At 58.6% G+C, this 115,343-nt stretch carries 89 protein-coding genes and 19 pseudogenes (2 of these 108 cut by a window edge); 45 read left to right on the top strand and 63 right to left on the bottom strand.

Annotated elements, in window-relative coordinates; all coding sequences use genetic code 11:
• A pseudogene (locus tag LRP30_RS31610) lies at positions 1-177 on the bottom strand (IS3 family transposase); its annotated part reaches 102 nt to the left of the window's first position; the annotation flags it as partial.
• Positions 178-220: 43 nt separating this feature from the next.
• On the opposite strand from LRP30_RS31610, the gene LRP30_RS31605 reads away from it, so the two are divergent.
• Positions 221-1,594, top strand: coding sequence for an IS30 family transposase (locus LRP30_RS31605; RefSeq protein WP_249757332.1), 1,374 nt, complete (start codon positions 221-223; stop codon positions 1,592-1,594).
• 40 nt (positions 1,595-1,634) lie between these two features.
• Here the strand turns inward: LRP30_RS31605 and LRP30_RS31600 are convergent.
• Positions 1,635-2,515 (bottom strand): annotated as a pseudogene (locus LRP30_RS31600) (IS3 family transposase); the annotation flags it as partial.
• Positions 2,516-3,032: 517 nt separating this feature from the next.
• Between LRP30_RS31600 and LRP30_RS31595 the strand changes: the two are divergent.
• Positions 3,033-3,293, top strand: a pseudogene (locus LRP30_RS31595) (transposase); the annotation flags it as partial.
• Between the two features lie 2 nt (positions 3,294-3,295).
• Here the strand turns inward: LRP30_RS31595 and LRP30_RS31590 are convergent.
• A pseudogene (locus tag LRP30_RS31590) lies at positions 3,296-4,679 on the bottom strand (IS110 family transposase).
• A gap of 226 nt (positions 4,680-4,905) precedes the next feature.
• On the opposite strand from LRP30_RS31590, the pseudogene LRP30_RS31585 reads away from it, so the two are divergent.
• From LRP30_RS31585 to LRP30_RS31560, 6 genes and pseudogenes are all read left to right on the top strand, one after another.
• A pseudogene (locus tag LRP30_RS31585) lies at positions 4,906-5,777 on the top strand (IS3 family transposase); the annotation flags it as partial.
• Positions 5,778-5,985: 208 nt separating this feature from the next.
• Positions 5,986-6,600: a CDP-alcohol phosphatidyltransferase family protein gene (locus LRP30_RS31580; protein WP_249757331.1), complete on the top strand. Its 615-nt coding sequence runs from the start codon at positions 5,986-5,988 to the stop codon at positions 6,598-6,600.
• A gap of 19 nt (positions 6,601-6,619) precedes the next feature.
• Entirely contained in the window at positions 6,620-7,417 is a 798-nt protein-coding gene (locus tag LRP30_RS31575) for a formyltransferase family protein (RefSeq protein ID WP_249757330.1), read from the top strand.
• Between the two features lie 328 nt (positions 7,418-7,745).
• On the top strand, positions 7,746-8,345 hold the full coding sequence (locus tag LRP30_RS31570; RefSeq protein WP_249757329.1) for a hypothetical protein: 600 nt from the start codon (positions 7,746-7,748) through the stop codon (positions 8,343-8,345).
• A 23-nt stretch (positions 8,346-8,368) separates the two neighbouring features.
• Positions 8,369-9,526, top strand: coding sequence for an asparagine synthase C-terminal domain-containing protein (locus LRP30_RS31565; RefSeq protein WP_249757328.1), 1,158 nt, complete (start codon positions 8,369-8,371; stop codon positions 9,524-9,526).
• A 26-nt stretch (positions 9,527-9,552) separates the two neighbouring features.
• Positions 9,553-10,089, top strand: coding sequence for a GntR family transcriptional regulator (locus LRP30_RS31560; protein WP_249757327.1), 537 nt, complete (start codon positions 9,553-9,555; stop codon positions 10,087-10,089).
• Between the two features lie 518 nt (positions 10,090-10,607).
• Here the strand turns inward: LRP30_RS31560 and LRP30_RS31555 are convergent.
• Both LRP30_RS31555 and aepX (LRP30_RS31550) read right to left on the bottom strand, forming a co-directional pair.
• Positions 10,608-11,378 (bottom strand): annotated as a pseudogene (locus tag LRP30_RS31555) (phosphocholine cytidylyltransferase family protein).
• 302 nt (positions 11,379-11,680) lie between these two features.
• Positions 11,681-12,538, bottom strand: a complete 858-nt coding sequence (gene aepX, locus LRP30_RS31550) for a phosphoenolpyruvate mutase (protein WP_249761872.1) — start codon at positions 12,536-12,538, stop codon at positions 11,681-11,683.
• Between the two features lie 618 nt (positions 12,539-13,156).
• On the opposite strand from aepX (LRP30_RS31550), the pseudogene LRP30_RS31545 reads away from it, so the two are divergent.
• The 3 genes and pseudogenes from LRP30_RS31545 to LRP30_RS31535 all read left to right on the top strand — a co-directional run.
• A pseudogene (locus tag LRP30_RS31545) lies at positions 13,157-13,351 on the top strand (helix-turn-helix transcriptional regulator); the annotation flags it as partial.
• Positions 13,352-14,166: 815 nt separating this feature from the next.
• On the top strand, positions 14,167-14,361 hold the full coding sequence (locus LRP30_RS31540) for a hypothetical protein (protein ID WP_249757326.1): 195 nt from the start codon (positions 14,167-14,169) through the stop codon (positions 14,359-14,361).
• Positions 14,362-15,050: 689 nt separating this feature from the next.
• The gene (locus LRP30_RS31535) at positions 15,051-15,191 is read left to right on the top strand and encodes a hypothetical protein (RefSeq protein ID WP_249757325.1); all 141 of its coding nucleotides are present in this window, start codon (positions 15,051-15,053) and stop codon (positions 15,189-15,191) included.
• A 135-nt stretch (positions 15,192-15,326) separates the two neighbouring features.
• Here the strand turns inward: LRP30_RS31535 and LRP30_RS31530 are convergent, their stop codons facing one another.
• From LRP30_RS31530 to LRP30_RS31515, 4 genes are all read right to left on the bottom strand, one after another.
• Entirely contained in the window at positions 15,327-15,695 is a 369-nt protein-coding gene (locus LRP30_RS31530) for a hypothetical protein (RefSeq protein ID WP_249757324.1), read from the bottom strand.
• Between the two features lie 111 nt (positions 15,696-15,806).
• Positions 15,807-15,995 carry a LysR family transcriptional regulator gene (locus LRP30_RS31525; protein ID WP_249757323.1) on the bottom strand — a complete coding sequence of 63 codons (189 nt, stop codon included), beginning with the start codon at positions 15,993-15,995 and terminating at the stop codon, positions 15,807-15,809.
• A 132-nt stretch (positions 15,996-16,127) separates the two neighbouring features.
• On the bottom strand, positions 16,128-16,409 hold the full coding sequence (locus LRP30_RS31520; RefSeq protein WP_249757322.1) for a helix-turn-helix transcriptional regulator: 282 nt from the start codon (positions 16,407-16,409) through the stop codon (positions 16,128-16,130).
• A 408-nt stretch (positions 16,410-16,817) separates the two neighbouring features.
• Entirely contained in the window at positions 16,818-17,690 is an 873-nt protein-coding gene (locus LRP30_RS31515) for an isocitrate lyase/phosphoenolpyruvate mutase family protein (protein WP_249757321.1), read from the bottom strand.
• A 1,289-nt stretch (positions 17,691-18,979) separates the two neighbouring features.
• Between LRP30_RS31515 and LRP30_RS31510 the strand changes: the two genes are divergently transcribed.
• The 5 genes from LRP30_RS31510 (at position 18,980) to LRP30_RS31490 (ending at position 24,325) form a co-directional block, all read left to right on the top strand.
• Positions 18,980-20,209, top strand: a complete 1,230-nt coding sequence (locus LRP30_RS31510) for an ABC transporter ATP-binding protein (protein WP_346016185.1) — start codon at positions 18,980-18,982, stop codon at positions 20,207-20,209.
• A 95-nt stretch (positions 20,210-20,304) separates the two neighbouring features.
• Positions 20,305-21,171: a sugar ABC transporter permease gene (locus LRP30_RS31505; protein ID WP_249757320.1), complete on the top strand. Its 867-nt coding sequence runs from the start codon at positions 20,305-20,307 to the stop codon at positions 21,169-21,171.
• Complete coding sequence (locus tag LRP30_RS31500) at positions 21,168-22,019, top strand: carbohydrate ABC transporter permease (protein ID WP_249757319.1); 852 nt, start codon at positions 21,168-21,170, stop codon at positions 22,017-22,019. The genes LRP30_RS31505 and LRP30_RS31500 overlap by 4 nt, the downstream gene beginning before the upstream one ends.
• 90 nt (positions 22,020-22,109) lie before the next feature.
• The gene (locus LRP30_RS31495) at positions 22,110-23,000 is read left to right on the top strand and encodes a TauD/TfdA family dioxygenase (RefSeq protein ID WP_249757318.1); all 891 of its coding nucleotides are present in this window, start codon (positions 22,110-22,112) and stop codon (positions 22,998-23,000) included.
• A 254-nt stretch (positions 23,001-23,254) separates the two neighbouring features.
• On the top strand, positions 23,255-24,325 hold the full coding sequence (locus tag LRP30_RS31490; protein WP_249757317.1) for a hypothetical protein: 1,071 nt from the start codon (positions 23,255-23,257) through the stop codon (positions 24,323-24,325).
• A gap of 360 nt (positions 24,326-24,685) precedes the next feature.
• On the opposite strand, the gene LRP30_RS31485 is transcribed toward LRP30_RS31490, so the two are convergent.
• From LRP30_RS31485 to LRP30_RS31460, 6 genes and pseudogenes are all read right to left on the bottom strand, one after another.
• On the bottom strand, positions 24,686-25,939 hold the full coding sequence (locus LRP30_RS31485) for an extracellular solute-binding protein (protein WP_249757316.1): 1,254 nt from the start codon (positions 25,937-25,939) through the stop codon (positions 24,686-24,688).
• Between the two features lie 738 nt (positions 25,940-26,677).
• A complete protein-coding gene (locus LRP30_RS31480; RefSeq protein WP_249757315.1) occupies positions 26,678-28,231 on the bottom strand; it encodes a carbohydrate porin in 1,554 nt (517 codons plus the stop codon).
• A gap of 919 nt (positions 28,232-29,150) precedes the next feature.
• Complete coding sequence (locus tag LRP30_RS31475; protein WP_249757314.1) at positions 29,151-29,969, bottom strand: class I SAM-dependent methyltransferase; 819 nt, start codon at positions 29,967-29,969, stop codon at positions 29,151-29,153.
• 873 nt (positions 29,970-30,842) lie between these two features.
• Positions 30,843-31,115: pseudogene (locus LRP30_RS31470) on the bottom strand (IS30 family transposase); the annotation flags it as partial.
• 100 nt (positions 31,116-31,215) lie between these two features.
• Entirely contained in the window at positions 31,216-31,650 is a 435-nt protein-coding gene (locus LRP30_RS31465; protein WP_249757313.1) for a hypothetical protein, read from the bottom strand.
• A gap of 617 nt (positions 31,651-32,267) precedes the next feature.
• Positions 32,268-32,484 (bottom strand): annotated as a pseudogene (locus LRP30_RS31460) (site-specific integrase); the annotation flags it as partial.
• Positions 32,485-33,163: 679 nt separating this feature from the next.
• On the opposite strand from LRP30_RS31460, the gene LRP30_RS31455 reads away from it, so the two are divergent.
• Positions 33,164-35,635, top strand: coding sequence for an EAL domain-containing protein (locus LRP30_RS31455; protein WP_249757312.1), 2,472 nt, complete (start codon positions 33,164-33,166; stop codon positions 35,633-35,635).
• A 173-nt stretch (positions 35,636-35,808) separates the two neighbouring features.
• Here LRP30_RS31455 and LRP30_RS31450 read toward each other — a convergent pair.
• Positions 35,809-36,500, bottom strand: a pseudogene (locus LRP30_RS31450) (polysaccharide deacetylase family protein); the annotation flags it as partial.
• 831 nt (positions 36,501-37,331) lie between these two features.
• Between LRP30_RS31450 and LRP30_RS31445 the strand changes: the two are divergent.
• The gene (locus tag LRP30_RS31445) at positions 37,332-37,616 is read left to right on the top strand and encodes a hypothetical protein (RefSeq protein ID WP_249757311.1); all 285 of its coding nucleotides are present in this window, start codon (positions 37,332-37,334) and stop codon (positions 37,614-37,616) included.
• Positions 37,617-37,990: 374 nt separating this feature from the next.
• Here the strand turns inward: LRP30_RS31445 and LRP30_RS31440 are convergent, their stop codons facing one another.
• The 6 genes and pseudogenes from LRP30_RS31440 to LRP30_RS31415 all read right to left on the bottom strand — a co-directional run bounded on the left by LRP30_RS31440 (position 37,991) and on the right by LRP30_RS31415 (position 41,536).
• On the bottom strand, positions 37,991-38,680 hold the full coding sequence (locus LRP30_RS31440) for a methyltransferase (protein ID WP_249757310.1): 690 nt from the start codon (positions 38,678-38,680) through the stop codon (positions 37,991-37,993).
• A gap of 838 nt (positions 38,681-39,518) precedes the next feature.
• Entirely contained in the window at positions 39,519-39,776 is a 258-nt protein-coding gene (locus LRP30_RS31435) for a DUF1330 domain-containing protein (protein ID WP_249761870.1), read from the bottom strand.
• A pseudogene (locus LRP30_RS31430) lies at positions 39,756-39,899 on the bottom strand (IS5/IS1182 family transposase); the annotation flags it as partial. The pseudogene LRP30_RS31430 and the gene LRP30_RS31435, both read right to left, overlap by 21 nt.
• 314 nt (positions 39,900-40,213) lie before the next feature.
• On the bottom strand, positions 40,214-40,519 hold the full coding sequence (locus LRP30_RS31425; protein ID WP_249757309.1) for a hypothetical protein: 306 nt from the start codon (positions 40,517-40,519) through the stop codon (positions 40,214-40,216).
• Positions 40,520-40,532: 13 nt separating this feature from the next.
• Entirely contained in the window at positions 40,533-40,775 is a 243-nt protein-coding gene (locus LRP30_RS31420) for a hypothetical protein (RefSeq protein WP_249757308.1), read from the bottom strand.
• 470 nt (positions 40,776-41,245) lie between these two features.
• Positions 41,246-41,536 (bottom strand): hypothetical protein, encoded by a 291-nt coding sequence (locus tag LRP30_RS31415; protein WP_249757307.1) that lies wholly within the window; start codon positions 41,534-41,536, stop codon positions 41,246-41,248.
• 958 nt (positions 41,537-42,494) lie between these two features.
• Here LRP30_RS31415 and LRP30_RS31410 point away from each other — a divergent pair.
• Positions 42,495-42,743 (top strand): annotated as a pseudogene (locus tag LRP30_RS31410) (IS5/IS1182 family transposase); the annotation flags it as partial.
• 132 nt (positions 42,744-42,875) lie between these two features.
• On the opposite strand, the gene LRP30_RS31405 reads toward LRP30_RS31410, so the two are convergent.
• From LRP30_RS31405 to LRP30_RS31375, 7 genes are all read right to left on the bottom strand, one after another.
• Positions 42,876-43,790 carry a branched-chain amino acid transaminase gene (locus LRP30_RS31405; RefSeq protein ID WP_249757306.1) on the bottom strand — a complete coding sequence of 305 codons (915 nt, stop codon included), beginning with the start codon at positions 43,788-43,790 and terminating at the stop codon, positions 42,876-42,878.
• Between the two features lie 38 nt (positions 43,791-43,828).
• Positions 43,829-44,944: a PLP-dependent aminotransferase family protein gene (locus tag LRP30_RS31400; RefSeq protein WP_249757305.1), complete on the bottom strand. Its 1,116-nt coding sequence runs from the start codon at positions 44,942-44,944 to the stop codon at positions 43,829-43,831.
• A gap of 461 nt (positions 44,945-45,405) precedes the next feature.
• Positions 45,406-46,194 carry a class I SAM-dependent methyltransferase gene (locus LRP30_RS31395; protein WP_249757304.1) on the bottom strand — a complete coding sequence of 263 codons (789 nt, stop codon included), beginning with the start codon at positions 46,192-46,194 and terminating at the stop codon, positions 45,406-45,408.
• Positions 46,195-46,312: 118 nt separating this feature from the next.
• Positions 46,313-46,921 carry a CDP-alcohol phosphatidyltransferase family protein gene (locus LRP30_RS31390; protein WP_249757303.1) on the bottom strand — a complete coding sequence of 203 codons (609 nt, stop codon included), beginning with the start codon at positions 46,919-46,921 and terminating at the stop codon, positions 46,313-46,315.
• A 7-nt stretch (positions 46,922-46,928) separates the two neighbouring features.
• Positions 46,929-47,720: a phosphocholine cytidylyltransferase family protein gene (locus LRP30_RS31385; RefSeq protein WP_249757302.1), complete on the bottom strand. Its 792-nt coding sequence runs from the start codon at positions 47,718-47,720 to the stop codon at positions 46,929-46,931.
• A 124-nt stretch (positions 47,721-47,844) separates the two neighbouring features.
• Positions 47,845-48,669, bottom strand: coding sequence for a phosphoenolpyruvate mutase (gene aepX, locus LRP30_RS31380; RefSeq protein WP_249761869.1), 825 nt, complete (start codon positions 48,667-48,669; stop codon positions 47,845-47,847).
• Positions 48,670-49,079: 410 nt separating this feature from the next.
• Positions 49,080-49,310 (bottom strand): hypothetical protein, encoded by a 231-nt coding sequence (locus LRP30_RS31375; RefSeq protein WP_249757301.1) that lies wholly within the window; start codon positions 49,308-49,310, stop codon positions 49,080-49,082.
• Positions 49,311-49,837: 527 nt separating this feature from the next.
• On the opposite strand from LRP30_RS31375, the gene LRP30_RS31370 reads away from it, so the two are divergent.
• The 4 genes from LRP30_RS31370 (at position 49,838) to LRP30_RS31355 (ending at position 57,539) form a co-directional block, all read left to right on the top strand.
• The gene (locus LRP30_RS31370) at positions 49,838-51,700 is read left to right on the top strand and encodes a trehalose-6-phosphate synthase (protein WP_249757300.1); all 1,863 of its coding nucleotides are present in this window, start codon (positions 49,838-49,840) and stop codon (positions 51,698-51,700) included.
• Positions 51,701-52,826: 1,126 nt separating this feature from the next.
• Positions 52,827-54,329 carry an IS21 family transposase gene (istA, locus tag LRP30_RS31365; RefSeq protein ID WP_249761693.1) on the top strand — a complete coding sequence of 501 codons (1,503 nt, stop codon included), beginning with the start codon at positions 52,827-52,829 and terminating at the stop codon, positions 54,327-54,329.
• Positions 54,326-55,168, top strand: a complete 843-nt coding sequence (istB, locus tag LRP30_RS31360) for an IS21-like element helper ATPase IstB (protein ID WP_249756397.1) — start codon at positions 54,326-54,328, stop codon at positions 55,166-55,168. The genes istA (LRP30_RS31365) and istB (LRP30_RS31360) overlap by 4 nt, the downstream gene beginning before the upstream one ends.
• A 247-nt stretch (positions 55,169-55,415) precedes the next feature.
• Positions 55,416-57,539 carry a prolyl oligopeptidase family serine peptidase gene (locus LRP30_RS31355; RefSeq protein WP_249757299.1) on the top strand — a complete coding sequence of 708 codons (2,124 nt, stop codon included), beginning with the start codon at positions 55,416-55,418 and terminating at the stop codon, positions 57,537-57,539.
• A gap of 133 nt (positions 57,540-57,672) precedes the next feature.
• Here the strand turns inward: LRP30_RS31355 and LRP30_RS31350 are convergent, their stop codons facing one another.
• The gene (locus tag LRP30_RS31350) at positions 57,673-57,999 is read right to left on the bottom strand and encodes a hypothetical protein (protein ID WP_249757298.1); all 327 of its coding nucleotides are present in this window, start codon (positions 57,997-57,999) and stop codon (positions 57,673-57,675) included.
• A 299-nt stretch (positions 58,000-58,298) separates the two neighbouring features.
• Between LRP30_RS31350 and LRP30_RS31345 the strand changes: the two genes are divergently transcribed.
• Positions 58,299-58,505, top strand: a complete 207-nt coding sequence (locus tag LRP30_RS31345; protein ID WP_018321436.1) for a cold-shock protein — start codon at positions 58,299-58,301, stop codon at positions 58,503-58,505.
• 1,664 nt (positions 58,506-60,169) lie between these two features.
• On the opposite strand, the gene LRP30_RS31340 is transcribed toward LRP30_RS31345, so the two are convergent.
• Positions 60,170-61,783: an outer membrane beta-barrel protein gene (locus LRP30_RS31340; protein WP_249757297.1), complete on the bottom strand. Its 1,614-nt coding sequence runs from the start codon at positions 61,781-61,783 to the stop codon at positions 60,170-60,172.
• Between the two features lie 1,225 nt (positions 61,784-63,008).
• Between LRP30_RS31340 and LRP30_RS31335 the strand changes: the two genes are divergently transcribed.
• Together LRP30_RS31335 and LRP30_RS31330 are read left to right on the top strand one after the other, a co-directional pair.
• Positions 63,009-63,158 (top strand): hypothetical protein, encoded by a 150-nt coding sequence (locus tag LRP30_RS31335; protein ID WP_249757296.1) that lies wholly within the window; start codon positions 63,009-63,011, stop codon positions 63,156-63,158.
• Positions 63,159-63,275: 117 nt separating this feature from the next.
• Positions 63,276-63,785, top strand: coding sequence for a hypothetical protein (locus LRP30_RS31330; RefSeq protein ID WP_249757295.1), 510 nt, complete (start codon positions 63,276-63,278; stop codon positions 63,783-63,785).
• Positions 63,786-64,597: 812 nt separating this feature from the next.
• Here the strand turns inward: LRP30_RS31330 and LRP30_RS31325 are convergent.
• The 5 genes and pseudogenes from LRP30_RS31325 to LRP30_RS31305 all read right to left on the bottom strand — a co-directional run bounded on the left by LRP30_RS31325 (position 64,598) and on the right by LRP30_RS31305 (position 68,145).
• Positions 64,598-65,452 (bottom strand): nucleotidyl transferase AbiEii/AbiGii toxin family protein, encoded by an 855-nt coding sequence (locus LRP30_RS31325; protein ID WP_346016184.1) that lies wholly within the window; start codon positions 65,450-65,452, stop codon positions 64,598-64,600.
• Positions 65,439-65,792: pseudogene (locus tag LRP30_RS31320) on the bottom strand (type IV toxin-antitoxin system AbiEi family antitoxin domain-containing protein); the annotation flags it as partial. The gene LRP30_RS31325 and the pseudogene LRP30_RS31320, both read right to left, overlap by 14 nt.
• A gap of 37 nt (positions 65,793-65,829) precedes the next feature.
• Positions 65,830-66,386: pseudogene (locus LRP30_RS31315) on the bottom strand (transposase); the annotation flags it as partial.
• 268 nt (positions 66,387-66,654) lie between these two features.
• Positions 66,655-67,854, bottom strand: a complete 1,200-nt coding sequence (locus tag LRP30_RS31310; protein ID WP_249757294.1) for an MFS transporter — start codon at positions 67,852-67,854, stop codon at positions 66,655-66,657.
• Positions 67,855-67,884: 30 nt separating this feature from the next.
• Positions 67,885-68,145: a hypothetical protein gene (locus LRP30_RS31305; protein WP_249757293.1), complete on the bottom strand. Its 261-nt coding sequence runs from the start codon at positions 68,143-68,145 to the stop codon at positions 67,885-67,887.
• A gap of 1,496 nt (positions 68,146-69,641) precedes the next feature.
• On the opposite strand from LRP30_RS31305, the gene LRP30_RS31300 reads away from it, so the two are divergent.
• Entirely contained in the window at positions 69,642-71,765 is a 2,124-nt protein-coding gene (locus LRP30_RS31300) for a prolyl oligopeptidase family serine peptidase (RefSeq protein ID WP_249757292.1), read from the top strand.
• Here the strand turns inward: LRP30_RS31300 and LRP30_RS31295 are convergent.
• On the bottom strand, positions 71,762-72,226 hold the full coding sequence (locus tag LRP30_RS31295) for an Lrp/AsnC family transcriptional regulator (protein ID WP_249757291.1): 465 nt from the start codon (positions 72,224-72,226) through the stop codon (positions 71,762-71,764). The two genes, LRP30_RS31300 and LRP30_RS31295, sit on opposite strands and share 4 nt — an antisense overlap.
• Before the next feature lie 166 nt (positions 72,227-72,392).
• Here LRP30_RS31295 and LRP30_RS31290 point away from each other — a divergent pair, with 166 nt between their 5' ends.
• The 4 genes from LRP30_RS31290 to LRP30_RS31275 all read left to right on the top strand — a co-directional run bounded on the left by LRP30_RS31290 (position 72,393) and on the right by LRP30_RS31275 (position 78,644).
• Positions 72,393-73,112 (top strand): aspartate/glutamate racemase family protein, encoded by a 720-nt coding sequence (locus LRP30_RS31290; protein ID WP_249757290.1) that lies wholly within the window; start codon positions 72,393-72,395, stop codon positions 73,110-73,112.
• Positions 73,113-74,025: 913 nt separating this feature from the next.
• Positions 74,026-74,316, top strand: a complete 291-nt coding sequence (locus LRP30_RS31285) for a hypothetical protein (RefSeq protein ID WP_249757289.1) — start codon at positions 74,026-74,028, stop codon at positions 74,314-74,316.
• Positions 74,317-76,086: 1,770 nt separating this feature from the next.
• Complete coding sequence (locus LRP30_RS31280) at positions 76,087-77,415, top strand: glycosyl hydrolase family 28 protein (RefSeq protein ID WP_249757288.1); 1,329 nt, start codon at positions 76,087-76,089, stop codon at positions 77,413-77,415.
• 335 nt (positions 77,416-77,750) lie between these two features.
• The gene (locus LRP30_RS31275) at positions 77,751-78,644 is read left to right on the top strand and encodes a pectinesterase family protein (RefSeq protein ID WP_249757287.1); all 894 of its coding nucleotides are present in this window, start codon (positions 77,751-77,753) and stop codon (positions 78,642-78,644) included.
• A 194-nt stretch (positions 78,645-78,838) separates the two neighbouring features.
• Here LRP30_RS31275 and LRP30_RS31270 read toward each other — a convergent pair whose 3' ends face one another.
• Positions 78,839-79,462, bottom strand: coding sequence for a DnaJ domain-containing protein (locus tag LRP30_RS31270; RefSeq protein WP_249757286.1), 624 nt, complete (start codon positions 79,460-79,462; stop codon positions 78,839-78,841).
• Positions 79,463-80,010: 548 nt separating this feature from the next.
• On the opposite strand from LRP30_RS31270, the pseudogene LRP30_RS31265 reads away from it, so the two are divergent.
• Positions 80,011-80,225 (top strand): annotated as a pseudogene (locus LRP30_RS31265) (methyl-accepting chemotaxis protein); the annotation flags it as partial.
• 364 nt (positions 80,226-80,589) lie between these two features.
• Here the strand turns inward: LRP30_RS31265 and LRP30_RS31260 are convergent.
• The 9 genes and pseudogenes from LRP30_RS31260 to LRP30_RS31235 form a co-directional block, all read right to left on the bottom strand.
• Positions 80,590-80,835: a hypothetical protein gene (locus LRP30_RS31260; protein WP_249757285.1), complete on the bottom strand. Its 246-nt coding sequence runs from the start codon at positions 80,833-80,835 to the stop codon at positions 80,590-80,592.
• A gap of 2,077 nt (positions 80,836-82,912) precedes the next feature.
• Positions 82,913-83,214 (bottom strand): annotated as a pseudogene (locus LRP30_RS45070) (NEL-type E3 ubiquitin ligase domain-containing protein).
• Positions 83,210-83,320 (bottom strand): NEL domain-containing protein, encoded by a 111-nt coding sequence (locus LRP30_RS45065; protein ID WP_256477667.1) that lies wholly within the window; start codon positions 83,318-83,320, stop codon positions 83,210-83,212. The pseudogene LRP30_RS45070 and the gene LRP30_RS45065 overlap by 5 nt, the downstream one beginning before the upstream one ends.
• The gene (locus LRP30_RS45060; protein WP_256477631.1) at positions 83,311-83,406 is read right to left on the bottom strand and encodes a hypothetical protein; all 96 of its coding nucleotides are present in this window, start codon (positions 83,404-83,406) and stop codon (positions 83,311-83,313) included. Before LRP30_RS45060 ends, LRP30_RS45065 begins: the two co-directional genes overlap by 10 nt.
• A complete protein-coding gene (locus LRP30_RS45055) occupies positions 83,403-83,540 on the bottom strand; it encodes a hypothetical protein (RefSeq protein ID WP_256477630.1) in 138 nt (45 codons plus the stop codon). Before LRP30_RS45055 ends, LRP30_RS45060 begins: the two co-directional genes overlap by 4 nt.
• Positions 83,541-83,870: 330 nt before the next feature.
• Positions 83,871-84,155 carry a hypothetical protein gene (locus tag LRP30_RS31250; RefSeq protein WP_249757284.1) on the bottom strand — a complete coding sequence of 95 codons (285 nt, stop codon included), beginning with the start codon at positions 84,153-84,155 and terminating at the stop codon, positions 83,871-83,873.
• Between the two features lie 199 nt (positions 84,156-84,354).
• Positions 84,355-85,617, bottom strand: coding sequence for a HipA domain-containing protein (locus LRP30_RS31245; RefSeq protein ID WP_249757283.1), 1,263 nt, complete (start codon positions 85,615-85,617; stop codon positions 84,355-84,357).
• Positions 85,607-85,948: a helix-turn-helix domain-containing protein gene (locus LRP30_RS31240; RefSeq protein WP_249757282.1), complete on the bottom strand. Its 342-nt coding sequence runs from the start codon at positions 85,946-85,948 to the stop codon at positions 85,607-85,609. The genes LRP30_RS31245 and LRP30_RS31240 overlap by 11 nt, the downstream gene beginning before the upstream one ends.
• Positions 85,949-86,449: 501 nt before the next feature.
• Complete coding sequence (locus LRP30_RS31235) at positions 86,450-86,632, bottom strand: hypothetical protein (RefSeq protein ID WP_249757281.1); 183 nt, start codon at positions 86,630-86,632, stop codon at positions 86,450-86,452.
• A 182-nt stretch (positions 86,633-86,814) separates the two neighbouring features.
• On the opposite strand from LRP30_RS31235, the gene LRP30_RS31230 reads away from it, so the two are divergent.
• A complete protein-coding gene (locus LRP30_RS31230) occupies positions 86,815-87,150 on the top strand; it encodes a hypothetical protein (protein ID WP_249761989.1) in 336 nt (111 codons plus the stop codon).
• Positions 87,151-87,435: 285 nt separating this feature from the next.
• Here the strand turns inward: LRP30_RS31230 and LRP30_RS31225 are convergent, their stop codons facing one another.
• From LRP30_RS31225 to LRP30_RS31215, 3 genes are all read right to left on the bottom strand, one after another.
• On the bottom strand, positions 87,436-87,792 hold the full coding sequence (locus tag LRP30_RS31225) for a hypothetical protein (RefSeq protein ID WP_249757280.1): 357 nt from the start codon (positions 87,790-87,792) through the stop codon (positions 87,436-87,438).
• A gap of 166 nt (positions 87,793-87,958) precedes the next feature.
• Positions 87,959-88,258 carry a nucleotidyl transferase AbiEii/AbiGii toxin family protein gene (locus tag LRP30_RS31220; protein WP_249761868.1) on the bottom strand — a complete coding sequence of 100 codons (300 nt, stop codon included), beginning with the start codon at positions 88,256-88,258 and terminating at the stop codon, positions 87,959-87,961.
• Entirely contained in the window at positions 88,207-88,803 is a 597-nt protein-coding gene (locus tag LRP30_RS31215) for a hypothetical protein (RefSeq protein WP_249757279.1), read from the bottom strand. Before LRP30_RS31215 ends, LRP30_RS31220 begins: the two co-directional genes overlap by 52 nt.
• Positions 88,804-89,178: 375 nt before the next feature.
• Here LRP30_RS31215 and LRP30_RS31210 point away from each other — a divergent pair, with 375 nt between their 5' ends.
• The 8 genes and pseudogenes from LRP30_RS31210 to LRP30_RS31180 all read left to right on the top strand — a co-directional run bounded on the left by LRP30_RS31210 (position 89,179) and on the right by LRP30_RS31180 (position 98,321).
• Positions 89,179-90,924, top strand: a complete 1,746-nt coding sequence (locus LRP30_RS31210; protein ID WP_249757278.1) for an NEL-type E3 ubiquitin ligase domain-containing protein — start codon at positions 89,179-89,181, stop codon at positions 90,922-90,924.
• A 907-nt stretch (positions 90,925-91,831) separates the two neighbouring features.
• Positions 91,832-91,963, top strand: coding sequence for a hypothetical protein (locus tag LRP30_RS45050; RefSeq protein ID WP_256477629.1), 132 nt, complete (start codon positions 91,832-91,834; stop codon positions 91,961-91,963).
• A gap of 291 nt (positions 91,964-92,254) precedes the next feature.
• Complete coding sequence (locus LRP30_RS31205) at positions 92,255-92,932, top strand: hypothetical protein (RefSeq protein ID WP_249757277.1); 678 nt, start codon at positions 92,255-92,257, stop codon at positions 92,930-92,932.
• The gene (locus LRP30_RS31200; protein WP_249757276.1) at positions 92,929-93,486 is read left to right on the top strand and encodes a hypothetical protein; all 558 of its coding nucleotides are present in this window, start codon (positions 92,929-92,931) and stop codon (positions 93,484-93,486) included. Before LRP30_RS31205 ends, LRP30_RS31200 begins: the two co-directional genes overlap by 4 nt.
• 57 nt (positions 93,487-93,543) lie before the next feature.
• The gene (locus LRP30_RS31195; protein WP_249757275.1) at positions 93,544-94,368 is read left to right on the top strand and encodes an IS5 family transposase; all 825 of its coding nucleotides are present in this window, start codon (positions 93,544-93,546) and stop codon (positions 94,366-94,368) included.
• Positions 94,369-95,003: 635 nt separating this feature from the next.
• Positions 95,004-95,438 carry a hypothetical protein gene (locus LRP30_RS31190; RefSeq protein ID WP_249757274.1) on the top strand — a complete coding sequence of 145 codons (435 nt, stop codon included), beginning with the start codon at positions 95,004-95,006 and terminating at the stop codon, positions 95,436-95,438.
• A gap of 805 nt (positions 95,439-96,243) precedes the next feature.
• Positions 96,244-97,317, top strand: coding sequence for a nodulation factor fucose acetyltransferase NolL (nolL, locus tag LRP30_RS31185; RefSeq protein WP_249757273.1), 1,074 nt, complete (start codon positions 96,244-96,246; stop codon positions 97,315-97,317).
• A gap of 626 nt (positions 97,318-97,943) precedes the next feature.
• Positions 97,944-98,321 (top strand): annotated as a pseudogene (locus tag LRP30_RS31180) (TIGR02301 family protein).
• 319 nt (positions 98,322-98,640) lie between these two features.
• On the opposite strand, the pseudogene LRP30_RS31175 reads toward LRP30_RS31180, so the two are convergent.
• A pseudogene (locus LRP30_RS31175) lies at positions 98,641-99,142 on the bottom strand (ISNCY family transposase); the annotation flags it as partial.
• A 1,299-nt stretch (positions 99,143-100,441) separates the two neighbouring features.
• Here LRP30_RS31175 and LRP30_RS31170 point away from each other — a divergent pair.
• Together LRP30_RS31170 and LRP30_RS31165 are read left to right on the top strand one after the other, a co-directional pair.
• Entirely contained in the window at positions 100,442-100,852 is a 411-nt protein-coding gene (locus tag LRP30_RS31170; RefSeq protein WP_249757272.1) for a hypothetical protein, read from the top strand.
• A gap of 126 nt (positions 100,853-100,978) precedes the next feature.
• Positions 100,979-101,266, top strand: a complete 288-nt coding sequence (locus tag LRP30_RS31165; protein ID WP_249757271.1) for a DUF3892 domain-containing protein — start codon at positions 100,979-100,981, stop codon at positions 101,264-101,266.
• Positions 101,267-102,946: 1,680 nt separating this feature from the next.
• Here LRP30_RS31165 and LRP30_RS31160 read toward each other — a convergent pair.
• Both LRP30_RS31160 and LRP30_RS31155 read right to left on the bottom strand, forming a co-directional pair.
• On the bottom strand, positions 102,947-103,201 hold the full coding sequence (locus LRP30_RS31160; protein ID WP_249757270.1) for a hypothetical protein: 255 nt from the start codon (positions 103,199-103,201) through the stop codon (positions 102,947-102,949).
• 9 nt (positions 103,202-103,210) lie between these two features.
• Positions 103,211-104,323, bottom strand: a complete 1,113-nt coding sequence (locus LRP30_RS31155; protein ID WP_249757269.1) for a Fic family protein — start codon at positions 104,321-104,323, stop codon at positions 103,211-103,213.
• A gap of 287 nt (positions 104,324-104,610) precedes the next feature.
• On the opposite strand from LRP30_RS31155, the gene LRP30_RS31150 reads away from it, so the two are divergent.
• Positions 104,611-104,775 (top strand): hypothetical protein, encoded by a 165-nt coding sequence (locus LRP30_RS31150; RefSeq protein WP_249757268.1) that lies wholly within the window; start codon positions 104,611-104,613, stop codon positions 104,773-104,775.
• Here LRP30_RS31150 and LRP30_RS31145 read toward each other — a convergent pair.
• The 8 genes from LRP30_RS31145 to LRP30_RS31110 form a co-directional block, all read right to left on the bottom strand.
• Positions 104,772-104,960, bottom strand: a complete 189-nt coding sequence (locus tag LRP30_RS31145; RefSeq protein WP_249757267.1) for a Fic family protein — start codon at positions 104,958-104,960, stop codon at positions 104,772-104,774. The genes LRP30_RS31150 and LRP30_RS31145 overlap by 4 nt on opposite strands.
• A gap of 297 nt (positions 104,961-105,257) precedes the next feature.
• Positions 105,258-105,671, bottom strand: coding sequence for a hypothetical protein (locus tag LRP30_RS31140; protein ID WP_249757266.1), 414 nt, complete (start codon positions 105,669-105,671; stop codon positions 105,258-105,260).
• Between the two features lie 76 nt (positions 105,672-105,747).
• Positions 105,748-105,981, bottom strand: a complete 234-nt coding sequence (locus LRP30_RS31135; RefSeq protein WP_249757265.1) for a hypothetical protein — start codon at positions 105,979-105,981, stop codon at positions 105,748-105,750.
• A gap of 694 nt (positions 105,982-106,675) precedes the next feature.
• Positions 106,676-107,419 carry an IS21-like element helper ATPase IstB gene (gene istB, locus LRP30_RS31130; RefSeq protein ID WP_249757264.1) on the bottom strand — a complete coding sequence of 248 codons (744 nt, stop codon included), beginning with the start codon at positions 107,417-107,419 and terminating at the stop codon, positions 106,676-106,678.
• A gap of 11 nt (positions 107,420-107,430) precedes the next feature.
• Complete coding sequence (gene istA / locus LRP30_RS31125; protein WP_249761867.1) at positions 107,431-108,963, bottom strand: IS21 family transposase; 1,533 nt, start codon at positions 108,961-108,963, stop codon at positions 107,431-107,433.
• 294 nt (positions 108,964-109,257) lie between these two features.
• Positions 109,258-109,497, bottom strand: a complete 240-nt coding sequence (locus LRP30_RS31120) for a hypothetical protein (RefSeq protein ID WP_249757263.1) — start codon at positions 109,495-109,497, stop codon at positions 109,258-109,260.
• Complete coding sequence (locus tag LRP30_RS31115) at positions 109,494-110,687, bottom strand: IS91 family transposase (RefSeq protein WP_249757262.1); 1,194 nt, start codon at positions 110,685-110,687, stop codon at positions 109,494-109,496. Before LRP30_RS31115 ends, LRP30_RS31120 begins: the two co-directional genes overlap by 4 nt.
• Positions 110,688-110,696: 9 nt before the next feature.
• A complete protein-coding gene (locus LRP30_RS31110; RefSeq protein WP_249757261.1) occupies positions 110,697-111,557 on the bottom strand; it encodes a site-specific integrase in 861 nt (286 codons plus the stop codon).
• Positions 111,558-112,024: 467 nt separating this feature from the next.
• Between LRP30_RS31110 and LRP30_RS31105 the strand changes: the two genes are divergently transcribed.
• Positions 112,025-112,441, top strand: coding sequence for a DUF4336 domain-containing protein (locus LRP30_RS31105; RefSeq protein ID WP_249757260.1), 417 nt, complete (start codon positions 112,025-112,027; stop codon positions 112,439-112,441).
• Positions 112,442-112,728: 287 nt separating this feature from the next.
• On the opposite strand, the gene LRP30_RS31100 is transcribed toward LRP30_RS31105, so the two are convergent.
• Both LRP30_RS31100 and LRP30_RS31095 read right to left on the bottom strand, forming a co-directional pair.
• The gene (locus tag LRP30_RS31100; protein WP_249757259.1) at positions 112,729-113,079 is read right to left on the bottom strand and encodes a hypothetical protein; all 351 of its coding nucleotides are present in this window, start codon (positions 113,077-113,079) and stop codon (positions 112,729-112,731) included.
• A gap of 1,484 nt (positions 113,080-114,563) precedes the next feature.
• Positions 114,564-115,343 (bottom strand): annotated as a pseudogene (locus LRP30_RS31095) (IS110 family transposase); it runs 282 nt beyond the window's last position.

Raw genomic sequence — 115,343 nt, 5'->3', positions numbered from 1 at the left:
ATCGGCGCGTGCCTCGTCTTTGGTTCGATAAATCTTGTTGGCCGTACGCTCGGTCTTGAGCGAGGAGAAGAAGCTCTCCATCGCCGCGTTGTCCCAGACGTTGCCGGAGCGGCTCATGCTGCAAAAGATGCCGTGGTCGGCCATCAGGCGCTGGAACTGCTCGCTGGTGTACTGGGCGGATTCAAACGGTCGTCGCAACACCATGACGTTGGAGGTTGCGATGAGGGTTGTAAATCGGCGATCGGCGCGGTCAGGACGGGCGCCATTGCCATCGCCAGGCCGGCCGTCTGTTGCAGGACGCGACAAACAGAATAGATTTTGGAGGGCGATTGCCATAGGGCAGAGCAGCGAAGATGCTGCGCTTGAGGCTGGATTATCGCAACCTGTCGGAAGCAGATTATTCCGGAGGGCGGGCGGCATGCCACCAGCGATGTTCAGATCTTCGGCCAAACCTCTCTCCGGGCGCTACCTTTCGTTGGCTGAACGCGAGGACATCGCCCTTTTAAAGGTGCAGGGCCATTCCATACAGGAGATCGGGCGCCGCTTGGGGCGAGCTGCTTCGACAGTCTCCCGTGAACTGCGTAGGAACGCGGCCACCCGCGGCGGCGGGTTGGAGTATCGGGCAACAACTGCCCAATGGCATGCAGACCGATCTGCCCGCCGGCCCAAACCGACCAAGCTTGCGCTCAACGAAGCCTTGCGCAGTTATGTGGAGGAGAGACTAGCCGGCGGCGTCGTAGCCCCGAGCGGAGCTTGTATTCCCGGCCCCTCCGTTCGGTGGAACGGCCGCCGGCATGGCCGGCGAAGAGATCGACGATGGGCGAAGGCATGGAGCCCTGAGCAGATTGCCCGACGCTTGCTGATCGACTTCCCGGACGACAAGACGATGCGCATCAGCCACGAAGCCATCTATCAGGCTCTCTTCGTTCAGGCCCGCGGTGTACTGCGCAGCGAGCTGACGGCCTGCTTACGAACCGGGCGCGTGTTGCGCGTGCCCAGGGGACGCGTACGCAGACGGGGCAAGGGCTTTGTCTCGCCGGAGATCATGATCCGCGAGCGACCCGCTGAAGCAGCCGATCGAGCAGTGCCGGGACATTGGGAGGGAGATCTTATCCTCGGTCTTGGCAGCTCGGCGAGCGGCACATTGGTCGAGCGGACGACGCGCTTCACAATGCTATTGCACCTTCCCCGGTTGGCGGGGCATGGCGAAGCTCCGCGCAAGAAGAACGGACCAGCGCTCGCGGGACACGGGGCGGAAGCCGTGCGCGACGCGATCTCGCGCACGATCGTCACTTTGCCCGAAGAACTACGTCGCTCGCTGACTTGGGATCAAGGAGCCGAAATGGCTCAGCACGACCGCCTCAAGATCGATGCGGGCATCCAGGTCTACTTCTGCGACCCGCAGAGCCCTTGGCAGCGCGGGACTAACGAAAACACCAACGGGTTGCTGCGACAGTACTTCCCGAAAGGCACAGACCTGAGCATCCACAGCGCCGACGAGATAGCCGCTGTGGCAGCGGCCCTCAATGCCCGACCGAGAAAGACGCTGGGCTGGAAAACGCCGGCAGAAGCGCTTGACGAATTGCTGTCATGAGTGAAAACAATCGGTGTTGCGACGACCGTTTGAATCCGCCCTGGCTGCCCTGGTCGGAGTGATGCAACAGCGCATCCGGCTTGCCGCGTCGCCAGACGGCCATCAACAATGCGTCCGTCACGAGCTGTGCCGTCATGGCGGCACTCATCGACCAGCCCACCACGCGACGTGAGAACAGGTCGATCACCGCTGCGACATAGAGCCAGCCTTCGGCCGTCCAGAGATAGGTGAAGTCGGCGATCCATTTCTGGTTGGGACGCTCGGCGGCGAACTGCCGGTCAAGGAGGTTCGCCGGTACGGTCTCGAGCTGTCGATCGCCGTCATCCTTCGGCAAGCGCCGACGTCGCGGCCGCGCCCGCAAGCCTTGCAGGCGCATCAGCCGCTCAATCCGGTGCAGGCCGCAATCCGCCCCGTCGGCGAGCAGGTCACGCCACACCCGGCGTGCGCCATAGGTGCGGTCGCTGGCGACGAAGCTGGCCTTGACCTTGCCACCGAGCTCCTCGTCGCTGCGGGATCTGGCGCTGGGAGAGCGGTTCAGCCAGGCATGGAAGCCCGACCGCGACACTCCCAGCGCATCGCATAGCCATGCCACCGGCCAGATCGTCCGGTGCTTCGCGACGAAGGCGAACTTCATGTCGCTTCCTTCGCGAAGTAGGCTGCGGCCTTTTTTAGGATATCCCGCTCGGCCTTCAGCTTGGCGACCTCGCGGCGCAGCCGCTCGATCTCCTGCTGCTCGGGCTTCATCTGCCCATGGCCGGGAAAGGCCTGCACCGGGTCAGAGCCGAACTCCTTCACCCATTTGCGCAGTACGTTCTCATGAACCCCCAGGTCGCGGCCGGCTTGCGCCACGGACACCCCGCGCTCCCTGACAAGCTTGACCGCTTCGATCTTGAACTCTCGGCTGAACTTCCGTCTCTGCATGACCAACCTCCGGCTTGATAAAACACCCAATCTCGGTGTCCATCAAACCGGCAGCAGCTCAAAACGAGAGCCAACCCGTTGAAGGAGTGTGTTTCCGCCTCAGATCGAGGGCGAGTCTCGACTTGACCGATCCTAAATAATTCTTGGAGGAGATCTTCGATGGAGGGTCGCCAGCGCTTGGCAGTTTAGGTCATCACGCCGTGTTGGTCCGTATCCAGCAGAGCTGTACTGGAGCGATGAACGTTGGCGCACCTAGGCGTGATCGTCGCGCTCGAACGACCAGATCGCAGGCTGAGAAGCGATATGTCGAGACTTCCTCGTATGTTCGATGTGCGATTGAGACCACCATTCGCCGCGGCGTTTCGCAGCATATCGCGTCTTAGCCAAGGACGATTCAGCAAGTGCCCTTCGCGGCGGCCTCTTTGCAGCGAGAGCTGGCTCCGGAAATCTGGACAGGGCGATAAGTGGAGTTTCTGCCTGACGGCGGGCAGGATTGTCTCGCGAATCAGGAGAGACGATGAGCAGACGAGCCCGCCGGCAGCACGCACCGGCATTCAAGGCCAAGGTGGCGTTAGCGGCGATCAAGGGCGAGATGACGCTGGCCCAGCTGGCTGAGCATTTCGACGTGCATCCGAACCAGATCACGCAGTGGAAGTCCCAGCTTCAGGAAGCGGCGGCCGAGGTATTTGGTCCTGGCGGTGGCAACAGAACGAGCGAGCCCGCGGTGGACGTGAAAACGCTGCACGCCAAGATCGGGGAGCTGACGCTTGAGAACGATTCCTAAGAAACGGCATCCCCGACGGTCGGCTCCAAGGGCTGGAGAACGAAGCCGAATGCCTTGGCGCGCCGATGCAAATTGTTGACCACTCGCGTCCGGTAGCGCGTCTCGTAGGAAGAGGCCCCGGGATCGACATAGTCCATTCCGTATCGCACAGCATTGTAGAACAGAACTGCGATCTTGCGGGCAGTGGCGGTCACTGCCTTGGCCTTACCGATGCGCGATGAAAGTCGCCTGTAAAAGGCGCCGAGCGCAGTATCGGTGCGTCCGACGGTGACGGCAGCAAGGCGCAGAAGCGCCGCCGCCCGGCCGCCGGATCGGCGCGTTCGGGACGAGAGCCTTTTGCCGCCGGAGACCTTGTTGCTCGGCACCAGTCCTAGCCAGGAGGTAAAATGCTTTGCACTTGGCCACGAGGAGAGGTCGTCCCCGCATTCAGCGATCAGCTTCAGCGAGAGGTAAGGACCGAGGCCGTCGATCGTGGTGATGTCTTTTCCCAGCAACGCGAACAGCGCCTCGCGGACGTCGAAAGCTAGAGCGTTCGCCTGATCGGTCCGATTCCGACGTAGCGAGGCCCGCGGTGCTGGTCCATGGCCACGACCGCGATGGTTGCTCAGTTCCTTCAACACGACTTCGATCCGGGCGTCGCAGGCAGATGCCTTCTCGTGGTAGGTGTCGTAAAGGGCAAGTGCCTGCTCGAGCGCAAACAGATGCTCGGCGCGGTAGCTGCCGGTGAGCGCCTTCGCAATCGTCTCGGCGCTGGAGTGGCAACTGTAGTGGCGCAAGCACGCCAGCGCCTCGGGATCGCGCTCGCCGGCAAGGATCGCGCGTATGATACGCAAGCCGGTCGCGCCAGTGATGTCGGCGACGACGTGGTGGAGCTGAAGATTCATCTCCGTCAAGGCCTTCTGCATATGCTGGATGTGTGAGGCCGCGTACTCCAGCAGACGCTCGCGCTGACGCACGTAGGCTCGCAGTTCGGCAATCTGCCCTTTGGGCTGAAAGCTGGCCCGCAGCAACCCGAATGAATGGAGTCGCTGCAACCATTGCGCATCGCTGACATCGGTCTTACGCCCCGGCACGTGCTTGGCATCGCGCGCGTTGACAAGGAACACGGTAAATCCCCGGCCATCGAGAAGCTCGAAAATCGGAATCCAGTAGACGCTGGTCGATTCCATGACGACGGTCTCGACGCCGCATTCCGTAAACTAGTCGACCAGCCGATGCAGATCGGCCGTGAAGGTACCGAAACTGTGGACTGGCTCCGGTGCGCGATCTGCCCTAACGGCCGCCATATGCATGGTGGCGCCAACGTCGATTGCAGCCCGCGTTCGGGTGCACCATCGGCATGTTACCGCCGCCTTTCGACTTCGATCTTTTCGGGTTCATCTGTAGCTCCTCCTGACTCCGGCGGAAGGGCTGGGCTGCGCAATTCGTTCAAATTCCTAAACGGGATCGCCGAGATGGCGTCACCACTCTCAAGTGCGCAACAGCCCATGGACCATGTTTTTTGACGGGGTCACGTGCCACCAAAATCGTATCGGCCGCTCCCTTCCGGCCGCAGTCTAGCGATTACCCGTTTATATCCCACAGGGGGTGCGCAGCGCCCGCTCAGTTTTTTAGAAGGCGCGCTCAGCAAAGCCGGCCTGCTGAGCGCAAAACGATGATCGACCGTGAGCACAATCTGCCGATCACCAGGCAGGCGGAAGTTTTGAAGATCAGCCGTGGCAGTATCTATTATCTACCACGTCCCGTGCCGCCCGCCGACCTCGCAATCATGCAACGGCTCGACCGGCTGCATCTGGAGTTTCCTTTCGCCGGTTCGCGAATGTTGCGAGACCTGCTGGCGGCCGAGGGCAGCAAGATCGGCCGCCGGCATGTCAAAACGCTGATGCGGCGGATGGGGATAGAGGCGCTGTACCGCCGGCCGCGCACCACCAAGCCCGAGCCTGGACACAAGATCTATCTATATCTGCTGCGCGGCATGGAGATCACGCGGACCAGGTCTGGGCGATGGACATCACCTATATCCCGATGGCGCGGGGCTTTGTGTACCTCGCTGTCGTCCTCGACTGGGCGACCCGCCGGGTGCTGTCGTGGCAGCTGTCGATCACGATGGAAGCCGCATTCTGCGCCGCGACGCTGGAGGACGCTTTGGCGCGTCACGGCAGGCCTGAAATCTTCAACACCGATCAGGGCTCGCAGTTCACCGGCGCGGCCTTCATCGGCGCGCTCGCCAGTCACGGCATCGCTATCAGCATGGACGGTAGAGGAGCTTGGCGCGACAACGTGTTCGTCGAGCGGCTGTGGCGCAGCGTCAAATACGAAGAGGTCTATCTGCGCGCCTACGACACCGTGTCCGACGCCCGCGCCTCAATCGGCCGATACCTCGCCTTTTACAATGGCCGGCGTCCCCACTCGAGCCTTGACGGCGGCACCCCGGATCAAGCTTACTTCAGCCCACTGCCGTTCCACGCGGCAGCTTAACTCGGCAGAAGCTCCACTTATCGACGCGGAATTGCTGTTCAGACAACCGAGGCCAGCTCTCTCGCGGAACGATTAAGCGCGCCTACTAGAACAGGTAGTTTGCGCACAATGCGGACCTCCTCCAATTTAAGCTGGTTGCGCTTGGCAACCAGCCGCAAAGGGCGTGAGTCCGATCGCCCCTCGGCAGGAAGAGTAACATTGAGATTCGATGGTCACATACCTATCTGACCGCGCAAATGCCATTACTGCCGTGGGGCTCCTTTGTTCTGGTGCAGCGATGGGGCTCGTGGAAGGACACTATGAGGCAGGAGTGTCGCTCGGACTTTGGGCGATCATCGCCGATGACGTGGACGGCGAAATTGCCAGGCGCACCAAGAATCATACAATGGTCACCAAAGCCATTGGTAAAGCTCTAGATGCCTTCTCGGACCTCATCTTTGGATCAGTCATCCCGGCAATTGTCATCGCATCTTTTATCGAGCTTCCAGCATCTGCTGCGTTCACAGCGTTCCTGATATTGATCGGGGCCGTTCGCGTGGCTTATTTTGACCATTTCGGATTGGACGATCGCGGTTATTCGACCGGTCTACCTCTCTCTTACGCTTTGCCAGTGCTCGCGGCGATCTTGTTAGTCGACCACACAATTGCGCCGCTTGAGCTAGGTGTCGTCCTTCCATTTATCTTTGTCCCGGTATCGTTGCTCCACATCGCGCCATTCAAAATCAAAGCCTCAGGCACTCTTGTGCATGTGTTCACGATTGGCGTAGCGGTCACCGCGTCCGCCGGGCTGCGTATTACGAGCAGAGCGGGTAGTCGTGCTTAGAAGGTCATAGGGGCGGGAAATGTCGAGCTTAACGAACCGCGTGGTATTTGCCGGAACCAGGGGGCTTGCGACCCGCTGTCTTCTGTTTGTCATCGAGACCTGCGGCAAAGATCACATCGCGGGCGTTCTCGGCACTCCCCGACACGAGAAAACATGGTGGCGCCATGAAACCAGTGAGGAGCTCTGGGAAGTCGCAGATCGCTTCGGAATACCATTTTTCGAGTCGATGGACGACGTTCCTCGTCTCGGAACGTTTCTCGTAAGCGTCATGTGGAATAAGATCTTCCCTCCCTATATCCTTACACGTTTTGATGGAGGAGGCATTAACCTTCATCCAGGCCCACTCCCCGAATATCGCGGCAGTTTTGCGCGGACGCATGCCATACTCAACGGCGAGACGAGCTTTGGAGTGACTGTCCACTATCTCTCAGCGCGGGTCGATAGGGGCGATATTATCGGCGAATTGCAATTTCCTGTGCTGCCTTCTGAGACAGCTCTCTCTTTAGACACCAGAGCGCAACTTTATGGCTACGCACTCTTCTGCCAGGCGTGGCTGCGTTTGTTGGACGGATCGGCAACCTGTCGCTCACAAGACGAGTTGATCACTCAAGATAAGCGCAGGGCTTGCTTCTATCCCATGCGCTTGATGACCGCACTTCTGGATTCGTCAGACGTTCCGCGCAGTGCCGAAGAACTCGATCGGCTCTACCGCGCTCTATATCTCCCGCCACGGATTGAGCCTCCGAAGTGGCTCGTCGAACGGGTGATAACTAATGAGATTCGGACGCTGGTTCGGGATGTTTCCCTCCAGGACTAAGCTTGACCTAGCCCCGGACGCGGCGGGCGGCCTGGATTATGAGACCGGGCCTTTCGAATGTCGGCGAAGCCAAAGTGTTGCCTGCGAATTGCCGCTGACCGACTGAACGTAGTCTTCGCTCTGGAGTTGTTTTTGTAGCGTCCACCGAGAGGCGTCGGCGCACCGTCCCCGACCGCGTGTGAGCCGGCTGCGCACGCAGGAGGCTACCTTTTTGTGTGGGATTTGCGGATTCATCGGACCGGTTACCGACAAGTCGGTGACCGAGCGGGACCTTGCGCGCTGCGCTCAGACGCTGGCCCATCGGGGCCCCGACGCGAGTGGCAGTTGCGTGACCTCCTCCTTTGCCTTTGCCCACCGAAGATTGGCGATCATCGATCCGGATCCCAGGTCAAATCAGCCGTTCCTCGATGAGGAGCTCGGTCTGGCCGTCACGTATAACGGGGAGATCTACAATTACGGTGACTTAAAGCGGGACCTCCTTCGCCGCGGATATCAGTTTCGCACAGAGTCGGATACGGAAGTACTTTGCAAGGCATTTGCTTGTCGGGGGATTGATAGCGTCAAGCGCCTGCGGGGAATCTTTGCTTTCGCAATACACGATCACAAGACCGGGACGGCGCTCCTGGTTAGAGATCGGCTCGGAATCAAGCCGCTGTATTACGCTCTCGCAGATAATGGCGTTGTCTTTGCCCCACAGCCGTCAGCCATCCTTCAGTGGCCAGGGGTCCGCCCGAAGCTCGATCCGGTTGGATTGTCAAGCTTCCTCTCCTACCGTACCGCCTCTCGGCGAGAGAACACTATTTGCAGACATTCGAAAGCCGCAACCCGGCACTTGGCTGAAGATCACGGCTCAATCAAGAGCATACGCGTAGGTGGGATCCTGCCCGCCTCGATGATGGTGGGAATTGCAGTTCTCTCGAAACGTTGATCGGCCGCGCAGTGGAGGAACATTTGCTGCCCCACACTCCGGTCGCGGCGCTCCTTTCCGGAGGGCTCGACTCCAGTGTTTTGGCGTTCGAGCTTTCAAGGCACGCGTCACAAAAGCCGACATGCTTTGCTGGAGTTGTATGCGACGAGGTTTACGATGAAAGCCCTTATGCTGTCGAAGTCGCGAAATCCCTCGAGCTCTCCCACGTCTTGGTCCGGCTGCCTGGGGCAACGAGCCTGGATGTCGTTAAGCGACTTACAGCATTACGCGGTCATCCGGTCGGCATGCACAACGAAGCAGCAATGCATTTGCTGGCCAGAGCGGTCAGCCACTCTCACAAGGTTCTCCTGACCGGCGAACGTGCCGACGAGATATTCCTTGGATATAGCCGGATCTTCAGATTGCCCTTTGACCTTCGTCGGCAGACGTTGCTGGCCGCTCTGCCAGATGTCATTGGCCGCCCGGCGCGGCGCTATCTCGGCCTTCCCAAGGTCAGAGCGAGAGAGTTCGAGCTCTTCCTCGCGCGCTACACCTATTTTCCTCAATCCGAGAAATTGGCGCTGGCGACGTCGGCATGGAGAAAGGAGATCGTTCATGATGCGGGCCTGATCGATTGGATGAACAATGCCTACCATTCGAGCGGCGCCAATCCGGGTGAGCATATAAGGCATTTCTTTGTGCAGCATCATCTACCGGCGCTGCTAGGGATGGTCGACAACACCACAATGGCGGCGGGGGTCGAGGCTCGGGTCCCCTTCACAGACCACCGCATGGTTACCTTGGCTCTCAGCATGTCGCTCTCAGAACATTTGCATTGGAAGCATCCCTTCGCCCCGCTTCGGGCCGCGTTCATCCCAATTGAGAAATTTAGCGAAACGCTTGACGTTTCCAAGGCTGCGCCCCCAACCAGTATCGTTGATCTGGTAGCGACGATCCTTTCCATCCTGAGACTGCCGCTACCCTCGACGGTGCACGGCCGTATCATCGATGAAGCTTTGCAAGATCGCGAGGCCTCGGGCCAGTATGATGTCGAAGATGCGAGCGCCTCAATTGCCTCTTCAGCGCGCCGGTCAACTGTCTTCCGGGAGCTTTACCGACAACGTCTTTATCTGAGGGGAGCGGCCGTAACATGGCTGGCGCAGGCTAAGAATGATAAACCTGGCGCTAATCCGCGCAATTGAAAGCCTGAACCACGGACCATTGACCTATGTATCAAGGAAAGCGCTGGGAGTTTGTTCGGTCGAACATCGAAGAAACCATTGCCTCGAGCCGATTTCGGCCAGACGAAAAACTTCCGAATGACGTAGAGCTTGCTCTCGAATATGGTGTCAACCGGCACACCGTAAGATACGCCATTCGGGCACTCGAGCAGGAGGGACTGCTCCGGGTCGAGCAGGGGAGAGGCACTTTCGTTGTCGAACATCCAACACCCTATCTTCTCTCCCCTCAAACCCGGCTGACCGATAATCTCATCTCGCGAGGCCGCCTGGCGCGTCGTAGGATCCTGTCTGCTGCAACGATAAAGGCAGACGAGCGGCTCGCCGGCTACCTCGACTTGCAGGCTCGTGACGATGTGCTGCGCATCGACACGTTGAGCTATCAGGACGATATCCCAATCGTCGTTGCGCATAGCTACTTTCCGGCGAAACGCACTCCCGGACTGCTGGACAAATTCTCGGGCGCCAACTCGATCTCGACAGCTCTCAGGCGCATTGGAATTGAAGACTCTCGCAGCAATGGGTGACGTAAGTGCGCGTCTGCCCTCTGCGCAGGAGGCGCACCTCCTTGAAATGTCGACTTCAGCACCGGTCTTCGTCAAAGAGAGCCTTGATTGCTCCGGCCGTATTCCGATCAAATTTGGCGAGAATGTACTGTGCGCACCGAGAATCAGCATCAGGTTCGACTTTAAAGAGATGAGTTCCGCGGAGCAGTCGCTTGCAGGAAAGCCTCGATCCGGAAAAGCGCAAGTGAGGAAATGGAAAACATCTGCCTCTGTGAAGGTCTAGGTGCCTTCCCATTCCTGCCGTCAAAGCGGCTGGAGCGAAATAACTGTTTCGCTAGCACCATTGCTTGTGGGTGTGTGTTTCACGCGTTATGCCCGGACGAGCCGCTCGCGTTTTGCTGAGGCACTAGGAGGCCGCGTTGGTTGCGATCCCTTCAAGCTTGCGGGTCTTGGCATTGTAACGCGGCCAGTGTCAGAGGCCGCGGCGCATATCGTGAAGAGGCGCCGCGTCAAACCTTCCGGGATCGTGGGCGGTTGGATCAAACGTCGGCTTTTGCGAAGATGCGCTCGGCGGTACGCAGATCTTCCGCATCATCGATTTCGTACCACCTGAGATCATCGCATCTCACCGCAGCAAGCAGCAGGCCTTGCCTTTCCACGAGATAAGAAAGAAGCTCCTCGGTGTAGGCCTAGGTAGCTCCGGCCTTGATCATATCGTCTAGGGCCGGAACCACCTCTGTCCGCAGAGTAGACGCGGACAGGCGTAACAGATTCATCGTCTTGTAAAGAGGCGGGCCATCGGTGATGAGATTTCTCGCTGTTTGTTTCAAGCGAAATTCTGAAATGAAGCCAAGATCGGACAATAGGACCGCTGATCCCTGCATCAGCTCACCGAAGGGAGCGACAGCAGCCGCGTCTGGCTCTTCACTGATGAGCAGCTGCCGCAATACATTTTCCTCGAAGAAGACGTCGCCCTCAAGAAGCAGGTGGTCCCCGGAAACGAGCGCGTCACGCGCCAGCCAGAGCGAATAGGCGCTCCCAGTACGGTCGTAAACGGGGGATTCGAGGTATTTGATCGCAACACCACCAAACCGACTGCCGCAAGCTTCTTGGATCGCCTCTTTGCGACACCCGACAACAATCGTCACCTGTTCCACGCCGACGCGCCCAAGGTTCTCTAGCGCGTTGTGCAGGATGGGAGTGCCATGGATTCGGACTAGAGGTTTCGGGTTTAGATCCGTTAGCGGCCGCAGTCGAGTGCCCACTCCAGCGGCGAGAATGAGAGCATGCTTGGGAGCATTCAGAGGCATTTCATTCGCCTTCGTTATCCTGGGTGTCGCTCCGCAAGCATCGTGAACGCCTCTGTTCAGTGATGCGTGCCGCAGACTTGTCCGACCACCGCAGATATTGAAGGGGTCGGTGTGAATTGTCGTCAACCCATACACCTGCACCAGCTGCTGTGTGAGCTTCCTTAAGCGGCAGGGACAGATGTTTAGCCATGTCCGAGCTGTCCAGGATGTTAGGTCGCGGCCTCGGTGACACTGGACGAGACCGACGCGAGGCGAGGGGCGCATCGGGTAAGCTTTAGGTGATAGACTCTGGCCACCATCGACTAGCGGGGCTGCAGATATTGCTTTTCTGCCACGGCGAGTTCGTCATACCTCAGGAGCTCGAATATCTCGCTCAGCGGTGCGATATGAGATTCAATGCTCGCAACGCTCTCTTGAGCTGCGATGCTATCGCAGATGCGCCGCATTGCAGCTGCCGCAGCCCGCATGGAGTGATTGGCCCAGACTACTGTGGAGATGCGCGCATCACGATAGGCAGAGACTGGCGTCCGAAAGTACGTTGTCGGAACGATCACGACAGGCAGCCGGTTCCGCCACTCGGCGACGAACGAAAGCATCTCGTCCGCGGTACTCTTTCGCGAGTGAATCAAGATTGCATCGGCTCCCGCGTCGGCATAAGCGTGAGCACGCAAGGTAGCTTCGTTCAACCCGTGCCCGGCGATCAGCGCTTCGATCCTGGCCACGAGAACCAAATTGTCGGCGACTGTATCCTTTACAGCCCGCAGACGACCGGAGAATTCATCGATATCGGCGAGCGGATGCCGCTCACCAATGAGCGAGTTCAGCTTCGGAAAGCAGCTGTCCTCAAGCGAGATGCCGGCGGCGCCCGCCTGACGAAGTTTGCGTGCGAGGAGTCGAGCATTGTTGAAATTACCGAAGCCGCCATCCCCGTCAACGAGCACAGGGAGCTCTGTCGAGTCCACGATGCGTTCGACGCTCTGGACGAGCTGGGTCCATGAGGCTTCATTGGCATCGCGATAGCCGAGCGAGCTGGCAATCGACAAACCAGAGGCCCAGAGCCCCTTGAATCCTGAGCGCTGGGCGATCGTGGCAGACAGGCCATCATGCGCTTCCATCAGAAACGAGAGCTCATCATTCGAGCAGACCTGGGCCCGAAGCATTTCGACAGGCGACTGGTGTGCACATTGACGGCCCGCCATAGGCCGAACGGCTTGTGGTTGATGCCTCATGCCTAAGTCCTGCAAGCCGATCCTCGATTGGCGTCCACGTCACCGTTCATATCTTTTTGGGGGAATGCCGATCAATGACCAGCATTGGTAGTTTTTTGAAACGCGCAGATTTGCATAATTGCGTAGGAGTGGCGCCGAACGCAAAGCTTTCGCTATGGGGTTGATTGGGGTGCCTAAAGGCTGAAAAGAGGGGCCTTGGTTACGAATGGATGACCTGGGTTCGCGAGCCTGGTCTTATGGCCCCGGGAAGAATTCCCCACTCCTTGGCGGGGAGGAGTGCTTAGTGAAAGGGTGATATCCGCCTTACATAGCGTTGGACACAACATCGACAGCCACCATTGTCGCAATGCTGATGTCGTGTTTACGACACATGTCGCAAGCCCATCGACAGGGCTACAGTGGAATGGCGGCCTCGCGCGAATGTCGCGGCAATCACCGACGAATTTGTCCTGCCTCGCCGATGCTTGCTGGCGCCACAGAGTGGCATCGCATTTGCTGATTCCTCTCCTGTTCTCTCGAGTCCAGGAGAAATTCATGGCGGATGAGAAAGAGGTTGTGCTGTCGGCACGGGAAAGACAGTGTTTGCGATGGGTCGAGGAGGGGAAGTCATCCTGGGCTATCGGTGTCATTCTGGAAGTGAGCGAGAACACCGTCAACTTTCATATCAAGAATGCGATGCGAAAGCTGGAAACGTCCAGTCGGACTCAGTGTGTCGTCAAGGCGCGGCGCGAAGGTCTTATTTAAGGTAACGGCCGCGGTTGCGTTGGCGCTCATGCAGATCTAGCGAATGTAAAGCGTAACTGTGGGTTGCTCCAGCGGAGTGCGAGGCGAATGACGCGGCCGCGGCTGTAGAGCCATAACATATAGGCGCTGTTAGTATGAACCGGGCCTGCTTCTCTTTCGTCGCTGATCGTCACCGGGCGCCATGGACCGCCAGGGGAAGGTGAGATCACGGGCTCATGACGCTCTTGCAAGCTCGGCGGACGCTCGTATCCCTATGTTCACCTTGTAATCAGTCCGTCCCCCTGCTGCGGACGCGGCGGTCGTATGCGTGTCGCAAATTGAAGAGAGGTGATCGTAGCGGCTGACGTACTGAAGTCGTGATCGGCGGAAAGGCGGTGTAGACGGCGTGGGCGGGACACGAAGATGGCAATGATAGTCCGTGAACGCATTTCCAAACGCGTGCTGCTGGTAGACGTTGCACCATATTCTGCCGCTCTGCGCGCTCAGCAAGTGCGGGCGATCCTCACGTAGCTAGGTTGATGAACGACCTTTTCGCGGGCCCCAGTGCGACTGTTGCGCTCTTCCGATGATATAGCGGATCGAGATAAGCTGGGGTTGTTTGCGGCGGACGCCGCGATTCCGGTCTTTCCGGAAAGGCGGACAACTCCGAAGTCGATGTGGCTGAGTTGGGCCACGACCAGAGGGCGTCATCGATGATTGGGAAACTTGGCAGTACCGGGACGGCGTTGAGGAGGATCAGAGGCGCGCAGCGCGACCACGAATCGGCGCGCAATGTTTAGCTCACATGCATTCTCCGAGAGGTGGGGACGACAAACATGGTCAATGAGCTGATGCAGGACGATTGGAGTGCTGCGAAAATACTCAGGCAGCAGAACGAGTTCAAGGTCAAGCTGCTTCATGCCCAATCGGTTGTCGCCGCATGTAAGGCAGGATTGGCTGATTTGGAGCGGAGTCTTGAGCGTCGAGCAATCTCATCGCCGATCGACGAACGCCAGCGCAACTCTGGCTAGAGCCTCCTGTTTCGGGGCTGCTCACGCAGATGTCCTGAATCGAGTGTCAGAGGGCTCTCCACCTTGAGCCAACCAATTCGGTCGTTTTGTCCGTCTTCAGGGCGCTCAAAATTACCGGTAAACGTGATTGAGGGACGGCGCGTTCAATGGCACGATGGTTCGCTATGCCGTGGGAAGGCATGCGAGTCACGGGCGGTGCTGACCGGCGGAAGCCGACCATGCCTCATCCGGCATCGCATGGATGATGACGAGAACTCGCTGATATGTCGCGCAAGCGGTCGCAATGCGGGTCGGAAGAGGGCGGGTAACGGCAGTCACCTCACTTCGTGAAAGCTCAGTTCGAAGATGCTCGGCCTTAGTACAGGCCGCTTCGGCCTTCTTTAAGCAGAACAGCGCTGGCGTAACATCGGGTGGAGCAGGAGAGGAGCACGCTGTCACCTACATGCGATTCCTCGATGCCGCGGCTGCTAGGGCAGACTGGCGCGAAATCGTGCGCATTGTGCTTGAGCTTGATCCGAACGTTGTCTGCTGTCGTGCTCGATCTGCCGCTCGACGCGAATTTCGAGCTTCGGTTGGGCGCCGCACGTCAATTGTGGCGCGCGCTTGAGCATGGGCCGCTCGGAACGCATCCTCTTGCTTTGCCGGCGTTGAAGCAGCGTCTCAACTGATCCTCGCGCTGCGTGCACTGGATGAATGGCAGCAAGGAAATAGCTATCGCCAAGTCGGGCAGGGCTTATTTGAAAGTGATCGCATTGCTGGCCGAGGGTGGAAAACAGATGACCTGCGCAGCCGAACCATTCGGCTTGTTAAGCTGGGGCGGCGTCTCATGACCCCCTTCGCTTCCGCGCATTGCTCCACAAGGGCAGACGAAGGAATGACAGTCCATGAGTTCTTGGGCGATCAATGACGTACCTCCGTTCTGTGCAGCCAATTCTTCTGCTGGCATGGCACGATCGCGGATAGGATCAGATCTTCGCGTTCGCTCTCTCACTGTTTGGCCATGTCAGCAGGATATCGGGACGGGATGTGATGTTCAGTATCCGCGTTGATCGAACGATCGATAGCTGTGCCCGCGACCAGATTTGGCGGCCGACGCATACCAGCTCCTCGTTGTAGATCTCCCAGCTATCGGCAGGTTCGATGACGGAGAGGTCGCGTGTAATAAAAATATCAAAATCATCCGAAGATGTCGGCGGCGCCAGCGAGCTGGCGATGTCCACGATCACGCCACCCGCTTTAGCAGAGAACGCTTGCAGATTTGGAATCAAAAGAGAGGAAGCAAAAGTCGATATTGGATGTGCGGACGACAAGCCGATTGCCTCCTGCGCCTGCACGGCGTCGCATTCTCTTCGCGGTGAAGCCGACCGCTTCGAGCGATTCGGAGACTGCGTTTGCAAATAACCTCCCAAACTCGGTTAAATCACTGCGCTGTCCACGCCGCTCGATCAGGTCGCACCCAGATAGTCCCGCAGTACGGACAAATAGCGGCTGACTGAACTCTGTGTTGTTCCCAAAGTGGTGGCGGCGCGCGCGACGCTGCCTTCGCGGGCAACGGTCACAAAAGCGCGGATGGCGTTTAAAGGAACTTCGTCGTTTTGAGCCGCCACTGCTCCGACGTCAGAATGAACATCCATCACATTACTCGATGTCCATAGGGGGATTCCCGCGTATAAAGGGTCGGCTGCGCATAAACTCCACATGGAGCGATTGATGCTGGTCCAGTATAGCAGAAGATCTGCGTCAACAGCTCGGCGCTGTAACGGGGGCTATGTCCTTTTTCGACGTGCCGACTTCGGCTTGCGACCTTTAGGTAGGGTCGCGGGCTGCGGCGCCCCCTTGGATGGCCGAACAAACAGCTCCGAGACAGCAACGCCGAGCGTCTCGGCCAGGCGATCGAGAAGATCGATTGTCGGATTTGCCTGTTGGCGCTCAAGACCGCTCATGTAGGAGCGGTCAACACCTGCATCATAGGCCAATTGCTCTTGCGGAATACCGCGCTCGACGCGGATCCGGCGCACATTGTAAGCCACAAGCGCACGAGCTCTCATGCGCGAAAGCAGCCATTTCGATGGTCATCAAACCACTGGCTATAACCGAAATAAAAAGGTCGCTAAATTGGCGGTTTTGATCGAATTGTTCGATGTGTCTCACCGAATCGTTGTTCCCCCGACGCCACTGGGGCCGGCCGTACCGGCGCCGGTATGTCGACCGTATCAATGTGCGGCGGCGCATGTTTTCCGGCGTTGACCGGAGCTCAGTCGTTCCGCTGGCTCGGCAGCCGTTCGATTCCGCTGTCCCACTTGCGCGAACGGGCTCGAGCCAAAGGCAAAGATGCTGACTGAGAGGGAGCCGATGGTCCTCCATTTAACGAAACAGAGTTGCAGCCCCGATGAATGAGTCGGCGCAAGCTATCGAGATTGCAGCGACAACCGTTCAGGCGAGGTTAGAGGTGGCCTTCAGCGCAGAAAGCGCGTTTCAGCTGCCTTAACTTCGTCCATTCTCTGGAGTCTGAAGATTTCCTCGACCGGTACAATATCCTTGTGGACGTTCTGGACGCCGCCATCAGCGATGATGCGGCGGAAGGTGTCCCTCAACGCCGTGCTTGAGGCCCGGATGCCATAATTGCCATAGATCATCATCTGGACGTTACCCAACTCCTTGACCCGACGGGCATCCAGATCCGGATAAGCATTTGGCACAAGGGCCAGCGGCACTGAACCGGTCCAGGCGCGGGAAAAGCTTTCGATCTCGGCAGGATCTTTCTTCTTTGAATGGATCAGGATCATGTCGGCACCAGCCTTCACATATGCTTGCGCGCGGTCTAAGGCTTCAGCTTCGCCAAGGCCAGCGATGAGCGCTTCGGTTCTCGCGATCACCAGCAAATTTGGATCTCGTCTTGTGGCGAGAGCAGCCTCGATCTTGCCCTGGAATTCCTCGACGCGCAGCAGTTGCTGGCGGCCGTCCGCAGCAAGGCTCGTCACCTTGGGGAATGTCTTGTCCTCGATGACGATGGCGCTGGCGCCGGCCCTTTCATACTCGCCAATCGCATGCATGACATTGATCGCATTGCCATAGCCCGTGTCGATGTCGGCCACGATCGGTATCGTCGTGCGGCCGGCGATTGCTCGCAGCATATCCAGATGCTGTGCCATCGAGATCAGGCTCATGTCAGCCAAGCCATAAAGCGCGGAAAGTTCGAAGCCGGAGGCCCACAGCCCATCGAAGCCGGCTTCCTCCGCGAGGATCGCTGAAAGCGGACTGTGAGCCGCCATAATGTGGACAAGACCGCTTTCGGCCATTCGAGCGCGCAGGCGTTTGGTAGGGGACATGTGAAGCCTTTCAAAGAGGGGCGCAAGCGGCGATGATCCAATCGCAGGCCCGGGTGAGATCCTCAAGCGAGGAAGCATGGGAGATGCGAATGTCGGGCGATGCCAGGAAGGCCGCCGGGGGGCACTGCAAGGACCCAAACGCATCGAGAAGATACAAGGCGAACATGGCTGCAGTCTCTGTCACCTTGCCGGCCAACGTTCCTGCCGATCAAACCGGGGCAGGATGAAAACGCGCAGAATGCGCGCGGTAACGGGCACAATGGTCCTTCCTGGTTCAGCTCAGCGGCCACGAGTTCGCGGTGCTTGCGGAAACGCCCGCGACTTGCCTCAGGTGACTCCGCACGCCAGACAGCGCCTCGATGGCTCCATATTGCGCGATCGAGCTCCTGTGGGAAAAGGTCCAACTTCGCGCGTGATTGATGGCATTGACCAGAGTCAAAGTCCTGCGGCATACAGAACTGACCAGCCAGTGATTGCGTCGGCGTCCGAACGCCGTTGCCTCGATATCGAGCCTTGCAAAGATCGCGTTGAAGACCTGCTTTGCGCTGCAAAAGACTGGTCTGATCGATACTCAATTGAGCCCGCGACCGCGACTGAAGTCCCGTGGACTGCCCCGCGCAGCTGCCTGCTTCCGACGAGCGAGGTGCATTTCGTCGGCCGTCGCGGATTGCGCAGGTGCCTGCCTTCCGGGCATCAGGTGAGGTTTCGAAATCGGTTCCGCCTTGAACGAGTGTGACCACGGCCGCGCCGTGTTCGTGTAGCTCGGCGGCTCGCACCGTCATGGCTTCGGCCTACGAGAAACTGACAAGCCTTGAGCCGTTCTGAAACGACAGACAATAGGAGCACCTGAAGTTTGACGCAGAATTGTTGACCGCTTCTACTCGTTGGCAAAGTTGCGAACAAAATGGACATTCGTGTTTGTTGAATGAAATGATCGCAAGTTGCGATGCCTTGCGTGGCGACGGCGCGTTTCGCGGCTACGCCTCACCAGCGGAGCAATTTGCTCGGCGCTTTACGCATTGGGCGCCGCGCAGACGCGTGAATTCTCTTTCAAAATCGAACTGATCAACAGGACTCGAATCGCATTTCCGGCTCACGACCAAATTGAGCGGCGCGCCCTTTAAGAAAGCAGCGCCAAGACTGCTCGACGCGGCTGGTCCGTTCTCAAGCGACCTCGGGGAACCGGTTAGGGCCACACTGCGTAGCTCCGCAGTACGCCGTTATCGCATATTGCAGGAACGACCATCTACTTATTCGATACATGTCATCTAGCTGTAGCACGATGGGTCTTGAAGATCCGCAGCTTGCGTAAAAAGTTCATGCCAGAAGAAAGTGATGCGATGGCATCGGTTTTGATCGAAAGTATCACCAAGACCTACGGTCTGACGCCCGTCCTGCGCAGCGTCTCGCTGTCGATAGCCGATGGTGAATTCCTGACGCTGTTGGGACCATCTGGCTGTGGTAAGTCGACGCTGCTCCGGATCCTGGCCGGACTTGAGGTGCAGGACGCTGGCTCCGTCTCGATCGGCGAGCGCGTCGTGGACGGAGTGCGGCCAAAGCGGCGGGATATCGCAATGGTGTTCCAGTCCTATGCACTCTATCCCCATATGAGTGTTGCCTCGAACATCGCGCTGCCGCTGCGGATGCGTCGGCTCTCTGCCTTACAGAGGCTCCCCCTTCTCGGCCGCCTTCTGCCAAGAACGACGCAGATCGCCGCGGACATTGGGGTGGAGGTCTCCCGCACGGCTAAGTCCCTAGGGATCGGCCAACTATTGTCGCGCAAACCGGGGCAACTCTCGGGCGGCCAGCGCCAGCGTGTCGCGGTTGGTCGGGCGATGGTGCGCCATCCAGCTGTTTTCCTAATGGACGAGCCCCTATCCAATCTCGATGCCAAGCTGCGCGTGCAGCTGCGCGCCGAGATCAAGGAACTGCACCAGCGGCTCGGCGTCACCTTCATCTATGTTACGCATGACCAAGCCGAGGCGATGACCCTTTCGGACCGCGTGGCGGTGATGCTCGACGGTGAGTTGTTGCAGGTTGCTCCACCGCAAAGCATCTATTCCGATCCAGACAATCGCCGCGTCGCGGAATTCATCGGCTCACCCAAGATCAACTTGCTTGATGGTGTGATGCGCGAACGCGGCCTAATCGACGTGGCCGGTTCGACGATCCCGATCGAAGCCGATGCCCTGGCAGGCACGCCGCTCTCGCTCGGCATTCGTCCGGAGGCTCTTTATCTCGCAGAGCACGCGGGCCAGGGAGTGCTGACAGGTTCAGTGCGAATGGTCGAGCACATGGGATCAGATCTCTTCGTACATCTCGATCTTGCCGGAATCGATCAGCCCTTGATCGCAAGGCTGCTGGCCGAGCGGGCACCGCAAATCGCGCCCGGCCAGACCTTGCACGTCGGCGCGAGACCGGCTCACATTCTTCTGTTTACGCGGGATGGACGACGCTTACGGCGGGAAGCGGATCCTGTTCGCAGATACGTCGCCCCGCTCCGCGAGGCCGCGGGATGAGTGAGCCTCGTGCTTTTTCCACCGCTTGTCATCGGTCATTAACGCGGCGTGGAGCGTCATTCCTTGCGGTCTCACCAGCTCGTCGGCAAGCGTTTGTGGTGGCATTCGCAGGATACGGGCTGGCTGGCCCGGCGGTCTTCTTTCTGCTGGTGCTGTTCTTGTTGCCGGTGATTGGGGTGTTTTTCATTGCGCTCACCGACTGGCAGCTCGGGGCGGGCTCTTTCTCCTTCGTCGGCCTCGCCAACTACCGCGAGGCGTTCGCGGATGCCACCTTTAGGGCCTCCCTCGCCAACACCGCTGTCTATGTCCTGATCGTCGTGCCGGGTACGCTGCTTGGCGGCCTTACTGTTGCACTTCTGATCGAAAGCGGAAAATCCTGCCGCTCGTTCTATCGTGCCATCCATTTCCTGCCCTTTATGGCAACGGTCACGGCTATGGCCATTGTCTGGGAGGCGCTGCTGCATCCCACGATAGGCCTCGTGAACCAGATATTCGCCGCCGTGGGCCTTTCGACCGCCAATTGGCTGCGCAATGAAAATACCGTCCTTCCGGTGTTGGGCGTTATCGGGATCTGGCAAAATCTCGGCTATGCGATCGTGCTGTTTCTCGCGGGCCTCAAAAGCATCCCGCGAGATCTCTACGATGCAGCCGATGTCGATGGTGCCGACTTATGGATCGACCGGCTCCGCACCGTCATTCTGCCCTTGCTCGGGCCGGTCTCAATGTTCGTTGTCATTGTTGTGGCACTGAGGGCCTTGGAATGCTTCGACGCGGTGAAGGTACTGACGCAGGGCGGCCCTGGGAATGCCTCCGAAGTACTGCTCTACACGCTCTATCGAGAGAGTTTTGAGTATCTGCGCACCGGATATGGCGCCGCTCTCGCCGTCATCTTTCTTGCCATGGTCGGAACTCTCACGCTCATCAATGCCCTCGTCATGGATAGGAAGGTGCATTACCAATGAGCGCGGCCACTTCCGTCAACCGCTTGTCGTTGCTTGCCGGTATCCTTCGCCATGTCGTGTTACTCGTGACAGGAGCGTTGATACTTGTCCCCTTCCTGTGGATGATCTCGCTCTCGATCAAGGCGCCGGGCGAGATATTCCACGCGTCCTTCTCCTTTTGGCCCGTGCAATTCTACGGCATCGAAAACTATAAGAAAGCCCTGACTGAAGCGCCGCTTCTCCGCTACATGGGCAACGGCCTGATGGTATGCGGTCTGATACTGGCTCTGCAAATTCTCCTCTGCGCTCCTTGCGCCTACGCGCTTGCAAAATTGCGATTCTTCGGTCGCGACCTAATTTTCGGCCTGGTGCTTGCTGGTCTGATCCTCCCGCACCAAGTGCTTTCGCTGCCGCTATTCATCCTTGGGTACAAGCTCGCCATCCTCAACACTTACAGCGCGTTGATCCTTCCTTATGTCGTCTCACCCTTCGGCATCTTTCTGTTACGGCAGTTTTTCAAGACCATTCCGGATGATGTCGTGCACGCTGCCCGTCTCGACGGTCTCTCTGAGTTCGCTATCGTCTGGAAGGTCATGGTGCCAATGGCACTACCGGCCCTCATCGCCTTTGCAATCTTCTCGGTGGTCGGGCACTGGAATGACCTGTTCTGGCCACTGATCGCCGTACGTGATCTGTCCCTGATGCCGCCGCCGCTGGGTATTCTGGTCTTCAAGAACGAGGAGGCCGGCAGCGACTACGGTCCTCTGATGGCCGCATCCACTCTTGTGGTGCTGCCGCTCACCATCGCCTTCCTCGCAGCCCAACGTTGGTTTGTCGAGGGACTGACCGGAGGCGCCGTCAAACAATAGCGAACGAGGGGATCGAAATTCTCCTCTCGTCGCGTGCACAGGCATTGCCCCGGCAAGCGCTGAATGGACAAAGTGTGAAAAGGAACTCCGATGCTCACAATAACAAAGCTTTCTTCTGCAATCGGCGCGGATGTCGCCAACGTTGATCTCCGCAGATTGGCGGAATCAAAAGACGCCGCCGTTGTCGGTGCGCTGCGCGAAGCGCTTGAAACGCACCTTGTGCTTCGCTTTCGTGCCCAGCACCTGTCACCAAGCGAGTTCGTCAGACTTGCTTCAGCCTTCGGTCATACAAAGACCCTAAAGCGCGCCGCAGCGTCAAGTAGCGCGCATTTGCCTGGCCATCCTGAAATCAAGGTCGTCTCGAACGTAGCGAATGACGATGGCCGCCCGATCGGTGACGGTGGTTCTTCCGAGAATTACTGGCACACCGATGGCACCTATCTGCCACAGCCGGTCAAGTTAACGTTCTTGTACGGACGCGAGTCACCCAAGGCAAATCCACCGAAGACATTTTTCATGAACCTCTGCGATGTCCATGATCGCCTGCCTCACTGCTTGACATCCTATCTGAGCCGACTGAGTTGCATCCATTATTCGCAGTATAACTTCGCTCCTGAATATGCCGAGCAAATTGCAGCACTCCCCGCGGGTGCCGATCGTCGGCATATTGGGCCCAGCTTTCCGCTCGTGCGCCTCAATCCCCATAGTGGAAGACCATCCTTGTATCTCCCGCGCCAACGACAGTGCCTTATCGAAGGCTTGACGAGCAAAGAGAGTGAGAAGCTCTCTGACCTGCTATGGACATACGTCGAAGCCTATGACGATACATGGGGCGATGTGATAGGTGTCGATGATCTCTTCGTTTTCGATAACAGTTACACGCTTCATAGACGTGAGGCGTTCGACTCTCGAGAACGGCGTGTCCTATGGCACATCACGACCGAGGGCGAGCCACCGATTCCGTATGCGTCGGCGCCCTGATGGGGCGCGAGAGCCTAGTGGCAGCAAAAAGAGTCGCGGCAGAGTGAAGGTGAGCGGTGCCATCCGGCCTGTAGCGTTTCATCCATGCCCGCGAAGGCGAGCATACCTTCGGTCCTAGACCCCCAAAACTGGCGGGCCGTTTTCCGGACCACAAGTCGCGCCATCATTGGAGAATTGGGGTGGTTGCCTGTTCGCCGACAATTTCAGAGCCCGCCCCGAGATCGGCGGCCGCGCTATTTTCGAACGAGCTGTTTATGAATGGCGGCACGTTTCCTGCGGTTGTGTTTTGGCGCCCGCCGACCGGCACTAACCCAACCGTCGTTTTCTTGCCTGGCGGTGGCCATCTGGCCCGGGTCGCATATGGCCACCCGGGCGCGGATGCACGGGACTTCCTCGACTTTTGGCTGCGAAAGGTCGGATGGGGGCTTCTCGCAATCTCCTATCCCAGTGATCATCCCACCTTTCCCCACCCCTATCCCGAGATGACCGTGAGCGACTGGGGGGCATCGGTGACCGCGATCACCCTCGACCTTTTAGCGACCTGTCCGGCGCCGCGGCGCGTCGTTGTGGCCGGCTGGAGCATGGCGGGGCGGGTTGCTCGCTCAGTCTGTCGAGGGCTCTCCCGAGGCGGTTTGCCGCCGATCGGCTTTATCTCGCTCGCTGCGAGCGCTCCGTTTCCCGGCCTGGTGCCCGTCTTCGAGAGAGGCGAGCCGGTAACGGAGGCGGGCTTGTGGGATCTCTCGGCCGATGAGCCCGGTCTACCAACGCGGCACGCAAATTGGTGTGCTGAACTTGCTGCCCTTTCGGCTGACAACGACCGCGTGGTCATCCCCGAAGATGTCTATCAACGCGACTATCGCATAAATACGCCGCTTCTGCTGCGCGGAGAGCCGCAATTCCTGAGATCGCGCAGCGCGGTCGTTTCGGTTGCCGAAGTGACGGACGAACTCGGCACTTTCGATTTTGGCTCCCATCCGCTGACGGGAGTAATTGCGCCGACGCGGCCTTCTGATGCACGTCACGCGCTAACCGATTCACTTACCTGGGGCTTCCTGAACGCACAGCACGTCTTCGAGCGCTACGTTAGCGGATGCCCCGACCTTTCCGCTATCCGTCCTCAGGTTTGGGAGCAATTGCGGTCGCTCATGTTAGATTTGCCACGCCGTCTCACGCGTACTGTATCAGGCGGTCATTTCTTCTTCGTTGGTGAGCGCGGCGCCAAAGCAACAGCACGTCATCTGACAAATCTCGCCAGCGAAATCGCATTCCTGCAGGCCGAAGTCTCGGCCATCTTCTGCAATCAACCGGCACCACCAACGAAGTAGAATGACAGCCTTCAGCCGTTCCCAAGCGCTCACTTACTGCATTCATACGCATTTCTGATAGTCCCCACTCTCCTCACAACGTGTCGTTCAAGCGAGCCCGCCGGTACGAGCTGGCCCCCGAAGCTGGTCGCTCGACCAGTCCGATCGCAGTCGGGCCCGCTAATTATGCCGACGCAATTCAAACATGATTGACGATCCTTCGATCGTATTGGGGCGGCAGGGACGAGGCGCTCGTCTCCTCACACCAAGCCGGGCGCCGAGGTTACGGGGCGCCAAACGAAGGACTGCGGCGTGCTGGTACACGCCGTCCACAAAAGATCAAGGTACAACCGCGGCGAGAGCTGCGCCTGTACACGTCCATCACTTCTTCAGAATGAGCTTGCGCGCCTCCTTGGCGGCGTCGTCGAGCGCCGCTTGCGCCGAGAGTTTGCTGCCCAATACCAGTTGCATTTTGTCCACGATCATCGCCGCGGCCTTCGTGCTGTTCTCGCCAGGAAATGCATACCAAGCCACCAGATTGCTGAGTTGCCGCAGCGGAACGATGTAGTTCGGCTTTTCCCGATAAACCTTCTGTAGCTGTGGATCCGCCAGCGCGGCCGTGTTGATTGGCGTATACCCGGTCATTGCCGCCATGATCGCCTGCGCCCGCGGGCTTGCGGCGAACTTAATGTATTTCCAGGCCGCTTCCTGCCGAGCGGGGTCTTTGGTTAGCATCATCATTCCGTTGCCGGCGGCCAAGGTCTTGCCGTCTTGAGCCAAGGGGATCGGCGTCATCGTAAGCATGAAATGCTGACCGATTTGACGTTCGAAGTCCGTAAGAAGGCTGCTGGACGTCAAGTAGATGCCAATCTTGCCGCCGACAAAGGACTGACGGGCGTTGTCACGCGATAAGTCTATCATACCAGAATCTGCAGCGCGCGCTACGGTTGCCATAGCGGCAAGCCCTTGCCGCTGGTCGAAGGCGATATCGTCCTCGTCCTTTGTCATCATCCTGCCGCCATGCGCAAAAAGCAGTGTTTCAAAGCCCCACGCGCCATTCGCATTATACTCCATGTAGAACCCGCTGACGTTCGGCTCCAGCTTTGAGATCTTCTTTGCCAAATCGAAAACGCCGTCCCAGGTCGTGGGGAGCTTGGCAGGGTCAGCGCCAGCGCGGGCGAGAAGGGCATTATTGTAGAACAACACTGGCGTCGTCAGCGAACAAGGGACGGCATAAGCTTTGTCACCGGGCGACCCGATGTTTCGGATGGCGTCAGCAACACCCTGCTGAATCCACTCCGGTTCCGTCGAGACAAAGCGGTCGAGCGGTACGGCAAGGCCACGATCGGCCAGGAGCCGTATATAATTTAGACCCTGGTGCGAAACGTCGGGAGCGTCGTTAATAAATTGCGCGCGCAAGGTACTTTGCAATAGTTCGTCGTAGCTCTTTGCCGCGTCGAACTTGATTGTTATCTCCGGGTACGCTTTCGTGAATTCAGCCGCGATTGCATTGTACATCGCGGAAAAATTGGCCGGCGAATAGCTCACCCGCAGTTCAAGCGCATAAACCATGCTCGGTCTGGCGACAACAATCGAAAGCACCAAGAACAAAGCCACCGCAAGCAGACGTCTCATCGTTAAGTCTCCAATCGATAGAATAGAGCGAGCAAGCGTCTTGAACCGGCCGCTCGCCCCGCGGAATGTGTTTCTGCGGCATTTGCGCCGACCACCAGTGAAATCAAGGAGCAGGCGCCAGGCTGGGGCCTTTCCGATCGGTCGGCTATCAACGGCGTGTTGCCGTTGTCTCCAAATCTCATCACAACGATCAATTCCTCGACCTCTCGAACGCGTTCGCTCGCGAAGGAATTCAAGAGGTGGATAGCGACATGCAAATGACATGCATCGAAAAATCATATGAGGAGCGCGCAACATGTGAACATGGCGTGCTCTTGCGTGATGATCATCGAGTTACGATTGTCGGCGGAAACAATGGCGAATTATTTTCGCGGCCGAACGCGAGGGGGAAAGTGAACACGGGACACGTCCGCGCTTGGCACAGTCTGGTGCATCGCGAGAGCGGCCGAGCCGCGGCTAGCCGGGTCGATTGCCCGCCTAGCATTGCAGGAGTTCAGCTCGTTTCGAGAAAGGTCGCAAATACCCGCTGGGGGAGCCGCTCGTTGGGGCTCTGTAAGCCAGGATCAGGGCGTCGAGCAAACCAATCAACTGCGAGGGGACGCCTTGGGCGTCGCCCTCGCTTACGCTGAGATTAACTTCGTACGCATCATTTGGATGTCGGCGCGCCCCAGTTCTCCCGGGGGTCTACGATTTCAGCTTATCAACGGGCCTTCACCACGTATAACAAGGGCGAGTCCGCTAGAAGAATATCGATGTAGACGCTGAGAAATTCAGGGCATGGCCGATTTGGGGTGTATATGTGATGCTTGTCGGATGATCGATATATGTCAGCCCCAAGCTCGCGTATATTCCGGGGCCAAGATGCGCGGTATATGTTCCGGAGATTGCTTTCGCGTCCCGATGAACGAGATTTCCTTTAGCCGCCGCAGCATCTACTGCAAATTTGCTCCAAACCGTGTCGGTAGCAACAAGCGAGATTTGATCACTGGGCCGGCTATCAAAGAGTCCCTTCGCGTAAAGCCGGACCTCATAATACTGAGTAACCTTGTTGAGATCAGGCGGAGCCCCCATAACTGAAAACCCCCCATAGATGCCACGCGATGCGGCGTCAGGGACATGGCTCTGCCAGAGTTGCCTGTCCGCAGCGACGTAATAGAGGCTATTCTCGTCAGCTCTCGGTTGAGTTGGATACGCCAAGTTCGTGTAGTGGCTGTTGTTGAAGCCAACACCCGCTCGCAACCACGTCTCGGGTAAACCGGGAGCCGCGCTGTTGCGATACCCGCTCTCGTCAAGCAACAGAATCCCCGCGTTCGCAGTACTCCAGTCCAAGCCCGTTGAATTTGCGGTTATATGCGCAAGCACCCCGTCTGGACTAGTAGAGCGTTGGAATGATACCTTGTTATACAGCCGGTCATCGAAATGGTAGGTTAGGTTGAGAGTAGGTGTCGGCGCCGGCGCGAAGTTCATTCCTCCTTGATAAAGCACATTCGACGACGGGCCGAAGACGTTCGCTCCGGGATTCCCTCCGACCACCGTGCCGGCTAACTCATATGAGTTCATGAGGTAGCCGACTTTGAGCTCGAGCTTCCGATCAAAAAAGGTTTGGTAGTAGGCAATCGTGTTGATTCCCCATCTATCCGGACCTCCGGGCTGCCATGTCCAAGCTTGCTGCTCGGTTCCTACAATGATCTGACCGTCGGGGATCCCATACCGGCTGAGATCATAGGTCACCATCATGTAATTTAGAGTGTAGAATGTCGGATTCTGTCCGCTATATAGTTGGTTGGCGATCGTGCTCTTGGCTGCATTCGGCAGAAGGTTGTTAACGTAGGTATTTTGCGTCCAAGCAATATATCCGATCCCAAGGTCTGCCAGCGCGGATCTGATGCCTCCTTTGTCCTGAACCAACGTATCGGCTGGACCAGGTAAGTTGACCTCCAATCCCTTTATGCGAAGGTTTTCGAACTTTGCGAATGGGTTGGGCTGGGGCGTGATAGCTTTGGCGGGGCGAGCGTCAGGACGCACTGTTCGTTTTTCAGCAGTATCACCGCCAAATTGGATCATCTTCTTTTGAACTTTTCTCTTGGCGATCCCGCTCGGGGCGTCTCGTTTGTGATTGAGCGTACTGCTCGTTTGTGCCAGCGCAGTTCCGCTAATAAGATTGGCTGCCAGGGTACATGCAACTGCTAGCTCCGCTTTTCGAATGGATCGAAAGCGGAACGCATGTCCTGATGCCGAGTATGGCGGTCTTGTCTGATCATTTTGTCCATCGTTGTTCATCTTGACGCGCATAGAATCCCTCAGACGCGGTTAGAGCCGTTGCGCGCTGTGTTTGGCATCGCGACCGCAACTGAAGGATGACAGGCATCGGATAATTCGATGTGATTGCCTGTAAGATGCGATGACGCTGACTGTTTAGGGACCTATTGCGAGGGGTACCCGTGCGACTGCGGAGCGAGATCACTCTGCAGGTAGCCGGACCGTCCAAGGTATCCTCCGGAGCCAATCTGAGCATGGTCAAGTGGAGGACACACGGAGTGGAAGCTGTCCCCGGGCGGTCATGACCTTTGGGATATTCGACAATGCAGTTGGAGCGTGGTGCGTTATAACTTTGGCCGAAATGATTCACATTTTTGATGAGGCGTATATTCGTGCTTCTGCCCAGTTGCCAGCCGCTTGGGGCGACAATTGAAACGGCTCTCGAGCAATCGACAAGTTGGGGCTGGTCCGGTATCGAGTCCACCTCAGCCTCGAGCCGATAACGTGCCCTTCCGTTTTCTACGCGAAGGACGGCTCTCGGTTGCGTTGACTTGGCGGGTCATCATCCGGGCCATGCGGAGCAGCCGCTATCCGTATGTTCGCGATTCCGCGAGGAAAAGATCAATGCCACGGAAGCTCATAGTGGAAGCTCATAGCCGGCTTGATCGGCTGCCAACTGGTCCTGACGGAGGCGACGAACACAATCGTGAGGCGCCTCCTTCTATACGTGCGAGGCGGTGTCGCAGACAGCCAAGGCCCATTCCAGCGCCGGTAGCGCGAGCCGGACACACTTTCCTTAAGATCGGTCGACGAGCATCTGCTCCTATCGCACGCAGCTGCTGCCGCTCACATAAGAGTCCGGCGCGACGGGCATCGAGCCTGGATGTGAGCCAAACCTCGATCACCCGGGCACTTTTGGCAATTCGGATAAGGGAAGTTAGCGCTTCCGCAGCTATTGCCGCCGAGGTGGGGCTCTGCTCAAAACGAGATCGGTCAGCCAGTCAACGGTTACATAACCTGACGCGTCCTGGTGCCGGTCTAGAAGGGCGTCGAGCTCCTTGGCGATCGTTGCGGCGCCAGACCTAGCGATCGCCGTCTTTATATGTCCTGATTGACAGTAGCCGCGAAACTGCTCTGCGCTCGTCCTCTGGCGCCATTCGAGCTTGTAGCGCTTCACAGCCACCAGATCGTGCCTCGAACTGAGTTCCGCTTCGAAATCAGCTTTCCCATAGCCGCCCCAGAAATCGGAGTAGTGGTCTCTGCGAAATCCAGGGATGTAGCGCTCTTGAAGGCTGGCGAAATCATCGAGAAATGCGCTTTCCTCGTGCCGATGCTTGTTCTGTAGGAGCAGCAGTGTTCCGGAAGGCTTCAGCACCCGTGCAGCCTCTTGGTAGAATAGAGGCCGATCGAACCAGTTAGCCGCCGTTGCTGCGGTCACAAGTTCACATGAATGATTTGGGAGCGGGAGCATCTCAGCAAACCCGGCGAGGACGTCGAGGCCACGGAACGTCGCGGATCGCTCCTTGGCGACGGCGGCCATATCGCAGTTTGGCTCAATACAGGTTAGGCGCTCAATGCTCGGAACTGACGCCATTAGCTGTCTGCTGAAAATTCCCGTCCCCGCGCCGACGTCTACGGCTGACCGCAGTGGCGCAAGTGCCGAATGATAGTCCGTGAGGATATCAAAGATTGCGTGAGGATACCTTGGCCTGTACTCGTCGTAGTCCAGAGCGGCGCCGTTATAGAGCTGCCATGTCACCCGTTCATTCATAACGATCCTCGAGCGGAGAACTCAACAAAGGAGGGCGGGGTTTATCGCCCGGATGGAAGCCGGGCGGGGAGTAGAATCGAATCCGACTGATTGCGGGATGGCTCCTGCGCGATTGAGGGCGACGAAGACCCAAAGGGTGCCCCAATGGGGACGAATTCATCAATCTGCGATCAATCACGCCGTCTATGCTATCAAGCAGCGCTCAAGGCGGGGACTATAAATACCGGTAGGTGAAGAACGAGAGGGAGGTGCGCGTTCATTCCGGTTGGGGCTCTGGTCCCAATAGTGCCGCTCGCGATAGGTGGCGCAGTGCTTACCGAGGTTAACGAACGCAACAGCGCGGCGCGTTAAGGAATTACTTGTGTCGACCCCAACAATCTCCAGACGGAGGACAGCTGTGGAGAACTATGCCGACATCGACATGTCGTTGGAGCTGTCGAGCATGTCCTTTGTGGATGCCGAGGGTAAAATCCTGAGGGAGACGAAGGTCGTGAGCGAACCCCGACGCCTCAGTTGAATTGTTTGGGGCGCGCGGCTTTGCACTGGAGCAGCCAACTAAAGGCTAGGCCGCTGTCGCAATGGTTGCATGCGGGACTGAAAGGAGCAGGATTCGAAACGGTCCTGCTGGAAACCTGGCACGTAAATGGCCGCATTATCTGCGATGACGCTCAAGAGGGACCCACAAGGACGCGCGCACGGTCGCCCACATGGATTCGGATGGGATGGCTCCGGCCGGTACACGAAAGGTTGCTCGGTGTGCAAGAGATCCGCGCACTTGTAATCGCAAACACCTTCTCTAACGACCTGGATGTGGAATCCAATGGTGGCTTTGGGCTGAAGGTTGGTCCGGTGACGCGGAAGAGTTTCGAGCGTGGCTTCGTGGCTGATGCGCATCGTCTTGTCGTCCGGGAAGTCGATCGGCAAGCGTCGGGCAATCTGCTCGGGACTCCATGCCTTGGCCCATCGTCGATCCTTTCGCCGGCCCTGCCGGCGGCCGTTCCACCGAACTGTGGGGCCAGCAATACAAGCTCCGCTCGGGGCTACAACACTGCGGGCAAGTCTCTCCTCCACATAAGTGCGCACGGCTGCGTTGGGCGCAAGCTTAGTCGGCTTGGGCCGGCGGGCAGATCGGTCTGCATGCCATTGGCGGCACGGGACTCGGTCCGCCGACATTGCGGTTTTCGATCGTACGGTCGAGAGCAGCGAGGTTACCTGTGATGCACTATATGATTTGCGATGATGATTGCTAAACTGACTTTCGATCGTCGTTCATGGCGTTCAGCCAATTTTCGACGCTATCGAATGTTTGGATGCCTTGTCGAATGACGTTGCCCTTCGGGTCGAGGATAACACCGGGATTGAGACTTCTCTCAATTCCGCTTGCGGTGATCGGCGTTGGTTCATCCGTTCCGTTGCAGCGCCATGCGATAATTGGTTCGCGTCCTAGTTCAACCAACACGCCGTTGTCTTCGGCCGCGTAGATGTATTCAAATCCCGGAAAGGCCGGAATGAGTTGAGCGAACTCATCAGCAACTTCAAAGATGTCACCAGTGACGGTCTCGGCGGTGCCGTCCATCAGATGCACCGTCGATTGCTCAGCCCCGTGTTCGTTTTTGTTGGCACGCCTAACCCTAACGACGTGGCGCGGATTAATAAACGTATCCAAATTCTTGCCGAACATTCTCTTTTCCTTCTGCCTTCATTGAATTGATGGTGGCTACGGTAGAGGCATCTGATTCGTGCCAATTGTATAGGTTCGGTGTCTGTTAAGACATTATCAGAACTGCGGTCGCCGCTACTACACCGGAACTGGCTCTTTCATCGCTTCGATGTACTTTTTCGATGTCGGTGGCAACGTATGCAACGCGGCGCGGCCGAAGTTTCGCCTTTCGCGAAAAAAGTCGGGTTGTTCTGCGCGTATCGGCGCAGCGTAGCATCACCGATTGAGAGCCGTTCACAGACTTGAGCAGGCGTGAGAAGCGACGGCACCGTGTTGGCGTAGGCAGCCAGGGCAATTGAACGCACCGGCATGGCGCGCAGAAGGTGGAGGGACATAGCTCTCGATCCTTAGTGGCGGCTTCTGATGGGCAACACCGTTCACCTCGTTGCGGCGCGCGCGCAAGGCGTTGAAAACGGGCACTGCACAGATGCACGTTTTTGCACGAAAGTATCCAAGGCTTTCCACAGATTGATGGCTCCGTCCGATCGGCGGAACGTTCACTCACCAAAAGAAGGCCCGGCGCGATGGCCGGGCTTAGATGCTGATGATGCTTGCGGTGATCAAACGATCAAGCGCGCTCATTTTTCTCGATAAGCCTGTGGGTCGCCCAACAAATAGTTGCACCATTGCTGCATTAGATCACGGCGGCGGTCGAATGCGTCACCGCGTCGGTATGCTCGCTCAGCCTTGTTTCTAATGGTGTGCGCGAGCGCCATTTCGGCAATAGCGTCAGGATGCAAGGTTGTCTCCGTCGGTCCAGTCTCGAAACGACGATCTAAATCCGTGAACGGTAAAGCCGTCTCGCATTCCCGCAACATCTCAAGCATCGCCGTGAGCGACCCCACTCAGGCTCCTTAACCAGGCCAGGGCGACAGACGCGTTATTGACTGCGGATCGCTTTGGTGGAAGGCTGTACAGTCAAGCGATAAAGCACGAGGTGAGCCGCTCCGAGCTCCTCGATCAGTGTGCCGCAAGCAGGGGATGCCGCGTTTAGACGTAAGCTCAAGACGGCGAAAGCCAGCACCGCATTCCGAGCACGTCAAATCGTTCTTTTTCATGCGTGGCCTCCTCGCGCTGGCAACCGTCACATTTCTTTAACATGCGCTTAGTTAGCGCGCATCTCCCTGGGGCGGCCTTTCACACACAATCAACATTGTGGTCGCACAAATCGGACATCCGATAAAAAATTTCGAGCGAAACTGACGCCGCTCCTTCGTAGAATGCGTGACGCTCAAATCATCAGCTACGAAGCTTCTCGTCGTCATCGTGGCACTGGCAAACGATTTTCGTCGAATTGTGCCTTATCGTCGCAGAGTTTCTGCGTTGTGAGGCGCGAAAGACGATCGGGCCTGATGTTCCAGGCAAGGCCATCGATCAGCAGGGCTAGAGCGCGACCGTCGCGTCTTTTAAGAGCTAATTAAGCCAAGCTGGATTTTATGCCGCCCGGCAGGAAGCTTAGGTCAGTGGGCGTTTGATGAGTGCTGCTAACAGGCAATCCGTGGAATCAGATACCAGGCTGCTCAATGACATGCCGATCCTGCGGCGCAAGTGGCAAGCTGCGCTCGAGCCCGGCGAAACGCTTCCCCGCTACGAAAATGTGCTGCTGGGGAGCCTCGGGCGGCTTGCCGATCATCTTGTGCTGCTCAGGTGTGACAATGGCGCGTTTACTGTTTCGGGCACTGGCCGTTATGTGCAGAACTGGTTGGGCGATGCCCGCTGGGACATTCCGCTTGATGCGTTGCGTCCAGACTGCGCGACAGCCCTCACCGGGGCGGCCTCGAATGCGATTGCAAACAACCATCCCTATCTCGCAACCGCTCATTGCGTGCAAGCCGGCATGGTACGGACCTACGACGTGCTGGCGCTGCCGACCTTATCGCGTTGGGCCGGTACGCTGGTCGGCGTCTATGTCAACGAGCGCGCTACAGAATACAATTTGATCGATGCAATCTTTTGCAAGACCGACGACGGCGTTATTGCGCTCTCAACCGTTCGCGATTCCGCAGGCAGGCCATTTGATTTTCAAGTTGTGCACCACAATCAGGCAGCCGCAAGGCTCCTCGGTGTGGAAGAGGGCAGCTTGTTGTGGCAGCGGCTCGGCAATTCAGACCATCCGCTTTGTTCGGAAGAGGTGATGGAGCGGTTGGGCGCCGCGGTCGCGAATGAATTCGGTGACCAGTTCGAGCTCGAATACGGTGATCAGAGCCTGCGCTTGCGCCTCAGTGTCTTCGGAGACATCGTGTCCGTGGTCATTTCCGACGTTACGTCGTTCAAGCGCCGGGATGCCTCGTTCAGGTTGCTGTTCGACAGCAATCCGATGCCTATGTGGGCGTTAGATGCCGAGACAATGGACTTCGTGAGGGTTAATGACGCGGCAGTGCAGCACTATGGCTATGCTCGCGAGACGTTCCTGCGAATGAAGGTTCAGGAGATCTGGCCAGACGACGAGCGGGTCAGCTATACGCGGACGCTGCGAGAAGCGGGCGACATCTCTCAGTCCGAACATCCCTGGCGCCATGTCAGGGCTGATGGCACTGAGATTTCTGCGCTGACCTTTGGGCGGCGCCTCATGATCGAGGGACGCGAGGGCTATCTGGTTGTGGTGGTCGACATCACCGAACGGCGCAAGGCCGAGGCCCGCATCGCCCATATGGCACTTCACGACGGGTTGACCAACCTCGCCAACCGCGCACTCCACCAGAGGTGGCTCGGAGAGGCACTCGAAAGCGCCAATGCAGCCGGCAACCGCGTCGCGGTGCTGTGTATCGACCTCGACCTCTTCAAGAACGTCAACGATTCGTTCGGCCACCTGATCGGCGATCACCTGCTCGAGCAAGTGGCCGACCGGCTGCGGTCCAGGGTGGCCGGCAACAATCTGGCGGCACGGCTCGGCGGCGACGAATTTTCGATCATTCTCACGGATGATACTTCGCCGGCGCATGTGAGCCAATTCGCAGGCGACCTGATCAGAACATTGAGTGCGCCATACGAGATTGACGATAACGAGGTCATTATCGGTGCCTCGGTCGGAATCGCGCTGTCACCAGGCGACGGCGCGAGCAGCGCCGAGTTGATGCGTAACGCCGATATCGCGCTCTATCGCGCCAAAGAGGATGGCCGCGGAACGCATCGCTTTTTCGAGCGGGAGATGGATCAGCAGGTGCAGCGACGGCGCGAGATGGAGCTTGATTTGCGCCGCGCCTTTGCCAGCAACGAGTTCGAGCTGTACTATCAGCCGCTGGTCGAGATCGCGAGCGACAAGATCTCAGGTTTTGAAGCGCTTCTGCGCTGGCCGCATCCAGGGAAGGGCATGATCTCGCCGGCCGAATTCATTCCCCTCGCGGAGGAAATCGGGCTGATCGGCCCCCTCGGAGAATGGGTGCTGCGCGAAGCCTGTAACGAGGCGGTAAAGTGGCCCTTGGAGATCAAGGTCGCGGTCAACCTGTCGCCAGTGCAATTCCGTAGCCGCAATCTGGTTCAGGTGGTGATTTCAGCGCTGGCGAATTCCGGCTTGGCCCCGAAGCGGCTTGAGCTTGAAATCACCGAATCGGTGTTTCTGGCGGAGACGGAGCCAAATCTTGCGATCCTGCACCAGCTCCGCGAGCTCGGCGTCTCCATATCGCTGGATGACTTTGGAACGGGCTATTCGAGCCTCAGCTACTTGCGCAGCTTTCCCTTCGACAAGATCAAGATTGATCGCTCCTTTGTCAAGGATCTGGCGAAACGCTCCGATTGCGGGGCCATCGTGCGGGCGATCTCGGGCCTCGGCCGGAGCCTCAAGATCACGACGACAGCGGAAGGGGTGGAGACCACGGAGCAGCTCGATTGGCTTCGGGCCGAGGGTTGCAACGAGGTACAAGGATTCTTGTTCAGCGGCGCCAGGCCAGCCGCCGAAGTGGGGCAGCTCTTGTTTCGCTTTGGCGCAAGGGCGTCCAGGGCGGCATGATCGCCGTCCCGCAGGAACAGCTTCGTCACGTTGAGGCTTCGCAAATCAACCCGATCAGGCCACGAGGTCGCCCGTAGCCGTCTCTGCCCCCAAGAGGTGATCTCCGACACTTCTCGCGCGCCTTCACTGCGGGAGGCGTGGTGCCAAGACGTCAAGGGGGCTTCAGCGCTCTTGGCGGCAGCCGGCACCAGATGCACGATCCGATACCCGTTCTGATGCAGGTAGCGCAGGGCATCATGCAGCAGATGCCCCTACCAGCGGCCTGAGCCGCTCGATCAGGATTGTGAGCTCCTGCTCTGGAGTTATGTTCTCCCAATCGCTCGCCCAAAGGTCAGCTCCGAATACGACAATTCCGCGCGCCTGCAAGAGATCGAGCGTCGCAGGTGTCGCGTCGAAGTAGGGGAACCGGAAGAACGGTGTCGAGGGCATTTTGGTGGACACACCGTTGAGCCCCATTTCGACCGCGGCGATACCGCGCTCGATGTCCTCTTTCGCCTGCTCGAACGAGATTTTCGACATCATCGGATGCGACCAGCTGTGGTGCGCTGCAGTGTGCCCCTGGGCGGCCATACGCGGCACGAGTTCGGGAAATTCCGCCGAGGACCGGCCGACCAGAAAGAACGTGGCTCGCACGCATTCCTGTGCGAGCGCAGCCAGCACCTTATCCGTGTTCGGTGACCGCGGTCCGTCATCGAAGGTGAGGACGACTTCATAGTCCGCCAGAGGAAGCGTCTCTAGAAAGTTCTTCAGCCCCACGCGCGGGAAAGAGCGCCGCATCGACAGCGAGCACCCGCGCCGTGCCGAGTGCATCCCGCCGATTGCAGCTAGAGGCGTCTGGCACGGCAGTACCGGCGAGCAACGCCAGCCCGGCGACAGCCGATGCAAAAAGCTAATCTAGGCAGGCGCAACTCTGTCATTGCGCGTTAATGCGACCTCGATCGGTTGGTGAGCCCCGTGGGCTCAGCATACTATCTGATCGGCATCGCGGATTTCGGCGCATCGAGGCTATGTCGTGCGCAAAAAGGTCGTCGCACGGCCGTTATCCGCTCGAACCGCTCCCGCTGCCTGACTTGCTTGAGCTGGGGTCGGCGGCTTAGCTCGGACAATCGCTGCTGTTCGTCTGCCGTGAGATCAGTGCACCCCGCGTCTGCAGCACGCGCGGCCGCGTGTCAGCGGGTACGACGGCGTACCCCTTGGCTGTTCCGGGCATTCAAACTCTGATGATCTTCACTGCCGCGACGTGTATTTCCAGATCGGCTTGTGAGAGGCCGGAACGGCCCGGATAACACCCGAGCTGACGAGTGAACCGCAGATGTCTCACGTGGCTCCTCGAGCAACGCAGCAGTTGAGCAGCTTCGCTTTCCGTCCACATCTGCGAATTCGGTTTGATTCTGCGCTTCATCGCGCGATTCAAACACGGTGCATCTTTTGTGTGTCGATATAACTAATGACTAAATACGTGTTATACAAAACAATACAACTTAAACGTTGACATGGCCGAATGGCATTTCCTATTGTCGCGATGAGGTCCATAAAACCTCGTACGGCAGGCGTAATAGTTTTTCCCAAAAGTCGGGAGTCCTCGCGCGTATGTCCAGTGGCGCAAGCCTAAAGGCGCGAGGGAGCGCCTGTCGTTGCTAATTTCTGGCTCCGCACAACTATCTCGATCTCAGAAAGATCCACGGAGAATACGACAGTGAAAGCGGTAACAAAACAGAAGGCGGACAGAGCTTGCGCCAAAGAGTTGATGATTTTGGCGCGGGTCGAAAAGGATCTCGAAAATGCACGCGGCTCCGGAGCGGTTGAAGACGTCTTCCTTGGGCTTGAGGAAATCTACTCGATGCACATGCACACCGAGCATCAAAGCGTTCGAGCAAGATGCGAAGCCATCTTGCGCGCCGGCAGTTTGCCGAAGGTCCAGCTGACGATCGTAGAGCGCTCTACGCATTTGAGCAACGCGGCCGGCAAAGCCGGCATCTGATGGCCCCGGAGTGCTCCTAAAAGGTGGTAATAACTTGTGCGAGACCTGATCATCGAAGCCTTTGACAGCGTCATCCGCCGCGAGATCGCGGAAGGGACGACGTTCGCAAGGAAATCGCCCAGCGCGGCGCCTATTGGGCCGGCGTCGAGATATGGAAGCTGCGCCGCCAAGTCGCCGCGCTGCAAGCGTATCGCCGAGCTTGAACAAACCGACGCGTGATCTCAGCGGACCGCGATGGCGTCTTCACCGCTTGCGCAGCGTGCAAGGGCTGCAATCACCGAGATTGATCTCGGGGCGGTTCGACAACTGCCGGGTTGTCATGAGGTTATTCAATCCGATCGACCGGCCTCCCTTGAGTGACGGCAGAAGAGGCTTCACCGAACCGTGAGCTCCCAGATGATACGAATGTGCCCCCCTTCAATCGATGGTCGGAAAACATGCATGTTTCTAACGCGCAGCTTACTGTCATCGATCACGTTCAGGACGCGCCCAATATCTCCCTGATCAGAAAAGACGACATACATTAGGCCATCAGACTTGAGCCAATTATGCGCTCCGCCGAGAGCTGCGGCCATGGCGCTGTGACCTTCGTCAAAGCAAGAACGCTCCAGGTCGTCCTTTGCTTTTCGGTTCCAGTACGGGGCGGCAAACAGAATAAGGTCGAACTTTTCTTTAGGCCGTAGCGCAGAATAAATGTCACTGAGGCGCACTTCTGCGTGATCGGAATAGCCTAACCGCTCGATGTTTGTCTTTGTGGTGAGAACGGCTTGCGGATTAATGTCGAGAGCCACCAGGCGTTCCGCCCCAGCGCGGAGTGCCGCCAGCCCCAGCACGCCTGATCCGCATCCTAGATCCAATATTGTCGCTCCAGATTGGATGTGCCACTTCGATATCAAGGCGTCGGGAGCGTGACTCAGGCGTGGCGACAGAACGCCAGGGAGAATGTGCAACAGCATACCGCACACTTCCACATCGTGCGGGTGTTCGCACGACCGGAGGTCAGCGATCATTGCGTCTACATCGGACATTTGGCGCCGCGGCGATACGGCGAGGGGTGCAGTCATTTCAACTCTCTAGTTCGCGGCGCGCGCTTTGCCTGATCGTCGTCCCATCCGATCAATGGATCGCCCTATTGGGCGAGTACGGTACCTGTCGCACGCTCGGTACTCTGTACAGGGTCCGTTTTAGAGACGCTGCGAGCATGGTTTTCCCATCCTGTCTGAATGCGCGTCGCGCCTTCGCTGACTATCGTCGCCTCCTGCAACGGCCGTGCCATCGGCATTCAAAGCGCGCTTGGCTTCTGATTTTCCTTGAAGAACGGCTGCCGGCAGGCTCTGGCGTGTTCTGTCGCTCCAGCGAGCGTGTCGGCGCCGGTGTCGCAAACCCAACACCGTATGACCGAGTTGGTCTACGAATGGCTTCGTGTCGGAGCTATTCTCACGGCAGGTTCGACCATAAATCAGAAGTTGCGATCTTCATTGAAAACTGACGTTTCGACGAAAGCTCGTCGTGAACGGGCAAGACTTCGCTCAATTCGCGGTTTTGATGCCGCCCCAAATGACTATCTAGCTGATCTAAGGTGTCAAATGGCTTGCAAATTTGGCTCTGACGCTAAGTTTGGTGCAGCGCCGACTATTCTGCACCGATTGGCCTAGACTGAAGCAGATCTATTTTACCGCGGCCGTGCATTCGTACATTTGACGTCGGACGAGCTTGAGACGCGTGATCTGACCTTCAGTCTGGCCGTTGGACCAGGGTGAAGTGATTGCCGGCGTACCGCCGCCCCTCATCCTTCGCGACTTCGCTGGCAAACCAGGCAACGAGATTGGCACGGGCGCGCTCGATCCATGGGAGGCGCCCCTCGGCGTGGGCCAACGCCGAAAGGGCGCGCGGGAGAGGCGATCAGTCCGTCGGCTGCGGTCCGTCGTAGCCTTCGATTACGATGATGTCGATGTCTACGGCGCCCGCGCGCAATGCCTTCGTCGTGGCATATTCGGGCGACCGGTAGCAGGCGAGCGCGGTCGCATAATACTTGAACTCAAGCACTATGTTGCGGCCGCGCGCCTTGCCTTCCACCGCCTCGAATGTGCCGCCGCACACCAGAAATTTCGCGCCGTATTTGCGAAGCACCTCCTGGAGGGCGACGCCGTAGAGCGCCATTTCGGCTGCCACTTTCGGGAGCGTTTTGGTCAGGAAGTGTGTCGCTCCCATGCGGTTGGTGCCGAACTTATGCTCGACTGTTTCGCGACGCTGACGCATGGCGTGTGGGTTTGCATCAAGGCGAGCCGAAAGGTCAGTTTCGGGCTTGGCTCTGGAACGGCGAAGATCCCATGGACGAGCTCAACCGCCGGATCGCCGCAGCCATGCAACTACGGCCTGCGCGAGGCGGATATCCGTGGGCGGCTGTGGCTGGACAGCGGTCAGCATATGGAGGTTATTCTCGGGCCACGCGGGGGCGAGCTCAGGTGGTGGAAGAGAACGCCACCGCTATGGTCGATGCGCTTCGGCAGAGCCAAATCGATACTCTCGTAATTGACCCGTTGATAAGCTCGCACCGTGTGAACGAGACCTGAGGGCGGGAGTTTTCTCAGTGACCGTCAATCTCGCGCATAAGCAGGTAGGGCCGCAGCACCGCCGCCGCCTGCTTGTTCCGAGACTTCGGTCGTTTGCTTGCCGGGCCGGCCGTCGATGATCGGCGAGTAGGCCGCCGCCTGCCGCATGACCGCGTGAAGGTACCGCAGCTCGTTGTCGGTCACGCGCCGGTTGAAGTAGAAGCAAAGCATCTTCTCATTTTCGGCATCGCGGCCGGCGGCGGGGCAGCGCAGCGGCTCCTGTTTCGCGCCGCTGACAAGCCGCAGTGTGGGCCGCGAGTGCGGTGTTTCGGTCTTGGGGGTGTCTGGCACGAGACGGGCTCTCTCAACGCGTGGGCGGGGCTACCGGCGGGGTTTTGGGCAGGCGGCAGGCGCGCTTCTCCGCATCTACAGCGATCGCTGAGAGCGTTTCGTTCTGATCAATGAGCAGAGAGATCGCCTTCGTCGACCAGTCCTCGTAGGTCAGCGTGCCGGAGTTCCACAAGAAGACAAGCGCGCGGGCGACCGCGTTATGGCGCGATAGTTCCTGCAGTTTGCGGTAAAGCTCGGCGTTCATTTGCTCGGGCATGCTCTTCTCTTGGTCGAGGCCGTGTCGGTGGTTATCAGTCGACGCTAAGCTCGAGCGCGCAATGCCTCGAGCCTGTTGCCGCCATCGCGCCAGTGGTCCCGATCTTTCGTGATGTCGCGCTCGGCCCGCTCGGCGACCGACACGCGCTCACGGAGGGGCTTTTAACATCGCAACCGGTGCGATAATCGGCGCCGATGGGCCACCTTGTGCCGTCTTTCTGCTTAATCAGCCGAGGGTTAACAAACCCAGGCGCGAGCAGAGCGGAGGCGACTGCGACATAACCTCTAGAGAGATCCGATAATGCAGCAGCCCGGCGAGCGGCGGCAAAAGTTAGCGCCATAGCCGACCAGAAGGTCTTTAGCACCGTCGCGAATCTGGCGGACCCCGTGTGGCTCGCTCTCTTGCTGTCCCAAATCCTCGTCCCGATCACGCTTCGACTTCAGCTCGTCACCGGCTGAAATCGGCGTTCTTCACGGACGACGAGCTCGTCCGGGGGGCAGGTTGGCCCGGGCCCTTGCATTGGTGAGCGAACCAAATCGCTTCGCGAAATAGTAGGCGCTGGGCGTGACGCCATTCTGGTCCAGCAGGGTCGCCGACATGTAGCCGTTCTGCTCCTCAAGATGACGCAAGGCCTGGAGTAGACTCACGTCACTCCAGTGAACGCCCTGATAGTATTCATCGCAGCCCGCGGCCTTTCTCCGCTTCCACATCCGCCGCTGGATCTGGCTACGGGGCAGGACAGGAATGCCGGCCTGCTTCATTGCTTCGCCCACAGAACCGAAGTCGCGGCGTACCAAGTGTTGGACGGCAAGTCGGGCGAGCCATCTATGAGGCGGGTCGTAATCTCTCCGTGCTCATCATAGATCTTCAGCAGTCCGGCCATTATTTCTTTCTTGCTCCAATGCCGCGCATTGATGCAAACGGAGGAGTAGTCGGTGGCGAGTACCCCACCGCCTCATATGCCCCGTATAGGGAGCCGAAATAGCTGATGATCGTTTCTGTTGATGGCACCTCTTTACTGCTGCTCACCAGCGCATGCGAAAGATAACCCTCCCGTTCGAGCAACTGTCTTAAGGCCTTGATTGCGCGCTTCCTCTACATCCGAAAAATTCGCCTAACAACGGCGAGCTCTTCCGGTGGTCCTGGGATGACGACGAGAACCCCAGGCGAAGATTCGGGGAGCGACTGCGACCTTCCCCCGCGCCGAGGCCTTCCCCTCAAAGGCCAACCGGCCGACGCGCCGGATTTGACCAGAACGATCTGAAGTTGCTTCGAAAGGCGATCAAGGCGAAGGACAACAAGCGCATAGCCGAACTGACGGCAAAGATTGGCAGGCCTAAGTTCGAAGAACACTAGGGTGACTAGTATCCAGCTCATGGCAAAAAAGTTAGAGACCAGCAAACTTTCCTCAAGGCGACCGTTGGCCGCTCCCCCACGTCCGAAGAGAACTCGAAATCCTGAACACGAACTGCACATACGAGGAGGCAAAATACCGCTCTCAGGAGAGAGCTAGAATCAGAAGCGCTGCAAACCGGATCAAGGAACGCCTCCCGGAAGCTTGGCCCGCATTTGACGTGCGTTGGGATCTCTCGCCAACAAACTTCTATCGCGTATTTGACGGGGCGAATCCTGATAGTGTTGAGGAGAATGAATGTGCGGTCATCCCAGATGTCCCGCTGGCGAATATCGATGCAGCTTTTACCCCGGAGGGGCAAATACGTCCGACTTGCAGGAAAACTGCCGTCTCACCCGAAGCCCCGTCAATGCTGCCTGCTGATGGCGGACGCCGACTGGGTCAGAGAGCTTGCCATCAAAAGAGGAGCGTGGGCGAACGAAAAACAATCGCTGCAATCCGAGTTGCTTTAGCCCGTATCTGTACCGTGCTCGCAATCCGATCGAGCGCTTCGTCAACAGGGTCGCAGCAAATTACGTGCTTTCGTTCAGCTCGCCTCGATTAGGCTATCGCTTCGCCTTAATGAGGCCGCGTCCTGGGATCGGTATTGCGGCAGTTCGTGGGTTGGATTACTCGATAATTTGACGACGATGACTAAATGACTACGGCTAGGGGCTAAGCTGAGGTTGCCTTTCGTATCAATGTCTTCAAAAGACGGGAGTTCGCCATGACTCGTACGCGGTGTTCGTTCCGGTGACGATCGCTCGGTAGATCTCGATCAGCTGCCGGGTGATCGCTCCAGGTTGACCATTCCCCACCACCATACGGTCGATCGACGTCACCGGAGTTATTTCGGCGCCAGTCCCGCAGTAGAACACCTCCTGGGCGAGGATAAGTTCCGTCCGATCGACATCGCGCTCGACAGTATCTAGGCCGATATATTCACGTGCTAGTTGAATAACGGTCTGGCGTGTGATCGATTCCAGTATGTCGTTGGTTCCGCTAGGCGTGACCAACTGACCGTCGCGAACCATAAATACGCACATCGCTGGCGCCTCAGCCAGCTTTCCTCTTGAATTGAGGAGAAACGCGATGTCGTATCCATCGAGTTGGGCCTGCATCACGGCCAACCGTGCGTTGTGATAGTTTGCATTGCATTTGATGCGGGCGGGCATGACGTTGTCCGGCATGCGCATCCAAGAACTGATCTGAGCAGAAGCGCCGTCGACGGATTGTCTAGTGGCCTCGCGAGGCAAGGCCGTAATCGCGGTCCCTACGGGTCCTTTTGCCACTAACTCGCCAAGCCCATCAACGAAAGCCATCATGCGAATATGCACGGTCGTGCGAAATGAATTCGCACGGCATAGGTGGATGAGTGCCTCGACCAGCTTATCACTGGAGATCGGCTGATCGAACCTCATTGCCCTCTGCGAGAAGGCATATCGCTCGAGGTGCTCTGCAACACGAAAGAGGTACAATTGTTGGACGTTCTCGTTCCAATAGCCACGTATTCCTTCGAAAACACCAATGCCATACTTCGCCACGGGCGAGAATACATGCACCCTGGCGTCATCCCATGGGATAATTCGGCCGTTGAGATACGCAAATTCTGGCGCCAACATCTATGCTTACCGATCGTGAGTTGCCATGATCCGCGAGTTTAAGTCCGACTGAGGAGTAAGGTCGCTAGAACACTCAGTCCACGTCGGAGGTCCTCGTGGGTTGACGGAGCGATCAGCGATGCTCTGATGTTCTGCTCGACGTTGGTGCCAGGTGTCGCAAACACTCGCGGATGTCTCAGGATTACGCCCTTCGTGCGAGCAGCTTGGATGAATGGCTCTGCTGTCCAGGGAGATGGCAAGTCGATCCAGACGTGCAAGGACGATTTGTTCGTGCGCATCATCCCTAGATGCCCAAGCATCTCCTGGGCAATGTCTTGCCGGGCTGCGATCTCCTTGGAAATCTGTCCGACAATATGACTCGCGGCACCACTTTCAATCAGGTGAGTGATAATGGCCGCAGATAACCCAGGTACAAACCAACTCGAGACGCTTGGTATTGGTCGAAGAAGATCGGCAAGACCGTCGTCCGACGGCGCAATAAGGTACGCAGTCCTCAATCCGATGCCCAAGCATTTTGAGACGCTCATCAGGTACCAAGTGAGATCAGGAGCGATCGAAGCGAGTGGAGGGGGCGCGTTGTTGGCTATAAGGCCATGTACGTCATCTTCGATAATGGGAAGAGCGTACTTACGGGCAACTCGAACGACCTTCTGTCTGCGTTCAAGCGACATCATTGAAGTCGTCGGATTGTGACCTGTCGGATTAATATAAACGGCCGCAAGATTATGAGCTTTGCACAATGACTCAAGAGAATCGTCACGCATGCCGTCTTCGTCTATGTCAACAGGCAGAACGCTAATCCGCCCCAGCATTGCGAGTTGGCCAATCGCTGCATAAGTTAGCTTTTCCGCGGCAATCGCGGCTCCCTGGGAAGCTAGTCGCGAGAACAGGACCATTAGCGTGTTCTGAGTGCCACCTGTCATCAGTAAGCGCGTAGGATTAGGGGGCGCGCCGAGCCGGTTGCTCAGCCAATCGGCACCAGCCTGTTTGTCACGTGGACTCCCGTGGAAGCGATGGCGTTGTATTATGCTAACAAGGTCCGGCGCGCGCGCCACCGCAGTGAGGCTTCTTTCGACAACTTCGCGGAAAGCTGGCACTTGAGGAGCCCATGTCCGCGTCATATCAATCGGTGCCGTTGTTTCACCACCAGACATTTCAATTCTCCTCGGGCGACCGATACCGCATTACATCAAAGCTGTGGCTGTTGGCCGGTTCTCCGCGGCAAAGGATAGAAGCAAGGTCCGGGATGCGACTTCTCACTATTCGGTTGATTGTGGTATCGACGGTTCCGCTTCGGCCACTGGTCAGCTGCAGTTTCTGTGACCGGAAGCAGGCTTTAAGCCTAATCAGGGCTCTCGGATTTAACTGGGCGGTCGATGACCCCGGCCAGAGCCGCGGGCAGTGACCAACCTCATCAGCAAAAGCATGGGGCATCGTTTCGCCACTAGGAGCTGCTGCATAGAAGTCGTTCTGCCGCTCAGAATCGGCTATCATCGCGAGCCGCGAAAGAGCAACATCGGCGATCAAGGGTGCACCTCGGGGGATTGAAACTCAGCACAATCTAAGCTCCGCAGGATCCGATTGCGTGAAGAACAATTTCCGCTGCATTCCTCCCTTAGTTGCGGCCGGCGTATAAGATATCTAAATGGCATCTTTCAATAAACGTATCAGCCGGCGACAGTTGGTGGAGTAGAGAGCGCAATTGTTCGTCGAATTCATCTCTTCTCTGGGTTAGTACACCTGGACAGGCCTTTGATGTGGAATACATATATTGGACGAGTTTCTCGGAAGTCCACGATACCATGTAAGGGATGTGGCTCCCTGTGATGTTAGAAAACGTCGATTGGCGCAGAACAGCTTCGTGGTCCAGACGCAATTTACGGCGCTTATCGCCACGTCCGGCCGGAAAATAGCCTCCCCACCAGGTGTGGACGAATTCCCAAACCCTGTTCCACCAATCACTCGGTGCGGTTTCGTCGCGGACCCTTGTGATGATCGCTACCTTGCCGGACGATAGCAGGCGACGATCAAGCGTCTCCAGAACGAGCGAGCGGTCCATCCAGTGAAAGGCACTTGCGATCGTCGCCCCTTGGTAGCCGGTCAAGCCCGAATCCATCTCCTCGGCGGTGCTTTCAATCACCGAAATGTTGAGGAGGCCGCGTTCGGATGAAAGTCGGTCGGCCTCGCCCAGCATGGCGCGATTTGGATCGACGCAGTCCACATGTTTCACGCTGGGAGCAATTCCAATTCCGATCTGTCCAGTACCACATCCAAGATCAAGGACGCGACTTTCAGGTGTTAGAGAAAGATGGTCGCTAAGCGATCTGAAGAGTTCGTGCGGGTACTCAGGTTGATAGCGAGCATAGTAGAACGCTGCTCCCTCAAAGATGCTGCTTGCTAACATCCGGCTCTCCTTTCGGCTGCTTAAACGCCCCAAATCGGCGTCTGACGCCTCTCGGCCAGCTAAATCTGGGATGAATTTGCGAAGATCTAGAGCTCCGTACCGACTTGCGCCACGCTTGTTAGCTTAGACCTCGTAATCCCAGAGCCGATGAAGCGGTGACGGCAAATATTGAGATTGCGACGTACATGGTCATATTCGGCGCCGGGACGCGAATCGGCGCAACGTGTAGGCCTGCGAGTAGGACGAAAGTGCTGAGCGTGAAGTGTACGAAGAACTCATCTGAAACCAACGGTCGAGCAAGGAAAATGATCGCCATCACAGGAATGTCGTATGATAGTGGGAGCCCTAGAAAACGGCCATCGCGTAAGCGGCCGAAGTTGGCAAAGTAGCTGAGCCTAATTGCTCCCGCTGCGAGCAGAGTGGTCCCGGTGACTAGGGCAAAAACCGAGGCTCCGCTGAGTTGGATTAGGATTGCCGCGGGCAAGACGGCTCCGTACATGATGTCAGCAAACCCGTCGAGGCTCTTTCCCATCTTGGCAACATCTGGGTGGCGATGTTTCGTGTGAGCTGCCACTATCCCGTCGAGGTGGTCGGACAGGACAGCCCAAAGTGCTGTCGCTATCGACAGTTCGAGGCGATTGGATAGGGCAAGAAACAGGCTGACGGACGAAAAGAGAAGGCCGACAGTTGTTATGGCGTTCGCCGGATCCCAGAGATACTTGAGCATCGAGATTTCACCTTTTGCGAGGCATGCCGCGACCTTGCACTCCACGGAAAAGTCGCTCTGCGATTTGCAGATCTTCAGCGGTGTCGATTTCGTACCATCTGACGTGGTCGCACCGCGTCGTGGCGAGCTGCAGGCCGCGCAGTTCCACAAGGTAGGAAAGAAGCTCCTCAGTGTAGGCCTGGATCGCTCCAGACCCTATGAGTTGGTCCAGCGCTGGAACGATAGTCGCCTTGAGGGTTCGCGCTGAAAGCCGCAATAGGTTCATCGTTTTGAAAAGCCGTGGTCCATTCGCTGCCAGGTTTGCTCCGGTTTGTCTCATACGGAACTCGGAGATGAGGCCGCTATCCGTCAGCAGGACTGCCGAGCCTTCCATCAATCTTTCGAAGGGAACGATTGCTGCCACATCGGTCACCGGGCTGTGCAGCAGATGTCGCAGCGCGTTCTCTTCGAAGAACACATCGCCCTCGAGGAGAAAGCAATCTCCGGAAAGTAGCGCGGCACGCGCGAGCCACAGCGAATAGGCGCTCCCGGTAAGGTCGAAGGCCGATGATTCTACATAGTTGATCACAAGGGTGCCAAAGCGATCCCCGCACGCATATTGAATGGCGTGCTTGCGATAACCGACCACGAGCGTCACTTCTTCGACGCCGACAGCTTCCAGATTTTGGAGGGCGTTGAACAGAATCGGGGTACCGTTGACTTCGACCAAGGGCTTCGGTCGGAGGTCCGTCAGCGGTCGAAGGCGAGAGCCGACGCCGGCGGCGAGAATGATTGCTTTCTTGGGACCATTCATAGTCATTTGATTGCCGCCGCCGCCGAGGAATATGCGGTTTGTCCTAAACGTTAGTCTATTCGACGCACATCTAGCAGTAGTTAGGGGCAGTAAGCGTTGACCTCGCCCTGGACTTGCACCGGGAATGACCCTACTGCTGCAGCTTGTTAGGATGGAGGTACTGCGCTTCAGCGTCGGCGAGTTCATCGTAGCTGAACAGTTCAAATATATCTTCGAGGGGGGCAATATCGGGCTCGATGGTTGCGACGTTCTCTTCAGCGAAGATGCGGCCGCAGACCCGACGCATTGCGGCGACCGCCGCTCGCATGGAGTGATTGGCCCAAATGACCGTCGAGATGTCGGCGCGACGATACTCGCAGGTCGGTGTCCGATAGTATTTCGTTGGAACGATCACGACCGGCAATTTGTTCTGCCAAGCATCTGCGAACGAAAGGATTTCGTCTGCGGAGCTGCTTCGCGAGTGAATTAGGATCGCATCGGCTCCGGCTTCCCGGTATGCGTGGGCCCGTTCGATTGCTTCGTGCATTCCGTGTCCGGCGATTAGTGCTTCGATCCGAGCCACAAGGACGAGCTCGTTCGCAACCCTGTCCTTCACGGCGCGCAAGCGTCCACAGAATTCGTCAACATCCGCCAGGGGGTGACGGTTGCCAACAAAGGAGTTTAGCTTCGGAAAGCAGCTGTCTTCCAGCGCAATGCCCGCCGCCCCTCGCTCGCACAGTTTACGAGCCAGCAGGCGAGCATTGTTGAAGTTCCCGAAACCGCCGTCCCCATCGACGAGCACGGGCAGTTGACTCGAATCTACGATGCGCTCGACCGCGTCAACAAGTTGGCTCCACGACGCTTCGTTGGCGTCACGATAGCCCAGAGAGCAGGCAATCGATAGACCTGAGGCCCAAAGACCCTTGAAACCTGCGCGCTGGGCGATCGCAGCCGAGAGGCCATCATGTGCTTCCATCAGGAAGGAGAGTTCGGTGCTGGAGCAGACCTCTCTGCGCAGCGTATCAGCACGGGAAAAATTAACTTCTTGTCCACTGCCGAGAAGAGAATTTGCGTGATCTTGCATGCAGACTCCGGGCTCGCCGATCGGTCTGTGTTCACGCCAACTGACATGCTTCTAACAACTCGATCAATTGCTAGAACTGATAGGTGACACGGGAAGAAAAAGCGCTGCATTTCGCTATGGATGCGAGTCGGCGGTTAAGGCGGATTGCTCCTGACCTGTGCTTAAGGTCTAACCCCGTACTAGCGTATTGCATGGACGCGAGCGGCGGTGTGGCAAGCCCGCATTGGGCTGAGGTCGTTTTAGGCCAATCTCCGGCTCGCCCCTTCAAGGATATCTGTTTGCGAAATCTGGCGCTACGGCGCTCATGGGCTGGTGCGAATCTCCAGTTCAATCTCACGCGTGACCTCGATGATGCTCTCTGGATGGCCCCCATTCTCGAACAGCGCATATTTCAGGGCTTGGGTGCGGTTGACAAACAGGCCGCCAAAGGAGCCCCCTTGTTCAAGGGCGACCCAGTAACCGGCCCGATTCCTGCCAACAAGAACGGTCCGTGTGGCGGAGCCACGCGAAGTGGACTCGAGGAGCGGAGTCATCGTGTCCCCTCGTGGAACGACGGCTGAGGCTCATGTGACGAAGTCCATAGCGGAGGCATGCCAACTCGCATCACGAACAGTTGCTGAATTGTCAGGCGACTTTCTAGGATAGAGTGACATCAACCTCGTTTTCGCCAGGGTCCACACAGGCTATGGCGCTAGGCGTATGCCGCGCACCGAGCTCGCAATGAATACGACGAATGCGAGCGAGCTTCTCCTACCAGTTCTGGCAAAATGCGAGATTCGCGAGAATGCCCGGCCCGAGCGGGCTAGCGATAAAAGGCAAGGAAAGGCGTTCGAAATGCACTTCGCAGCAATAAGAGAGGTCTCCGCCGATCTAGCTTGCATCGCTAACGGTCGGCTTCGTAATGTTCGAACAACTTACCCTGAGCTCTGCAGGGCCGTGCGCCGTCCGGATAAGTTCAGCGGCTTGTGAGATGGCGGCCTACCATCCTGGCGAAGTGGAGATATCTCGGGGCTAATCTGCGACTGCACCAAACGTAAACATCGTCAAACGGAGTTGCGAGATGGTTCGAATCCAAGACACGCTCGATACGGCAACGTTAGACTCCGACAGCACATCAGCCGCCCCTGGGCAAGATGAAACCATAGGTCAAGCGGCCTTTGACCAGCACCTGGACGACAGACCGCAAGAGCAACAAGCTAGTGCAGGTCCTTCCGATCCTAGTGTATCGGGCGAGGTGGAGGATCGCTTTAATGCCGTCAACCGGCAACCCGATTTGAAGCTTGTCATCATTTCGAACCGCGTTGCACCCTTCGACCCCAATAAACCCCAGACCGGCGGGCTCGCCGCAGCTCTCGAGCCGGTGGTGGAACGTTCCGGCGCGGTTTGGATAGGCTCTTCGGAGACCCGCGGCGACGGGATCGAGCGGCCCCTGCCACTGGTGCCGACTGGTGCAGGCCACGTCGCCAGGCTCGATCTGCCGGCCGCGGACCATCCTGGCTACTATCGAGGTTATTCGAATTCAACGCTGTGGCCAGCATTGCACTCCCTGCCGAACCGGATGTCGGGCTCGGAAGAGGATTATGGCAGCTATCGAAGGATCAACGACTTCATCGCGCGCGCGGCTTTCGACGTACGAGATCGGGACGCATTCTGGGTGCATGATTATCATCTGCTCCCGCTTGGGGCCGATCTGCATGACCTCGGCATTGAGCGGCCAACCGGCTTTTTTCTCCATACGCCGTGGCCCACGCCCGACATGATAGAGTGCGTACCCAACCATCGCGAACTGATGAAATCGATGCTGAAGTACGATCTGCTCGGCTTTCAGACGAACCGGGATCTGAACAATTTCCTGGCCTGCCTGCGAACCCATTTCGGGCTGGAGAGCGAGGATGGCGTTGTGACCACGGAACGTGGCCAGATCCGACTTCAAAAGTTCCCAATCGGTATCGATCCCGAGCAGTTCGCAGCGTATCTTGCGGCAGACCTCTCTCCTGCAGAGCAAGAAAAAGTCTCGTCATTATTGCAAAACTTCCAAGGCGCCAAGTTTGCCATCGGCGTAGACCGGCTCGACTACACGAAAGGCATCGATAAACGGGTCGAAGCGTTCAATGAGCTTTTAACGAAAGAGCCGCAGAGCATCTCGCTGTTGCAGATCGCCCCATCCTCACGCGCCGACGTCGAAGAGTATCAGAAATACAAGGAGGACGTGGAGAATGCGATTAACCACGTCAATGCCGATCATGGCACAGACGAGTGGAGGCCGATCCACTACACGAACGATTCGTTCAGCCAGGCTGCGCTCGCGCGTCTTTACCGCGCGGCAAAGATAGGTGTCGTCACGCCGCTGCGGGACGGCATGAATCTGGTCGCGAAAGAATATGTCGCTGCACAAGATCCGCAGGATCCGGGCGTTCTGGTGTTATCGAAGTTTGCGGGGGCGGCTGAAGACTTCAACGACGATGAGGCGCTGCTGGTGGATCCAAACGATCCCAAAGAGATCGCAGACGCTATTTCAGAAGCGGCCAACATGCCGCTTGAGGAGCGCGTCAAGCGCTGGCGGTCGATGATGGATAAGATTCAATCCTATACCATCCACGACTGGTCGGCGGACTACGTCCGGGAACTGGACAGAAGCCGTGTCACTGTTCCGGCTGATCAGTGCCTCCATCTCGGTCGCGGCTGGACCAACGAGGCTCACATGCCGCTGTACCGGAACCATGCCGAGGCGCTGGCCACCTATAACGAGATCGACCCCACGGATGTCGCCCTAAACGAGGCTGCCTATGCAGACGAGAAGAAGGCCTATGAGGCGTTAGAGGCCCGACTGATGCATACACAGCGCAGACTCTGGGATCTGCCGATACCCACAGCTTCGCTCAGCGGTCGTCCCGAACAAGAGCCCGGTGCCGGGGAGGACTGAGCAGGCGAGGAGCACGGCACGGCAGATGACGCTGTTCTGCAGCAGCACAGAGAAACAATCCAGATCTTTAGCGCTGACGCGGCTCTTGCAGGTTGCGCAAGCCTGGATGATGACGGGGAATTTTGAACGAGCTGCATCAACGTATCACGCCAGCGATCTATAATGGAACGGGAGCAATGCAGCGAACCATTGATCCGTATCCGTAAACGACGCTTCTGACCAGCGAGCTTTGGTCGTTCCGCGGAAAGTGGCGGCTGCTTGTTGCAGGAGGGCCGCAACAGCACCGTTAGAACAGTAGCAGCATGGCTCGCGCTCGCCGAGCGCCTGCCAAGCTGATCCGCCAGCAGCGGGCATTCTCGATCGACAATCTCGCGCCTTCGTCCTTCGCGTGGTACGCCTTCGATGAAGGATCACGGGCTCGTGCGCCCGTTGCCGCGGTAGATTCAGGATCATTGAGCCTGAGCTGGCCGACCATAAGAGCTGCTGATGACGGCTTCGGTTCGTCATCTCACCGAAAGATACCTGACCCGGCGCTTGAACCCGTTTGGCTAGAGGCTCGACCTCAAGACGCGTTGCTACTTAGAGCCGTAGTCGTTGCTTCTGCCCTCATCGTCTTGAGTGCAATCCTCTGAGCAACGCGCTGTTCTTTGCCATGATGAGCCCCGTCGACAAGTCTGCCAAATGAACTCGCTCCGAGGAATCTACCTCATATCGGGAAGTAAGCGTTGCGAATGGAGGCGGGGGCGTGTTCCGTACTTGGCCGCTGAAAATCGGTAACCGCCTGACGGACTGTCCGGCCGACACGCTGTCGGTGTCTGCTTGGCAACCGATGTCGGGAAGCAGACATGGTGCTGCAGCCGGAGCGGCTGAAACTTGCAGTTCTTTAGCCGGCACGCTGTTTGCTGCGCGGCGGCGATCAGGGTGAGACTCCAGCGACAATCAAGGTGAGACTGCGCCGATGGGGACGGACCGAAGGGAGGGCGTAGCCCGACCGGAGGACCGTCCCCATCGGCGTCGCGCGTTTTTGGACCCGTCTGGCGGCTGGGCGGGGCTGGTGCAAGCTTTTGATTCGTCTCGACAAGAGGGAATCGATGCCTTGCCTGGCCTTCACATCACCGACCATCAGATGAGGCTGTACATGACCTACCGACTGACATTGTCCCCCGAAGCGGCCGCGGCCAAGGCGGGGTTCTCGAAAGCGAGTGCGTATCGGATTGAGGGCGATGCGCGCCCGCCATCGCAGAAGAAGGCGCCGAGGGGCCGGCGACGATCCGATCCACTCGCGCCCTATTGGGACGCCGAGATCGTTCCGATCCTGAAGGCTGCTCCCGGCATCCGCGTGATCGGTGTGCTGGACGAACTGCGCCGGCGGCATCGCGACCTCAACCCCAACATCCGACGCACGCTGGAGCGGCGCATCAATGCGTGGCGGGCGCTCAACGGCCCCGAACAGGACGTGATCTTCCGCCAAGAGCACGAGCCCGGGCGGCTGGGTCTGTCCGACTTCACCGACGTGAGCGCGCTCGGCATTACCATCGTAGGTGAGCCACTCGATCACCGGCTCTATCACTTCCGGTTGGCGTTCTCCGGCTTCGAGCATGCCCATGTCGTGCTCGGGGGCGAAAGCTTCGTCGCCCTGGCGGAGGGCTTGCAGAACGCCCTGTGGGCGCTTGGCGGCGTTCCACGGGAGCATCGCAGCGACAGCCTATCGGCGGCGTTCCGCAATCTGGCGGCTGACGCGCGTGAGGATCTGACACAGCGCTACGCTGCGCTGATGGGCCACTATGGCATGGCACCAACACGCAACAATGCGGGCATTGCACACGAGAACGGCTCGATCGAGAGTGCGCACGGCCATCTCAAGCGCGCACTGGAAGATGCGCTGTTGCTGCGGGGGACGCGCGACTTCGCCAGTCTCGATGCCTACCGGGCTTTTGTCGACGAGATTGTCGGCCGGCGCAACGCCAATCTCGCCAAGCCGATCGCGCTCGAGAAGGAGGCATTGGCGCCGCTGCCGAAAGGCCGCACGACCGACTTCGACGAGAAAGTGATCCCGGTGACGTCGTCAGGCGGCTTCATCCTGCGGCGCGTGTTCTACACCGTTCCTTCAAGGCTGATTGGCCATCGCCTGCGTGTGCGCATCTTCGACGACCGGCTCGAATGCTTCCTCGGCGTCACGCCGGTTGTGACGTTGCGGCGCGGTCGGCCTGTGTCGGAGAGCCAGGGCGGGCATGTCGTCGATTATCGGCACGTCATCCATGCCCTGCGGCGCAAGCCGATGGCGCTCCTCAACCTCGTCTATCGCGACCAGCTCTTCCCGCGCGCCGCTTACAGACGCCTGTTCGAGACCTTGCGGGAGCACGGTGACGATCGGCGCGCCTGCAAGGTGACGGTCGAACTTCTAGCGCTGGCCCACGAGCGAGCCTGCGAAGCCGAGCTCGCCAAGGCGATCGCGATGGATCTGGACGCCGGACAGTTACCCGATCTTGCCGCGCTGCGCGACCGCTTCCGACCCGAGGCGGCCTCGATCCCGCGCGTCGCCGTCAAGCTGGCGCCGCTCGACGTCTACGATGAACTCGCCTCCGTCAGCGTCATGTCGGGCCGCTCGAATCTGGGAGAGGCAGCATGACCAGCATCGCCACCTCCGTCGATGCTGCTCGTGTCGAGTTGCTTCTCAATGAGCTCCGCCTGCCGGGCGTCAAGGCGATCTGGCCGAAGCTCGCCGCACAGTCGGACAAGGAAGGGTGGCCTGCCGCCCGCTTCCTCGCCGCCCTTGCCGAGCACGAGGCATCCGATCGTACCCGCCGTCGGATCGAGCGACACATGGTGGAAGCGCGTTTGCCCGCCGGCAAGACGCTCGCCACCTTCGACTTCGAGAGCGTGCCGATGCTATCAAAGGCACAGGCGATGGCGCTCGCTGCCGGCGACGCCTGGTTGAAGGCCGGCGCCAATTTGCTCTTGTTCGGTCCACCGGGCGGCGGCAAGACCCATCTCGGCGCGGCGATCGGCCTGGCTCTCGTCGAGAACGGTTGGCGCGTTCTCTTCGCGCGCACCACTGATCTGGTGCAACGGCTGCAGGTCGCGCGGCGCGAGCTGGCGCTGGAGTCCGCGATCGGCAAACTCGATCGCTATGACCTCCTGATCCTCGACGACATCACATATGTGAGCAAGGATCAGGCGGAAACCAGTGTGCTGTTCGAGTTGATCGCCGCCCGCTACGAACGACGCTCGCTGCTGATCACGGCCAATCAGCCATTTGGCGAATGGGGGCGTATCTTCCCGGACCAAGCAATGACGTTGGCTGCCATCGATCGTTTGGTCCACCACGCCACGATCCTCGAGATGAACGTCGAAAGTTACCGTCGAAAAGTTGCCCTCGATCGCAAGCGCGGTCCAGGCCGGCCGCCTGTTCACACTACCCCCAACGAACTCGACAAGACTGCGATTGACGCTGGCAGCGCCGCTTGATTGTCGCGCAGCGTCAATCAACGCTTGCCAAGCCGGCGGCCAGCGTCAATTATCTCCTGACTCGGCCGCCTCGTCTCATCTTGATTGACGCGCCGCTCTCATCCTGATTGTCGCGCTATAGTTTGCAGTGAATGGTCCGCAAGATGGCGCAAGCTGCGCTATGTCATGCGCTTGCGTGCTTTCCGCTCCTTCTGCTTGACGCGCCAGGCGTGCGAGCGTGGCCGCCGATCTGATCGGGAGAAAGTCCATGAACACGTCACCCCGCTCCGCCGCGCGGCTTTCGACTGCCCGCGCCACCTCCACGGCGCTTTCACAGGAGCAAACGGCTGGAGCCACCACTGATGATCCATTCCTCTGGCTTGAGGACATCGAAGGACAAGGCGCATTGGCTTGGGTTCGCGCCGAGAACGAGAAGACGCTCGGGGTGCTCCAGTCAGATCCTCGCTATCGGCACTTCTACGAACAGGCGCTCTCCATCCTGCAGGCCAAGGATCGGATCGCATATGTTTCATTGGAACGGCGCGGTCTGGAGAATTTCTGGCAAGACGAGAACCAGGTGCGCGGCATCTGGCGGCGCACCACGCTCGAGAGCTATCGTAGCCAAGACCCACAGTGGGAGACCATCCTCGACGTGGACGCCTTGGCCGTCGCCGAGAACAGGAATTGGATCTTTCAAGGTGACAGCTGCCTGCCGCCTGAAGAGCGCCTCTGCCTGATCAGTCTTTCCGATGGCGGCAAGGATGCCGCGTCCATACGAGAGTTCGACTGCGACGCCAAGACCTTCGTTGCGGACGGCTTTTATCTCCCAGAGGGCAAGCAGTACCTCAGCTGGGTTGATGGTGACACACTCCTTGTTGCACGGGACTGGGGCGAGGGGACTTCGACGCAAGCCGGCTACCCCTTTGTCGTGAAGGAGCTCAAACGCGCACAGCCGCTCAGTGAGGCTCGCGAGATCTTTCGTGGCGAGCCCACCGACGTTCAGACGCACCCCTTCGTGCTTCGTGACAGCGAGGGTCGTATTCATGTGAGCGGCGCGACCCGTGTGATCGGCTGTTTCGAGTACGAGTATGTGGTCTTCCGCCCCGATGGGCCCGTCAAGCTCAATCTGCCGAAGAAGGCCGCGATGATAGGACTAGTGGGTGGTCGCCTGCTTGTGAAGCTTGACGAAGAATGGACGCCGTCCGGCGATATCAGCTTCGCCGCCGGATCGCTGATTTCGTATGACCTGGCCCAGTGGAAGCAGGATCCGCTGCGCGCCAAAGCCTCGCTTGTCTTCCAACCTGGGCCCCGCCAGGCCCTAAGCGAGTTAGGGGCCACAAAGAATTTGTTAATCCTGACGATGCTTGAGAACGTTCAGAGCAAAGCGTTCGTTTATAAGTACGATCAGGGAGCTTGGTCGGCGACGCCGATCCCGCTGCCGGAACATGCCGATGTCAGCCTGTCAGCCGCCTCCGATGAAGCGGACCAGGCCATGTTCACCGTCTCGAGCTATCTCAGACCAACGTCAGTCTGGTATTTTGATGCCGAAAGCAAAAGCCTTGAGGAATTGAAGAAGACACCTTCCGTCTTCGATGCGTCCAACCATGTCGTGGAGCAGTTCGAAGCCACTTCGCGTGATGGCACGTCAATTCCCTACTTTCTGGTGCGACCGAAGAACGCAAGATTTGACGGCGCAATTCCGACGCTTCTCTATGGCTATGGCGGGTTCCAGATTCCGCTTCTGCCCTCTTATCTGGGGCCGGTGGGGCGGCTATGGCTCGAACAGGGCAATGCCTATGTCGTTGCGAACTTGCGCGGGGGCGGCGAGTTTGGCCCGCAATGGCATCAAGCGGCCCAGGGGGCAACGAAGCAGACGACATGGGATGATTTCATTGCCGTTGCCGAGGACCTGATCCGTCGGAAGATCACCAGTCCGGGCCGGCTAGGCGCGGTTGGCGGCAGCCAGGGCGGTCTGCTTGTTGGCGCCGCAATCACCCAACGTCCCGAACTCTTCAACGCGGCGATCATCCAGGTACCGCTGTTTGATATGATTCGATACAGCAAACTGGGCGCGGGCGCCTCCTGGATCGGCGAGTACGGTGACCCCGCCATCGCCGAGCAGCGTGCGTGGATCGAAGGCTACTCGCCCTACCAGAAGCTGGTGGCGGGCAAGATTTATCCCGTTCCCTTAATTCTTACCTCCACCAAGGACGACCGCGTGCATCCAGCGCACGGCCGCAAGGCTGCCGCGAAGCTCGCCGCGCTGGGCCAGCCTTACTTCTATTACGAGAACATCGACGGGGGACACAGCGCCGCGGCCAATCTCATGGAATATGCACGTGAACTGGCCCTTGAATTCACCTATGCATCGAGGCGGCTTTGTTCTGAGTAAATTCGGTGGACGGGCTGATCGAAGCAGATAAAATCGAGACGAATTGGTTCTTTCAACGTCTAACGTTGCTCAGCTGAACTCATCGAACCCAAGGCGAGAGAGCTGACGAGCGTCGGCGGCGCGATGAAGCTCGTCAGATGCGCAAGTTACCGATTTGAACAGCCGCCACCGGTGGCGAGCGGGTTTCCTGGCTTCCCAAACACAACATGACGAGCGGGCGGTAAGTTTCCAGATGCGATTCCTTGAGGATTGTCTCGACAGACCCCTGTTCGTCCGACATGCCCGGCGTGCGGCCGACATCCAAAGGCGAACAGCCAAAGCGTAGCCCTGCGAGTGTCTTCGCGCTTGAGAGAACATGCCACGTAGCTTCAATGCAGGCATGGCGCGGATTGGTAATCCTGCTCCAGGCTGTGCGAAGGAGTTCACGACCGCGCTGTTGTTCAACGTCGATCAAACCCATCGGGAGCTCGGCTCCGGATGAGCGCGGCGCGTTCGAGGTTCTGCTGCTCTTCTGTGAGCCGGTAGCGCGCGACGAGTGAAGCGAAGGTCAAAACGTCATCCGGATCCTGAAGCCTTGAAGCGAAGTGTCGTCGACGTCAGGGAGCTTTCTGTCGTTTGCACAATCCGGCGGCAGCTAGAGCCACGCGACAAAAAACGAGCACGTGACCTGCGCACCGACGCCGGGCGTCTCTTGCCGCCCGTCTTGATAGCCGGGAGACTCTTCGCTAGATCACAACGGTTCACTATGGAGATGCCGCCGTGGCAATGGGTATTGTGAAGTGGTTCAATTCGACCAAAGGTTATGGGTTCATCAGGCCTGAGGACGGAGGTCCCGATGTCTTCGTGCACATCAGTGCCGTCGAAAAGGCCGGTTATACCACCCTCGAAGAGGGGGCCCGGGTAAGTTATCAGCCCAAGGCCGGGCGTTCGGGCAAGGTGTCAGCTGAGGATCTGCGGGTTGGCTGATCCGCCTAGTCTCGGGAAACTGCTCTCTGCAAGTGTGTTCTCGCACCTGTCCGGCGATGCCTTGTCACGGCGCGCGGGGCGTTTGGCTTTTCGACGGTCTCTTCCAGCCATGAGGCTATCTCGCAAACCGCATGACAGCCTTGGTCTCCTGAGGCCGTCGACCGATCACTGCCGTCAGAGTGACAGGAGTTGCAGCCCGGTCGCAGTGTGGGCGTGGCAAGATATTCCTGCCGGCGGGCCACGAACGGTCCGAACTGTACGCTCGTGACCAAGCGCGGGGAAGAGCACGCCGCCGGGCTGGTGCTCCCTGTCCAGGCGTGATGCATGTAGCTCATGAAGGTGCTCGCACAACCGGGCTCGTCCGTTATGGACCATACTCGCCGGCTGCGCTGCGGCTGCAGGCGTATTTCTGCTACGCTGATGCCGTGAGCCTTCGAAAGCCCGGTGTAAACAAGGCCGGATTGGCTTGATGAGGCGCGGCGAGGTCAAATCCGAAGGCGCCCACGACCGGTGCGAACTTTGTGTTTTCGCGATGCTCTCGGCTGGGAAATCACGCAAGACGGGCGGCAATTCCTGTCTGCGATCGAAAAGGCCGTCGCCGGTCGAAGAGCGCGGCCTCAATCAACCATCGATTTCTCGTCCAGCGAAGTCGCTGCGGGTCACGGATGCGACAAAATTACTTATTCCTCCGCGCAGCCGCCGTCAGAGGCCGCGGCGACGCAGGAAAGGCGGATCCAATCGACGCACAGCGTGACGCAGCAGTCGCCTCGACTGCCACCCCGGCTGCGAACGCGCGCGGCACTTATTTCAGGTAAAGTGCTATCGTTCTCGCGCAGCATCGATCAAATCGACAGCGATTGTTGATGGGCCCGGAATGATTGTCTTTCCGAGCTGAGAAAGCGTGCGCGTAATCGTCGCTAGATAAGGTCGTAATCACATTTGGTCGGCTGTCACTGTGCTGCGCCTTTGAGGTATCGCAGCGGAGGGTGCAGCATTGAAGGGCGGCTCTCCATCGCCCACCCCTGACGGTGATCATCCCGCCGAACAGGACCGGCTCGTGCAAAGCCGTCTGGCGGGAACGGAGCAAGGATAAGCGTTTCCGGGATGCGCTTGCCCGTTAGATATTGATCTTAACGGACAGCGGCAGGCTCAAAGAACGGCCAGCGCGACAAGTCCAGCGGTTCGCTCCGCGGATCGGAGCTGGAGCGTGGCCTCCTAGTGGTATGCCAGCGGCATCCATCGCAACGCTCGGGATTCGTATCGTCGATCCGCTGCCGCCTAGCCTTGCGGCGAGGAGGATCGGCCCGTCCTCATCCGGCGCATTGCGGAGATCTATAGCGCGACAATCTGGGTGGGCCGCTTCCACCCAAATTGCCGCGCGGCAGAGATCCTCAATCAGCCCACCGCAGCTCCTCGTGCAATGACGCGCCGTTGATCGACAGATTGACGAGTATTCTGTTGTGCGACGCATGGTCTTTGGGACGAGCGCAGGCGCTGTTGCGCTCGCGTGCTCATGCTGTTGATCAAGATCGGGCTTCGCTCGGTGCTGGGCGTGGTCGCGCCATACTAATGGCATCGGCGCCAATTCTGGCGCCGATGCCGTTACTCGCGAGCTGGCTTCGGATCGGTCGAGAGAAATCTGGAGCTTGGCTTTGGTGGACCTTTCAATCGAACTTATAAGAGACCTGGAAGAACGTACCCCAGCGCTCCATGCTGTACTTCCCAAATACGGACGGCTCACCCATGCAGACGCTGCTGCTGCACAGGGAGTCACCTCGTTTTTTGGTCCACATGGCCGAATAGCGGCCACCGACCCCGACGCTGATGTTCTGGGTGAGGAAATAGGACAAGACGCCCTCAATCTGGACTCCGCCACCACCATTGCCGCGTTGTTCGTCAAATGTGGTCTCGGGGCGCAAGAGATGATAGTCACGCCCCTTGAAAGCGGTCCATGGCAGGTAGGCGACGTCGGCGCTCAAACGCCAGCGCTCGGTCAGCATGGTTTCGGCGCTCAGGCCGATTCGAGGCGCATTCCATTGAGTATCCTCGCTGCCAACGATCCTGTTGTCACCCGGCTTCAGACATCGATTCCGCGGATTAGCGAACTCAACGCAACCACTCGTGTCCGAACTCTGACCGTAATAGGTCCAGCCTAAGAATCCACCGACCTTGTAGTCGGTACCGCGCAGGAAGTCGTAACCGACGTCGGCCGTGTAATATGCGAACCTTCCATTCGACTGACCTGAAAGGGTGTTCTGGTAGGACCGTCCGTCGTGGGGCAACCAGTCTTCATCATTCGACTTCCCTTTGTTGAAGCCCCCGATGCCCAGATTGCTCTTCAGGAACACTCCCCAGGGACTGTCAACACGGCCGAATAACTCCCCGGAAAGTCCGTCCAGTCCATGATAAGTGAGCCTCGATATCAGTGTGCTGGGGTCTTCAGGCCAGCCATACGGAAATGCGCTGTGATCCCACTGGAATCGTCCCCGGCTCAGCCAGAGCCGCGAGCCGCCTTCGAACGACCATCCGGGCGCGTAGGGAATGGGCGGCACGCTGCCGGGTGCCTTCGGGTATGGCGACGTATCGTGCCATTGTGCGGCCTCTGGGTCCGCACCAAAGTGGTAGTTCAGGCCAATCTTTCCGATGTGATAGTTGCTGGTCAGGCTGGTTGTGTTCGCCGGCAGAATTGCAAACGGCGGAAACTGAACTGTCGAAGCGGTCGCGACACGCGGTCCGCCAAAATGCAGATAGTCATACTCGACGTTCACCGACCATGCAGGCGTTAGTGCTTGCTCGATGCCGAGCCCGACGACGCCACCGAGGCGACCATCGTCGAAATGGGTTTTGCCCTGTGGCCAGCCGCCTTCATAGTTGTTGACCACATCGCCCCGGTTGTTTTGCCAGGCTACACCTGCCTTGAGATACGCCAGCGTGTGACCAAGTGCGCCAAAAGCGTAACCAACGCGGCCCGTTGCGGTGGCAAAGAAGCTCGGACCTGCGTTGCAGTTTGCGCTTACAACGAGGCCGGAGGCTGCGAGGCAGGTGTTTGTACCCTCGCCGACAGCTGCGCTGGCATCCAGTTCGACGCCGAATACCCAGCTGTTGTTCTGCCAATTGTAGCCGATCTGGCCACCTGCGACAAACGATGGGATATCGACGGCGCCGCCATAGATGGATGGACCGTATGGATTGCTGAAGTAGGTTCGCCCGTACCCGCCGCCCGCGTGCCCACCAATGTAACCTCCGGACCAGTTCCATACCGCCGGCGGCAGTTGCACTTCTCGCTCAAGGTTCGCCCTGGCTGCACCGCTTGCGACGAGCGCTATTGTCGTAGCACTCCAAAAAAGAACTCTGGATCGCATCAAAGATTGCCTTGCACTTTGCCGGTCCACAGCCGGCCCCTTAAAGTATCGCCGCACGGCAAATCGTCGGGGCAGACACTGCGGCAACGCGCGCCTGGTCCGACCCGAAGATCACCGCCCTGCGATTGGTGATGGTGTCAGAAACAGAGCAAGCCGCATGCCGAACTCAGTTCGTATGTTTTGCAGGAATTCCTAAGAGTTTGTCGCGTCAACTTGCTGACAATGGTTTCAATGCTGACAATCAAGTGCCGACAGCTTCTCCGTCGCCCCCTGAATGAAGAAGTCCAGGCGGTCACGCGCGCCTCATGTTCCCAGGCTGGTCGAGCGGCAATCGGTTCAGCCCGGATGAACGGCTATTTGCAAGTACAATGTGCTTGTCGCGGCGGCGCGAGCTGCCGCCCCTGGCAAGCAGCCCGTCGCTTGCAGTTCACCGCCCCGAATTTTTGCGAAACGTGGTTGCGCGAAAAGTTCAGGAGTAGCGCTTCAATGACGGATGGCAGCCAAAAGCTTCGTGATGAACAATGGAAGAATGCCGCAGTAGATCCGGTTGAACTTGCGATCCATCGAGGAATAGAAGGAAACTGCGCGCCCAGCTAAGCTTGTTGCACGAGGATGCTGGTCCTGGCGTTATTCCTTTTGTCACATGTATCAGCCTCGAGCGCCGCCCAGACATGAAGGCGTGACGGCTCATCCACAAGCCGGCGCGGCTCAGAGCGACCATCCAGTGCATCGCAAAGGGCGCCGCTGCCGCCGAACGTGAGCGAAGCATCCCAGCCAATTCAAACCTGACAACTCGAGTGCGCCCCCGCCCCCTAACAAGGTTGCGTCCTTCCTCGGCTTCGACGACAAGCGGTCCACACGGATCGATTTAGGTTTTGTGAATTGCGGCGGGTCTCGCCAGCTTTTGGGAATTAGGCGCGTTAGAGGTTCGTTGAAGTTGGCGGCGCACGGTAGGGCAGCGCTTTGCCAGAACAGGCAAGGCGTGTCACGCCGCTGCTAGCCTCAATTGCCAGCGCGGGCGCGATACAGATAGCCTGGGCTTTTTTTCGTCCAGGCGCTTTGCAGAGATGGCCTGGCTCGTCAGCTTCTCGAAAGGGTCGCCCGGTAGTTACGACCTTTCAGGCAGCCTAATGAGGTGCACGTGGACAATTTCAACGTGCGGCCGGTGGCGCAAGAGCAGCATGCCAGGCAGTCCGACCAGGTGTCGGCCTTCGAACAGCAAGTGCAGCCGTTCCTGTCCGATGATTTATGTTCGTGCTATCCGGTCTGTCCAACACGGATTGCAGATTGATCGAGCGTGCAATTGGTGCCCGCCTTCGGCAGGGAGCAGGTGGACCGCAAATCCGGAGAGCGGCACGCGAACAGTCTTGCGAACTCGGCGAATGGTCTCGGGTCTACTGGGCTATCGATGGCTGCGCTCGATGACGATCAGCTGTCCGCTTACGTAAAGGCGGGGCACAACCGCGACACATATTTGCCCAAAGCTTTGAATTACCTTCGTGAATTCCGCGGTCTCGCCGCATCTGAAGAAGCTGCGAACTCACGGCAGCCTCGGAGCCGATCCTCGAGCTCCGTCACAGACTATACGAATGAGTTCGTTGCCCCTCCAGCAAAACGTCGGCGACTAAATGATGAGCCGGCTCAATTGACGGTCTCGGTCGATCCAGATGAGCTTCAGCCGTGGCAAGCTGCTGACCCCGCGCCGTTGGCGCTAGTCGATCCAGAGTCCTTCACCTTCGATTCGATGCAATTCCCTCCAGGTGAGCTTCCTGTCGATCCAGAAGGCTTCAGGTTCTCTCCGGGTGAGCTGCAGCAATTGCTTGGAGATGACTCCGCCCCGTTTGTGAGCTCGGCAGATCAGCCGAGTTCTGACCCGGGTCCGCTGCCTGATCAATCTCTATACCTGCCCCAGGGCTGACAGCACTGAGACCAGTGGGCGCCGGAAGACCTCAAAGAAGGAATGCGCTTGCACAACGTGCTGCCAAATATCTCTGAACCAGAGAAAACTCTAACTCTTTGGAACGTGAGCTACACGGCCGTTATCGGACCTCCGGGCCTGGAGCACGAGATTTTTCTCCGCAGGACCTGATCCGCGGCCAGCAAACCGGAATCTGCGAGCAAGTGAACCGCATCAAGCATGATGCATGTTCGTTCTGCCCGGCGCTGGCCCGGAGTTCGGGGCGACTGCTCTGCCTGGACCTCTGCTCGATGATGCTCCAGATTTGCTGGCAGCCGGGGAGGGCAGAGTTGCGAACTCGTCGCTCACTTTGTCCGTGACGAGGCACACCCAGCTGGCAGCCGGCCTTCGGATCTTGCGCGAACTGGACCGCGTTGTCAGCAACGACTGCGCCGCCGGTCCTCGCGGCTGATCGGAAAGGCCGTAGCGGTGACGCTCGTACCTGGCGAGGTTCGCGTTCGTCAGGCATTCAGGTTGCGCTCCACAGGCGATCGCAACTCGCCGGCTGCGGATCGTCCATTCCGTCCGCCTCGATGGGCTGTCAGTTCGAACGGCATGGTCCGCCGACGGCAGCCGCGGCGCAGTGCCGTCGCCTGCTGATCGTGACTTCATCGATCCGCGATGCCGTCATGAGAGCTATCGAGATCGATCAGGTTCGCGAGCAATTGCGATATTCGAAGAAAATTCTTGAGGGGGTGAGCGGCCATGGTCCTCACTTAAGAACTGCGATTAACTGGGCCAGAAGCTTTTCGCGATCTGTGGCACGCTGCTTATTAAGATTGATTTGCTTCGATCGGACTGCGGGAAGCTCTGCCGCTCCATCGACGCCCAACAGAGCCCAATCCGGCTTCCCGCGCTTGAATCCGATCAGAAATTCCCGATGCTCCTTCGGCATCTTCCCAGCTACCTCGGCGATGAGATCCTCGCGAGCCTTCAATAAGTCGTCCAGCGAAACCGGATCTGAGGTCATACCCTCGAAGCCGTGCTCGAATTCCCGGCGGATATCCTTTCGCCGCGGCACCACAAACCTTCGAAATGGCCCGGTCATCGCTGATGAGATAAACGATGAAAGCGCGCCTCAGGTCGTCGCTGATGCCCTCATTCGCCAGAAGATCGCGGATGTCAAACAGATCGCGAGGATGCTGGCGGTCAAGGGCGGCGACGATTTTTCCCGCGTAGAGGTCGGAAAACGAGACGACTTGTGTCTCCGCAAAACCAAAGCTCTCCTCGACGTTCGGAAGCACCGATCGCATCTCCGGATCGAAGAGGCAACCGCGAAGGACGGGCGTGACTTCGATCTTAATCTGGGTGTCGGCCCTTTGAAGTGTCAGCTTGGTTACAATACCTTCCGCGCGGTTCACGATCTCATTCACCTTGACGCTCGGAATTCCCTTGCCAAGGGCGGCAGCCATTCTTTTCATGCCTGCATCAATCGCGGCCAGCGAATGCGGTCGCCCGGTTACAGGCAGGAAGGTCAGGTCGATATCGACTGACAAGCGCGGCATGTCGCGCACGAATAGATTGATCGCAGTCCAGCCTTTGAGGGCAAAATCCTTTTCCGCCGCAACCAATGGCAAGGTCTCGATCAGCAGCGCGACCTGATGCTGATAGCGTTCAGACAGGATCACTGAGATCCTCCGGCACGGTGATCAAGTATTTCGGATCGAGCCTTCCGCTTTTCACCAGCATGCGCTTTCCTTTCCCCAAATCGACCTTGTCACGGTCTATTTGCTTTAGCCATGAATGGTTGTGCCGGTCGGCAAACCAGAAGAACAACCTTTTGACTTTCACGCTTCTGCAATCGTCCAACAGCTTTTGCAGCTTGCGGGGACTGAGATTGCGCAAGCCATCAACAAGCATGTCGACCTGGTGGAAGCTCTCGCTATGCGGCAGCTCGTCGAGCAGTTCAAGCAACGCCCGTTCGGGCGATGAGATGGTGAGTGGCCATTCGCTCTCGTCCCATATCTGCTTGAATGGTCCTGCCTGGAATTCATCGGCCGCTGCAAGCCCGCCGCTTGCGGACGGTGAGCCCTTCTTCCCGACAAAGCCGGTAGATCCGGTTGATCCCCGATGGCTCACCCTCCCGCCGCAGCAGCACGAACAGCCGGCGGTAGCCGAAACGCCGCCGCTCGTTGGCAAGGTCACGCAGCCGGCCACGGAGAGTCGCGTCCGGAGGACGGCTGGAGCGATAGCGGATCATCTTCCGATCCGCTCCGACAATCGAAAAGGCCCGCCGCTCCGACAGGCTCATGACGGCCTGCAGATGCGCGACCGCAGCGCGCTTGGCGGCGGGCCCTACCATTTTTTTGACAGCAGCTCGCGAAGGGCGGCGGCGTCGAGCATCTGCTCGGCTAGAAGCTTCTTCAGCTTCGCGTTCTCGTCCTCCAGCGCCCTCAGCCGCTTCGCCTCCGAAACGTCCATCCCGCCGAATTTGGCCTTCCAATTGTAGATCGTTGCTTCCGAGACCCCGTGCTTGCGAGCCAGGTCGGCCGTCTTTGCTCCAGCCTCATGCTCCTTCAATACCGCGATAATCTGCTCCTCCGTCAACCTTGCTCGCTTCATCTGTCCGTCCTTCTTCGGGCCGGACTCTAACTCCATCTGGAGGAAATACGCAGGGGCAGGTCAAAGCGAACCTGCATCGCCTTGCAGCCCCCAGAGGCGGCACCTTAGTTGCTTCGTACGAGGGGCGGAACGCGTGCGGCTTCGATCCAAATCCTTTGCACGCTGCGGAGATACCGTTTGAGGGCTTCCAATCTCCTTCACAATCTTTCGCAGGCGTGCGCAACCGTTCTTAATTTGGGGAGGGTAATAATTCGATTGTTGACCGATATCATTCCGGATATGCCGCAGTTGCGGCTTCTGCAGGTGCTCCATCACGCATGAAGGCAATAGCCAGCCCGATGCCGATGAGACCAATCAGGATCGATGCCGCAGCCAGGGACGTGACGCCGCTAGTCTCGACAAGGATGCCGCCGAGAAAAGCGCCGATGGCGATCCCCGCGAAGGTGGTCGAGCTGTTCATTGCCAGCACCAGCTTCGACCTATCTCCGGCCAGACCGAGAAGCCGGTGCTGGATCGGGACCAGATACATGTAGCTCACGTTCCCCCAAAAGAAGGCGATGAGCACGGTGAGGGCACCATGCTGTCCGAACGCAACCAAACCTACGAGGAGGATCAGTTGTGCGCCTACAACGGAGATGAGAACTTTATACGGGCCAAAGCGGTCAGTCAGAACGCCGCACGCAGCGTTTCCCGTAACGGCTCCGAAACCGTAGGCAAAGAGTGCGGCTGAGAGCAGCGGCACCCCGGCAAGCAGGGAACCGATGATGAAGACGGTCACATAGGAGTAAACGATGAACTCTGAAACGACAATGAATAGCGTCACGGAAAGGATACCGTAGATGGACCTGGAGAGGCCTTTCGAGATCGGGCCGTTTCCGCGCTCCGGCACCTTGGCAGCTATTCCGGACATCATCGGGGCGAAGATTATCAATGCGAGAAGCCCGGCAATGACGACGAAACCGAATGAGAAGCGCCAGCCGATAGCATCTGCGATCCAGCTTGTGGCGGGAACGCCCGCAACCTGTGAAACAGTCATGCCGCCAAAGATGAGAGACAACGCGAACCCTTTGCGGGCTGGCGGCAGGAGCTCCGCGGCCAGCGCGGTAGCCGACGGGTTGAACATCGCCGCGCCGTAGGCCGAAATGACGCGACCTGCAGCAAGGGTTAGGAGGTTCGGAGCAATCGCGCAGATCAGGTTACCGATGATGAAGATCGAAACGGACAGAATCTGAATATTGTGGCCGCTTGTGGCCTTGAACATCCAGGCATTCAGCGGCGCGAAGACGGCGTAGCAGAGCGCGTAAATCGAGATGATCCAACCCGCCGCGCCGGTTGAAATCGCAAGATCACGAGAGATTACATCGAGCGCCCCAATGATGACAAACGTGTCCAGGCCGATAGCGAACGCAGCGATGGTCAGAGCAGCAATGACGAGTTTCGTTCGCGCGTCGGGAGGGGATGAGGTCATGACGGTGCTCGTTCATGTTGTTGTATTTGTTCAAGGCAGCACGTCATGCAACTCAGGATAGGGGCTGGCGATGATCGTATCTGAGTAGCGGGGACGTGGGCCGTATAGCAGCCACGTCGTCACCACCTCGCCGATTTCCCGCACGATCTCCAGCTTGTCGGGATGTTCGAGCGCCGATCTGCTGTAAGCAACCCCCGCATCATACACGCCTTCAAGGAGTTTTTTCTCGACTACCGGCTTTGTTGTTTCGAAATTCAGCTTATTCCATGCTTTTGGGTCGATATACCCCACCGTCGGCTCGGGGAGTCCCAGCGTCCGAGGCTCCTTCATATGCCTTGCGCTTAATGACCGCGATGCTCTGGGTGGGTAGTATGAAGGTGTCGACGGAGTGAGCACGCTGTATTCTGCCGCTCGCACGTCAGCACAGTCCGTTTTCCTGAAGCGGATTGGTTGCCGTGAATCTTTGTACCTGAGTACCTGACGCTTGATCAGCCCGATATTCTGATCAGCCCAACATTCCTTAACCGATTGTCTCCATATCTTTCATCTCGATCAATCACTAACCTTGGTAGTTGACGGGGGCGGCAAAATTGCCGACCTAAAATTCGGCCGTCGGCGCTCTCACAGTGAGGGCGAAGTACAATCTCATCCGGCGCGAACGTCGGCGGGCGGTTCCCCTCGAACATTCGCTGTGGCAACCGCAGCACGTTCGGCAGCCAGTCCTTGTCAGCCAGCAACCGCTCGGCGGCTCGACCGCGGGCCAAGTCGGCCACTACGCAGCGGCTTGCTCTGACACATGTTCGCTGACGCCTCGACGATAACCGCCTTGGTCACCTGTCCAAGAGAGTTTGCCGGCGTGGGCGCACGCAGCCCGTCGGTTATCTCCGGGTCTGCACAAGCGCAGCGCGGAAGACTGGCGAAACGGGTGCGGCCGAGCGTGCTTAACGGGATCCCTTGCAGGCGCCAGGGGCGGCGCCCCTTAGCTCTTCACGCGAGGGATCGTAACCGATGGTCGGCACTTCTTGGCCGGGGGGCGCTTGCGCGTAGAGCCCGATCGACTTGTCGACGCGCGAGGTGACAGACCAATTTGCGCCGTGCGTGAAAGCGTTCAGCAACTTGCCCCGCATCGGTTTTCCGATGCGGCGCAAACTCGCTCTGTATGTTGCGGGTCATCAGCTCTCAACGATCTTCAACCATACCAGGGACTTGAAGATGGTTTCCCTCGGCGCGCCTGCGTGCGTCCCCGCTGCTCTGGGAAGAGTCGCACAAAGCTACGCGGACGCTTCAGCTTTACGGCGGATAAGTCTGACGAAGACGTTGATCACTCGGCTGGGCAAGCAGTTCGAGGCTGAACCCGCATATAGTGGGAAGATGAACCGTGGCGGATTTTAACCTCGGCCGGTTAGAAACCGCAAGTCACGCCGCAAACACTCAGGCGGCTAAGAGCTCACACGCCCTCTGTTCGAACGCAATCGAGAAGCAGCCCCGCCGCAATATCGCACTGCCGATACGTTTCCGCGGTCGAACCGGCGGCCTCAAAGGGTGATGCCGAAACGTTACCCGGCGGACACCTGATTGTCAGCTTCAGAGCCAATGTCGGGAAGCTGGCATGGCGATGCGGCACGATGCGGCGCAAACCTGCTGTTTGTCGGCGGCATGCTGCTTGCAGAGATCGAGCTGCGGCCGGCGCGACACAGCGCGTGCACGGTCGCAACACGAATTTCGCTATTTCGTCCACTCGCAAGAACTTGCGCTCTCAGCCTGCGTGCCTGGTCCGAGGAAGCCAAATGAAAAAGTCTCTTCTGCGCGCCGCGTTGCTCTCGATAATATGTCTTACAGTCGCGCTGCTCCACGGGCAGTCTGGTGCGACGCCGACGGACGATCCGTTCCTCTGGCTCGAGGAGGCCGAGGGGCCGCGCGCATTGGCCTGGGCACGGGCCGAGAACGAAAGGACGCTCGGCTCGCTGCAGTCGGATCCTCGCTACGATCGCTTTTACCGGGACGCGCTCACCGTCCTCGAAGCAAAAGACCGGATTCCGTACGTTTCGCTGAAACGTCAAGGTCTCGAAAATTTCTGGCAAGACGAGAACCATGTGCGCGGCATCTGGCGGCGCACTACGCTTGAGAGCTACCGCGGCCGGGATCCCCGATGGGAGACCATCCTGGACATTGACGCGCTCGCTCTCGCCGAGAACAAGAACTGGGTCTACAAGGGGCACAGCTGCCTTGGGCGGCGCTGCCTCGTCAAACTCTCGGACGGTGGCAAGGACGCCGTGTCCATACGGGAGTTCGACAGCGAATCCAAAAGCTTTGTTGCAGGTGGATTCCAACTGCCCGAGGGCAAGCAGAGCGTCAGCTGGATTGACCGTGACACTCTCCTTGTTGCACGTGATTGGGGCGAGGGGACCACGACCGAGGCCGGCTACCCTTTCGTGTTGAAGGAACTCAAGCGCGCTCAGCCGCTCGATCAGGCGCACGAAGTCTTTCGCGGCCAGCGCACCGACTTCGGGATCGTGCCATTGGTGTTTGGTGAACGGCGGATCCATGTGACCGGCGTCGCCCGTCGGATCAACGGCTTCGAGCGGCAGTATGTTCTGTTCGGGCCCGCCGGGCCGATCGAGCTCGATCTGCCGAAGAAGGCCTCGATCGTCGGCATCGCGAGTGGCCGCCTGCTTGTGAAACTGGACGAAGACTGGATCCGCTCCGGCGATCCCAGCTTCAAGGCCGGCTCAATGATCTCGTATGATTTGGCCGAATGGAAGCAGGATCCGCTGCGTGCGAAACCCTCTGTCGTTTTCCAGCCCAACTCCCGGCAGGCACTCCGCGGATTTGGCAGCACCAGGAATTTCCTGGTCCTGACGATTCTTGACAACGTTCAAAGCAAGGCATTCGTCTACAGGTACGATCAAGGTGCCTGGCATGCCACACCAGTCCCGCTGCCCGAGAATGCGACCGTAAGCCTATCAGCCACTTCCGCGCAAGCGGATGAAATGACGTTTACCGTCTCTGACTATCTGACGCCAACGTCGCTTTGGTACTTTGATGCTGAAAGCAAACGGCTCGAACTCTTGAAGACGGCAGCTGCGACGTTCGACGCATCGAAGCATTTCGTGGAGCAGCTCGAGGCGACTTCGCGCGATGGCACGCGGATTCCGTACTTCCTGGTGCGGCCCAGGAGCGCAAGATTTGACGGCTCGACCCCGACGCTTCTCTATGGTTATGGCGGGTTTCAGATTCCGCTTCTCCCCTCCTATGCGGGACCTATGGGTCGACTATGGCTCGAACAGGGCAATGCCTATGTTGTTGCCAATCTGCGTGGAGGCGGCGAATTCGGTCCAGCATGGCACCGGGCGGGCCAGGGAGCAACGAAGCAAAGCACATGGGATGATTTCATCGCGGTCGCCGACGATCTGATCCGTCGGAAACTCACAAGTCCGCGCCGGCTCGGCGTGATCGGCGGTAGCCAGGGGGGCCTGCTGGTCGGCACTGCAATGACCCAGCGCCCCGAGCTTTTCAACGCGGCGATCATAGAAGTGCCACTGTTCGACATGCTTCGATTCACCCAGTTAGGGGCGGGCGCGTCCTGGACCGCAGAGTATGGCGACCCGGCCATTCCCGAACAACGAGAGTGGATCGAAGACTACTCGCCCTACCAAAAGCTGGTTCCGGGCAAGGCCTACCCGGAGCCTTTCATTTTCACCTCCACCAACGACGATCGCGTGCATCCTGCCCACGGCCGCAAGGCTGCCGCGAAGCTCGCTGCACTGGGCCAGTCTTATTTTTACTTTGAGAACATCGATGGGGGACACAGCGCCGCCGCCAATCTCGTCGAACGTGCGCGCCAGCTGGCTCTGGAATATACATATGCATCCAGGCGACTTTGCCCCGAGCCACCGGGAGGTGCACCCTAAACATAGGTCAATGGTACCGTGGTCGTAAACTTCAGCTCTTCCATGCTGATGAACGAGCTGACGTCAGCAAAGTCGAGCCGACTGATCAACTTCTTGTAGACTGCATCATAGACCTCTACGCCTGGCACCACCAAGCGGAGCAGATAATCGGTTTCGCCGGTCAAGCGATAGGCTTCGACAATTTCGGGAATGTCTGCAATGGCACGGCGGAAGTCCTCGAGCCACGCCATCGAATGACGCGAGGTGCGTACACCCATGAAAACAGTCATCGGCACGTTGGCTTTGCGTCTGTCAACCAGGGCAACGCGCCGGCAGATCAGGCCACTGTCCTCCATGTGCTTGATGCGCCGCCAACACGCGGACACCGAAAGATTGGTCGATTCGGCAAGCGCTGTGACGGGAATTGCTGCGTCCAGCTGCAACTTGTCCAGAATCTTCCGGTCGCGATCGTCCAACGCCATGTCCTTTCAGCCGGCTTCGGAGCTCGGGTGAGACGAGTTTTTTGCAATCGCAGAGATAAGGCCTTTGACTTGCACTTTCCAGAGCAATTGCGCGAAACAACGCCGAGATTTGCCGCCGAAGACGCGGTAGGCCTGTGTCGCCTTCGCATGAAGTGGAGATCTCAAAGTGCAGCGGACGATTGGGCTGATCGGAGGGATGAGCTGGGAAAGCACAGCCATCTATTACAAGGAAATCAATGAAATCGTCCGTCAGCGCCGCGGCGGTCTCGCCTCGGCGGACATCTTGCTGCGCTCGGTTGACTTCGGCTGTATCGTCACCCTTCAGAAGGCAGGAGATTGGAGGCAAGCCGCTGTTTATCTAGCGAGGATAGCCCGACAGTTGGTTGACGCGGGTGCCAGCTGCATCCTGATCTGCACCAATACGATGCATGTGATTGCCGACATTGTTGCTGCCGAGCTGAGTGTGCCGCTCATCCACATCGTCGATGTGACCGCTGCGGCTCTGCTCGCCGCTTCCTTCAAGCGACCCCTGTTGCTCGCGACGCGCTATACGATGGAGCAGCCGTTCTATTGTGATCGCCTGCGGCAGCGCTTTGGCATTTCAGCTGTCGTACCGGCGGAGGACGAACGAATCCGGATCCACGATGTCATCTTCGATGAGCTGTGCTGCGGAGTTATCTCTGATCAGTCGCGCCAGGAATTTATTGACATCATCGCGCGCGCTCGTGCACGAGGCGCCGACGCGCTCATCCTCGGCTGCACGGAGATTGGTCTTCTCATCGGCCCCGAACATACAGAATTGCCGGTGTTCGATTCGGCGAGGCTGCACGCCAGGGCGGCAGCTGATTTCGCTGAGGGTAAGCTGTCAGCTGGTGCTGCTCCATAAACGCGCGGCGATGATCGCCTCGCCGATCGACACTTGATATCGTGCTCGGTGGTGATGCCGACCTCGACCGGAGCCGGGGTCCCAATGCCACTGTATCTGGCCATGTCGGGCAGCGCGGTAGCGCAGGAAGGGCGATTGTCAACTTGTCGCAAGATCAAGCGATTGGTCGATCGCGCTCGACCTTCAAGCTTCGGCTCCGAGAAGTGAACTTAAGTTCGTTGTAGCGGGATTCGGCGCCGCCTCGACGTGCTTAGCACGAAGGCGCGATCGATAGCTCAGGCTGAAGCATCGCTCACGCTTGCAATGGGAGGTCTATTCGCCAAAAGGTGCAAGCGCATTCTGGCCCCGATGTCGGCAAAATCTTCTCTTTATTGAGCGCTGCGATAGTTGAGCGCTGCTATGGAGGTCGTAGTTGCGGCTTTGACTGTCTCGTTCAAGACGTCGGTTGTTTGAGGCGCGACACCGGGACGCCTGCACCAGGTGATGCGAGAAAGCCTACATCGTTTCGTCATGAAAACGCTTAAGCGGCTTTGGCATGCCGGTTGCTTGAAGACGTGACGAAACCACTTGTGACCATGAAGCTCGTTCAGCACCCGATCCAGATATTCAGATGAAACTGCCCGCTTGATCGATCGCAGAGGTCTCCTGATGCGCTTTCCAAACCCCGCGCCTGAGGCGCGAACTCTGCCATCTTCGGATCGCACTTCGGTTTGCCGGCCAAAATCCGATTGTCTTGTAAGGGGGGCGCGACGAATGGCGGTCCTCAACAACATGGTGCAGACCAGGGTAAAGGCGTTATACCTTAGCACAATCGTTTGCGTCACTTTTAGCCGCTGGCTCAAGCGCGGGCATCTGCGAGATACCGAGCCTGGGTTCTTAAATCTGAGCGCCGGCCATGCATCGGTGCTTGCAGATGGTCAATGAGCTGATGCAGGACGATTGGGATCCTGAGAAAATAGTCAGGCAACAGGACGAGCTCAAGGTCAGGCTGCTTCGCGCCCAAGCGGTTGTCGCCGAATGTAAGGCAGGATTGGCAGATCTGGAACGGAGACTTGAGCGTCAAGCAGTCTCATCGCCCATCGGTGAACGCCAGCGCAACTCTGCCGGAAACCATTCAATACGTAACGCACAACCGCGCAAGTCGCGAAGCGTCGATGATCCCGTGGAGCAGGATGCTGCCGCGACGTTTTCGAGTCGATCATAGAACCGTTGAAAGCTGCCGCCGCGCACGTTTAACGGCGAGAAATTTTGGCACGGACCTGGCGAAGATCACGAGACCCATCGTGTTGCGAACCCGGCGGGCGAACTGGACTAGTGGGTACGGCCCTGCCGACAGGCTTGGCTTTTTGGTTGATCGCCGTGCGTTGGCCAGAGGATGGGCGCAGAGTAGCACCACATACGGGACGGATCGCCGCGTTTTTGACTAGAGCCTCCTGTTTCGGGGGCTGCTCACGCAGGTGTCCTGAATCGAATGTCAACGAGTTCTCCACCCTGACCCAGGGCCGGTTCGCTCGTTTGGTCCGTGTTCAAGTCGTTCAAATTACCGGTAGACGTATCTGGAGGTGGGCGCGAGGGGACGCGTTCAATGACCACGATGGTCCGCTATGGCCGTGGCGCAAGGCATGCGACTTCCCGGGCGGTGCTGACGGCGGACGCCGACCATGCCTCATCCGGCATCGCATGGATGATGACGAGAACTGGCTGACCATGTCCCGCAAGCGATCACAATGCGGTCGGGAGGAAACGGCAGTCACCCAGATTCGTGAGACGCCAGGAAGAGAGTTCCCGGTACGAATGCGATCCGGTGCCGGCCGCAGCGTCGTCAGCTTCTCGAAAGCTTGCCCGAATACGGACTAACCCACCGTTCCTGGACGAGAGGCTGGCATGGACTCGCACAATTTCGACCTATCCAATGCAGCACCTCCGCCATCGGTACAGCACGCTCTTCGAGACGATCAGCAACCGAACCAGACGGAACGAGACGCCTTTGAGCAGCAATTGGATGCAGCGCGCGTGGCCGATCCCCGCCGGGCTTGCCCGACGCCCCGGCCGCAAACCGCCGTCGAATGCGTCTCGCGCGGATCATGATTACATTCAGGCGATGATGAGCGGCATCAGTACTCGCCGAAACCTGGCACCGTTGACGGCCGACAAGTATGTTCAAATGCTTTACAAGGTGGCGAATTACCTCGGCGAGCGGGGCCCCAGTCGCTCGAAGCCAGTGATGACAATGCTCAGGCTCGATAGATCCAAATGTTTTCAGTTCCGCTTCCCTGCCGCTTTCTCCAGGGGAGCTTGGTCGACTGCTCGATGATGCGCCCGCACCTAGCGGAGTGGACCAGTTCGCCCGCCACTTGCCGGCCATGGCCGATCCCGAGGCATTCGATTTCGGGTACCTGCCATTCTCACTAGGCGAGCTCCGGGGAGTGCTGCATGATGAGTCCGTGCCGTCGGGCTTGGATCAGCCGGTCGGCAATTTGCCGGCTTCGGCTGATCCAGATGCGTTTATATTCAACGAGGAGCAGATGCCGCCTGGAGAGCTTCGGCGATTGCTTGATGATGAGCCGGCATCCTTAGCGGCGGATCAACGGCCACGCCGGTTGCCCAGCGACTATTAGAGGTCACGAGCCATTGTCGCAGACGCCCTGAACTCGCTATCGTGACCGGTTAAATTCCCGTCAGAACCTGCGACGCATTTAGCTTGTATCGAGAGTATCGCGTTGCCTTTCGGCGAACCGGCTTCGCGTCCATCAGTTGCTGAGCGAGCGCCAGCCGGCGCGGATATCGGCCGTTTTTTTGACCATCGTATTTTCGTGCACAGGCAAGGTGCTACTGCGAGATCGCAAGGTCGAGGCCTCTGCTGCGTCTTATAAATGTCATCTTGCGCGGGCCAGTGACGCGCGCGGCGGCTCAATCGAGCCAGCGCTCAGAAGGCACGCGGCAATGATGCGCGTGACAAAGCACGAGCAGGTCGATGATAAAGCGTTTTCGCAACTGGGCCCTATTGTCCATACTCGCCTGCATGGCTGTCTGCCCCGCTGCAAAGGCGCAAGACCGCCGGACTATCGCCGAACCTGTTGCACCTCATACGGTGTGTGATCGCCCTGTGCCGTCTGGCAAGAACGATACAGTTAGCCTACAGGACGCCATTGAACATTGCCCCGCTGGTGCTGCAGTTTATCTGGGGCGCGGCGAGTTTCATTCAGGTCCACTCGAGATGAAATCGGGCGTGACCTTATGGATCGGACGCGGCGCCGCGCTGATTGCAATCCCCGAACCAGCTGCTTACGACAGGGGCCGGGGACAATGTGGTCGCATCATGGGCAAGGGCGACGGTTGCCGGCCATTCATCAGCTTTTCCAAAACGCGTGGGGGCGGCATCTACGGCGAGGGCATCATCGATGGTCAGGGCGGCGCAATGCTGGACGGCGGGGCCGAAACCTGGTGGCAGCTGGCCCGCCGCGCGCAAGCTGAGGGCGGCAAGCAGAACGCGCCGCGCTTGATCCAGATCGATCATGCGCAGGACATCACGTTCTCTGGTATCACGTTGCGCAATGCCCCCAATTTCCATGTCGCGATGAACCGGGTGGAAGGTGCCACTTTCTGGGGCCTCACCATCGATTCACCGGCGGATGCGCGCAATACCGACGGCATCGACCCCGGCGCGAGCGAGGATGTGACCATCACCCACAGCTTCATCCGCACGGGAGACGACAACGTTGCAATCAAAGCCGGCGACAATGGCTCAAGCAACCATATCTCCATCCTTGATAATTATTTCGGCTGGGGGCACGGCATGTCTATCGGCAGCGAGGTGAATTCCGGAGTTAGTGACATACTGGTACGTAATCTGACGCTGGACGGTACGACGTCTGGCCTGCGCATCAAGAGCGATGTCAGTCGAGGCGGTCTGGTCGAGCGCGTGACTTATGAGAACGTCTGCCTGACGGGCAACCGTTGGCCAGTGGCGTTCGATGCAAAATATGATCCACGCGCACAAGGCACGAGGATTCCGGTCTATCGGCAGATCGTTTTGCGCCATGTGCATGGTGACAATGGCGTGCTGCTGATGCGCGGCGTAGACGAGCGGCATGCCGTCGACGTTGCACTCGAGGATGTCCGATTTGCCAATTCCGCGACTTGGCAACTCGAACACGCGAAGGTGACCGCAAGTCCCTCTGACGTATCGCCGCCGCTGCCGGGACGACCCACAGAACCGCTGCGCGGATCGGAGACATGTGCCAGAGCGTTCCCGCGACGCCCATCCCTAAGCACGACACCCGGCGCCGAACCCGGCCAGTGACTTTCGCATCGGCAGGCCTAAATCGCTGGTCTTGCAGAACCCTCAGCCTCATGTCCGGTACTTCGTTGCGGGCCGCCGCCGGGTTTGCGGGAACGCCCGAGAGTCACGTGGGGTTCTGGGCTGTCGAGGAAAATGTGTTTGACCATGCACGGCAGCTATCCCGAGGCGGTATCTCATATCGACTGCGTCGAACGTGCCGCGAACTCAAGGAAGAGTGAGATCACATGCGAATTTTCGTGCCTTCCGCTGCGCTTCTGGCCGGATGTTTCTGCCCCCCGGCAGCGTACGCTGAGCCACTATTCGTGTCGCATGCCGGAAATGCAGACTATCGCTCCGTGCAGCAAGCCATCGACGCGTTGCCGGCGGAAGGCGGAAATGTCCGCATCGCGCCGGGCGTCTATCGCGAGAAGGTCAAAATCTCCAAATCCGGTATTCATATCCAAGGGACTGGCAGGAAGCCGGAGGATACGGTCATTGTGTATGGCGATGGCGCGATCAATGTAGGAGGAACCGCCCGTTCGGCGACGCTGGATGCTGCTGGCGATGACATGCGGCTCGAGAATCTGACCATCCAGAACGACTACGCCCTCAATCCGGCCAATCCCCCCTCCCAGGCGGTCGCGCTGTCCGTTACCGGAGACAGGGACGTCGTTACGCGCGTCCGCCTGCTCGGTGCCCAGGACACGCTGTTTGCCGGCAAGGGACCAAACGGCAGAATGTCACGACAATACTTCTCGAACTGCTACATCGAAGGGCATGTCGATTTCATATTTGGCAACGCCAAGGCCTGGTTCCGGCAATGTGAGTTGCACGGCCTCGCAAATCAAGCAGTCATCTATACCGCTCAGAGCAAGGCAGCACCTGATGAAGACAGTGGGTATGTTTTTGATCATTGTAGGCTCACTGCCGACCATGCTGCGGGCTATATCGCACTTGGCCGGCCTTGGCGCCCCTACGCCACAGTGGTCTTCCTGGCGGCGAAGATAGATGCCCCCGTGATCGCGCAAGGGTGGCGCGCATGGACGCCCGGCAAGACCAATACCTTGAGGACAAGCTATTATGCCGAATACAAATCCTTCGGCGTCGGCGCGAATCCCTCAGGCCGCGAGCCTCACTCCCATCAACTGACAGATCACGAAGCTGCGAGATGGTCCCTGGGCGTGTTCTTCGCAGGCGCCACAGATTGGCTGCCGAGGCAACGATATGGATGGAAGGCAAAGCAAGGATGATGAGACGACGGCGATCGTCGGATGAATGACGGGAGTGCGGATATGAAGGCGGCGTGGGCTGTCGCCGATATCGCGCTGGGCGCCATATTTGTGGGTGATCGAAAGCCTCACTGGACGGTTACGCCAAAGAAAAGCTCTGGATGTCTCCGTCCTCCACTTCCGATGCGCCGTTGAGGCCCGCTGAGATGTTCAGTCTAGCTGTCGCGCACCATGGTCTTCAGGTACTGGTAGGCCTTGATGATCTCGATCAGGCGATCCTCCGTGGAGCGGTCGCCGCCATTGGCATCAGGATGGTGCTGCTTGACCAACGCCTTGTACTTCGCCTTGATATCGCTGAGCGTCGCATCGGCATTTAGGCCCATCACCTGCAACGCTTTGCCTTCGGCATTGAAAACCTTGCGGGCCTTAGGCTTGACCTTCGCGCGGTGGCGGGCACCGGCGCGTCCGTTCAGCTCGAGGTGCGTGCAGAGGGCATGCCAGCCGTCCTCGAAATTGGCAGCGCTGCCGGTCGTTTTGTGTGCGCTGATGTTCTCGCCCAACTTCCAGGTCGGACGATGGCCGGTCAGCGCGTCCTGCTGGTAGCGCGCGACCGCTTCCGCGTCCATTCCCGAGAAGAAATTGTAGGACTGATTGTATTGGCGAACATGGTCGATACAGAAGTGCCAATAGGCTCGCGCATTGTCGCAGCCCTTGGGCGCGGGATGGGTAGCCTTGCTCTGGCAGCCAGGCCATTCGCATAGCGGAGTGGGCTGGCGCTCCTGCGCTTCCTGCTTATTGATGCGAATGCAGTCGAAGATTTCGGATGTGTCGATCAACATAACCTGGCTCCGTTGGCGGAGCGGCAGTTAAACAGAGCCGCTTCTATGCTAGAGACTTGGTGTGGACGGCAAGTCGGGTCTGACTCGGCCTTTGCGTCGAGTTAGTGGCGTGATGTAGCGGGCACTTCCCAGCAATTGACATGCCAGGACTTGCGAAGTTGATTCAGACCATCATCTCTTTGAGGTTTCAGATCGGCTCAATCGAAATTTCTGTCGGGTTCTGCACATGGAGGTCTTGAATGGGACGGGGTGAGTAATCTAAGTCTAGCGAACGCACTGCTCGGCCGGTATTCTGCGCAACAACAAAGGCAAGTGACGTCTTCTGTATCGTCTTTGGAAGCTTGAAAGTCTTTCGTCTTGTGTAGCTAAACAGAAAGGCTTTGCCTCGATTTGAAAGCGTGCGGAGCTACTCGTTCGCGGATCAACGCAATTCACAGCTTCTGCCCGCCGCACCCTGCTCACCAGCCTACCCAGCAGAGTCTGAGGCGCTGTTGGAGCGGGTGGATGGTGGCGCTGGCACGGCAGCCGGGATGGTAGGAGGTGCTTGGCAAGGCGCTGCAAACCAGGAGATGCTCGGAATGTGCAGCAGTCGGCAATTGGTACGACCGAGGTCGCTACAAATATCGCCGAAGTCAATCGAGGTGCGGACCAGACGGGCACCTGGTCAATGCAGGTGCTTGCCGCTGGCAGGTGCCTTGCTGAGGATAGCAACCGTCTGAGGCTGGAAGAGCAGAGATTTCTGGCCACCGTAGCGGCGGCTTAGCAAACTTTGAGGCTCCTGAAGAAGCCCTGCTCGAGCGCGTGATGTCGCCTTTGCCTGGATCGGATGTATTTTCCACGCCGACCTCTTGGCGGCGCGACTCACGAACAAGACCCTAAGAGGGCTGAGATCACCCTCGACAATAGGTGCTCCATCTCATGCAGAGCGCCGCTTTGCTTGAAACGGGCGCACCTGCGAATGGGATGATCGCCGCTTTTCGTCCGTCGAAGTCCAAGCCAAATGTGGCGACAAAACGTTCGTGGTAGCTCGGAACGTTAATGAGGCGACATCTGTTACTGTGCGTCTGATGGCTCCGGCGGCTTCGATCGCAAGAAAGCGAACCTGCCCGAATGCGTTCAGGTGGCGGTCAGCTCGGCTCGCCTTTCACCGACAAGGGCGGCCAATCGATAGGCCTACAATAAAGTCCCCTGCGGTTGATCTCCGCAAGCAGACTGTCGGCGCGATGCCTCGCCGGAATTCCAACAAGCCGTGTGCCCGCTGCCGCATCCGCCGCCACCTGATCACGAATGAACTCATACATCCGAATAATGAAATGGTCGGAAAGGCCTGTGAAATCCTCCTCCGGCCTCTTGGTGCTCAGTGTAAAATCCACGTGATTAAACTCCAACTCGCCCAAACTATCCCTGCAAGCCAGGCGATCATTACGATGGTTGCAACTCCCAGGAATCCAATAGGAACTAGCTGATTGCCATTTCGCCGACGCTCGCCTGCATTCACGGTAAAGTCCCGGCTATCGAGCATTCTGGTCCTCTGCTCATTTGCAAATATCGGACCTTTCATGCCTCGACAAATACCCGCGTGGTTAACCTCACTCATCAATCTTAAAGGGTCGGAGATCTTGCCCCGAACAACATTTCAACGATCTCAGCCGCGAGCTCTGCCACTGCCCTCCGGCCGACCTCGGTCGTTCCCGAGTCTCGAGCTATGCCGCGAAGCTGTAGCTGCCTCGCCCCGGTAAAAGCTAATCATTGAATATCCTATCTGGCTCCCGCCTGGATTCACACACATTAGCAGGCTTTGGCCACCCGCACATTTTTGCTGCTTCGAGCCTGCCGATTGCGGCCGCGCGCTTGGAACGGAACTCCGACCGATCCTGGACGCTCATTGGCCCCCGAGACCAGCGGCGGGTATTTTTGTAAGTTGCTGGTGACGCCTACCCGGTCGGCCCGCCCGTCCTGTCTCGACACGCCCTCGCAGTGGCTCGCCTTGAATTGAAGACGGCGTTCTGGAGCGCAATCGATTCACGGCCTCAAATAGGACGGCGCCGCTTCCAGCTGCATATCGACGACGACGATTGTAAAGCCAGCACACGCAACCGCCTGAACTCGAATACGAGGTTTTCGGCCATTGCCGGCAGAATTCGCATGCCCAGTCAGGCGAGAGTAAAGGGCGGTCGTGTCGCCCGTACCGGGCGTTTCCGAGATGCTGGCAGATCGCGGTGACCAGGACAGTTGCCGTATTTTGGTTCGATCTGCTCTGGTTAAATGGCACCGACCTTGAGCCGGAGCCGCAGCTGGAGCGCGAGCGGCTAATGAAGGATTGACCGGCATAGGCTAGAGAATCCTATGCTCTATAGCGAGCGTCAAAGAAGGCGGCGCGCAGCCCGCGTTCGCTGCCGCCAGCAAGCTCGACTATGAAGGTGTCGTTCAAAAGCGGGTACATCGGCTACCCCTCCCAAGGGGGCCCGAGGGAGAGGGACGCATGACAGAAAGGGCCGACAAAAAACGCAGGGTTTCAATTGTCGGTGCTATCAAAGATCCACCGGCGTCGCCGCGCTTAGGCTCGGCAAGCACGAAGGCAAAGAGCTTGTCTAATGGGCAAGGTGTCACGGGCGGAAATCGCGCAGCGCCAGCCAAGAACGAGAAGCCAATGGAGACTGAGGCGTAAGGTCAATGAGTAACTTGAGTATGCAGCTCAGAAGGCCAAGTTCACGTTGGTTGACCCAACATTTGCTGCATCTTGCGAAGGATTGTCGCACGCGAGCTCGTTCATAAGTTTGAGCCGAAAATAAACATATGTTCCTGCACCGCGCAGCATGAGGGCGTACGATCGTTGGGGTAGTAGAAGGTGGTCGCAATGGGATTGAAGCGCAGGCGGTTCAAGCAAACAGAGTCTCTGAAAACGAGATTGACGCAATTCGCACAGGATATGCGAGCTCAAGCGGAGCGAAAGCCTTCAGGTGATGAACGCTGCGCCTTGCTCAAGCGCGCTCGCAATGCCGATCAAGCCATTGATCTGGAGCGGCAGCTTCGCGAGCACCGCTAAGAAGCGGGGGAGCCGACCGACGGACCGCACGCGTGGCAAGCTTTCCCAGAGTCTCCATCCGCATTGGCAATCCTTCAGATCCAGTCTCGTTTGCGGATTTCGTAGTCCAGAGTCTCGCCGGTGGAGAGAAGGGCTTCGTTCACTGAAGGTTGGTCCCGACAATATCCGAGAATCAGAGCCGGCCGCCTGGCATACACCGGCGAGCTGAGACAACAATCCGGGTTGAGGACGACCTGGGAGTGACCAGCCCGGAAGCTGCTCTGATACGGCAAAGGCCGTTTCATACGGTGAGGCCGTGCTCATTGAACACCTTATCTGGGAGAGCGTCCTTGATCTCACAGGCGATTTCTCTACGAACTGCGACTCTAGATTTGCATCCTCCACAAGGTCAGCTTCGACCCCAATCAAACTTTTGTCGGTGAGCTGTTGCTGCGCCGGCTGTCGAACTCCGTCCCCACTGCGGCAAAGAGCTCGTCGTGCGCTGTGGCATGGTTTTCGGGTGCGATGCGGCCCACGGCGTCGTCCCAAGATTGCCAGTCCACGGCCAGATAGTCGGAGAATTCCGCCGCCTCTCCGTTGCGCACGGATGTCTCTGCACTGTCAACGTCAGCGTCGGTCACACCGGAAAAGAAGCGCATGTTGGGGGCAATGTGTTGCAGCCCAGCCGCTCGCGCAGCCTATTTCGATAAGCAAGAAGGACCTCAATGGCGTCGATGTCTTCGACGTTGTTGCCCGAGCCTAGCGCGTGAACCCTTCTCGCGCGCAATTCTGTCCAGCGCCTCCAGGCGGAACATGACCCGCCCTAGATCGATGAGATCGGGAAGCCGGCCTCGTTGTTATAGGCTCCGTTCTCGACCTCTGCAATGAGGCGTGCGATCTGCATGCCGTTCCAGGTCAAAGTTCTGCGAGCCTCGCAGCTCTCGTTGGCGTCCAGCGCCAGTTGGAAGTAGGGTTACGCAATTCCGGGTTTTGCGCCACTTGGTGCAGATCATTGGCCACCGACTGCCGGAATTCTTCGTTGCCAGAGTTCACGGAGTCGAACAGTTTACCCAGGAAAAGCGCGTATTCTCGGGCGCCCGGCTCTTCAGCGACGCTCTATCATCTGACGCGCGCGATGAAAGGCTGGTATGGCCGATCTGTTCAGCTAACAAAGAATCGAATCGTTTTGCGTGCATACCGGATCATAGACCGTCGCGGACATATCGACGTGGCCAACACGCCGCTATCGATAGGCCTAGTTGATGAGATCTCGTATCAATTCGAGTAAGCCAGCCCAGAGCAATTCGCGAAACGGAATCCCATGCGCCAGGTCATTGCGGATCTCGGCGAGGCTTGGCTTCGTTGTTCCGGTCAGAAGCCCAATCACGCTGGATGCGGTCCGCAACGTCGGTTCATCGGCACCTGACTATCCGTTAGACCGTCATGCTCGACCATATGCTTGAGCAGATCGGCAAACGTCGCGTTCTCGACCCACCACTTTTCGCCCTTTCGGACGAGGCGCGCTTCCTGCTTGGCTTTTTCCGTGACGAAGCGTCTACGCCTCAATAGCTCTTTGTCGCCATACCTGTCGTTCAGCGCGAGTTCTAGCGCGGTCAAGTCGACCAACTCACCGGCTTTGATGAGGTCGAAATCAAGCCATGCGAGCACGTAGAGCTTCTGAGCGCGTTCAAACTTTGCGCTTACAATTTGTGGAATACCGGATTCAAATTGCAGCAGAAAGGCTCGCCATTCGGCAAGGCTATCGAAGCTTGGAAAGCTGTCGGGCTTTCCTGAGAATTACCCCGCGTCTCCGCGCAGGGACGCAGTCGAATCCAAATTAGTCAGTGGGAAGCAAGCGTCCCTCACTCTATTCTGTCAGAAAGCCCGGATATACGAAGGCGCCTCTGATCGTTTCGGCGTCCTTCTCGCTGACGCCTTGACCGCGAACAACATCGTACCACGAGGCGCGCACTTGTTCGGTCATGCTCGTGACAATCGTTTTTGCCTCTGCGGCATCCAGCAAGAAACGGGCATGTTGCGACAGCACGTTCTTCGCATTTGCAAATCGCCCCTGGTCACCAACCTCCAGCGCTAGGTCACGATGTTCTTGCGAAATTACCGGGGAGGGCGTCAGATCATAGGCTGGCGAAAGCTGCCAAGTCCGCTCCTTGGCTACCAGCGCGTGGTTGCGAGGATGATCGTCGAGGTTGGAAATCAGTGCATTGAACGTCATGCGTCGGAAAAGCTCTTTGGCGTCCTTTTCCGGCTCCTCCGTGACCCGGCGCATCTCCTCCGCCATCAACACATAGGACCAGCGATCGCGCATCTCGACGGCTTCGTCAGCTCGCAAAACGGTTAGTCCGCTGATCATCCGCGAACGCAAATATCCCTCGCCCGTCTTCGTGCGATCGAAGCGCTTGACGAGAAGAACGTCCTTCGCTCCGATGCTGGCGACGCGGCTCTCAACGACGCGAAGACCGCAAGCCTTGGCCAATTCTAGCATCGCGCGTTCGACGCACGTGTTGTTCCAGCGGTCGTCCGGGCGGTTGAATTTTGCGATCCAGAGTCCGTCGTCGTCCTCGACCACAGCTTTCGGACGGGCTCCGCCCAGGGAGGTGCCCAAGAGCATCAAGTCTTGAACCTGGGCGGCTTCCTCGGTTTTTACATCCTCCTCACGCATCAAGGCTTCGGCGATTTCCTGAAGCTTTGCGAGTTCGAGCGTCTTGTTGAATTTGCGACGTGGTGCTGGAGGTTGTTGTCCAAGTCCAAAACCAAGCGCTCCTGCGCGGTCGTCGGCTGAATTCAGCAGGTAGTCGAGTTCGCCAAGCTGGGGAACCCCGGCATGCTTCTCGATGACGCGGCGACCCCAATAGTCCGGGCCTGCATCGCGTAACGCACCAAAGACGCCATTCAGCCGGCCTGTTTCGTAAGTCTCGCCCGATAATTTAAGCTCGATAGGATCAATGGCGACCGCATCTCCGTTTGAGAGGTACGACTTGCCGTAGACGAAGCGGCCCAATGCATTGCCGCGGCGATCCTTGGCGAGCTGGAATCGGCCGGCGGTTATCGCTTCGGTCTGACCGGGCAGCGTGATGTAGACGAAGCATTCGGAGTTGCCTTTAGAAGTCATTGTCGAGCCCTCCGGACTTGCGCGCCCGCTTGCGTTCCCGCGTCGCTTGCAGAGCAATCCCTTCCCTGTCCTTTGAGGGGTCAGCGAGTTCTTCGAGGGGCTGGAGCATATCGTAGAGCCACAGCAGCCCGGCATAGACCACGATACCCGTCGATGCTTTGCCCTTTTCGGCGTCCATAACAGCGCGCAGACCCGTTCCGATTCTGCTTGCTGCGTCCTCCATGGTCATGTTGCGGCGGATGCGTGCGGTACGTAGATCCGCTCCCAATTGCGTGAGAGCCCGCGACACGTGGTAAGGCGGCGCCTTTTGAAGTTTGTTGGTTGCTACCATGCTCTTGAAGGCCAGATAAGTTGATTATTGTGCTCTTAAGAGCATATACCAATTTCATTGATTTGCAATAATTTGCTTTTGAGAGCTTGTAAAGACCTATAATATGCTCTTAAGAGCATCCTCTGGATTTGATGCCTGTGAGCAATACCTGAGATTTATCAACTGGTTATTTGGCTTCCAAGTGCAGCTATGAGTTGCGACGATTCTTGTAATGTTCTATCTGGGAAGCTCTTTTGACTCGGCAGCGGCAACCATACCCGGGACCAGCACGAGGGCTGCCACCAGTCACGCCTAACCAGGCGGGTCGGAAGCCAGAAACATGTCTGACGCCAATGACGAACAGCTTCCTCCGCCGCCGAGCTAGGACAAATTCGAGGAAATCTGCGCAGATCTTTTTTCGCGCATCTGGAAGGACCATCAACTCGTCCGCTACGGCCGTGCCGGGCAAAGGCAACACGGCATCGATATCTATGGCAAGGATAGCGGAGCTGACGCGGCCGTTCAGTGCAACGGCAAGCGCGATTGGCCGCCGACCAAGCTGACGATCTCCGAAATTGACGCGAAATCCAGTAAGCCAAAAAGTTCAAACCGCCCCTTGCCACCTATATCCTTGCAACCACCGCCGACAACGACGTCTACATCACGGATCACGTCAACGCCGTTTCTGCCAAGCATGCCGAGCAAGGGCTTTTCCGTGTGACCGTCTTCGGATGGAAAGAGCTCACACGCCGTCTCTATGACTACCCTGAACTGCTCGAGAAGCACTTCAGCACTTACACGTTTCGCAAATTGAAGGCGGAGTTACCCGACCAGATCGCCACGGGGTGCTAAGCACCAATTTCGTCGCTGGTCCCAGCCCCGCTCAGGTGCCGACGGTTCAGTCAGTCCCACTGGACGCCGAAGCGCTCGAACGCGACTACGCTGCGCGTTACGGACGACTTCTCCAGCGCTCGGTCTTTCCCGAACTCCACAAACGAGACGAACTCGCGCCGCTGGCCTCCGAATTGCTGGAAACGAAAGGCGCGCCGTCTTCAGACTTGCAGCGCAAGAGTGCCGCATTTGACGCGGTCATCCCTGCATCGCTGCCTCCAACGTCACGGTATCAGCCGATTGCCGGAGATCGAAGGACCTTCCCCCAGGTGGCGCAGGAGCTGAACATGACGGCGCTCAGCCAGCTAAACTCCTTCTTCATGAGATGCTAAGATCGATGGGGCTTCCATTGTCCTTCAAGACATTCGCCCGTTGTTGCCCTCTCAGCTCACAGCCCTCGCGCAGGAATTTCTCCTCATCGACATAGTAGCCGTACAAGACAGCTTCGATAGCCCGCTGATAGGCAAGCCGTGCGCGAGGGCGATCGACTGCGGTAACGGCCAGAACAAAGGAACGGTTCCTCACATGGGCTAGCTGCGCATAAGACTGATCGTACTTCGTTCGCTTCCCCGCGATACTGTTGCTAATTGGGATTATCGCACGACGGTTGAATTCATTCAGATCCTGAGGAACCGTTCCAGCGGCTTTGTCGTAGGGAGTGTGCTGCCAGTGGCATGAAGGGGGACTGTAGCCTCGATGTTGAATCCGCCGTGGCTGGTCACGTAAAAGTCTGGAGCCCGATTCGAAAAATCGGCGCTGAGGCCATACTGCTTGAGCACCGCGAACAGGTGGAGTTCCCAGAAGCAAGTATCAAAGGTTCGCTGAAACTCACCGACGAATTTTCCGTCACGATCTTTGAAGCCGCGAGCCCAGTCATTCAGAACGTCGCAATTATACCCGTTTGGTCGAGCGAGGATTGCGCGAAAGTTTGGATGCTGCGAAGCGTCATGTACTACCGGAGTGAAGAGGTCCATGCCGATTTCACCGGGCCAGGGGGATATCCTAAAGCTCACTCATCCACTTTTCGATCTCAGTCAGTATCTCGTCGAAGGTTGGTGCCTTCGCATAATACAGCGAGCTGCTGCGCTCATAAGCGCTAGCGTTGCGCGTTTCTGCGTCGCTCAAGCTGAAGGCGTCGTTTTAGGCGATGTTCAGATTGTCGCCCTGCCGGAAGCGCTTTTGCTTGTGTTCCTTGTATGCGTCCGTGCCGATGAAGTCCTGGACTTCCTTGCGCTGGAGCAACTCATAGACATCGTAGTAATGACGCATGAATCCGACAGGGTCGCTCTTATCGGCCTGCTGTTTGCGGAATTTCGTCGAGATCGTTTGCAGCTTTTCAACGAACGTATAGCCAGGATCATAGCAAGGCACGCCCTTCGCGCGATTGTCTATGATGTCGACATTGCCGGCGACAGCCCGGTCGTATAGCCAGGAGCTGATGTCCCTCGGCGTGTTGGGAGCGACTTTGTCAAATCCGGCCTCAAGCAGAACTCGTCGAGAAGCCCATCCTTTGCTTCGGCAAGCTGGTCGAGGTTGTTAACGAGATCAACAAGCAGGAATTCAGGTGTCAGTGACTTCGGAAATCGCGGCTTCACGCGAAAGGCAAACTTGCGATTGCCGAGCTGAAATTCGCCGTGGCGCTTGTGGTTATAGACGACCGTCTTGTCATAAAGCTGCGTCGTTCCCACGCCAAGACTATTGTAGGCATTCGGCGAAGCGAGCAAAAACGTATCGTCCTTCAGGAACGCGCTCACCACGTCGTTGTCGGATGCCGGCGCCGGACCAAATACAGTTTCTTTCGGACAGGCATACAGGCCGCTGGAGAGCTTCTTCAGAACGCCCTGCTCAACCAACTGCTTCAGATGCCGGTCAACAGACGTCGACCAGCGAGCAAAATCCGCCCGTCGATAGGCTTGGCCCGGCTTCAAGTGCCGTTTGAGTTTCTCAAGCTTCGTCATGGTCAGAATACAAGTCAGAACGGGCATGCGTGCAAGCTTTCTTATTGAAAAATCATGCATTTTCGTGATCTGATATATAGCGAGTGTATAGCTTATCCGATTGTCGCTCGCTCACAGTGGCAAACTGAGCAACTCTGAGGCTCGGCAGCGACGCTCGTCAGCTGATCGACAGGTAGGCCTGCTAACGGCAGAAAACGCTAGCCCGTTGACTGTCCTGCCGGACTTATCTGGTCAACGAAAGGCGGCAAGCTCACAGCAGTATCGATCGATTTGCCGGGCTCGTGCGAAGCTGTGCCCACTTAAGTGGGGCGGGGAGTCGCAGTGCACGTGCACCGGCCTCTCGAATGATCATTGCAACCACCTGCTTCGCGAGCTTGAGAAGCGGGGGTATGGAGAAAATTGATGAACACGGGACAGACACAGTGGAGTGCAGGTTCTTCCTCGGCGCCTTCTGAAGACGCGGACCAGGAAAGCTATCTCGGCGGCTTCAACCGTGCCGTCGCGAATTTGGTCGAAACCTTGACGGGGTATCGGGCCCCAGCCTCCGCGCGCGCGCAGATCCTGGACAATTGGGTTGCCGAAGAAGGGCAGGGCGAAGCCGAGAACAGGCCACAGGGGCGCAGACGAATCAGGAATTCGGATAACACAGGCTCGCACTCGCTCGATTTGTCCTCGCTCTCGCTGACCGCTCTGCCCGCCGCCCTGCCGCCAAGGTTGCTGGAACTGCGCGCTAGGCACAACGAGCTAAGCAGCGTGCCCGCGATGTTCCCACCCGGTCTCCGGTATCTTCTCATTAGCCATAATCGCTTGACCAGTTTGCCGGACGATCTTCCGCCGACCCTCGTTGAGCTGGAGGTCGCTGACAACAGCTTGACGAGTCTGCCGGCAAACCTTCCGGCCGGGCTCGAGATGCTGAACGCAAATGATAACCGGCTAACCAGCCTGCCGGACGCTCTCCCAAGCGGGCTCACCTCGCTTGCGGTCAGTGGCAATCAGCTGACCGACCTCCCCGAGTCCCTCCCCTCGTGGCTCATTGAATTCAATGTCAGCGGCAATCAATTGGCCAACCTCCCTGACCCGCTTCCGAGCACGCTCCAATCACTCAATGTCAGCCGTAACCGGCTGACCAGCCTGCCTGAAGGTCTTCTAGATGCTCTTGTGCCGAATAATAGCCTCTACTACCCGCATCTGGAGAGCCTCGAGCTCGGGGATAACGCGCTGCCGGACGACGTCCTCGCTCATCTCGCGGCGGCTGAAGCGCCACCGCAGCTTGCGCAGCAATCCCTGCATGAGGCAGCCGCACACTGGCTCGCAGACGACCCGGCCGCGCTGGCCGAATGGCTGCACTTTGCGAATGAGCCCGGCGCCCAAGACTACGCACAGTTCCTGGAGAGGCTACGAGGCACCGTGAACTACGGCAATGACGAGTTTCGGCAGGCAGTGGCTGATGATCTGCGGCAGGCCGCCGCCAATCCGACGTTGCGCGAGCAGTTTTTTGCACAAGCTTCCGAGGCCAACGCGAGCTGCGAGGATCGTGTCACCCTGCACTGGAATGGTATGCAGACCGCGCGCCTCAACGCTGACGTCGAGGACGGGGTCTATGACGATCGGCTTGGCGATCTGATCCAGCGCGGCCGTGTCGCCTTCCGCTTGGAGGCGTTGGACGAGATTGCGCGCGACAGGATCAACTCGCTCGCCAGCGGCAACCCGGACGTAGACGACATCGAAGTCTACCTGGCCTATCAACATCGGCTGCGCGAGCGGTTGGAGCTCAGTCATGTCGCCCCTGACATGCGCTTCCTGGCGGTCTCTCACGTAAGCGATGACGATGCGAGGGAGGCGCTCGGCCTGGTCTGGGAGCGGGAAGCAAGCCAGTTTACCAACTACATGGCAAGCCGCTGGCAACCGTGGGAGACGGTGCTGAGGCGCATCGCTCCGGACGAACATGCAGCGATGCAAGACCGGCTGGTCGAAGCTATGGGCGAAGAGTTTCAAACCCGCTTGGATCAGCGACTGGCCGAGCATGGTCTTCTAGGCGATCCGGATGCCGAGCGGGTGCTTGGAGCCCAAGTCCGAAACGAGATCGCTGGCGAGATCAAACGCGAGGTCATGCACCGTGTGCTCGCAGAGCGTGGCCTCGAACTATGAGGCTCCCAAACCGCCGCAGAGGATATTTATCATTGCTCTGCGGCGGTACGTAAAGATCGATCGTGAAGCCTCGCCCATTGCTGCCAACGTGCTTTTGCACCTCGGAAAGTGCGCTGCCGTCGATCAGGGCCTTCGGTCTTTGCCGAGCAACGAAACTTCCCGCACGCGAGGTGAGGGCGTATCTGCGTCCGGTCGAAAGCCGCCTCCGGGACGAGAGCTCCGTCGGTCGAAAAGTTGTTGAAGAGACCAAGGCGCGCAGCGGTGTAATCATCGGTCGCGGAGGCGCTGGCAGCCAACCAGCTCGATTTGAGGAGGCAGCTAACTGTCGGCAGGTCTATTTGAGTTTCGGCCCTTACCGCGAGCTCCATCTCGGCAAGCAAGTTGTGGAGTTCAAGCATGCACCGCGTTGGCAGCTTACGATGGCCAAGCCGTCGTGCGCGGGTCGGTCCCGAGACTGCACGAGAAGCCTTGCGGGTCAGTCAAAGACTGAGCCCGATTCAAGTGAGCGAATTCAAGTCTGCCGGATCTTCACCGCCGACTTGGCTTGCCAGGCCCGTAAGCGACCTGCGCGCTGGATAAACTTTAAACGCATCCGATCCCGAGAGGCGCTCTGCGTTACTGCTGCGAACTCAGCACGACGTGCACATCGTCTCAAAAGAATGTTTAGTAGTTTGATGCCTGAACGCGCTCGTCGCCACTGGGCGAGCATTTCGTCTTCAAGGGTGGAACGTCCCTTTCGAAGGCTTAAGGTGTAGCTCGCCGTTTCTCCGACGACGCGGATCTCACATACGGCATTCGCGCGATGGCTCCGGACCTGGTAAATCATAAGAGAGGACGTTCAGAACCGCAGTCGTCAAACCAAGAGTGGAACTCCAAGGCACGAGAACGCCTCCCGGTCTGGAAGACGTTGTCTGTCATCAATGAGCGCCTGCAAGATGACAAGCTCAGCGTCAAAGTTGAGGCCAGGGACGACAAGATGCTCGTCACGTATGATCCATTCGAGACTGGTAGCGGCTATGTGAGCCCCGCCGTGATCTGAGTTCGGCGCACAATCGACAGGCTATCCATTGTTGTATCGGTCGACGAATTTCGTCAGCTCGAGCAGGGGACCGCGAAGAGGTGCGGCAAATTGGAGCGACTCCGTCCTGTCATCAGGCGGGTGCCGATGCGAGGCCGGTCTCGCGCGCAGCAATATCCTGATCTCGTCAGCTTTTCGACAGGTTGCGGCTACAACAATCGAGAATCTGCTTCTTGCTGAAAGCGCTGCTATCTGGCCGTAACCAGGCCGTGCGGATCGCTGCAGGGTCTATACAAACGTGAGGAGAACAGGATGGATCCGGTTGACCCATTCTTCGATTCCGGAGCCTGGATGCGGGAATACGCCGCCCTGCAGGGGCGGACTGGGCAGCGAGCGGGCAGCTCAAGCGAGCAGGGTGATTTTGAGGGGCGGCTGCAGGACTTGAATCTCGATCCGTTGGATGAAAGCAACTCAACTTCGCCTGATCGGCCTCCCGCAGGAGGTGGTCGAGCAGTCCGGCGCGACGATTTCGGCGGTTCGATGCGGGTGCCGCCGCACTCCGCTTTTAGGGAGAGTGCGCTAGGCGGCACGCGCCGGAGCGTAGACATTCCCAGCTTTCAGCTTCCTGCTTCGGCGCAAGTGTCGCAGTCTAGTTTGCTAGATGATCTGTTCAGCAGCGCACGCTACAGCTTTCCGGATGCAGAGTCTGCCGCGTCGGCCAAGAGCGGAAAAAGCCGTGGAGTATGGTCACGTTTCAAGTCGGGAATCGGCAAGGCCATTGGCGGGAGCAGTAGCGGAAAGTCGTCGCGCGAGGCGGGACAATCTGGCGCCTTTTCGACGAATTTACGAATTGATTACGCCAGGCAGCCAGGCCGGACGCGCGGGGTCTCTGTGGCCGATGAGGAGCTCATTGAAGATTTCCGAAACCGGCGGCGGGTAATCTCAGCGACGGCACCATCAAGAATGCGGCAGCCGATTTGCGCCATTTGAGCGCGCGCCTGAGCGACGCCGGCAGACCCTCGATCGCCGATCGAATTCGCCGAGAATTGGAAAACGCGCAGCTGGAAAATCCCGATGTGGAAAACCACCAGCTCGAAGCTGAGCTCGATGAGGAGGTCGACACCTACGCAAAGGACCGCGGCAGGCGCATCAAGGCGGCCCTGAAGAAGCTTCGTGAAGTCGGTGCCGGAAACACCTTGGCAGCCGATGTCCGCCGGCTCGCTCCTCATGCTGAGGACGCAATACTCATCCGCATGTGGGCGGCGGCGGAAAAGGCAACAGACAGGATCGATCCAAAGACGATCGACAGGCAAACTCGCCGCATGTTCAGGCTGAGTGAGTGGCTGCAGACGCATGATAGACAGCCGATCGCCGGCCGACTTTCCACCCCTGGGCTCGCTCAGGACGTCGAGGAGTACAAGCACGAGACCGGGGACAGCAAGATCAACGCTGATCTTGTCAGGCTTGGGCTCTACCAGCAACTCCTTGAGGCGAACAGGGCACTGGGATTGCCGCCTCCTGAGAGCCTGACCGAAAAAGGGTGAGCGGTTTTGGCGGGCCTGTGATTCCTTCGGATTTGCAAAGATTCGAGGGAGGACACCATGCCCTGGACCAAAGCCGCTCGTATCAAGTATCAGCGCAGTGGGCTGCGTTACACAAGTGATCTGACCGATGCCGAGTGGGCGCTGATCGCCCGGAAGATGCCGCCGCGGCACCGATTGGGCCGGCCGCGGAAGGTTGATCTGAGAGAAATCGTGCAGGCGATCTTCTATATCCTGTCGAGCGGTTGCCAATGGCGAGCCTTGCCGAAAGAGTTCCCGCCATGCTCGACGGTGCAAGGCTATTTCTACGCTTGGCGCGACACGGGGAGATGGCAGCAGATCGTCGACGCTTTGGTTCGGAAGGCGCGCCGCAGACTTGGGCGAAAGCCCAAACCGACAGCCGCGGTCATCGATAGCCAGACCGCCTCGACGACGGAGACCGGGGGGCCACGCGGATTCGACGCCGGCAAGCGTCTTCATGGGCGTAAGCGCCATATCGTAACCGACACCAACGGGCTCTTGCTGGCCGCATATGTTCATCCCGCGAACATTCAGGACGTCCATGGTGCCGTTCCCCTGCTGGGGCATTTACGAGACCGCTTCCCAAAACTTGAGCATGTCTTTGCCGACCGGATCTATCGCGGCAAACAGCTCGTCAACGTACTCTCCGACTGCGGGCCGTGGACGATCGAGATCGTCGAGCGACCGCTCGGGGTCAAAGGCTTCCAGCTCCTGCCCCGGCGCTGGGTCGTCGAGCGTACCTTCGCATGGCACGGCAGATGCCGCCGCCTCTCCAAAGACTTCGAAGGCTCTGCCGCCACCGAGCTCGCTTGGCTCCTCATCGCCCATCTGAGACTCCTAGTTCGCCGCTTGGCTAGGCCCTGAGACTAGGCGCTTTTTGAGTCAGGCTCTGAGGACCCGGGTCAGCCTTCTGCGGAAGCTGCTCGGCAGGCCCACTCGCGACAGGGCTTCCCGCAACGCCAGCCACGCCGAGCGCGGGAGCTTGGGAATGGCTTGGAGAGCAAATGCACGGATCTGGCTCATCGATGCCGGCGCCGCAAAGCGGATGGCAGGCCGGCTCGTCCCAGCTGCTTCCCGCAACGCCTGCGACGCCGAGCGCGGGAGCCTGGGATTGGCTCGGCGACCAAATCCACGAACCTGCCTCACCAGTGCCGGCGCCGCACTGGGCCGCGCAAGCTCATCCGCCGCTCGAGCTTCCTGCTACTCCGGCCACCCCGAGCCAGGGAGCCTGGGCTTGGCTTGGACAACAGATGCAAGAGCCCGTATCGCCTTCGTCCGTGAGGCCTCGATCGTTAAACATCTACGGCGGTCTCGAGTCCTTCGTTGATCTGGATCCACCCACGCCCCACGACTTGCGTGACGATGCGCGCTCTGCGCCAGCACCTGAATTTGCGGCCGCCTCGTCGTTCGCAGGACCGTCAGGGGCGCCTCCGCAGCTGCGGGACATTGGAGCGATCGTTGGCGCCAACTGGCGCCACGGCTCCCAGGCGGCTTCAGACGTGTTGATCGATGTATTGGGCAACATCAATCTGCTGCCAAACCAGTTCGGGCCAAGTCAGTTCACGATCAACGGTGAGCGCTACTCGGCCACGTTTGGACCAGGAGGTGGCAGCGATGTCCACTTGATCCATCATCCCCGCATGAGCCAGCCGGATGAACCTGGCCCGTCTCAGTCGCTCTATCGTCCCCGTCCGATCGTGCCAGCCGCGCAATCCGGTGGGGGGCCAGTTGATCTTGGATATCTGATCCACGGGGGATGGGAGCACCGAGAGCGATTCCTTCCGTCTTACCTCGTCCGCGTCCTGGAAAGCCAGCGCGTCATGCCAGAAGCTGGATGCCCGACCTATTTCGAGATCCGCGGAGTGCCTTACAGGGGCGAGTTGGTGGAAAGCGAGGGCCGCCAGCGCGTACGCATTTATCCTGAACGTCGCTGAAGAGGTAGCAGGGCTGCAATCTCAGTCTATCGGCGGGGCAGCTCGCGTGAGGCGTTCTATAGCGCGGCTTTTTTGGCAGGCGATGATCGGTTGTTGGGGCACGGCCTTAACCGTCCAGCTCCTCTTTGTAGAACCTGCCAAGCTCAATGGACCCTACGAATTTGGGACATGCCCGAACCTGCTTTTTTTTGCATCCCTGATCCTTTCACAAAAGTTCGCCAATTCTTGTCTTGAAAAATCTTCGCTCAGCTAGCGCTGCAGATCGAACGCATTCGTAATCGACGGAGCACAGCGCGGAGTGCAGTCGACGGAACAAGGACCAAGAACATGGCTACCAGACAAAGGTTTGCTGACGAAGGCTTTTCCTGATGCGCGGGCCAAATTCCTCCGCGAGCGCGGTACTTCGCAACCTGCATACGCTTAAGCTTCATGCGCAGTTCAGTTATTGCGCTATGGAAATTCTCCTCCCCGGCGCGTTGCAAACGCCTCTTCCGCTCGGAGCAGAATGCAAGTGCCCGCTGGATCTGGGAAGCCGATGGAAGCGAGGTTGGTGGGACAAAATCGATAAACCATCGTATAGCTCGTTTCCCCTTTTCTTTTTGGTCTTTATCGCGCAGTCAGCTACTGCAGCGTAGACTTTTCGGTGGCAATTGTCTCCGCTGTCATCGGACAGGTCGATTTCCATGTAAACAGGATACGCAGCAGCGACGTGCCCTTAGCAATAGGAGCGGGACCTCAGCTATGTGTTCGGCTGGTTGGAAAAAGTCTGCCGATATGTTGATACATCATGTGATAGGAAAAGGTTGTGCCTGAGACAGCGCGCGATCGCGATCTCGCTTTGGACTTCACCAAAGGAGTGCTTATCATTTTAGTGATCGTCGGTCACCTGATCCAATATATCCTCTACCGAAATGAAGGATTTTGGGATTCGGCATGTTTCAAATGGATCTATATGTTCCACATGCCCCTCTTTATGGCGACAAGCGGTTATCTTTCCTGCCGAGCGGTACTGGGAAAGTCGTTCACGCAAGCCATCGGCGATCGTGCGATGCAGCTCCTGCTCCCGATGCTGTTTTGGTACTCTCTTCTGGAGGCAGTAAAGTTGACGGTGTTTCCCCGACCGGCGGGCGTACCAGACTACGTTTTGCAGTTCCTGAATGATTTCGCCGGCACATACTGGTTCGTCTGGGCCGCGTTCATTTGTTTTATTCTCGCTAAAACTATTTCGATCTTCAGTCATTCGTCGCCCTGGGCCTTGTTCGTATCCGTCATTGTGGTCGTCCTTGCGCCTCTGACTTTCTCCATATTCCCTCTCATAAAGTATACGTACCCGTTTTTCTGCCTGGGATTCTCATTTGCGCAGTCGAGAGAAAGGTGGACGAGCATAATGCGCTCTCACAGGCTGTTCTTGACTATGTCTGTCTCAATAACGGCTATGGTGTGCTTTCTGGCCTGGCGCAACGACACTTATGTCTACAACAATCTCGCTTTCGTCCAGGATTTGCAGTCGGCAAAAAATGTGTTTCTGATGTTTCTCGGCTCCGCAGCTGCCTCAGCGGTGATGATTGAGGTCCTGCTTCGAGCCTGGAATATTGGTCGCTCAAATCGCGTGGTCCGCTTTATCGCCGCGAAACTGGGACCGAGCACGCTGGTGTTGTACTTGATTCAGGGTACGGTATTCCGTCTCATGGATTCCATACAGTATGCAGAATTTTGGGACCCCACAATGAGGTCGGCCGCGGCTGCATTTCTCGGGACGATGATTGTTGCTGTCGCGCTAGCGGTTCGTTGGACCGTGCGCGACATTCCTTATCTGTCCCAGCTCATGCTCGGAGTGCCACCTCGCTCCCTTCGTTTGTCGAACCAGCCCTGCCGATAAGTAGCTGTAACAGAAATCTGATCAGGAGGCTCTCGCAAACCATCGTAGATTGCGTGACTACTAAACCTGCTGTCTACTCATGGCGAGATCGACGGCAGCTCTACTCCGTCACGCTGGGGCGCGATGACGTTCAGCTCATCCATCACTCTCGGCTTGGGGCGACAAGTGAAGCTGCGCCAGCGACCCGGAGAGAGCTCCCTCAGATATCTACGGCAGTCTTGGATCACTGGTTGATCTGGATCCGCTCACATCGTTCGAGCTGCGTGACGATGCTGATTCCGTGCCGGCGCCCGCCTTACCAGCGTCGTCTGCTGGGCCAGCACCGGTGTATCATCAGGTGCCGCGGCTACCTGATATCGGAGAGTTCGTCGGCCACGACTGGCGCCACGGCCCCCAACAGGCCTCGCCGGTCCGGACGCGTTTCTTGATCCACGGTGAGCCCTACACGGCAGAAAACCTTCGCGGCGGGCAGCCTTCTTCTCTTCCATCGCCCGCAAGCTGGTTGAACCGGACACAACGCATCATCTGTAGCCAGGATTACACATCGCCCTGCGAATGGATCGGCGCCTCGTCCTGCCTTGCCTAGGACGCATTGAGGGGCCATGTCACGGAATCCGGAATATCTGATGATCAAAGCCTTTCTCGCCCTTGCGATCTTGATATCCGCATATCTTGCGAGGCCAGCCCGGACGCAGGACGCTGCTGCGCCGTTCGATGGCGACCTGCTGCGGCTGGCCGAGATTCTCGGTGCCCTTCACTATCTGACCGGCATCTGCGGCTCCAATGAGGGCGCCGAATGGCGCAAGGAAATGCAGGCGCTGATCGATGCCTAAACCCGCTCCGGCGACCGCCGCGCGCGCATGGTGGCGGGCTTTAATCGCGCCTACGAAGGCTTCGAACAGACCTACCGGAACTGTACGCCCGCAGCTAGCGTCGTGATCCGCCGCCACATCGAGGAAGGCTTGAACATCTCGCTCGACCTGACGGCCCGCTATTCCAACTGAGCGCGCGATCTCATCGATCTCGACGGCACCTGCCGGCCGATTGCCGACGGACCGCTTCAATACCCGAACAGGGTGATGATTGCGGCTTGGTTAGTCGTGGATCGAATGAGCAACTTAAGCCCTCGCGAGGCTGACTTCGCCTCCAGGAGAGCGAGCATCCGCTGCTGACGTTTTCCTTGCACCGGTCGCAGTCGAGCTGACGTGGCACGATCTGGTCGATCGCGGTGAATATGTTGGTAAGGAGGTAAGCATTCGGTGAAGCTCGGTGAAAACTACGCCCGCGATACCACGCTCATGTCGGATGTGACGGCCCACCACTGCAACACGCTTTCTGCGTCTCGTTCAGAAGGATTGTGTCGTTGTCCGTCTCCACGCCGAGAAGCGGGAACGGAAGCTGCCTGCGCAGCTCCGCAAGCACGTGCTCAGAACCTGTTCGCGGACGAGCAGTGGCGCGGTCCAGCCGGTTTCTATGTCGGTCAGCACCAGCGTCTGAATGAAGCTGCCGCGCGCCGACGGGCCACTGTTAGCGACAAGATCGGCCTCAACGTGACCGGGCGCCGGGTCTCTCCAATCAGCCGACGTCCTTGTCGGAATGCTGTATCGCAGCACGCTTGCCGCCGGCCAACGGCGCGGAGGTCACGATCCGTTTCGGATCGGTCGCCGCGCCGATCGATCGTCGCCGCGCTCATCGCCATCAGCTTGCAGCGGATTTCGGGGGCAAGGCTAAGATGACCACGTCGGTCCATCGCCTCAATAAGCACCGGAAGAAGCGCCTTCAACCGCTTGCCGCAAACTCGGTCCGAGGCCTCCCAAAGCAGCACAGAGGGCATTTCGCTCCGCTTCACCTTGGTGCTGCTGGCGATCAGCTTGGCTCGGCCGGTGGTGCCGAGTCAAAAACGCTGATTACGGCCAAGTTGCCGCCGGTTCTATAGCCGTAAAGGTGACTTCGAGCGGCAGTAGTGTGCAGATCAATAATGCCGGCTCGAATTCCGCGAACCTTGGGGGGCGGTTCATTCGAGTACCCGCACTTGAACAGCACGGCACTCACGTCAACTGGTGCCATCACGTTCACTGATACCGCACAGGGAGGCACGAGCACGCCTGTTTCCACAATTCCGCCAATTATCGTTGCGAACGGGCTGATCCGGATCATTTAAGACGCTAAGTCCGGACCCAGCTCGCCAAAGCCACGAATCCCAACAGAAACCAAATCACAAGAGCAAGCGGCCAGAACAAAGAGGGAGCCTTTTCGGGTTGCGGTTCTGAGTCTTGATGGTCGGTCCAGGCCTTCCATGATCGCCAAGTCTGAGGCGACATCGGTTCGTCAAAGTCACGAAGGCTAGTTTCGTCCACGGCTATCTCCCACCACAACCTGTACTAGATCCACCAATGGTAGAAGAGCCTGCCAATGAGAGAACTCGCGTCTACTCGGTACAAACAACCAACCCCGGCACCATGTGGGGCGGATCGGCCCTCGCCAAGAAATGGAGCGCCACCAGACGGTTGGCCTCAATGATGGACTCCGGCAGGGCAATAACATCGCAGTATTCCCGACGAACGTGAAAGGCGCCGCGGCCGTGTTCGGTTGTGGGTTTTTCTGAGTCGCATACTGAGCGATCGCTCTGTCGATAAGATCCCGGTCTTCTGTAGATAGATGGGGATCGGGCCTCCACCGCCGACGGGAGCGGGATCGGTCTGCCTTGCCTCGGCCAAGTGCTGCTCAAAGGCATCTTGCCCGGCCTGGCTCGTCTGCGGCTCTTCCGAGACGGCGTGCTGCACCTGCGACCAAGCTGGTACATTAAATTGGTCAAAATCTTGCGGGCCCACGCTCACCTCACCTCCAGGATCACCTGAACAGGTCTCCGTAGTCAGGCAAGCTTTCGAGAACCTGACTGGGCCATGGTTGCGAACGAAGAATTATTCGCACTGGCCAACCTCGGAGATGACGACGCTCGGGCCAGCCTCTCTCAACAATGCGCCCGATCTTCCTGGAGAACTAAGCATCCTTTTCCATAATCGCTTGCTGCTGGCGGCCCCTATCGAAACAGCAGATTCTAAACTCCGATCCGGTACTTTCGACGCCAGATCGCCGACCAATCTCGCAGCTCGAAGTCTTGTGCATGAATGCGATCCTGGAAATTGCCGGCGTCATTACCTCGCTTCGCAAGGCCGCCCAGCAGAAGGCGGATATGCGCAAGCTCGCTGATCTGTTTGAGGTTGCCGTCGGAAACGTTGTCGAAACCGTCTCCTCTGCGTCCACTGAGCTCGAGGCCCCCGCCAGGTCGCTGAGGAAAACCGCCGATTCGGCCCAGCATCAATCCAGCGCACCCGCATCAGCATCCGAGCAGGCCTCATCGAGCGTGCAGTCGCTCGCTTCTTGCGGCGCTGATGCTGCGAACCAAGACAGCGGCGAGACTCGGCGCTCGCATGTAAACCATGAAAGCGCTGTCCTTACCGACAAGCCGCTTGGGTGGCCAGCCTCGGCCCTTGGATTAGCAAAGCTGAAAATCTCGCCCCGGCGCTTGGAGTGATGCGTAATCCTCAGAGTGCCGCCACGTTCTATCGCGGAGAAGGGCTCCGGGGCGCCTACCAGGATTGGTGGCCGCCCTGATCAACTACCTTCGTCTAAGCTGCCTGCAGATCTAGGAGAGACTAAGATGGCCAAACGCGCACGCATTCGTTGCACCAACAAGACGGGCAGAACGAACCCTCACGAAAGAATCACACATATCGGCGGACTAAACCCCGACGGAACGCCGTGGAAGCGATCCATCGATCAGGCTATCAAAGATATCGAGAGCGACGAATGGGAGTTTTATGTCGAAGAAAACGGCCGCAGGGTTGATGTGGTGTGGGCCACGCACAACGGGCACAAGTACATCAAGACGACGGCAGACGACATTCAACCCGACAATGTTCTCTCGCTCCTCGTCGAGTGTCCCTGATGATCACCGCCCCGCACGTTGAGCCCGCACGCCACTCTGCCAGCGCTGTGTCAGGGTCGTTCGACGCGGTCTCCCCGGCAAGTAAACTAGACGCCCGGTCCAGATACCAGTCAATCGCATTGCGACCCAAGCTCTGAGTGCCGGGCATCGCGGCCTGGCACCGCGTCCTTCTTGCCCCATGTGTCGAAGGCGCCCTCGGAGCAACCGCAATAGGCGGTTGCGTCGGCCTGCGTGAGGCCCCGAAAGGCGATCTGGTCAGCGCGCAATATCCGCTCCGAGCGCCTCAGCTCGGCGGGCGAACGCTTGTGCCGTGTATGGTAACCGTCCACTCGGACCAAAGTGGAAGTTAGCGGCAACGTGACTCGGCGCTTTGTCGGCCCTGAAAAGCGCTGTCCCTGCCACGCGCCGCTAACTTCGGTGGCCTGCCTTGCCATAACAAAGCTACCACCTCGCCTTCCCGGGAGTGTCGTCAAGCTCACGGGCTGCGGATTGTAGCGCCAAGATCGCTCGTGGGGCGCCTACCAGAATTGATGGCTGGCCTTCACTTCGTGAAGGCGCACGATAAGGTGAGGTTTGGCCGCACAAGAGGGGCATAAGCACATCAGGATGAGGCCCGCCTCTGAGGCCGCAGCTCGCAAGCTTGGACAACTACGGGCGCTCACCTCAGCCGCGTAAAAAGACCCCGAGCATCTCCGGCCCTGATGCAGACAAGCCGGAGCTACGGCCCGTGGTGATGCGAGCTCGGTGTGAGCACGCTACTGACTATTCTGAAGCGGTGTCCGCTCGATTGCATTTTCAGCTCCGCGCATGCCCGATGCAAGTTTATCAACCAGCCATAGCGGTTTTCAACGCGGCGTCTTTTACACCATCGAACGCGAGAGCATCGACCGCTGGAATTACTCATTCTCGTTCGACGATAAAGTAAAGTCCGGTACGGTCCAAACGAGGCTCGGACTCCTCGCCGTCCGATGCGTCCGGATACTCATTGACCGAGCACTGAAAAACGGTGAGAGGAGGGAGTCCTTCAATGATTAGGCTGATTTCAATTGCTTCCGTCACTCTGGCTATGACCACCGCGCTAGATAGGCCCAGCAGAGCACGCCGCGCGGAGGCTCCCCCCAAAGTCGGGAAAAATGCAAGCCGCTTGCTGCCGAACGTGGTTTTCGAGTGCAGGTGGAATTATGAAAAGGCAAGGTCGCGCAAAGCGAGAGTTTGTGATTAATTGCATGCGCGGAAAGCAAATCTAAGCAGGTCGAACGGGAGAACTTCGGACGGCTCGCCGGTTCACGCGGGCGGCTGGTTGTCCCACTCGTCCTAAATCAAGACGCTGCCGGGCTCGAAATTCATGTCCCGGCAGCGTTTCCTTCTCAAACTGAGCACTGAAATCCCAGTTCGCTTCGACAGTGCAACGACCATGCCACAGGTGTGTGACACGTGCCCGTCGGTTAGCGCTGGCGGGCTTTTGATCGGGAGGGGGTCCTAACGCCTGGTCCAGTTGGTGCCATTTCGCGAGAGCGTGATTTCCGCAGGCGAACCTTCCAGAATGGACGCGAGTATGGCCGCGAGGAGGACATCGCTTGTTACTGACGTTGTTTCTCAATTGCAGGAAGCAACAGTCGTCAAAGCCGCTAACGGTGTAGAGAAGACTTTTGTCGTCCGCATCTTGCTGATGGAAGCGGTCTAGAACCTGCGGAACGAACGACAGAATGCACACAAGGCCGCGGCGAATAAGGGCAGGGCTATGCAAAAGGCTATAGCGTAACCAGCAGGTAGGGCGGCCTGGCCGGTCAGCAGGTTTATAGAGCCGATGATCCATGCCGAGGAAAACGTCAGCAATGCAGCGTTCTTTGTCTCCGCGAATTTGACGAAGTCGATGTTGCGGCTGAGTTGGGTTGAGAGGATTTTCTCAAACGCTTCTTCCTGGTCATCCTTCATCGTTCGCCATCAGGTTTGTGTGTCGATGAGCGAGTAGCTGGTGCTTCTGCCGCCGGCCGCATCTTTCTTGAGGATGCCGTGTGCAATCAGCTCCTCAATGTCCCTCGCCGCTGTCGCCTGGGACACCTTCGTAAGCTTGGCCCATTTCGAGGACGTTAGCTTGCCCTCAAACCCGTCGAACAGGCGGTTGAGGACTGTCCGTTGACGTTCATTGAGCTGGCGGGCCGCATGACGATCCCAGAAGTCCGCTTTGCGGAGGATTCCCCCGAGTACGGCATCCGCGCCATCAAAGGCACGATCCAAGCAATCGAGGAACCACGACATCCACTCCGTGATGTCGAGGTCTCCTTTCTGGGTTCGCTCAAGGATGGTGTAATACTCACTCCTTTCCCGCCGGATCTGCGCGGACATGCTGTAGAACCTTTGCGCGCTCTGTTCGGACCGGGCGAGCGCAAGGTCGGCTATCGCGCGCGCAATGCGGCCATTGCCATCTTCAAAGGGGTGAATGGTCACGAACCAGAGATGTGCAAGCGCGGCCTTCAAGACAGGGTCGATGCTGCTCGCGTTGTCGTTGAACCACTCCAGAAAACTTTGCATTTCCTTGTCGAGGCGCTCGGCGGCTGGCGCTTCAAAATGCACGCGCTCGCGGCCCATCGGGCCCGAGATGACCTGCATCGGCCCGGTCTCGGCTGTGCGCCACGCGCCGACGACGATCTTGGTCATTCCGCTTCGCCCGGTGGGAAAGAGCGCCGCATGCCAGCCGAAGAGGCGCTCAGCCGTAAGCGCGTCATCGTAGTGTTCGGTGGCATCGAGGACCATTTCCACCACACCTTCGACGTACCGATCGGCGGGAGTGAGGGCGCCAATGTCCATGCCTAGGCGGCGGGCAATGGATGACCGGACCTGGTCACGATCAAGAACCTCGCCCTCGATCTCACTCGACTTCACCACTTCTTCGGTGAGGGTTTGAAGAGTAGCTTCGGCTTTGAGCTGGAAGCCGAGGCGCTCCATCCGGCCGAGCAACCGGCCCTGTTTATGCCGGACCGCAGCTAGCCGGTCCGCGATGCGCTGCAGCTCCCACGTAAGGGCCGGCCAACCCGGCAAGTCATGAATGTAGCTCATAATCCCATCATCCTTTGCAGAGATTATGGGATCCATTCTCGTCATAGCAAGATATTCTCTGCAAAAAATGATGAAAAAATATCATAATCTCTTCAACAACCGGAATTTGGGGAAAACTACCAAATCTTCCCCACGCACCTAAATCTGTTCTTATTATGTTCTAAATATACCCGTTGCGCGTGCAGGTCGATAAGTATCTTCGCGGGCCTTAGATCTAACGCGCTGCCATCGTCGGTCGTACTCCTTTGGGTTCCCGTTCGTGCCGCGCACCCAATGGAGCACCAGAAATGGCAGGTCGGAATTGGAATAAAGAGCGTGCCACGAAGCGGATCGATGCCAAGATTGAGGGCCTTCCGCTCAAGGCGATCGAGATCAAGGAATACGTCCGCGACACGGACCTCTCGAACCTGGCGAACACGGTCGCCTATCGCGCCGATGGTGTGCATCTCTAGCCATTGTCCCGAAGTCGAGCGAAGGTCTGCTTGAGCTGACTGTCAATGTATTCGGGATAGCAGAATGCGCTTCCATCCTTGCTGATGCGCACGGTGCGGCTCTTCCCGGCCCACGGGTATACATCCTGAAACAGGTGATGATGGACGGCACGGTAGTGACGGACGCTCAGCAGCCCGTCCGGCAAGGGCTCATCGAAACCGCTGGGCCGTCGCCGCGGTCTCGAAGCGAGTCAGCGCCCTGTGGGTTCTTAGGTCTCTGAGGTTCTTGAGGACGGTTGTGCCAGGGTAGCAGTACGGATCGTCAATGGCGTCATACAGCGGCACGGACGAGGTTATTTCCCGTATTTTTTCACGATCTCGTTTCGGCGGGTTTGCGCGGAGACACCCTTCTTGTCGAAAGTTGCGAAGGTGCCCTTCATGTCCCGTGACATGCGAATACCCTCGTCTTCGGGACCGCGTGGACGGTGTTGAGGCCCGGCATATCAGCGCAGTGTTTCAAGCTCGCCTCGGCGAATTTCCGCCACTTCCTTCTTTGGCGGTTTCTTCTTGCGGACGTTGATGGCGCTGGCGTCGAGCACGTCCTTCAGGTGGGCGGCATAGTATTTCTCGATCATCTCGACGCTGGTCCGGCAGTTCTTGGCCAGCATGTAGATGTCGGCGCCCTCCATCAGTCGGAAGCAGATGTAGGTATGCCGCAGGCTGTAGAGCGTGCGCGGACGTCCTTCCCGGTCGAACTTAAGGCCCTCTTCCTCGAGGATGCGGTTGAACATTTCGTGGTGGTACTTGGGGAAAATGAAATCATCAGGCTTGGATTTGTTGCGCTTCTTCAAGCGCTCAAAGACGGGCACGGCGTTCTGCGTGCTCTTGCAGGGACCGTAGCCGCGCTTTCCACGCACTTCGATTTCAAGGATGGTTTCCTGGGTGCCTTAATCGAAGGCTTTCGTAACATCGCGGTATTGGAGGCGCCTGGCCTCATCCGGCCGCAGGCCGGTATTGCTCATGAAGAGGATGAGGTCGTGCAACTGCTCGCCCCACCAGCGCCATCTGCTGCTCTTGGGCTTTCGGGTCCAGAAACTTCTCAGCAGCCGCCTGGAAGGTTTTCTCCTTCTTGCGAGCGGTGACCTTTTCCAGGTCACCGCTCCTCACCATCCCGCGTAGTTTGAGATACCACTCTTCGGCGACTTCCTCGGCTTGCCCGCAGATCATCCTTGTTCGTGGCGGACCGATATTGCTTCCCTTCGATCGTTGCCGAGCAATGGTACCGGCCGCGCTTCCCGCGGCGGTACAGATGGACCTTCCCACCAAGGATGATGTGGTTCGTTTGCTTGTCTGCCCTCTGCAGCGCGACTTCGTCCCTGACGCTTGTCTTTCGTTGGCTCCGCGGCCGGCGCACGCCAAAGTGCTAAACCGCGTGTTGTGCTAACATTGTGCTAAGAGCTATTGGCTCCATCAATCCCCTAACCCGCTGATTTGTCGTACATAAATTACCTTAGCCATCGTATGGTAAGATTTTAAGTCCCATCCGGCAAGCCGCCCGAAATAGGTGAGATCCAATCTCCCCGCGCTCAACGGGCGCGACACTGATCCCGTCCGGCCGGCGCGCTAATGGCTGCTGCAGATTTGCTTTGCGCAGGGGGAGTGCGGATTCCGACGAAGTCGCCCGGGTGTACCGATATGAAGTCGCCCGGGGATTCCGAGACGATGTCGCCCACCTTTCCGATTTGATCTCGCCCGGGGGGCGAGGCGTTCTGGCTTCCTAGGTTCTCTGGCATTGGGCGAGCCGCACGGTCAACTGGAATCGCGGCTTGAACCTTTTGTGTTTCTGTTGCGGTTGCTGTGGGCATGTGGGCAACGCCTTGGCGTTGTCCAAGCGCAGCGGCATGTCCACAGCGTTACGGGCTCAGGTCTTTCGGGCGGATTGCCGGGTTCGGCGCAGGCTCTCGCCAGTAAGGTCGAGCCGATGGGCATTGTGGACGAGGCGGTCGAGCACGGCGTCGGCATAGGTGGGATCTCCAATGAGCAGATGCCACTGGTCCACGGGGAGCTGGCTGGTGACGATCGTGGAACGATGACCGTAGCGATCTTCGAGGATTTCCAGGAGGTCGTGACGGGCACCGGCGTCGAGCGGCTCAAGCCCCCAGTCATCGAGGATCAGCAGATCGACACGGCCGAGCCCGCGCAATAGGCGCGGATGGCGACCGTCGCCGCGCGCGAGAGCGAGGTCATCGAACAGCCGCGGAACACGTTGATAGAGCACGGAGCGATTGTCGCGACAGGCCTTGTGGCCGAGCGCCGAGGCGAGCCAGCTCTTGCCGACGCCGGCCGGGCCGCAGATCAGGAGATTGACGTGGTCGTCGATCCAGTGGCCCTCGACAAGCTTGGCAAACAGCGGGCGGTCGAGACCGCGCGGGGTGCGGTAGTCGATGTCCTCGACGCACGCTTGCTGACGCAGCTTGGCGTAGCGCAGGCGGGTGGCGAGCCGTTTGTCGTGCCGCAGCGAGGCTTCACGTTCGAGCAGCAGCGCAAGCCATTCGGTGTGACCGAGGCTTGCGGCCTCACCGGTGGCTTCGATGTCGGCGAAGGCCTTGGCCATGCCGTGGAGGCCGAGGGCGTTGAGGCGGTCGAGTGTCGGATGGGTGAGCAAGGGATGGTCTCCTAATTGTAGTAACGCGGTCCGCGGATGTTGGCATGCAGGATCGGCGCATCGTCCGCGGAGCGCTGATGAGCGGGACGCCGATCGAGATTGTTGGCGAGGATCGACTTGACCGAGCCGTAGGTGCGCGCGCCGATGTCGATCGCCCGCGCCGCCGCGGCGTCCAGCCGTCCGCGCCCGTAGGAGGCGGCGAGCCTGAGGATGCCGAGGCAGGCGCGGAAGCCTTGCTCGGGGTGCGAGCGCTCGTCGAGAATGAGGTCGCACAACGCGCTGGTCGCCGGCCCGATCGCGGCAGCGTCCTGGCGGATGCGCGCGATGGTCCAGCCGGCGTAGCGCCGATGGCTGGAGGCCATGTGCTCCGGCACGGTGGTGTGTTTGTGATTACCGCTCATACGCTGATGCGCGGCGATCCGCTCGCCCTTGTGGAAGATCTCGACGGTGCGGGACGTGAACCGCACCTCGACCTCGGCACGGGCGAAGCGATGCGGAACGCTGTAGTAATGCTTCTCCACCTCGACGTGGTAATCGAGGCTGACGCGGCGGATCCGCCACTCGGCCAGAACGTAGGGGGACACCGGCAATGGCTTGAGCGCGGGCCGGTCGACCTCCTCGAGCAGCCGGCGGCGCGTCACGCCGAGCCGCCGGATCGGCCGTTCCTCGTTGAGCCTTGTGAGCAACTCGCCGATCGCCGCATTGACCTCGGCCAGGCTGTAGAAGGTGCGATGACGCAGGCGGCCGAGCAGCCAGCGCTCGACGATGAGAACGGCCTGCTCGACCTTGGCCTTGTCGCGCGGCTTGCGCGGCCGCGCCGGCAAGATGGCGGTGCCGTAATGCGCTGCCATCTCCGCATAGGTACGATTGATCTGCGGGTCGTACAGGCTCGCCTTGATGACCGCGACCTTGGTGTTGTCGGGCACCAGCAGCGCCGGTATGCCGCCGATCGCCGCGAAGGCGCCAACATGAGCGCTGATCCAGTCGGCGAGCCCCTGCGTCCACGTCGCCTGCGCGTAGGTGAAGCTCGATGCACCAAGCACGGCGACGAAGATCTGCGCCGTTCTGCGCTCACCGGTGAGACGATCGACCACCACCGGCACGCCGTCGCCGGCATAATCAACGAACAGCTTGTCGCCGGCTGTGTGCGCCTGGCGCATCGTCACCGACAGGCGGCCTTCCCAGGCGCGGAAGAGCTCGCAAAAGCGCGAGTACCGGTATCCGCCGGGTTCGGCGGCGATATATTCCTCCCACAGGATCGACAGCGTCACGTGCTTGCGCTTGAGCTCCCGATGCACGGCCGCCCAGTCGGGCTCTGCGAGGCGCCGATGCCCGTGCCGACTGCCGTGGCCTGTCTTGGCGAACAGCCGCGATTCCAGGACCGCGTCGGTCACATCGTCCGGCAACGGCCAGCTCAGGCCCGTCGCCTCAAACCGCCGGATCGCCAGCCGCACCGTCGAGGGCGCGGCGCCCACCCGTCGCGCAATCTCGCGGCTCGGCAGCCCGGCCGCCTTCATCCTGATCACATCGCGCACACGGCGCATCGCAAGCCTCTCCGTCGGCATCCAGGGTCCCCTTCGCAAAGCCGAAAGGGTTGACCTATGGGAGCCAAAAGAGGCCTCGTCACCCGGGCGACATCATCCCGGAATGGTGGGCGACATCATCTCGGAATGGGTGGGCGACTTCAAATCGGAATGGTGGGCGAGATCATCTCGGAATACTGGAGGGTTCAAATAGGTCCCGCGTCGCAGATCTCGCCGCAAGTCCAGCGCGGGACCTATTTGAAGCTGGATTGAACGAAGCCGCGTCTTGTGAGCGAGGACCTATGGGGGCTCGATCTAGGCGCCGGTGGGCGCAGCTGGCCCGATGCTGAGTCCGCGGGCCGGTGAGGTCGCAGATTGTCGCTGATGTTGGCAGCAGAGGATGCCGCCGTCGATAGCGTCGAACGGCGCGTCCAGCATGTGTGGCCGACTATGGCCCGTTCGCCGCGCGTTCTGAGCGTGCTTGATCGTTCCGACGGAGAACGTCGGCATGGCGATGCCTGCAGTGGGAGCGAACAAGTCGAGGTAGTCGGTCATGATGTATCGCAGCGAGGTGCTGCGCGTCGCGGCGTTGGCGCACGCGGCACAGGCCCAATCTCGACCATGCGGCCTCCGCAGATGGGGCACAAGTCAAGGCGGTGACCAATGAGGATGGCGCAGCGCTCACGATAGTCGACAGCTTCGGCAGGCGGAGGTGGTTGCGGCGCCTTTAGCGCCGCTCGGATGCGCGCGAGTTTGGCGACGCGGCAGGCGTTCGCCAGGAAGCCAAAATGGCGGATGCGGGGGAACCCCTTCGGCAATACGTGGAGCAGAAAGCGACGGATGAACTCGTCAGTCTCGAGCGTCATCACTTTGGATTTGTTGCCGGCGCGATAATCCTTCCACCGGAAGCGGACGTGGCCCTGCTCACAGGTGATGAGCCGGCCGTTGGCGATCGCAACGCGATGGGTGTAGCGCCCGAGATACGCCAGAACCTGTTCTGGTCCGCCGAAGGGACGCTTGGCGTAGACGACCCACTCGACCTTGCGGAGGGCGTTTAGATGGCGGGCGAATGCAGCCGCTTCGCTCAGGTGGTCGAGGTGGCCGAAGAACTGGAGCTTGGTGCTATCGAACGCCGCCTGGAGGCGCTCCAGGAATAGCCGACGATACAATCGTGACAGGACGCGAACGGGAAGGAAGAAGCCGGGGCGGCAGCCAACCCAGCTTCCATCGGGGGCAATCCCGCCGCCCGGCACGAGGCAATGGGCATGCGGATGATGCGTCAGGGTCTGCCCCCAGGTGTGGAGAATGGCGATCATCCCAGTCTCGGCACCGAGATGCTTCGGGTCGGCGCTGATGAGACGGATCGTCTCGGCCGCCGTCTTGAGCAGGATGTCGTAGACCACCGCCTTATTCTGCAGCGCGATAGCGGCTACTGGCGCCGGCACGGTGAAGACAACATGGAAATAGGGGACCGGCAGCAGATCGGCTTGGCGATCGGCGAGCCATTGGGCGCGCGCGAGGCCTTGGCACTTTGGACAGTGCCGATCGCGACAGCTGTTGTACGCGACGCGAACCAGGCCGCAGTCGTCGCACCGCTCGACATGGCCGCCGAGCGTCGCTGTGCGGCACGCCTCGATGGCTGCCATCACACGGCGCTGGTCGGATGTGAGCCGAGAGCCCTGCGCGGTACGGAACGCAGCGCCGTGGCGGCGGAAGATGTCCGCCACCTCAAGCACGGGGCGCATATGCGCGGCTTAGTGGGGTGGGATCACCGTGATGGAGAGCCCATCGAATGGGCTGGTCGTGCGAGCGAGCAGATTGGTCGCAACCTGCGCGTAGCGGGCGGTCGATCCGAGGTCGGCATGTCCGAGCAAGACCTGAATGATGCGGATGTCGATCCCGCTTTCCAGGAGATGAGTCGCAAAGGAGTGCCGGAGCGTGTGGACAGTGATCGGCTTGGCAATCCGAGCGCGTCGGCGGGCGGCGCGGCAGGCCGCCTGGACGCAGCGGACGCTGACATGTTCGCTTGGGTCTTGGCCTGGAAATAGCCACAGCCCCGGCCGTGTTCGCGTCCAGTACGCACGCAGAATATCCAGCAGCCGAGGAGAAAGCATCGCGTAACGATCTCTGCCGCCCTTGCCGTTCTCGATGTGGATCAACATTCGCTTGCTGTCGATCGAGCTCACCTTCAGGCGTACGACCTCGCTAACCCGTAAGCCAGCCGCATAAGCCGTCGCCAGCACGACGCGGTTGCGCACCCCTGTAACCGCGTCCAGAAAGCGCTCGATCTCTTCGGCACTAAGCACGAGGGGGAGCTTGTCGGGCTTCTGGCCGCCGATGATCCGCTCGAATGCCTCCGTCTGCCCGAGTGTGATGCCGTAGAAGAACCGCAGCGCGCAGGCCACCTGATTGATGTGGGACCACGAACGCTTTTGGCCGATGAGGTGCAGTTGGTAGGCACGGACCTGCTCGAAACTCAACCGGTCCGGGGCGTCGCCGAAATGGCGGCTAAACTTTGCGATCGCATAGATATAGGATTGCTGAGTCGACGGCGACAGATTGCGGACCGTCATGTCCTCGATCATACGCTGCCGAAGAGGGCTCATCGTAGCCATCTGGGTCTCCTGTCTTGAGAGGGGTGGTGCGAAGACCAACATCCTCTCAGACAGGACACCTCAGTACAGCAGGCTTGCCTCCACTCCCGCGTAGCGGGTTCGTTCAATGCTGGGCGACATCGAGCGGAATCCGCAGGGGAGGGCAGGGACCGCACAAATGGTCGCCCATGACAAGGATATCGAAGGCGTAAAGCTGCACTCAGTCATGGTCGTGTTGCCGGCTGCGCAGCGCGTTGACGGGTACATCGTCCCCACTGCTTCCGGGACTTTCCGGCGGGAAATGCAAGCCGCCGGCGTTTGCAAAGCGTCGAGCGTCCTAGCGGGAGCCTTACCTCGGCTGTCACCGCCAGGAACGAGCGCCGTTTCCGCGGCTTGAGCAAGGTCGCCCCTTGACGGAAGATATTCATGGATACCTGCTGGCGCCGAATATCGCGCACTGGATGTTTTTGTAGGACCGGCAGAGAGAATTGCCCCAGGCTTCGACATTCGCCGCGCGCGGCCTTCTGGCACGCAGGCAAGTTCGGGCAGCAGGTATCGGTATCGACCGCGAGCTTGGTGGCACAGTGCCCGAGGAATGGTCCGCCGACATTCTAACCGTCTCGGTGAATGCCCCAATGTTCACCGAGGTCGAGCTGTTCGACAGGCGCAGCCGAACGCTGATCCTGACGGATTTGGTGCAAAACATCGATCCGACGGCTCGGAAAGCAATCATGAGTCCGGAGGTATACCTGGACAGAGCCGAACATTATCGCGGGGCGAAAGCAACGGCTACTGATAGCTTTTCGCGCCACCATCTGGAGGCGATGGAAAGGAGCTATAGGACTTTAGCCGAGAGCGAAGCTGCATTGCGCCGATCGTCAGCGGTCGATGCCCGGGGAAAGTAAGGCCGCCTCAGCTACCAGGCCTCGTTCACTTCATTGAATGTCAAGTTCGGGCTCGAAGGCGCCCGCAATGGACGACCTTGAGCCTGACCGTCCTCATGATGCGCCATTCCAAGGGTTAGCCGCTTCCTTATTTAGTCGGAACCCATCAGGAGGACTGCTCGTTGGTCTTCCGACTTCTGCCCAGGGGCGGGCCACTACGGCATTCCGTTTGCAAACTGAAAGGCCCGATGAGAAAGCCGATAAGCCGTTCCACCCTCGCCCAAGTTGCAGGCTTTCGGCCTTCGGAATCATTGTTGAGGGCTGTCGTAGCATGGATGGCTCAGCAGGAAGACAAGCCTGGCTTGTCCGAGGCGATAAGTCGGCTCGTGCAACTGGGACTCACGTCCCACGCCGATCAGGATCTCCAGAAGCAGCGTGCACGTAACATGGCCGGCGATACGATCGATCGCACGGGCGACACAACGACGACGGCAGATGATTGGGCAATCTGCAAGCGCGATCTGCTCGACGGACCCAAGGAGTTCGACCGCGTGCGAATTGATCGTCCCAAGCGCAGCAAGCCGAGCCAACAATAAGCCGAGCACGAAGAAACCGCTAGTATCGGACGACTGCAGATCACCCGAAACGAGGAGCAGCAATGAGACAGCATTCCCGATCGGATGCAGCCGATGCGGCGAACAATCTTTTCAAGCAGACCGCGAAGAAGGTAACGGCTGAGTACGAAAAGGCAGAACAGGCTTTCCATGCAAATCGAGAACGGGTGAAAGCTGAACGGTTGGCGAGGGAAGCGGAGCGACGAAGCCAGTCCGACAGGGCGCCCTAGGTGCCGACATTTAAAGGTAAGCAGGGAGAAAGGCCTGACGGCGGTAATATCATGGCGGAGCACTTAATTTCGTGTGAGGGACAATGCCCGCTAGGTCTGCAGACCGGGATCGTGACATCCGCGAACTTACCGACACTGAAGCGGTGTATCTAACGCGCCCACCGCGCCATCGATGAGTTCACGTTGCTATAGCCGAATTGCCACACGTACAAAGGTTCCGCGCGCCGGCACCTGGTTTGGCGCTGCCTTAGACGGACATTCGATTTATGATGACGGTCCCCTTTTGGATGGGACTGCCAGCATGCGGTACAAAGTGTTCGTGGTTGACAGCAGCCGGCGAGTGATCTGCGCCGCAAAGCTTGACTGCATTGACGAGCAGGCGGCGAGACGTCGAGCCGAGCAAATGTGTTGCGAGCACGACGTGGAGCTTTGGGAAGGTGATCGGCTCGTTGCTGTATTTCGAGGTGGAACGTCGGACGGAAGCGACTCCGCCCTGAATAGACGGCCCATTGCGCCGCCAAGTTAGTTCACGGCTCTTGCTCTGCTACCCGGTTTAACACGCCGGCTTCTGCCGATTGTTCTCGCTTCAACGTGTCGGAGCTTACTTCGAAGCTTCTCCACTTCTCTCAGCTCCGCCACAAGCGCTTGGCGTCGTCCATTCAGAACAGCCCAAGTATAAATCTGACGCGTACTGGACATGACCCGCCCCAAAATATCACTTGCACTAAGAAGTCGATGAAAACAGAAAGGACGAGAAATCGCTCGGCCGAAGCTCAGTGAGCCAAAGCCGCAGCCGCCAGATGCTCCCAGTACCCTGCCTCCGCGAGCAGTTTTGAGCTTCTCTCAGGTTGGCGCGCGGCAGTCTGTCGGCAAAGCCGCGCCCTAGCGCGAAAGCGGCCGGCAACTTCCATTCCGGCCTCCCATGTTTTCCCCAAAGATTATTTTTCAATTTTGAAGTGGAGTCATTATCATTAGCGACCATAATCAAATTTATTGTTTAACGGCGTCGGGCTGCAGTGACCGGCCTCAGCGCCCGGCGTTGTTAGGTCGGAAGCAGATTCTAGGGCGTGTACCCGTCTGTGGACGCCCCGCCAGATGCAAGCGCTTTTTGAAGAAGATTGGCACGTGGTCGGATGCTGCCATCTGTCCGGCCTCTGATGCAGCGATGGAGCTGCGGGCCCGTATGGGAGTTCGCAGACCGGAACCAAATCATAAATGCGTGCTCTGGGCACGATGGGTACATCTGGTTCTTCCGGCCCCCGTCTCACCGACTTTGCGCCATACCCCTCCTTCGACCGACTACACCTGCGACGACCTTAGGCCCGCCAGGCTCACGCCTGCGACCGGAGCCCTGTAGTTCTCCTGCTTTATAAGCAGCGCCCAGACGATCCGCGCCATCTTGTTCGCGAGCGCGACGGTTACCAGCATGCGCGGTTTGCGAGCCAGCATCTGTTCGAGTCAAGATCCCTTTGGCGCGCCGCGTTTGCTCGCCTGTTGCACGACGGCGCTGCTGCTGATGATCAGGAGGCGTCTGAGCGCGCGCTCGCCCATTTTGGATGTCGCCAAGCTTCTGTTTGCCACTCGTCGATCTTTGAAGGGGCTTGAGGCCCAGCCAGGCGGCAAAGTCGCGGCTCTTGGCGAAGGTCTCGACCGGCGGTGCTAGGGCCGGCGATCGCAGTGGCAGAGATTGGGCCGATGCCAGGAACGGTCATCAGCCTGCGCGATACCTCGTCCTCGCGAGCGCGTCGCACGATCTCCTTGTCGAGATCTGCGATCTTGCTGTTGAGGCCGGCGAGCAGGTCTAAAATCAATCGGAACATGGTGTGGGCCGCTTCGGGAAGCGAGCTGGCCGTCGCTTCTGCATCGACCAGGTCGGCAAGCATCGCCACATGCGACGGACCTTTGGGTGCGATCCAACCATATTCAGTAAGGTGTCCTCGGATCGCGCTGATGAGCTGGGTTCGCTGCCGCACCAACAGATCACGGGTTCGGAACAGCAGACCCGCCGCTTGCTGCTCTTCGCTCTTCATGGCCACGAACCGCATGCTCGGCCGCTGCGCCGCTTCGCAAATCGCTCCG

The organism is Bradyrhizobium sp. C-145 (assembly GCF_023375135.1).
Classification (GTDB): domain Bacteria; phylum Pseudomonadota; class Alphaproteobacteria; order Rhizobiales; family Xanthobacteraceae; genus Bradyrhizobium; species Bradyrhizobium zhanjiangense.
Note: the sequence above shows the minus strand (reverse complement) of the source record. Positions and strands in the feature narration are given on the sequence as shown.

Bases quoted from the DNA above. Each gene is read 5' to 3' on its own strand.
- LRP30_RS31605 (WP_249757332.1), top strand. From the start codon at position 221: ATGAGGGTTGTAAATCGGCGATCGGCGCGGTCAGGACGGGCGCCATTG.
- LRP30_RS31580 (WP_249757331.1), top strand. From the start codon at position 5,986: ATGGTCACATACCTATCTGACCGCGCAAATGCCATTACTGCCGTGGGG.
- LRP30_RS31575 (WP_249757330.1), top strand. From the start codon at position 6,620: ATGTCGAGCTTAACGAACCGCGTGGTATTTGCCGGAACCAGGGGGCTT.
- LRP30_RS31560 (WP_249757327.1), top strand. From the start codon at position 9,553: ATGTATCAAGGAAAGCGCTGGGAGTTTGTTCGGTCGAACATCGAAGAA.
- aepX (WP_249761872.1), bottom strand. From the start codon at position 12,538: ATGCTTCGGGCCCAGGTCTGCTCGAATGATGAGCTCTCGTTTCTGATG.
- LRP30_RS31540 (WP_249757326.1), top strand. From the start codon at position 14,167: ATGGTCAATGAGCTGATGCAGGACGATTGGAGTGCTGCGAAAATACTC.
- LRP30_RS31535 (WP_249757325.1), top strand. From the start codon at position 15,051: ATGAATGGCAGCAAGGAAATAGCTATCGCCAAGTCGGGCAGGGCTTAT.
- LRP30_RS31525 (WP_249757323.1), bottom strand. From the start codon at position 15,995: ATGGATGTTCATTCTGACGTCGGAGCAGTGGCGGCTCAAAACGACGAA.
- LRP30_RS31520 (WP_249757322.1), bottom strand. From the start codon at position 16,409: ATGAGAGCTCGTGCGCTTGTGGCTTACAATGTGCGCCGGATCCGCGTC.
- LRP30_RS31515 (WP_249757321.1), bottom strand. From the start codon at position 17,690: ATGTCCCCTACCAAACGCCTGCGCGCTCGAATGGCCGAAAGCGGTCTT.
- LRP30_RS31500 (WP_249757319.1), top strand. From the start codon at position 21,168: ATGAGCGCGGCCACTTCCGTCAACCGCTTGTCGTTGCTTGCCGGTATC.
- LRP30_RS31495 (WP_249757318.1), top strand. From the start codon at position 22,110: ATGCTCACAATAACAAAGCTTTCTTCTGCAATCGGCGCGGATGTCGCC.
- LRP30_RS31490 (WP_249757317.1), top strand. From the start codon at position 23,255: ATGAATGGCGGCACGTTTCCTGCGGTTGTGTTTTGGCGCCCGCCGACC.
- LRP30_RS31485 (WP_249757316.1), bottom strand. From the start codon at position 25,939: ATGAGACGTCTGCTTGCGGTGGCTTTGTTCTTGGTGCTTTCGATTGTT.
- LRP30_RS31480 (WP_249757315.1), bottom strand. From the start codon at position 28,231: ATGCGCGTCAAGATGAACAACGATGGACAAAATGATCAGACAAGACCG.
- LRP30_RS31475 (WP_249757314.1), bottom strand. From the start codon at position 29,969: ATGAATGAACGGGTGACATGGCAGCTCTATAACGGCGCCGCTCTGGAC.
- LRP30_RS31465 (WP_249757313.1), bottom strand. From the start codon at position 31,650: ATGTTCGGCAAGAATTTGGATACGTTTATTAATCCGCGCCACGTCGTT.
- LRP30_RS31455 (WP_249757312.1), top strand. From the start codon at position 33,164: ATGAGTGCTGCTAACAGGCAATCCGTGGAATCAGATACCAGGCTGCTC.
- LRP30_RS31440 (WP_249757310.1), bottom strand. From the start codon at position 38,680: ATGACTGCACCCCTCGCCGTATCGCCGCGGCGCCAAATGTCCGATGTA.
- LRP30_RS31435 (WP_249761870.1), bottom strand. From the start codon at position 39,776: ATGGCGCTCTACGGCGTCGCCCTCCAGGAGGTGCTTCGCAAATACGGC.
- LRP30_RS31420 (WP_249757308.1), bottom strand. From the start codon at position 40,775: ATGCCCGAGCAAATGAACGCCGAGCTTTACCGCAAACTGCAGGAACTA.
- LRP30_RS31415 (WP_249757307.1), bottom strand. From the start codon at position 41,536: ATGAAGCAGGCCGGCATTCCTGTCCTGCCCCGTAGCCAGATCCAGCGG.
- LRP30_RS31405 (WP_249757306.1), bottom strand. From the start codon at position 43,790: ATGTTGGCGCCAGAATTTGCGTATCTCAACGGCCGAATTATCCCATGG.
- LRP30_RS31400 (WP_249757305.1), bottom strand. From the start codon at position 44,944: ATGTCTGGTGGTGAAACAACGGCACCGATTGATATGACGCGGACATGG.
- LRP30_RS31395 (WP_249757304.1), bottom strand. From the start codon at position 46,194: ATGTTAGCAAGCAGCATCTTTGAGGGAGCAGCGTTCTACTATGCTCGC.
- LRP30_RS31390 (WP_249757303.1), bottom strand. From the start codon at position 46,921: ATGCTCAAGTATCTCTGGGATCCGGCGAACGCCATAACAACTGTCGGC.
- LRP30_RS31385 (WP_249757302.1), bottom strand. From the start codon at position 47,720: ATGACTATGAATGGTCCCAAGAAAGCAATCATTCTCGCCGCCGGCGTC.
- aepX (WP_249761869.1), bottom strand. From the start codon at position 48,669: ATGGAAGCACATGATGGCCTCTCGGCTGCGATCGCCCAGCGCGCAGGT.
- LRP30_RS31375 (WP_249757301.1), bottom strand. From the start codon at position 49,310: ATGACTCCGCTCCTCGAGTCCACTTCGCGTGGCTCCGCCACACGGACC.
- LRP30_RS31370 (WP_249757300.1), top strand. From the start codon at position 49,838: ATGGTTCGAATCCAAGACACGCTCGATACGGCAACGTTAGACTCCGAC.
- istA (WP_249761693.1), top strand. From the start codon at position 52,827: ATGAGGCTGTACATGACCTACCGACTGACATTGTCCCCCGAAGCGGCC.
- istB (WP_249756397.1), top strand. From the start codon at position 54,326: ATGACCAGCATCGCCACCTCCGTCGATGCTGCTCGTGTCGAGTTGCTT.
- LRP30_RS31355 (WP_249757299.1), top strand. From the start codon at position 55,416: ATGAACACGTCACCCCGCTCCGCCGCGCGGCTTTCGACTGCCCGCGCC.
- LRP30_RS31350 (WP_249757298.1), bottom strand. From the start codon at position 57,999: ATGGGTTTGATCGACGTTGAACAACAGCGCGGTCGTGAACTCCTTCGC.
- LRP30_RS31330 (WP_249757295.1), top strand. From the start codon at position 63,276: ATGGCTGCGCTCGATGACGATCAGCTGTCCGCTTACGTAAAGGCGGGG.
- LRP30_RS31310 (WP_249757294.1), bottom strand. From the start codon at position 67,854: ATGACCTCATCCCCTCCCGACGCGCGAACGAAACTCGTCATTGCTGCT.
- LRP30_RS31300 (WP_249757292.1), top strand. From the start codon at position 69,642: ATGAAAAAGTCTCTTCTGCGCGCCGCGTTGCTCTCGATAATATGTCTT.
- LRP30_RS31295 (WP_249757291.1), bottom strand. From the start codon at position 72,226: ATGGCGTTGGACGATCGCGACCGGAAGATTCTGGACAAGTTGCAGCTG.
- LRP30_RS31285 (WP_249757289.1), top strand. From the start codon at position 74,026: ATGGTCAATGAGCTGATGCAGGACGATTGGGATCCTGAGAAAATAGTC.
- LRP30_RS31280 (WP_249757288.1), top strand. From the start codon at position 76,087: ATGATAAAGCGTTTTCGCAACTGGGCCCTATTGTCCATACTCGCCTGC.
- LRP30_RS31270 (WP_249757286.1), bottom strand. From the start codon at position 79,462: ATGTTGATCGACACATCCGAAATCTTCGACTGCATTCGCATCAATAAG.
- LRP30_RS31245 (WP_249757283.1), bottom strand. From the start codon at position 85,617: ATGACTTCTAAAGGCAACTCCGAATGCTTCGTCTACATCACGCTGCCC.
- LRP30_RS31240 (WP_249757282.1), bottom strand. From the start codon at position 85,948: ATGGTAGCAACCAACAAACTTCAAAAGGCGCCGCCTTACCACGTGTCG.
- LRP30_RS31225 (WP_249757280.1), bottom strand. From the start codon at position 87,792: ATGGACCTCTTCACTCCGGTAGTACATGACGCTTCGCAGCATCCAAAC.
- LRP30_RS31215 (WP_249757279.1), bottom strand. From the start codon at position 88,803: ATGCCCGTTCTGACTTGTATTCTGACCATGACGAAGCTTGAGAAACTC.
- LRP30_RS31210 (WP_249757278.1), top strand. From the start codon at position 89,179: ATGAACACGGGACAGACACAGTGGAGTGCAGGTTCTTCCTCGGCGCCT.
- LRP30_RS31205 (WP_249757277.1), top strand. From the start codon at position 92,255: ATGGATCCGGTTGACCCATTCTTCGATTCCGGAGCCTGGATGCGGGAA.
- LRP30_RS31195 (WP_249757275.1), top strand. From the start codon at position 93,544: ATGCCCTGGACCAAAGCCGCTCGTATCAAGTATCAGCGCAGTGGGCTG.
- LRP30_RS31170 (WP_249757272.1), top strand. From the start codon at position 100,442: ATGAATGCGATCCTGGAAATTGCCGGCGTCATTACCTCGCTTCGCAAG.
- LRP30_RS31165 (WP_249757271.1), top strand. From the start codon at position 100,979: ATGGCCAAACGCGCACGCATTCGTTGCACCAACAAGACGGGCAGAACG.
- LRP30_RS31160 (WP_249757270.1), bottom strand. From the start codon at position 103,201: ATGAAGGATGACCAGGAAGAAGCGTTTGAGAAAATCCTCTCAACCCAA.
- LRP30_RS31155 (WP_249757269.1), bottom strand. From the start codon at position 104,323: ATGAGCTACATTCATGACTTGCCGGGTTGGCCGGCCCTTACGTGGGAG.
- LRP30_RS31150 (WP_249757268.1), top strand. From the start codon at position 104,611: ATGGCAGGTCGGAATTGGAATAAAGAGCGTGCCACGAAGCGGATCGAT.
- LRP30_RS31135 (WP_249757265.1), bottom strand. From the start codon at position 105,981: ATGATCTGCGGGCAAGCCGAGGAAGTCGCCGAAGAGTGGTATCTCAAA.
- istA (WP_249761867.1), bottom strand. From the start codon at position 108,963: ATGCGCCGTGTGCGCGATGTGATCAGGATGAAGGCGGCCGGGCTGCCG.
- LRP30_RS31120 (WP_249757263.1), bottom strand. From the start codon at position 109,497: ATGACCGACTACCTCGACTTGTTCGCTCCCACTGCAGGCATCGCCATG.
- LRP30_RS31115 (WP_249757262.1), bottom strand. From the start codon at position 110,687: ATGCGCCCCGTGCTTGAGGTGGCGGACATCTTCCGCCGCCACGGCGCT.
- LRP30_RS31110 (WP_249757261.1), bottom strand. From the start codon at position 111,557: ATGGCTACGATGAGCCCTCTTCGGCAGCGTATGATCGAGGACATGACG.